This window comes from Nocardioides sp. Kera G14, assembly GCF_020715565.1.
Classification (GTDB): Bacteria; Actinomycetota; Actinomycetes; order Propionibacteriales; family Nocardioidaceae; genus Nocardioides.
Genome location: NZ_CP085839.1, coordinates 677,754 through 793,096, shown reverse-complemented (window position 1 = coordinate 793,096; position 115,343 = coordinate 677,754). Strand labels below are relative to the sequence as shown.

Here is a 115,343-nt window from a genome sequence, read left to right as displayed (position 1 = left end):
TGCTTACCGTGGAGAATCTGGCCATGAGCCCCGGCCCCGATCGCAGGCTGCGCGCCGACCTGCCGCAGCTCGAGCCGGACGCCGTCCTGCTCGAGCAGCTCGTCGACCTCGCGCGGCACAGCACGCCGAGCGCGCGCACACGATCGCGGCGAGGCTGGCGCGCGGCGGTGACCGCCGCGGCCACCACGGCCGTCGTCGGCAGCGCCACCTGGCTCGCCGGCGCAGTGCCCGGTGTCCCCTCCCCGCTGCCGCCGATGCAGCCGCAGCACGGGAGCCCGGCTCCGACACCGCACGGCTCGGGGACCGAGGGATCCCCGAGTGGCACGCCCACCGGAGGCGTGACCCCCACAGGCGTCGCATCCCCCTCCACCGTCGAGCGGCCGGCCGGCATCTCGGGCGCCGGCCGGCCCTCGACGGCTCCGAGCCAGTCGACCGCTCCGAGCCGTGCCGCCCACCCGACCCATCCGGCACACCCGGTCCATCCGACCCATCCCTCGCACCCCGTGTCCCCGACGCGGCCGGCGAAGGCGAAGTCGTCCAAGGCGAAGCCGTCGCGGACGCCGCGCCCGAAGGCGACGACCACCCCGGCCCCGACCCCGCGGGCGCAGGCCACGAAGACGGCCGCGCCTGGCTCGTGACCCGCGACGACCCCGTCGTCACAGCTGCGAAGGCGGGCGACCCAGACGCCTGGCGTGAGCTCTACCGAGCGCATGCCGGGCGTCTGCTGCGCTGGCTGGAGCGCCGCGACGACCATGGCCATGCCGAGGACCTCGCTGCCGAGGCGTGGCTCACCGCGGCGTCGAAGATCGCCGACTTCCGTGGCGACGTCGACCAGTTCGCGGGCTGGCTCTTCGCGATCTCGCGCAATCTCGAGTCGAACGTACGTCGACGGGAGGCGCGCCGCGCGACCTCACCCGCCGACGACCTCGAGGTGCTCGCCTCTCCGATCCTTCCGAGTCACGAGGAGACCGTCGCCATCGACGACTGGGTCCGCGTCACGCTGGCCCAGCTCCCCAGCCGCGAACGGGACGTGCTGACCTGTTCGGAGGTCCTCGGGATGGATGGGCCCCAGACCGCGGCCGCGTTGGGGATCAGCGCCGTCGCCGTACGCGTGGCGAGGCACCGCGGGCTGAAGCGGCTCCGCGCCCTGGGTCAGCCCGCCTGACCCTCGAGGACCTGGCGGAAGGCCGGGTCGGGCCGGGTCGACGCGCCGGTCGCCGGATCCACGAAGACCATCACGAACTGGCCGCGCGAGATCAGCGTGCCGTCGGTGTCGCGGATCTGCGCCTCGAGCACCATGGACCTGTTGCCCAACCGCGCCACCCACGTCCAGGAGTCGTAGGGCTCGGCGCGCAGCACCATCGGACGCTTGTACTCCACGTGCACCGCCGCCACGACGATCCCCGGGAACCGCGGCGGCCCGCCGGCGGCGATCGCCTGCGCGAGCTGACGACCCATCAGCGTGATCCGGGACTCCTGGAAGTACTCGAGGTAGATGACGTTGTTGGCGTGGCCGTAGACGTCGAGGTCGGAGAAGCGGACCTGGACGGGATAGTGGCCCAGCTCGTCGGCCCGCGGCTCGCCGAACGTGACGTCGGGCAGCGGCGTCTCCTCCAGGAAGTGACCGAGCTGCGCGCGCTCCTCCGGGTTGATCCGCCGTGGCCGCTGCTCGGCGAAGGAGAACGGCGTCAGCACCGTGTGGGCCGTGGCGTACGTCGTCCGGGTGCCGTCCGGCGCCTCGCGATGGATCTCATACGCCAGCGTGAACGTGGCGGCCTTGATCTGTGCCACCCAGACGTCGATGAGCACCGGGTGCTCGTCGAAGACCAGCGGGGCGGCGTACTGCAGGTGCTGGGAGACGACGAGGGTGCCCTCGGCGAGCGCATCGGTGGGGGCACCGGCACCGTGGGCGCGGAGAAGGTCGACCCGCGCCTCCTGGAGGTAGTCGGCGAAGACGACGTTGTTGACGTGCCCGAAGGCGTCCATGTCGCCCCAGCGGACGACGCATTCGTAGGTGTGCCGCACACGGCGATCCTGCCAGCAGCAGGCCCTACTCGCCGGTAACTGGAACGTGTTATCGGCTAGGGTGACGCCATGCCTGAAGCCGTCATCGTCTCCGTCGCCCGCTCCCCCATCGGTCGTGCCAACAAGGGCTCCCTCAAGGACTTCCGTCCTGACGACCTCGCCGCCCTGATCGTCAAGGCCGCCCTCGACAAGATCCCCGCCCTGGACCCCCACACCGTCGACGACCTCATGCTCGGCGTCGGCCTCCCCGGCGGCGAGGCGGGCAACAACATGGGCCGCAACGTGCCCGTGCTCCTCGGCTACGACTCGATCCCCGGCACCACGATCACGCGCTACTGCTCCTCCTCGGTGCAGACCTCCCGGATGGCCTTCCACGCGATCAAGGCCGGCGAGGGCGACGCCTACATCTCCGCCGGCGTCGAGACCGTCTCGCGCTTCCAGTTCGGCACCTCGGACCACATCCCCAACACGAAGAACCCGCTCTTCGCCGACTCCAAGGCACTCACCGACGAGTACGCCGCCGGCGGCAAGTTCTGGCACGACCCGCGTGAGGACGGGCTCCTGCCCGACGTCTACATCGCGATGGGCCAGACCGCCGAGAACGTCGCGCAGATCAAGGGCATCACGCGCCAGGAGCAGGACGAATACGCCGTCCGCTCCCAGAACCTCGCCGAGAAGGCGATCGCCGACGGCTTCTGGGCCCGTGAGATCACCCCGGTCACCACGCCCGACGGCACGGTCGTCTCCGCGGACGACGGCCCCCGCGCGGGCGTGACCTATGAGGGCCTGGAGGGCCTCAAGCCGGTCTTCCGGCCCGACGGCACCGTCACCGCGGGCAACTGCTGCCCGCTCAACGACGGCGCCGCCGCGGTCGTCATCATGAGCGACACCAAGGCCGCCGAGCTCGGCCTCACGCCGCTGGCCCGGATCGTCTCCACCGGCGTCTCCGGCCTCTCGCCGGAGATCATGGGCCTCGGCCCCGTCGAGGCCTCGCGCCGTGCGCTCGCGAGCGCGGGCATGACCATCGACGACATCGACCTGGTCGAGATCAACGAGGCCTTCGCCGCCCAGGTGATCCCGTCCGCGCGGGAGCTGGGCATCGACTTCGACAAGCTCAACGTCAACGGCGGCGCGATCGCGGTCGGCCACCCCTTCGGCATGACGGGCGCCCGCCTGCAGAACACGATGCTCAACAGCCTCGAGTGGCACGACAAGTCCACCGGACTGATCACCATGTGCGTCGGGGGCGGCATGGGCATGGCGATGATCGTGGAGCGCGTCTGACGGATGACGATCGAGCGCAGCCCGTTCGGCTCGTGGCCCACGCCGATCACCTCCGAGGTGGTCGTGCGTGGCGCCGCCGTGATCGACGGGCTGGTGCTCGACGGCGACGATGTCTACTGGTCCGAGCGGCGCCCTGAGAACGGCGGCCGCAGCCAGGTCGTGAGGCTCGGTGACGGCGGTGCCGCCGACCTGCTTCCCTCCGACGCCGACGTGCGGACCGCCGTGCACGAGTACGGCGGAGGAGGCTGGTGGGTCGACGGCGGAGCGCTCTGGTGGGTCGAATGGGCGGACCAGCTCCTGCGCCGGACCGACCTCAGCACCGGTGAGACCGTCGTGGTGGTCGAGGGTCCCGCGGTGCCGCGCGCCGTTCGCTGGGCCGATGGTGAGGTGCATCCCTCGGACGGCCGTCTCGCCGTCGTACGGGAGACCCACCCTGACGGCGGCGGCCCCGCAGACGTCATCAACGAGGTCGTGCTGCTCTCGGCCGACGGCTCCGTCGAGGTGGTCGTCAGCGGTCCGGACTTCGTCTCCAACCCGCGTTGGTCGCCTGACGGCGACTCACTGGCCTGGGTCGAGTGGGACCACCCGGACATGCCGTGGGACGCCACCCGGCTCAAGGTCCTCCGTGGAGACGACATCGTGACCGTCGCGGGTGGTCCTGACGAGTCGGTGCTCCAGCCCGAGTGGCATGCCGACGGCTCCCTCTGGTTCCTCTCGGACCGCTCGGGGTGGTGGAACCTCTACCGCTGGGACGGCGCGGTGGTGACTTCCCAGGTCGAGGTCGAGTGCGAGATCGGCGTCCCGCCGTGGGTCTTCGGGCTCTCCCGCTACGGCTTCCTCTCGGACGGTCGCCTGGTCTACGCGGTCTTCTGCGACGGCGCCGACACCGTCGTCGTGCGGGACCGGGACGGCAGCAGCCGTGCCCTCGACGTCGGCGCGCGGATGATCCAGACGCTGCGCGTCTCGGGCGACCGCGTGGTGGTCGTCGGCGGCACCCCCCGGTCCGGTCCCGCCGTGCGCGAGGTGAGGGTGGACGGCGACTCGGTGACTCCGCCGACGATCCTGAGCCCCGTCGTCGACCGCGGCATCGGGCTCGAGTGGTTCTCGGTCCCAGAGCACTTCAGCTTCCCCGGCCATGGCGGCGGGACGAGTCACGCCTACTTCTCTCCGCCCACCAACCCCGATCACGCCGGACCGGAGGGTGAACGTCCGCCGGTGCTCGTCCGGATCCACGGCGGGCCGACGGCCCAGGCCACCCCGGTCCTGGCCATGGGCGAGCAGTACTGGACCTCACGCGGGTTCGCCATCGTCGACGTCGACTACGCCGGCTCGACCGGTTACGGCCGGGCCTACCGCAACCGGCTGCGCGGCACCTGGGGCGTGGCCGATGTCGAGGACTGCATCGCCGTCGTGAAGCACCTCGCTGCCGAAGGCCGGATCGACCCGGCCAAGGCCGTCATCCGCGGCGGCTCGGCCGGCGGCTTCACGACCCTTGCCGCGCTGGCACGTTCCGACGTCTTCGCCGCCGGCGCGAGCCACTACGGGATCGCCGATCTGGAGGCGCTCGCGGCTGAGACCCACAAGTTCGAGAGCCGCTACCTGGACCGGTTGATCGCGCCGTACCCCTCGGGCCGCGACGTCTATGTCGAGCGCTCCCCCTTGACCCACGTCGACGACCTCACGTCGCCGCTCGCCGTCTTCCAGGGCAGCGAGGATGCCGTCGTTCCGCCGAACCAGGCCGAGATGATCGTCGAGGCGCTGCGCACCAAGGGCATCAGGGTGCTCTACCGGCTCTACGAGGGTGAGCAGCACGGATTCCGCGACGCCACGAACATCCGGGACGCCCTTGACTCCGAGCTCACCTTCTACGGAGAGGTGCTGGGGTTCAGCCCTTGCCTCCCGGGGTAGAACGTGGAGGTAGGACCTCACCCATCACTGATCCAACGGAGGACGAGATGACCGAGCAGCCCCTGAGCGACGACGAGATCACCAACACGCCCTCGGCGGACGACCTGCCCGTGATCGGCGGCGACGCCGATGGCACGGACGGCGACGGCACGGACGGCACCGACGGCGACGCCACCGACGGCGACGGAACCGACGGCACGGACGGCGACGGAACCGACGGCACCGACGGTGACGGCACCGACGGGACCGACGGCGCGATCACCGAGACTGCGTGAACGCGCTCGATCTGCTGAGCGGTGACGCCCAGACCTTCCTCGCGAAGGTCTGGGCGTCACGCGTTCACCTTCACCGCACCGACCCCGAGCTCCTCGTCGGCCTGCTGTCGCTCGACGACGCCGACCGACTGCTGACCTCGACCGCGATCAGAACACCTGCCATCCGGGTGGCCAAGGACGGCTCGGTGCTGGGCGACGCCGCCTTCACCCGACAGGGCGCGACGATCGCCGGACGACCCCTGAGCGGCCTCGTCGATCCCCGCAAGGCGCTGGCCCTCTTCGATGAGGGCGCGACGATCGTCTTCCAGGGTCTGCACCGCTATCACCAGCCGTTGGCCGAGCTGGTCGCCGCGCTCGAGCTGGAGTTGGGCCACCCGTGCCAGGCCAACGCCTACCTGACCCCGCCGGGTTCGCAGGGCTTCGCCGTCCACTCCGACAGCCATGACGTCTTCGTCTTCCAGACCGCCGGAACCAAGCAGTGGGAGATCCACGGCGAGGACGGTGCCGAGGAGGTCCTGATGGAGCCGGGCCTCGCGATGTACCTCCCCACGGGCACCCCCCACGCCGCCCGCGCCCAGGAGACCGTCTCGCTCCACGTCACGCTCGGCATCAACCAGCTGACCTGGCGTGGTCTGGTCGAGCGCGCCGTCGCCCCGGCGCTGCGCGGCATCGCCGCGGAGCACCTTCCGGCCGGCTATCTCGACGACCCCGCGTCGCTGCGCGACGGGCTCGCGTCCCGGCTGGAGGAGCTCGCCGAGGAGGTACGTCGACTCGACGCGAGCACGGCCGTCGACTCCGAGATCCGACGCTTCCTCACCTCACGTCCGCCGAGGCTGGCCGGTGGGCTGCACGACGTACTCGGGCGAGAGTCGATCGCCCTCGACACCGCGCTGAGACGGCGGGCCGGGGTGCCGTGTGTCCTGCTCGACAGCGCCGGAGGGGGCGAGCAGATCGAGCTCCTTCTCGGCGATCGCGCCCTGACCCTCCCCGGTCGGATCCGCGCGGCGGTCGAGGAGGTCTGCGCCCGCACGGCGTTCACGCCGGCCGACCTGCCGCTGGACGGGGAGAGCACTCTGGTCCTCTGTCGCCGTCTGGTGCGGGAAGGCCTCCTGGAGATCGCGTGAGTGCTGCCGAAGCGGGATTCCGCTGCGCGGCGGCGAGCCTGGAGCGCGCCGAGTCACTCGCCGGCAGCGCGACGAACGTGCGTATCTGGCTGCTCCTCGAGCACGTCGGGCCGTGGGGCGTGACCGCGCTGCTCGACGCCCGCCTGCCCGAAGGCCTCGGCCCGGCGCTCCGGCAGCGCGCGGGTCAGCTCGGCGCGAAGATCCTGCTGATCCGGCGCTTCCACTCCCGCCCCGACACCGACGAGGGCCTCCGGGTCTTCGCCGCGTACGCCGACGGCACCGCCCCACGCCTGGAGGGCGGTGTCCTCGCGGACCCGCGGGAGGCCCTCGACGTCGACCTCGAGTCCCTCCGACGCGGTGGCAGCAGCGGACTGCCATCTGTCAGGGGGCCCGACCGCGACCTCTTCCTCGTCTGCACCAACGGTCGCCACGACACCTGCTGCGCCGAGCGCGGACGCCCGGTGGCGCGTGCGTTGTCCGAGGCCCATCCCGAGCAGACCTGGGAGGTCTCCCACGTCGGCGGGGACCGCTTCGCGGCCAACATGGTGGTGCTTCCCCATGGCCTCTACTACGGCCGGCTCGAGCCTGACTCGGCAGTCGCCGTCGCCGAGGCGCACCTCCGCGGGGAGCTCGCGCCCGAGCACCTACGAGGTCGGTCGTCCTACGCGATGCCCGTCCAGGCGGCCGAGGCGTTCCTCCGCGCCGAGCTCGGCCTCACCGGGATCGACGCCGTCCGGCTCGAGTCACGCACCGTGGACGGAGACCTGACGACCACGACGATGAGCGCACATGGCGCGACCTACGGCGTGACGGTCCGCACGACGCGATCGGAGTCAGAGCTCGGACGCCTGACGTGCAAGGCCGGACGCCCCGAGCCGGTCACCCGGCACGAGCTGATCGAGATCAGTCGCGCGTGAGCTTGCGGTGGGTCACCCGGTGCGGGCGTGCCGCGTCGGGACCGAGACGTTCGATCTTGTTCTCCTCGTAGGAGGCGAAGTTGCCCTCGAACCAGAACCACTGACCCTCCTCGTCCTCCGTGCCCTCCCAGGCGAGGATGTGGGTGGCGATGCGGTCGAGGAACCAGCGGTCGTGCGAGGTGACCACGGCACAGCCCGGGAAGTCGAGCAGCGCGTCCTCGAGGGAGGAGAGGGTCTCGACGTCGAGGTCGTTGGTCGGCTCGTCGAGGAGCAGCATGTTGCCGCCCTGCTTGAGCGTGAGCGCGAGGTTGAGGCGGTTCCGCTCTCCACCGGAGAGGACGCCGGCGAGCTTCTGCTGGTCCGGGCCCTTGAAGCCGAAGGAGGCGACGTAGGCGCGTGAGTTCATCTCGAAGTTGGCGACCTTGATGAAGTCGAGCCCGTCGGAGACGACCTCCCAGACGTTCTTCTTGGGGTCGATGTTGGCGCGGCTCTGGTCGGCGTACGAGATCTTGACAGTCTGGCCCACGTTGAGCTTGCCGGAGTCAGGCGCCTCGCCACCGGTGATCATCCGGAAGAGCGTGGTCTTGCCGACGCCGTTGGGGCCCACGACGCCGACGATGCCGGCACGCGGGAGGGTGAAGGAGATGTCGTTCCAGAGCAGCTTGTCGCCGAACGACTTCGACAGGTGCTCGGCCTCGAGTACGACGTCACCGAGGCGCGGGCCGGCAGGGATGTTGATCTCGGAGGTGTCGATCTTGCGGGCCTTCTCGGCCTCGGCGGCAAGTTCCTCGTAGCGCGCGAGACGCGACTTGGACTTGGTCTGGCGGCCCTTCGCGTTGGACCGGACCCACTCGAGCTCCTTCTCGAGCATCTTGGCGCGCTTGGCGTCCTTCTGCCCCTCGACCTTGAGACGGTCCTTCTTGGTCTCGAGGTAGGTCGAGTAGTTGCCCTCGTAGCCGTGGATCGAGCCGCGGTCGACCTCGGCGATCCACTCGGCGACGTTGTCGAGGAAGTAACGGTCGTGGGTGACCGCGAGGACAGCACCCTTGTAGCTCTTGAGGTGGCCCTCGAGCCACTGCACCGACTCGGCATCGAGGTGGTTGGTGGGCTCGTCGAGGAGGAGCAGGTCGGGCTCCTGGAGGAGCAGCTTGCAGAGCGCGACGCGGCGGCGCTCGCCACCCGAGAGGTTGTCGACCAGAAGGTCGGGCGGCGGACAGCGCAGTGCGTCCATCGCCTGCTCGAGCTTGGAGTCGATGTCCCAGGCGTTGACGTTGTCGAGGAAGGTCTGCAGCTCGCCCGTCTCCGCCATGAGTGCGTCCATGTCGGCGTCGGGGTCACCCATCTCGGCGTACGCCTCGTCGAGCCGCTTCATCTTGCCCTTGACCTCGGCGACGGCCTCCTCGACGTTCTCGAGGACGGTCTTACCCTCGGTCAGGGGCGGCTCCTGCTGGAGCATGCCGACCGTGGCGTCGGGGTCGCGGACGATGTCGCCGTTGTTGGGCTGGTCGAGGCCAGCCATCAGCTTCAGCAGCGACGACTTGCCCATGCCGTTCGGCCCGACGACGCCGATCTTGGCGCCGTGGAGGAAGGACAGCGTGACGTTGTCGAGGACAACCTTGTCGCCGTGAGCCTTACGGACATTGCGCAGAGAGAGGACGTACTCGGCCATGGGACGAAAGCCTAGTGGCGAGTACGTCCTCTCCCCATTCCGCGGGTCAGACGCTGGTCAGTCGAGGCCGTTGTCCTTGAGCCACTGGGAGGCGACGTCGGCGGCGGTCGGCTTGGAGTCGGCCGCGAAGGCCGTGTTGAGCTTGAGCAGCTCCTCCGTGGTCAGCTTGGCCGAGACCGCGTTGAGCACCTCGGTGACCGTGTCGGAGTCGGCGTCCTTGCGGACCAGCGGGATGACGTTCTGCGCGGCGATGAGGTTCTGCGGGTCCTCGAGGGTGACCAGCTTGTTCTCGGTGATCGACGGCGTCGTGGAGTAGATGTCGGCCACGTCGACCTGCCCCGACGTCAGCGCCTTGAGGGTGGCCGGGCCACCGCCGTCGGAGATCGCGGTGAACGTGATCCCCTTGAGGCCGTAGGTCTTCTCCAGGCCGGGGATGCCGTAGGGCCGGGTCTTGAACTCGGGGTTGGCCGCGAGCTTGAGGCCCGACACCTTGGCGAGGTCGGCGATTGAGGCGACGCCGTTCTTCGAGGCGAAGTCCGCGGTCACGTTGAGCGAGTCCTTGTCCTCACCCGGCGCCGGCTCGAGCACCTCGAGGTCGGAGGGCAGCGCGGACTTGAGCGCGGTCACGACGTCCTCCGAGGACGTCTCGGTGGCGTCGGCCTTGAGGAAGGTCAGCAGGTTGCCGCTGTACTCGGGGAAGACCTGGATCGTGTTGTCCTTGATCGCGCCGATGTAGGCCTCGCGCTGGCCGATGTCGAGCTTGGTGGAGGCGTCGACCCCCTTGGCCTTGAGGGCCCGGGCGTAGATCTCGGCGAGGATCTCACTCTCGCCGAAGGCGGCCGAGCCGACGACGATCGTGCCGCTGCCGGCATCCTTGCTGCCCGAATCGTCGTCAGCCTTCGTCGGGTCCCCACCGCAGGCGGCGAGCGAGAGGCTGAGGGCGGCGACGGCGATGCCGGCAGTGATGCGGTTCAACTTCATTGGTGTCCAACCTTCTATCTGGGTGTGGCTAACTTCTGGGCTCCGGCGAAGACGGCGTCGACGACAAGAGCGGTGACCACGACGACGAGGGAACCCGCAAGCGTCTGCGGATAGTCCCGCACCGCCACGCCGTCGATGAGGAAGCGGCCGAGCCCACCGAGTCCGATGTAGGCCGCAATGGTGGCGGTGGCGATCACCTGCAGCGTCGCCGAACGCAGCCCGGCGACGATGAGCCCCGCGGCCAGCGGGACCTCCACGCGGATGAGGATCTGCCACTCGGTCATGCCGATCGCGCGCGCCGCGTCGACCGTGCGCCGGTCGATCGATTCCAGGCCGGCGTACGCACCGGCGAGGAGGGGCGGGACGGCGAGCACGACGAGGGTGATCAACGGGGCGGTCAGGCCGATCCCGCGCCAGAGCACCACCAGCGTGAGCAGGCCGAGGGTGGGCAGCGCGCGGAGTGCTCCACTGAGGCCCACCGCGAGCCAGCGCAGCCTGCCGGTGTGGCCGATCCAGAGCCCGATCGGAATGGCGATCGCGGCGGCGATGACCACCGTCAGCCCGGTGTAGCCGAGGTGCTGCAGCAGGCGATGCGTGACACCGTCGTCGCCCTGCCAGTGGGCCGAGTCGGTGAGCCAGTCGAAGGCTTCGCTGAAGACGCTCACCCGTGCACGACCCGGGTCCAGGGCATCAGCAGCCGACCGATCAGCACCCACACGACGTCGAGCACGAGCGCGAGCAGGACGACGGCCGCGACGCCGATGAGGATCTCGGTCCGGAAGTTCCGTTGGAAGCCCTCGGTGAAGAGTGACCCCAGATTGCTGACACCGATGATCGCCCCCACGGTGACGAGGCTGACGGTGCCGACGGAGACGACGCGGACGCCGGCGAGGATGACCGGTCCGGCCAACGGCAGCTCGACGGAGATGAAGCGTTGCCATCCGGAGAAGCCCGTCGCGCGGACGGCGTCACGGATCTGCGGACCCACCTGGTCGAAGGCATCGGTGACGATCCGCGCGAAGAGTGCCACGGCGTAGAGCGTGAGTACGACGACGACGTTGATCGGATCGAGGAAGCTCGTGCCCAGCAGGCCGGGCAGGATGATCAGCAGTGGCAGCGACGGCAGCGTGTAGAGCACACCGGCCAGTCCCACGATGAGGGTGCGGAGGCGGCGGGAGCTGAAGGCCCACCATCCCAGGGGGATCGCGAGCAGCAGCCCCAGGACGACCGGGACGATGCTGAGGACGAGATGCTGCCAGGTCAGGTCGAGGATCCTGCCGTGGTTGGCCCAGAGCCAGCTCACGGCCGACTCATGTCAGGAGCCCGGTGACGCGGCCGTCCTCGTCGATGACCGCTTGGCGGCCGTCGATCTGCTCGACCCGCAACCGCCGCTTGGCCTTGTCGAGACCGACGAAGCTGCGGACGAAGTCGTCGGCCGGCTCGGCGAGGATCTCGGCAGGCGTTCCCACCTGGGCGACCTCGCCGCCCGTGCGCAGGATGACGATCTGGTCACCGAGGAAGAGCGCCTCGTCGATGTCGTGGGTGACGAAGACGATGGTCTTGCCGAGCTCGCCCTGCAGGACCCGCAACTGGCGCTGGAGGTCATCACGGACGATCGGGTCGACGGCGCCGAACGGCTCGTCCATGAGCAGGATGTTGGGGTCGGTGACGAGTCCGCGTGCGACACCGACGCGCTGCTGCTGTCCGCCGGAGAGCTGCGCGGGGTACTTCCGGTCGTGCTCGGCCGCGAGCCCAACCCGCTCCAGTGCGGCCCGCGCCCGCTCCCGCGCCTCCGCTCTCGGTACGCCGCCCAGCCGGAGTGGCGTCGCGACGTTGTCGATCACGCGCCGGTGCGGGAGCAGCCCGGCGTGCTGCATCACGTAGCCAATGCTCCTCCGCAGCTCCACGGGCTCCCGGGTCGAGACGTCGACGTCGTCGATGAGGACCTGCCCGGAGGTCGGCTCGACCATCCGGTTGATCATCCGCAGCAGGGTGGTCTTGCCACAGCCCGAGGAGCCGACCAAGACGGTGGTGGTGCGCGAGGGGATCACCAGCGAGAAGTCACCGACGGCACGGGTGCCGTCGGGGTAGGACTTCCCGACGGCCTGGAACTCGATGCCCATGTCAGTTCAGCTCCCGGCGACGATCGACTCGATGGCGGAGGGTCCGGTACAGACTGGCAGGCCGGCGGCCTTCCACGCCACGATTCCGCCGTCGATGTCGGCGGCGTCGAGCCCGAGGTCGAGCAGGGAGCGGGCGGCGAGCGAGGAGGTGTAGCCCTCTGTGCACACGACGATCCACTGCTGGCCGGGCCGGGCCTGCGGCAGGCTGGCGCCGGAGCCGGGATGGAGCCGCCACTCCAGGTGGTTGCGCTCGACGATGAGGGAGCCGGGGATCTCCTCATCGGCCTCCCGCTGCCACGCGGGCCGGATGTCGACGATGAGGGCGCCCGCCGCAACCGCGTCGGCCGCCTGCTGCGGAGAGAGCCGGGTCAGCCCCTGCCGTGCAGTCGCGAGCATCGCATCGACGCTCGCATGGATCACGAGGCGATCCGGTCGGGCCGATCCGGGGACGGTGCCTCGGGGTCCTCGGTCCACTGCGAGGCTCGCTCGACGAGGACTCCGGCGCTGTAGTCGTAGTAATGCATCAGCCTGAGCGGCGGCGAGTAGGCATGGACACTCACGGCCACCGGGATGTCGGTGTTGCGCACGTCATGAACGTAGTGCGTCCCGAAGGTCACCGTCTCTCCCGCGGAGCGGTGCAGGTCGGTCAGCTCTCCGGTCGCCCCGAAACGGCCACGTGCCCACACGGACTCGGTCAGGGTGCCGTCGACCACCGTGAAGGCGCCCGCCGAGCCGCCGTGGTCGTGGAGCTCGGTGCCCTGGTCGGTCGTCCAGCTGATCAGCCACACATCCACCTGGTCGTCGGCGTGGATGCGCACGTGCCAGCGCTCGTCGGCACACTCCTCCACGGCGAACTCCCCCGCTTGGACGCGCTCGGCGAAGGCACGCGTGACACCGGCAAGCTCGGCGAGCGAGAGGGTGGTTGCAGGAGTGGCCATGCGATCACCATAGCCTACTAAGTCACTAGACTATATGGGGACCGCATGGCGACACGCCCCCGCGCCACCTCAGGCGGCGCGCTCCCGCCAGTCACGCACCGGGTCGTCCTCCGTGACGACGTCGAGCTCGACCGTCTGCTCGGCGACCTCGGCTGCCGTGTCCTCGGCGTCGCGCTCGGCCTGCTGGGGCCGTTCGTTGCGGACGAAGATGGTGCTGCCGCGCTTGAGGTCGTGACCGACCGAGTCCGCCTCGACCTCCAGCGTCGTGCGCAGGACACCGTTCTGGTCCGCCCACTCCTTGACGGTGAGGCGGCCACCGACGAAGACCGGGTGACCCTTGCGCAGGGACCTGGCGGCGTTGAGGCCCGTCTGGTGCCACGCGGTGATGGAGTACCACTGCGTCGGGCCGTCGCCCCACTCCCCCGTGGCGCGGTTGTAGATGCGCGGCGTCGAGGCGAGCCTGAAGTTGGCGACGTGGGTGTCACCGACGGCGCGCACGACGACGTCCCCGCCGACGTACCCGCGCACCTGGATGGTGGTGTCGTTCATCGTTCCTCCTGATCGGTGCGAGCCGGGCGGCCCGCTCGACCACGAGCCTGTCCAGCACGACCGACGGGGCAGCTGCATCAGCGCTGGGACTGTGGAGACACCGGCCCCGGGAGACGACCCGGGAGGCCCAGAGGCCTCTGGTGTGACAGGAGTGAGGCGTCAGGAGAGCGCGCGGCTGAGGCCCGCGCGCACCGTCGAGTACGCCGACAGCTCGGCCTCGACCGGCACGACGATCAGCTCGTGCGCCACCGACGAGACGGCCTCCCGAAGACGCTCGTCCGCGCGCGCGGCCCGGCTCCGCGCCGTGCCCGCGACGAGGATCCGGCAGACGAGCGCGAAGACGATGCCGAGCCCGACGCCACCGATCAACAGCACGAGCGGCAGCGCGACACCGGCGACGTGCGGGATCGAGTCGTCGTCGAGTCCCCCGCTGACGAAGGCGGCGACCGTCCACCCCAGCCCACCGAGCGCGGCGAGAATCAGCAGCCACTGCACGACACGGACGAGACCGGCCCAGACGGGCAGCTTGTCGGCACCGAGGTCGACCTTCCCCACAGCGGCATCGAGGCCGTCACCGAGGTCGTCGATGTGGGCGACCGAGGCGCGACGGATGGACTCCTGCCACGGCGCACCGAGGCCTGCGCCGGCATCGTCGGCGAGCGCCCGCACCTCGGTGTCGACACGTGCGCGCTGCACGGCCGTCGGTGCCGGCACGGACGTGCGGGCGTTGCCGGTGAGCTCACGCCCGGCGGAGCCGAGGTCGAGGTGGAGGCGCTTGAGCGGGTCGGGCTTGAGCGCCGAGACCCAGGAGATGAGCGGCCACCCGGTCGCGCGGTTGGCGCGGACCCGGGTCGCACGCTGGACCGCGTCGACGATGGTGGGGACACCGGCCGACTCGGCGAGCGCGTCGTCGAGCGCCTCGATCCGGGCAGGCGAGAGCGAGCGCGGCTTGGCCTCCCCGGAGACCTCCTCGAGCTTCATCGCCGCGCCCCGGAGGTCGGCCTCGAGGCGGGACCGGGTCGTCTTCTTGTCGGCAACCCGGCGCGCGATCTCGGTGCGGAGCTCGTCGACGCCCCAGCCGAACTTCGCCGAGACGCCGTAGACCGGGACATCCGGCAGCCCGTCGGCGTCGAGCAGCCGGCGTACGTCGGCGAGCATCGACTCGCGCCGCTCCTCGGGCACTTCGTCGATGTGGTTGAGCACCACGACCATGATGTCCGAGTGCGACCGGAGCGGTTGCAGGTAGCGGTCGTGGATCGCCGCGTCGGCGTACTTCTGCGGGTCGAGGACCCACACGAGCATGTCGGCGAGGACGACGAGACGGTCGACCTCGAGGTGGTGGGCGACCTCGGTCGAGTCGTGGTCGGGCAGGTCCAGCAGGACGACGCCGTCGAGCTCATTGCTCTCGCGGCGGGTGTCGAGCATCGAGTCGCGGGTGGTCTGGTGACGCTCGGGGATGCCGAGCCACTCGAGAAGCTCGCGTGCGCCCTGGTGTCCCCAGACACAGGCGGTCGCCCACGAGGTCGTCGGCCGGCGTACGCCGACGGCCGAGAGCTCCAAGCCGGTCAGGGCGTTGAAGGTCGAGGACTTGCCGGAGCCTGTGGCACCGGCGATGCCGACGACGGTGTGGTCGGCGGAGAGCTTGAGCCGGCTGCTGGCGCGGTCGACGACCGCCTGGGCCTCATCGGTGACGTCGGCGGGGAGGCGGCCCTCTGCGGCCGAGACCGCCGTCGCCAAGCCGTCGATGCGCTCCCCGATGTCGGTGGTGCCGCCCTTGAAGATCACGTGCGTCAGCCTAACGGTCACGCTGATGGAGAGGGATTCCCAGCGAACCCGCTGAGGTCGTCACGCCTCGTGCTGGGCGGCGAAGCGGGCGTCGTCGACCCGTCGCGCGGCCTGGCGCAGGCGCTCGGGCGCCTCGGCGTCGATCCCGAGCGTGTCCACGAGGTCGGTGTAACGCGCGACCTCGTCGGCGAAGAGCGCGCGGACCGACGTCTCCAGCGAGGCACGCGCACGGTCGGCCAGGCTGCGCACGGCCTGGTCGCCGAAGACGGCCTCGAGGAGCTTCTGGCCGAGCACGGCCGACCCGCCGGCGATGCCGACCTCCGCACCCGTGAGCCCTGCGGTGGAGGCGAAGACCACGACCATCAGGGCTACGGAGAGTCCGTTGACGCCGTACGCGAGGAAACGGGCGGTGGTGCGCTTGTCGGCGCCCTCGTCACGGACCATCTCGATCACGCCGGACTGCCAGTCGCGCACGGCCCGCTCGGCCTTGCGGCGCAGATCGCGCGAGGCGCGCCCCAGGTCGGTCGGTGCGGCCTTGATCAGGCCACGGCCGGCGTCGAGCTGCAACCAGGCCTGCTCGGCGCGCTCGGCGGCGGACTCGGCATGCTCGAGGATGAGCAGCTCCAGCCCGGAGTCGATGGCGGTCGTGACGTGCTCGGCCTGCTGCGGCTTGCCCTTGACCGCGTTGACGAACCGGTCGCGAAGCTTGCCCACGCGGCTCTCGAGGGAACGCAGGAGCTCACCGGTGCCGACGAACTCCTGCCACCGCGCGAGCACCTCGCCCCGGAGCATGGTGCCGTCGGCGGTGGCCTCGAGGATGGCGCGCAATGCCACGTCGTAGGCCTGCACGGCGTCGCGGCGCAGCCCTCCGACGGCCTCGCCCTGCTGCTGAGCGGCGTCGGCGATCGGATGTGACTTGCGGGCGGCGGTGCGCACCGCGCCGTCCAGAGTCTGCTGTACGACGGCGTGCCGCGCACCCGCGTCGGCGGCGAGCATCTCGAGCCAGCCGCGGATCTCGGCGACGAGCGAGGGCTTCAGCAGCCCCTCCTCGGAGACCGTGCTCTCGTTGACGATGAAGAGAGGAGAGTCCTTGAGGCCGCGTGAGGCGAGCATCCGGGCGAGGTGGGTCGCCACGGTCTGGATCGCGTCGGCCGGCGTGCGGTCGAGGACGACCGCCACGGCCGTGGAGCGCTCAGCTGCCGCGCGCAGGAACTCCCACGGCACCTGGTCGGCGTAGCGCGCGGCGGAGGTGACGAAGATCCAGAGGTCGGCGGCGGCGAGGAGCTGCGCCGCGAGGATCCGGTTGGCCTCCTCGACCGAGTCGACGTCAGGGGCGTCGAGGATCGCGAGACCCGCGGGCACGGCGTCGGAGGCCACCAACTGCAGGGCCCCCGGGTCGTTGGTCGAGTGGCTGACGCGCTCCAGGTCGGGCAGGAGGCGGTCCTGGCCGAACCACTGCGCGTCGGCGGGGTTGTGGACCAGGACAGGTGAGCGCGTGGTGGGGCGCAGCAGGCCGGGCGTCGTCACCCGCTGCCCGACGAGGGAGTTGACCAGCGTGGACTTGCCGGCGCCGGTGGAGCCGCCGACGACCGCGAGCAGCGGCGCGTCGATCGTCATCATGCGCGGGATCACGTAGTCCTCGAGCTGGCTGACCAGCTCGTCCTGACTGGCACGCGCCGCCTGCACGCCCGGAAGTTCGAGGGGCAGCACGGCATCGGTGAGCGCCTGGCGCAGTCGCACCAGCGCGGTCACCATGCGGGTGCTGTCCGCACTGGCAGAGCCGGGCATGTTGCCCGCGCTGCCTGCGGCGTCGGAAGCCGTCATCGGCTGGGTACCACCTGTCCGGGAAAAGCGATGATCGGCCTGACCCTACCGATCCTGTCGACATAGACCTGCCCGCGCGCCACGAAATCGGGCGGCGGGGCTCCGCGGAGGACCCGGTGGTGGAGGAAGCCGAGCTCGATCGCCGCCTGCTGGTACTCGCGCATCGCCTGCAGGCCCGCATGGCCGGCGGTCTGGCTCGCGAAGAGCCGCGCCCGGCGCCGCGCCCCCAGGTCGACGATCCACCCGATGTCGCTGGCGGGCAGGTAGCCGCGGTTCGCGCAGTCGGCCAGCGCCCGCTCCAGCAGACGTGCCTCCGAGCCGCGGGCCCAGAGCGCAAGGCCTGCCAGGCCGGCGAAGATCGGCACCATCAGCAGGACATAGACCGAGACGAAGCCGCTCAGGCCATAGACGGTCGACGCATTCCATGCGCTGTGGGCGATCACGGCGACGACGTACCCGCACAAGGGCAGGACCAACCGCGCCAGCGGCCGGCGGGAGGCGACGGCCAGGCCGACCCCCACGCCGGTGAACGCGGTGAAGAGGGGGTGCGCGAAGGGGCTGGCGATGCACCGCACGACGAACGTGCTGGCCAGTGCGGAGGTGCCGCCGGGCCCGACGCCGTCGGTGCCGTTGTAGGCCGCGGCCAGATAGAGGATGTTCTCGGTGAAGGCGAAGCCGATGCCGACCATGCCGGCGTAGACGATCCCGTCGAGCACGCCGTCCAGCTCGTCGCGCCGCCACCACAGCAGGCCGATCAGGAAGGCACCCTTGACCGCCTCCTCCACCACCGGCGTGAGGAACGTGACGCCCGAATCGCTGTCCACGCTGGACAGGACGCCGCCGATGCCCTCCAGCACGACCGCCGCGAAACAGGCGACGAAGGCGCCCCAGGCCAGTCCGAGGGCGAGCAGCCCACGCGGCTCCGGCTCGTAGCGATCGAGCCAGAGGTACGCCGCCACCAACGGCACCACCGGAAGCGCAGCCAGCACCGTGGCGGTCACCATCGTTCTGGGGGCGCCGGAGATCGCGAGCAGCAGCACCATCGGGACCGCCGCGAGCAGGACGACGATCGTGACGATCACGGTGAAGACCCGACCCGTTGTTGCCCGCTGCGCCCCCTGCATGGGGAGAATGCTCCCATGGTGAGCGAGCAGTCCGAGCAGTCCGAGGTCCAGGCGAGCGAGGTCCAGGCGGGCGAGGCGACGGAGTCCCACGACCAGGCGGTGCCGGAGGCCTGGTCGGCGTTCATGCGCGAGGGCTGGGGCGACCGCGAGCTCAACCTGCCCGCGCACCCGATCACGCCCTGGGCCGCGGCACGTCGCGCCCGCCTCGCCGCAGCGTTTCCAGGCGAGCGCCTGGTGATCCCGTCGGGCACCTACAAGCAGCGGGCCAACGACACCGACTACCGCTTCCGCGCCGACACCGCCCACGCCTATTTCACCGGCAACCAGACCTCCGACGCCGCGCTCGTCATCGAGCCCGACGGCGAGGCGGTGCTCTACGCCCGCCCGCGCTCCTCGCGTGAGACCGACGAGTTCTTCCGTGACCGCGTGTACGGGGAGTTGTGGGCGGGCCGCCGCCCGTCCGGGAAGGAACTGTCGGACTCACTCGGCCTCACCGTCCGCCACATCGACGAGCTCGACCTCTCCGGCACGACGAAGACGCGCCGACTCGGCGAGGACGGCGACCTCGACCGGGTCGCCTCCGAGCTGCGCCTGGTCAAGGACGAGTGGGAGGTCGCCGAGCTCGAGGAGGCCTGCCACATCACGGCGCTCGGCTTCGAGGACTGCATCCGGGAGTGGGACAACGTCCGCACCTACGGCGAGCGCTGGATCGAGGGCACCTTCTTCCGCCGCGCGCGCGCCATGGGCAATGACCTGGGTTACGACTCGATCGTCGGCGCCGGCCAGCACGCCACCACGCTGCACTGGATCGACAACACCGGCCCGGTGAAGCCCGACGACATGATCCTGCTCGACATGGGCGTCGAGGGCCGCAACCTCTACACCGCAGACATCACCCGCACGCTGCCCGCGTCGGGCAGCTACTCGGCGCTGCACCGTGACCTCTACTCCCTGGTGCTCCGGGCCCAGGAGGCCGGCATCGCGGCGGTGAGGCCCGGTGCCGCGTTCCGTGCGCCGCACCACGCCGCGATCGAGGTGCTGGCGCACGGCCTGTCGGACATGGGCCTGCTGCCGGTCAGCGTCGACGAGGCGCTGGACGAGAACAGCAAGATCTACAGCCGGTGGACGCTCCACTCGGTCAGCCACATGCTCGGCATGGACGTCCACGACTGCGCGGCCGCCGCCAAGGAGGCCTACGTCGAGGGCATGCTCGAGGAGGGCATGGTCCTCACGGTCGAGCCGGGCCTCTACTTCCAGATCGACGACCTGCTCGTGCCCGGCGAGATGCGCGGCATCGGCATCCGGATCGAGGACGACATCCTCGTCACCGCGGACGGTGCGAGGAACCTCTCGCATGAACTCCCCCGCGAGCCCGACGAGGTCGAGGAGTGGATGGGGCGCCTGCTCCCCTGAGTGGTGCGCGGTCCCGGGACCATTGCCGGAGGCGCTCTCCGCAGGGCACGGTGTGGCCCATGCTGGCCGACCCGCAGCGCTGCCCGGACTGCCGATCACGGATCACGGCAAGTGAGGTGCCGTGCCCGTCGTGCGGGCTGCGCCTGGACGGGCCGGTGGCCGGCGAGCTCTTCGCCACCCTGCAGAGGGCTGACGCACTGATCGCCCAGTTGCGCTCGTTCTCCCCGCCGGCAAAGCGCCCGGGCCCCGACCACGCACCGGTCCGCACCCCTGCCCCGGCTGAGCCGGCTGCGACGCCTCCAGCGCCACGCCTGCCGCTCGACCACCCAAGGGTGCCCGCCTTCACCGTTCCCGGACTGTTGCTTGCGCTGGGCGCCCTGATGCTCGGTGCCGGGGCGATCACCTTCCTGGCCTTCGCCTGGGCGTGGCTGGGCTACTCCGGCCGGACCGTCCTCCTCCTCGTGGCCACGTTCGCCGCAGCCGGCGGCACCTGGCTCACGGCCTCGCGCCGCATCCGGATGGCCGCCGAAGCGCTCACCGCACTCACCGCGATCCTCGCGGCCCTGGTCCCCGTCGGCGGCTCGGCCGCCGGGTGGTTCGACAACGGGCACGACGCCCAGGTCGCCACAGCCAGCGCCGTCGTCATCGGTGCCGCCGCCGTCCTCCTCCGGTACGTCGTCCACCAGCGGTTCGCCCAGTCCCTGGTCCTCGCCGAGATCACCGCGTCCCTCGCGGCGCTCGTTGCGGCGACGGGCATCACCGGCAGTCTCGAGGGCCATCCGGCGACCGGCCTGGCGATCGTCCTCATCCTGTCCTGCCCGGCCGCGTGGCTGACCTGGCGACTCGGCCAACGGCTCGTCGCGACCATGCTGGGGGTCGTCGCCGCGGCCACGTGGTGCCTCCTCACCGGTCTCGGCGTCGTGCGGGTGATCGACCACAACCCCGGCTTCACGTGGGCAGGTACCGCCCCGTTGCTGGTGACGTCCGCCGTCGTCCTGGCGGTCGCCGCTCCCTGGCGCGCCTCGCGTGCACTCCCCGTGGCCGTTCGCGCAGTGGCGGCCGCCACCGCTCTCTGGCTCGCCGCCTTCACCACGGTGGCTCCGTGGGTCAATGCGCCGATGCAGGTCTTCAGTCTCATGACGGCCGGGGTCGTGGTGGCCACGGTCGCCATGGTGGCGGCGGACCTTCCCCCGTCCCGCGTGTCCGGCCTGGGCCTCCGGCTGTGGGAAGCCAGTGTCTCCGCCGTCGTCGCGATCGCCACTGCGGTGTGGTGCTGCATGGTGGTGGCACGGATCATCGACGCCATCGCGGACGCCCGCTTCCACCCACTGACGTCGGTCGGCGTCGAGTGGGACGAGGGCGACCTGGCAGGGAGCGGCTGGCCGCTCCTCCCCCTCCTGATGCTGCTGGTGTCCGCAGCGACCGTCGTCGCCTGGCAGGGGATCGAGGGGGTCACACGCCGACTTCCCCGATCCCTCCGGGTCACAGCGGTGGTCGTCGCCCTCGGCTTCACGGTCCCTCCACTGTTCCCCCGCCTCTGGCTCGTCGCATTCGCCCTGGTCGTGCTCGCCGCCGTGGCCGGATGGGCGTGGCTCGGACTCCGTGGCGCGGCACGGACGGCGGTTGCGCTGTCGCTGCCGTTCATCCTCGGGCTCGCCGCGTGGACGACGCTCACGGTCGTCACGCTCGACCTGCGCCAGGTCACCACCGGCACCCTCGTCGCCGTGCTCGTGGTCGTCGCCCTCCTCGCCGCGATCCGGCCGCCGTCGGGCGAGGCCGACGACCTGGACCGGTGGGCGCTGCGGATCGCGACGCTCGTCACGGCCCTGGCCGCCGTCGCCCTCGGGCAGCCCCCGCAGAGCTGGTTGGCCGCCGACCTGACGATCCTCGCGGCCGGATGTGCCGTGGTGGCGATCCTGGATCGCGACACGTGGATCTCGGGAACCGCCGCGAGCTTCGGGCTGGTCGCACTCTGGCTCCGGCTCGAGGACAGCGACATCGACCTGCCCGAGGCCTACACCCTCCCGGCCGCTGCCGTCGTGCTCGGCTTCGGCGGATGGGCGCTGTGGCGTCGGGCGGGGGCGCGGACGGTCCCGACCCTGGCGCCCGGTCTCCTTGCCGGGATCGTCCCCAGCGCCGTCGTCGCCCTCGAGGAGGGTGCCGGCATCCGTGGGCTGCTCCTGCTCGTCCTCGGGCTCGTGCTGGTCGGCGTGGGTCTCGTCCTGCACTGGCTCGCACCGCTCTCGGTCGGAGCACTCACGACGGCGGGCGCGACGCTGCGGTATCTCCTGCCGCTGCTGGACGACGTACCTCCGACGCTGCTCTTCGTCGCCGGTGGGGCCGCGCTGCTGGTCGGCGGGATCCAGTGGGAGCGACTGGCCCGACAGGGCCGGCAGACCTGGGCGCAGCTGGTCGCCCTGCGCTGATCGCGCCACTAGGGTCGGGCGCCATGGAGGAGTTCATCCGGTGGTGCGCGTTCCTCGGCGCCTGGTTGCTCGTCGCGGGGCCGATCTACCAGGCCATCCAGGAGCTCAAGAGCGAGGACATCGAGCGCGACGTCCTTGTCACCGCCACCGAGGTCGTGGGCCCACCGAAGCACACCTCGCCATGGTGGTGGCTGATCCCGCCGGTCGCGTGGTGGCTGCGCCAGAAGCGCCAGCGTGACTACCAGCTCAAGGTGGCACTCGTGCTCGATGACGAGGAGTACGCCTCCCTTCTCTCCTTCGTCAACAAGGCGTGGGGCTGGCTCGTGGTCGGACTCGGTGCCTTCCTCATCGCGATCAAGGAGACCTGGGAGCTCTTCGAGCACCGGGAGTGGTCGCACGGCGCGTACGTCGCCACCGTGGTCGGCATGCTGGTCCTGTGCTTCTTCCACTCTGCGGCCCGCGAGGCTCACGACGCCCGCGCGCAGCGGATGCGGGCTGCCGGCATCACCGGCTGAAGGCCTGAGAGAAAGCGCCTGACAGAATGGCGCCGTCCAGCCCCCGTGGCGCAACTGGATAGCGCGGCCGGTTTCTACCCGGCGGGTTGCGGGTTCGAGTCCTGCCGGGGGCGCCCCTGTCATCACTCGCTTCGCGACCGGACCTCACACGAAATAGGGCGCATTGATGCCTGAATCACAGCTTTTCGGGTTACCGTGCGCCACATGAGTCTCAGGGGCACCATCCGGACGAGCATCGTCGCCACCGCCGCACTGGCCGTCGTCGCCGCCCCGTTGTCCGCGCGCGCCGAGACGCTCCCTATCCCCCCGACCACGGGCGCCCTCGCCGTCACCTTCTACACGCCGAGTGGCGGTGTGACGCCGACCGGCGCCTCGGTCCATCTCCTCCTCGGTGCCCCTACCGGTGTGGACCACGTCGATGTCTTCTACCGCCCCGACAGCGCAGTCCCCGCCGCCAGCGACTCCACGTGGCAGAAGCTCACGACCAGCCTGAAACGCACCGCCAGGACCGGCCTCTTCGACACCAACGCCACCCTCGCGGGCAACGGCACCTTCGACCTCGAGGCCGTCGCGTACAGCTCGACCAACGCCGTCCTCGGGGAGACGTTCGCGGACAACGCGGTCACGGTCTCCGGCTCCGGAATCCGATTCGACTTCACCCCGACGTACAACAACGTCAACGGGTCCTCGAGGAACAGCGTGACGAACAACCGCGTCGGCATCTACCGGCGCGCCGATGGGCACACCTGGGCGATCCTGGGCGTGAGGACCACCACCGGGACCTCGACCACCCTGACGGATCCGACCTGGCCCGCGACGAAGCCGGCGCTCAGGGCTGCCGCACCCGTCGGTGCTGTGAAGGACGGCGTCACCTACGTCCCCGTCGATCTGGCCCCCACCACGCCGGTGCCCGGCATCGCCGTCGTGCGCGCCGACAGCACCGTCAACGGCGTGGCGGTCTCCGACGCGGAGCCGATCGGCGTCTACGCGCAGCACCCCACGAGCATCCGCGTCCAGGAGTCCACCACGACCGGTAGCTCCCGCAAGTTCATCGCCACCGTCCGCGACGAGTACAACCTGCCGATCGCCGGCGTCTCCGTCCGCCTCGCCGGCCAGGCGACCGGTGCACCCAACCCGCGGATCGTCCAGGCCGGAGTCACCGGCATCGACGGCACGGTCAGCTTCACCGGCCCCGGCTCGGGCACCGGCCCGGTCGCGCCGGCCTCGGCGACCGGGTACGCCGACGGCGGCTACCTCATCTGGGCAGACACCAACCTCAGCAGCAGCCGGACCAGCGGCGAGCCGGCCTACCAGGTGCTGCCGCACGGCCGGTCGGCGTACGTGGCTCCGGGGAAGGCGTTCTACCACTCCGACACCCGCATCAAGGGCGCAGGCGGCACGCTGGGTGACTCACTGCGCGGCACCAAGGCTGCGCGCGCCCACCGCTACACGTGGATCGACAACAACGGCCAGCTCGCCTTCTCCAACAAGTCCGCGCGCCGCGGCGGGGCCGGGAAGGTCCGGGCCGCCTCGCAGGTCACGTGGGTCAACGCCCACGGCGCGCCGTTCAACCCGAGGTGGCTCAAGAACGGCCGCTTCGAGACCCGGGCCTGGACCGGGGTCCGCAAGCACAAGGGGCTCCGCGACGCCCTGACGACGTTCAGGCAGAACGCCGCCTACGGACTCTCGACGGAGTGGGAGGTCAAGAACATCCGCCCGTTCAACGCCCCGGCGGCCCTCAACGCCGCCTTCGCCAACCTCGCGTCGGCAGCCCGGGCGGCGTACGGCGCGTCCTGGCAGCGGCGCGTGCAGGTCAAGATGCTCTCCAACCTCACCGGCGGACAGAACTTCGCACTCAGCGTCCTGAAGGTCGCCCACGCCTACGGCTTCACGACGATCCTGCTGGCCCGTGGGGCCAACACCCGCAGCCAGTTCCCGGTCGCAGCCCACCAGTACGTCGACTACGTGCGCGGCGCCGTGAGCAACATCTACCCGGCCAACGTGAAGTCCCCGACCTCCGTCCTCACGCCCGGGACCGCGCCGGTCTGGACGACGCCGACGACACCCCTGATCTGACCTCCGGGCACGACCGCTGCGGCGATTCCGCGCGGGCGGCGGGCGGGGTTTGGCACTATTCCCCCATGGCCTCCTCCGTGCCCGGCTCCTCCCGTGGTCGCGGGCGCCCGGTCGAGATCGACCGGGAACACCTCGCGAGGATCGCCCTGCAGCTCTTCCAGGAGCGGGGGTACGACGACGTCAGCGCCGCCGAGATCGCGGCGGCCGCCGGGGTGAGCCGGCGCAGCCTCTTCCGCTACTTCCCGACCAAGGCCGACCTCGTCTGGGACCGTTTCGAGGAGTCGCTGGAGAACCTCGAGGACGCCTTGGCGACCGCCGATGGCGAGCCCATCCCGGCCGCGTCCGCCGCCCTGCTCATGACGGCCGAGCAGACGCCCGTGCTGGCGCTCACCCGGGCACGGATGCAGATCATCGCGAACCACGGCGAGCTCTTCTCCTATGGCTCCTCGCGGCTGCAGGAACAGTCATCGATCCTGCGCTCCTACCTGGTCGGTCGCGGCCTGGCCCCGATCGACGCCCGGGTGGTCGGGTCGGCCCTGACACTCGCAGCCTTCCACGGTTACATCGTCTGGGCGACCGGCGACTCCGAGGAACACCCGGCCGTCGTCGTACGACAGGCGCTGGGATCGCTGTCGCTCTTCTGACCTCGTTGATAGGACGCTGCCAGTTTCGGCACGTAGAGTCGCGCGGGTGCTCCACCTGCCTCGCCTGCTCGTCGCTCTTCTCGCCGTCCCCGTGAGCCTCGGTCTCACCGCCCCCGCGTGGGCAGGTCGGCCCGACCCCGTCGCCTCCGCACGTACGGCGCCGGCCCCGGCAGCAGGGCACATCCTCATGCTCGACACCGCGACCACGCCGGCGCTCTCCAAGGTCCAGGCCTGGCAGCGCTCCTCGCCGTACAAGGCGATCGCGGTCTACATCCCCGAGCAGGCCCGGTTCGACGTCCGCTACGACAAGGTGCAGACGGAGCTCGACGCCAGCTGGGTCCACGCCGTGCGCGCCGGCGGGTGGCAGGTCCTCCCGATCTACGTCGGCCTCCAGGCCCCCTGTTCGACCTTCAGCAAGAAGATGTCCCCCGACCCGGGCACAGCCCGGAGCCAAGGCATCCAGATGGCTGCCGACGCCGCGGCCTCCGTCTACCGGTTGGGCCTGCCCGTCGGCGCCCCCATCGCCTTCGACCTCGAGGCCTACCCGACGAGCAACGCCCGCTGCACTGCCGCGGTCCAGGCGATGCTCGGCGGCTGGACCCAGCGCCTCCACCAGCTCGGCCGCAACTCCTCGGTCTACGGCTCGGTGAGCTCGACCATCCGCGACGTCCTGGCCGCCTCGCAGGTGGCGACATACCCCAAGCCGGACTCGATCTGGGTGGCCCGCTGGGACGGTCAGCCCACCACCAACACCACCGAGTTCGCCGGCGGGTGGGCCGGTCGCCGGATGCGGCAGTTCGCCGGCGGCGGCAACGAGACGTACGGCGGCGTCACCCTCAACATCGACGAGAGCGCCGTCCAGCCGGGAGCCTTCCGGCTGCCGCCGCCCGACCGCACCGCGCCGACCCTGGCCGTCGGCGCCGTCCACACGACGCGCGCGAGCCACACCACGCTGAGGTGGAGGATGCACGACTCCTCGGGCATCGCCAGGTACCAGGTCCAGATCCGGACCGGCGGTCGCTGGAGGACACCCAAGGGCTTCAAGAAGACCAAAAGGACGGCGACCCGCGTCGCGATCAGGGCGGGCGGACGCGTCTGCGCCCGGGCGCGCGGCACCGACCGGGCCGGCAACACGTCCGCCTGGCAGACGACCTGCACCTACCGCTGGAACTACGGTGCGAGGTTCCACGGCAAGAAGTGGAAGCGCTCGGGCAACAGCCTCACGATGACCAGGCCGACGGTCGCCACCGGGCCGCGGGTGAGCGGTCGCCGGATCGGGCTGCAGCTCCGCGGCGGCGTACCGGTCGAGGTGCGGGTCGGCGGCCACGTCATCGGCACCGTCCGCGGGAACGGCGTCCACTGGATCACGATGCCGTCCGCGCGCAGCGGCCGACTCCAGGTACGGCCGCTCAAGCGGGGCAGGCTCGTGATCGCGAGCTACATCGCGACCCCGTAGCCCAGTGGTGAGCGCCCGCCCACGCCCTGAGCTGGCGAGGCGCTCACCACCTCAGGAGACCGCGTCGAGCAGCGCCTTCGCCTCGGAGTCGATGTCCGAGCCACCGACGAACTCCGTGCCGTCGAGCAGGATCGTCGGCGTTGACTGGACGCCGGCGTCCTCTGCGGCCTGGGTCGCGGCGTCGGCCCACTTCGGCGCGCTGCTCTCCAGGGCGGCCTTGATGTCGGCCTCGTCGGCACCCGCCGCGACAGCGGTCGCGGTGATGTCGTCGACGCTCGGGAAGCTCGACGCACTCTCAGAAGGCTGATCGGCGTAGAGCGCGTCGTGGAACTTCTTGGCGACCTCGGGCGTGCTGTTGTGGGCGAGCACCTGGAAGACCTCGAGCGTGTGCTGCGAGTAGTCGGTCTGCAACAGGTTGAACGGCCGGTACTCGACCTGGACCTTGCCCTGGTCTGCCAGCGTCGCGAGCTCCTCGTGGGTCTGCTTCTCGAGCTCACCGCAGTAGGGGCAGAGGAAGTCCTCGTAGATCACGACCTTGTGCGGCGCGCTGTCCGAGCCGATGGTCACCGAGCCGACGGAGGCCGCGGCCGCCGAGTCCTTGGGCGTGCTGCTCGTCAGCCGGCTGATCACGAATCCGCCACCGATGATGCCGATCATCACGAGGACGACCGCGGCCACCATGAGGATGTTGCGCCGACGCTCCGCCGCCCGCTGCTTCGCCCGCTCCGCCGCGAGTCGTGCGGCACGCTCCTGGGGGCTTTCCTTGGCCATGAGTCCTAGTCCTCCTCGACTGTGCCGGTCCCACCGGCTGCGGTGGTCCTGAAGATGAGTCGGTCGAGGGACCACCGCGAGTTCCCGACGACGACGAGGAAGAGCGAGCAGAGCAGCAGTGCCGCATCCCGCGCGATCTCCCAGGGGTACTTGTCGGCCGCGTGCGGGTCGAAGCCGCCGCCGCCGAAGCAGCCGCAGTCGATCAGGATGCCCCGCGCCCAGACCGACGCGATGCCGACGATGAAGGCGACGAAGAGCAGCGCGCTGATCGCGGCCACGAACCGCGTGAGTACGCCGACCACCAGCGCCACGCCCACCACGACCTCCAGCGTCGGCAGCACGTGGCCGATGACCTCGGCGACTCCCCCGGGGAGCAGTTGGTAGGCGCGGACGGCCAGCACGGCGGCGTACGGGTGGGAGATCTTCGAACACCCCGCCCAGATCCAGACGGCCCCGGTGACGGCGCGCGCCACCAGACCCAGCCATCCCCACACGCCGACCACCCTAGGGTCCGTCACTGAGGGCACCCTGAGCACGGCCCGACGGTAGGGTTCGGAGGCGTGACCACGAACGAAGTGCCAGCCCGGGCCGAACGCAACGACAGGCTCGTCTGGATCGACTGCGAGATGACCGGCCTCTCCCTCGAGGCCGACGCGCTCGTGGAGATCGCCGCGCTCGTGACCGACTCCGAGCTCAACGTCCTGGGCGAGGGCGTGGACGTGATCATCAAGCCGCCGGCCGAGGCGCTCGCGCAGATGGATCCCTTCGTCGTCGCCATGCACACCAAGTCCGGCCTGATCGACGAGCTCGACTCCGGCGTCACCCTCGAGGAGGCGCAGACGATCGTGCTCGACTACATCCACGCCCACTGCGGAGCAGACAGCCGTCCCCCGCTGGCCGGCAACACGGTCGGCACCGACCGGGGCTTCATCGCCCGTGACCTGCCCGAGCTCGAGGCCTTCCTGCATTACCGGATCATCGACGTCTCCTCGATCAAGGAGCTGTCGCGGCGCTGGTACTCGCGGGCCTACTTCAACGCCCCGGCGAAGAGGGGCAACCACCGCGCGCTCGCCGATATCCAGGAGTCGATCGAGGAGCTGCGGTACTACCGCGAGGCTGTCTTCGTCCCCGCGCCCGGGCCGGACTCCGAGACGGCCAAGGCGATCGCCGCCCGGCATGCGGGGTCGATTACCGGCCTCACGGACTGAGCCCCTATGCTTCCTCGTCGTTGACCTCGGTCAACGCATGGTGGGTGTAGCTCAGTTGGTAGAGCCCCGGCTTGTGGTGCCGGTTGTCGCGGGTTCAAGTCCCGTCATCCACCCCATCAGAAGGCGCAGACCGCACGGTCTGCGCCTTCGCTGTCTCTAGGCTCGCCCCATGTCACCCAGCCGTCCCCGCTATGACATCGCGATCGTGGGCGGGGGCCACAACGGCCTGACCGCTGCGGCCTACCTCGCCCGCGCCGGGCTCTCGGTCGTCGTCCTCGAGCGGCTCGACCACGTCGGCGGTGCGGCGGTCTCCGCCCAGGCCTTCCCCAGCCTGCCGACGCGGTTGTCGCGCTACTCCTACCTCGTCTCGCTGCTGCCCGCCTCGATCATCGAGGACCTCGGCCTCGACATCGAGCTGGCCTCGCGCACCACCTCCTCCTACACACCGTGGTCGCGCGGCGGCGTCGACGGCGGGCTCCTGGTCGAGCGCCCCGAGGGTCCCGCCACCGCCGCCGGCTTCCGCGAGCTCACCGGCAGTGACGAGGAGTACGTCGCCTGGCAGGACTTCTACGCGTCCGTCGGCGAGCTCGCCGAGCTGGTCGCGCCGACGCTCACCTCCCCGCTCCCCCGCGCCTCGGCCCTCCGCGGAGGCGTCGACGCCACGCTCTGGCGCGACCTCGTCGAGGAGCCGATCGGCGCCGCCATCGAGCGCCGCTTCCACGACGACGTCGTCCGCGGTGTCGTGGCGACGGACGCGCTCATCGGCACCTTCGCCTCGCTCAACGACCCGTCGCTCATCCAGAACCGCTGCTTCCTCTACCACCTGGTCGGCAACGGCACCGGCGAGTGGCGAGTCCCCGTCGGCGGCATGGGCGCGGTCACCGACGCCCTCGCCCGTGCGGCCGTCGACGCGGGCGCCGAGCTGGTCACCTCCTGCCCCGTCACGGCCATCTCCTCCTCCGAGGACGGTGCTCTGGTCTCGTACGCCGACGGTGTGGTCGAGGCCCGTCTGACGCTGGCCAACGTGGCGCCGTACACCCTCGCCGGGCTGCTCGGACAGGAGCAGCCGGCCAAGCCGGTCGGCGCCCAGCTGAAGGTCAACGTCCTCCTCGACCGGCTACCGCGACTGCGGTCCGGGGCCGACCCGACCGTGGCCTTCGCCGGCACGCTCCATCTCGGTGAGTCCATGACGGAGCTCGAGACCGCCTGGCGTGAGGCGGCAGCCGGTGGGCTGCCGACCCGTCTGCCGGGCGAGGTCTACTGCCACTCGCTGACCGATCCCTCGATCCTCGGTGACGTCCCCGCCGGGACGCACACGCTGACCTACTTCGGGCTGCACACGCCCTCGACACTCTTCGAGACCTCGCCCGAGGAGACCCGTGCGGAAGCACTGCGCCGCGCCCTCGCCTCGCTCGACGAGCACCTCCTCGATCCCCTCGACACGGTCGTCGCACGGATGCCCGACGGCACGCACTGCATCGAGGCGAAGATCCCGCAGGACATCGAGGCCGATCTCGCCATGCCCGGCGGGCACATCTTCCATGGCGACCTCGCCTGGCCCTGGGCGGAGGACGACGAGGAACTCGACTCACCCGCCGCCCGCTGGGGCGTCCCGCAGGCCGCGGCCTCGGTCTGGGTCTGCGGATCCGGTGCGCGCCGGGGTGGCGCCGTCTCGGGACTCGGGGGCCACAACGCCGCCCACGCCGTCCTCGAAGCGTGGGGCGTCGCCCCGATTTGAGTCCCTGACCGGGGCGGGAGTAATGTTCTCCGAGTCGAAAGACATGCGCCATTAGCTCAATTGGCAGAGCAGCTGACTCTTAATCAGCGGGTTCGCGGTTCGAGTCCGTGATGGCGTACGGAACAGAAGGCCCGGTCGAGAGACCGGGCCTTCTGCGTTGTCGGGGTGCTATGCAGTGGGCAGCACGTAGCCGGCGTACTTCTCCCGCAGGGTCTTCTTGGAGAACTTGCCGACCGAGGTCCTGGGGACCTCGTCGATGAAGACGACGTCGTCAGGCACCTGCCACTTGCCGAGTCGCTCGCCGAGGAAGTCGAGCAACTCCTCCCGCGAGACGGACTGACCGTCGCGGATGACGGCGAAGGCGAGCGGCCGCTCGCCCCACTTGGGGTGCGGGCTCGCGATGACGGCCGCCTCGGCGACCGCGGGGTGGCCCATGATCGCGTTCTCGACCGCGACGGAGCTGATCCACTCGCCGCCCGACTTCACCAGGTCCTTGGTGCGGTCGACGAGCTTGAGGTAGCCGAGCTCGGAGATGGAGGCGACGTCGCCCGTGCGCAGCCAGCCGTCGGGAGAGAAGTCAGCCCCGGGCCCGGTTTCGAGAGGCGTCCTGTAGTACTGGCGCGCGATCCACGGCCCGCGCACCTCCAGCTCACCGGTCGCCTCGCCGTCCCAGGGCTGCTCCTCGCGCGTGGCCGGCTCGACGATCCGCATCTCCACGCCGGGCGCCATGAAGCCGGCGGTGGCCCGGATGTCGATCTGCTCGGCCTCGCTCATCGCCTCGACCTCGGCCCGGGGCTGGCAGATCGAGCCGAGCGGACTCATCTCCGTCATGCCCCAGGCCTGGGTGATCGGGATGCCGATCGCCGATCGCCACGCCTCCGAGAGCGACGGCGGCACGGCCGAACCGCCGCAGATCACCGTGCGCAGATGGCTGAGGTCGTGGTCGGCGAGGAGCGGCGCGACACCCATCCAGATCGTCGGTACGCCGGCGGCGACCGTCACACGCTCGGATTCCATCAACGAGGTGATCCCGGCCGGCGACATGTCGGGCCCGGGCAGGACCAGGCTCGCTCCGCCCATCAGCGGGGAGTGCGCCAAGCCCCAGCCGTTCGCGTGGAAGAACGGCACGACCGGGAGGATCCGGTCGCTGTCCTTCATGCCGAAGCTCGAGGAGGTCAACGACGAGACCGCGTGCAGCCACTGCGAGCGATGGCTGTAGACGACGCCCTTGGGGTGGCCGGTGGTGCCCGAGGTGTAGCAGATGCCGGCGGCCTGGTGCTCATCGGTGACCCGGCCCTCCAGGTCGGCCTCCTCCTCGGTCAGCAGCTCCTCGTAGGCGATGACACGGGGGTCCGGCGGCAACGGGTTCGGGACACCGTCGTCCATCACGACCACGTGTTTCAGCGTCGTGAGCTGGTCGAGGAGCGGGCTGATCAGCGGCAGGAGGGAGCGGTCCACGAAGACCGCCTCGTCCTCGGCGTGGTTGAACGTGTAGATCAGCTGCTCGGGGAAGTAGCGGATGTTGCCGGTGTGCAGCACCCGTCCGGTCCCGGCGACCGAGTAGTAGAGCGCCAGATGGCGGAAGGTGTTCCAAGCGAAGCTGGCCACGCGGGCGTCCGCGGACAGGCCCAACCGGTCCAGGGAAGCGGCCTGTCGGCGTACCTCACGGGCGAGGTCGGCATAGGTCGCCCGCTCGATCCCGGCAGCCGTCTTGGTGACGACCTCGCGGGTCGGGAAGAGTCTTTCCGCCCTCGCCAGGATCGAGGTCACCGTCAGCGGAACGTCCTGCATCAAGCCATCCATACGGGCCATGGTGCCAACTTGTGAGCCGCGTCACAATGGAGTCGCCACCCGCATCTACCTCTTCTTCGCCGTAACTTCTCCACCTCCGGGACGTTTGTCCCGGTGTCCACTGTCACGCCTCGGGGGGTGTGTGGCATCACATCCTCGCTCCAGGGAGTCCCCTTGTCCCACCGTCTGTTCATCCGCACCGGCGCCGTCACGGCGGCCGCCTCGCTCGCACTGCTCGCCGCGGGCCCGGCTCTCGCCGCCGCTCCGGTGGCCCAGGGCACGGCCAATGCCCTCACGGCCAACATCGCCTCGCAGGTGATCAGCACGGGGACGTACGCCGCGCAGAACGACGGCACGACGGAGACCACGAGCGGCTCCAACAGCCCCACGCTGAACGCGCTCTCGAACCAGACGCTGCTGACGGCCGGCACCGCCTCCCAGGATGCGAAGACCTCGATCAGCGGCAGCAACGGTCTCTCCGCGGCCTGCGCCTCAATCGCCGGGTCGGGCAGCAGTCTGGTGTCCACCGGTGTGGGCGCCTCCTGCCTCACGGGCGGCAGCGCCCTCAGCCTGGACGCCGGAAACATCGACCTGTCGAATGTCACCCTGACCCAGGGTCAGCTCCTCAGCAACGTGAGCGCCGGCGCCAACGGGTCCACGCTCCTCTCCACACTTATCCCGCAAGCCGCGACACTCCAGGATCTCCTCAACCAGATCGGCACCGCCCTCGACCCGGCCACGGCCACGGTCGACGAGTTGCTTCAGGCGGTCCTCGGCCCGGTCTCCACCCAGGTGCTCGCGCCGCTGCTCACCGCCACCGGCATCTCCGTCGGCCTCGACCTCGGCGCGGTCTACTCGAGCTGCCAGGCCACGCCGACGACCGCGACCGGCGCCGGCACCGTTGCCAGCCTGGGTCTCACCGTCGGCCTGCCCTCCGCGCTGGGCGGTCCGTTGACGATCCCGGTCCAGCTGGGCACCGGCGAGAACGTCAAGGTCCTGACCAACCTCGACCAGGTTGTGACCGCCGTCGAGGAGGCCCTGACCGGTGCCCTCACCGGCGCCGTCACCGGCAACACGATCACCAGCCAGCTAGACCCGGTGATCAGCCAGGTGAACGGTGGGATCACCACTCTCGTCGACGCCCTCAACGACAACCTGATCTCCGTGATCGAGCCGCAGCTGGCACCGCTCGAGGAGAACGTCCTCGACGGCACGCTCAACAAGGTGGAGCGCCGCGACAGCGGCCGCACGATCGACGTCACCGCCCTCGACCTCCAGGTCCTGCCGGCGGCGTCGGCCTTCACGCCGGACAACAGCTCGCTGGTCGGATTGACCGCCGCGCACGTCATCTGCGGCCCGAACACCCGCGTCGGGACGACGACCACCGCCGTGGACACCGACGACAGCACCACCACCACGTCCACCTCCAGCTCGGACACGCCGACCACCGTTGAGTCCGGTATCGGTTCGCTCGAGGACGGTCCGTCCGCTCTGGCCCTCGCCGCGCTTGCCGGGCTGGCAGTCGTCGGTACGGGCGCCGGTGTCGTGGGCTTCCGCCGCGCCCTGCGTCACCACTGATCCGTATCGTTCGAGCCGTGAAGCGGACGAAGCTCACCCGCTACCTGATCGCCTCGATCACGGGCCTCCAGCTCCTCGTAGGAGTGCTGGCTGGAGGTTCCGTGATCGGGGCGTTCCTCGTTCCGAGCGGGCCGTCCGCGGCTGCGGTCGACCACGGCGTGCGTTCCTACACCGAGGCCGAGCTCAGTGCCGGTGCGCCGATGAAGCTTTTGATGCCCGCGCTCAAGATCGACGCTCCCGTCGTCCCGATCGCGATGGTCAACAAGTCCCTCGACCCGCCTCGCGACTACCTCGAGGTCGGTTGGTGGAACGCAAGCGCCAAGCCCGGTGCCGCCCAGGGGCAGACGGTCATCACCGGGCACACGCTCCACACCGGCGGTGCCAGCATGAACAACCTCGGCGAGCTCCAGCGCGGCAACAAGGTCGACGTGGTCACCAAGCGCGGCACGATCCGGTACGCGGTCACCAGCAAGGTCGTGTACTCCAAGAAGGAGCTCTCCCAGCACTCCAAGGAGCTCTTCGCCCAGGACCGTGGCGACGGCCGCCTGGTGCTGATCACGTGCAGTGACTGGAACGGCTCGTACTACGAGACCAACACGGTCGTCTTCGCCAAGCTGAAGGCCTGATCCTCAGATCCCGAGGTCCTTGCGCAGTTTGGCGACGTGGCCCGTGGCCTTGACGTTGTAGGCGGCGTACTCGATCTTGCCGTCGCCATCGACGACGAAGGTGGAGCGGATCACGCCCTCGACGACCTTGCCGTAGAGCTTCTTCTCGCCGAACGCTCCCCACGCCATCAGCGTCTCCTTCGACGGGTCGGAGAGCAGCGTGATGGTCAGGCCATCCCGCTCACGGAACTTCGCCAGCTTCTCCGGCTTGTCCGGCGAAATGCCCACGACGGCGTAGCCCTGCGCCGTGAGCGCATCGAGGGAGTCGGTGAAGTCGCACGCCTGCTTGGTGCAGCCCGGGGTCATCGCGGCGGGGTAGAAGTAGACGATCACCTTGCCGCCCCTGCTCGAGGCGACGAGCTCGTCCAGCGACACCTCCTCACCGGCGTCGGAGGTCAACGTGAAGGCGGGCGCGGCGTCCCCGATCTCAAGGCGCGATGTCATGGCTCCAACCTAGTGGGCGGGACTTCCCGGCATTGATAGGTTGACGCCCATGACCAAGGACAGCGCCAATCACCTCGAGACCGAGATGGACGAGATCCGCGAGCGCCTCGCGGGAACGATCGACGAGCTGCTCTACCGGTCGAGCCCGAAGACGATCGCCTCGCGCCAGATCGCAGCGGTCAAGGCGGCGTACGTCGACCCCACCACCGGTCAGCCCAAGGTCGACAACATCCTGAAGACGGTCGGCATCATCGGCGGCGTCGTCGGCACGATCCTCGTGTTGCGCCGCTTCGCCCACCGCTGAGGGCCCTCCCTAGACTGAGCGCCACGCGCTCGTAGCCCAACGGCAGAGGCACCGCGTTTAGGTCGCGGCCAGTGTGAGTTCGAATCTCACCGAGCGCACATGACGACGCTCGTCCTGGCCTCGCAGTCCCCCGCGCGCCTCAGCACCCTGCGGAACGCAGGGATCGAGCCGGTGGTGATCGTCAGCGGGGTGGACGAGGACCAACTCAGGGGACAGGAGCCCGAGCAGCTCGCGCTCAACCTGTCGACGCTCAAGGCGCACGCCGTGGCCGAGCGCGACGACGTGCCTGAGGGTGCCCTCGTCCTGGGCTGCGACTCGGTCCTGAAGTTCAAGGGTGAGGCGCTGGGTAAGCCGCACTCCCCCGAGGTCGCCACCCAGCGCTGGAGGGCGATGCGCGGAAGGTCGGGCCGCCTCATCACCGGCCACACCCTCATCGACACCGCCTCTCGGAAGATGACCCGCGAGACCTGCGAGACCGTCGTCCACTTCGCCGAGGTCAGCGACGCCGAGATCGAGGCGTACGTCGCCACCGGCGAACCCCTCGAGGTCGCGGGTGCCTTCACCGTCGACGGGATCGGCGGTGCCTTCATCTGGAAGATCGAGGGCGACTTCCACAACGTCGTCGGCCTGAGCCTCCCCGCGCTGCGCCGCATGGTGATCAAGCTCGGACACCGGTGGAACGACCTTTGGAACGTTCAGCCAGACTGAACCCGCCCAGTGTGACGCCGGCCACACACATGAGGTACCCGGGACCCCCTAGTCTTGGCGGGTTCGGATTAACGAAGGAGTTACGTTGAGCAAGCCCCTGCAGAAGGTCCTGATCGCGAACCGCGGCGAGATCGCCGTCCGCGTCATCCGCGCCGCGAAGGACGCCGGGATCGGGTCGGTCGCCGTCTACGCAGAGCCGGATGCCAACGCTCTCTTCGTACGTCTCGCCGACGAGGCCTACTCGCTGGGCGGCGCCACGCCCGCCGACAGCTACCTGAGCATCGAGAAGATCATCGACGCCGCCAAGAAGTCCGGCGCCGACTCCGTCCACCCCGGCTACGGCTTCCTCGCCGAGAACGCCGACTTCGCGCAGGCGGTCATCGACGCCGGCCTGATCTGGATCGGTCCGCCGCCCGCAGCCATCGAGGCCCTCGGCGACAAGGCGAAGGCCAAGCACATCGCCGAGCGCGCCAACGCCCCGCTGGCCCCGGGCACCAAGGACCCGGTCAAGGACGCCGACGAGGTCGTCGAATTCGCCAAGGCGAGCGGCCTCCCCGTCGCCATCAAGGCGGTCTTCGGCGGTGGCGGTCGCGGCCTCAAGGTCGCCCGCACCCTCGAGGAGATCCCCGACGCCTACGAGTCCGCCGTCCGCGAGGCCGTCACCGCCTTCGGCCGTGGTGAGTGCCTCGTCGAGAAGTTCCTCGACAAGCCGCGCCACGTCGAGACCCAGTGCCTCGCCGACCAGCACGGCAACGTCGTCGTCGTCTCCACCCGCGACTGCTCGCTGCAGCGTCGCAACCAGAAGCTCGTCGAGGAGGCGCCAGCGCCCTTCCTGACCGACGCGCAGGTCACCGAGCTCTACGAGTCCTCCAAGCGCATCCTCAAGGAGGCCGGGTACTACGGCGCCGGCACGTGTGAGTTCCTCGTCGCCCAGGACGGCTCGATCTCGTTCCTCGAGGTCAACACCCGCCTCCAGGTCGAGCACTGCGTCTCCGAGGAGGTCAGCGGCATCGACCTCGTCCGCGAGATGTTCCGCGTCGCCGCCGGTGAGGAGCTCGGCTACGGCGACCCTGAGATCATCGGCCACTCGATCGAGTACCGCATCAACGCCGAGGACGGCGGCCGCAACTTCATGCCGGCCCCCGGCACGCTCACCGCCTGGAACCCGCCGCAGGGTCCCGGCGTCCGCGTCGACGGCGGTTACGAGAACGGCGAGACCATCCCGGGCTCGTTCGACTCCCTCATCGCGAAGCTGATCGTCACCGGTCGTGACCGCACCCAGGCGCTCGAGCGCTCCCGCCGCGCCCTCGACGAGTTCATCGTCGACGGCATGCCCACGGTCATCCCGTTCCACAAGGCCGTCGTGAAGGAGCCCGCGTACGTCGGCCCCTCCAACCCGTCCGGCGAGGGCTCGTTCGACGTCTACACGCAGTGGATCGAGACCGACTTCGACAACCAGATCCAGCCGTACGCCGGCGACGCCGGTGAGGCTGACGAGGCGAGCGAGAAGCAGACCGTCGTCGTCGAGGTCGGCGGCAAGCGGCTCGAGGTCGTCATCCCGGCCGGCCTCGGCGGGCTCTCCGCCGGTCCCGCCGCCGGTGCGGCGAAGAAGCCGAAGCGCGGCGCTGCCAAGAAGCACGGCGCCGCCGTGTCCGGTGACGCCGTGACCGCCCCGATGCAGGGCACCGTCGTGAAGATCGCCGTCGAGGAGGGCCAGGAGATCGCCGAGGGCGATGTCGTGGTCGTCGTCGAGGCGATGAAGATGGAGCAGCCGCTCAAGGCGCACAAGGCGGGGGTCGTCAACGGCCTCACCGCCGAGGTCGGCGCCACCGTCTCCAACGGTCAGGTCATCTGCGAGATCAAGTGAGCCGCACGACGAAGGGGCCGAGGCGAACGCCTCGGCCCCTTCGTCGTCTCAGCTGACGGCGACGTCGAAGTAGGTCGACTTCAGACCGAGCGCGCTGCGCAGGCTGTCCCCGCTGACCTTCACCTGACCCTTGGTGCCGGTGAGCTGCACCTTGGTCACCCGGCCGCCCCAGTCGCCGTGGCCGTCACGGGCCAGGACCTGCAGGCTCGTCAAGGTGCCGAGGGCCGGCCAGGCTGCGGCGACCTTCTTCGGGTCGATCTTGACCGTCCACGTGTGCTGGCTGTTGCCGGCCCACGCGTCGTACGGGTCGGCCTGCGCCTTCTGGTAGGCGACCGAGCCGGCCACCGTCCAGCCGCCGCTGGAGGAGCTGAACTGCGTGAAGGCCGGCTGGCCGGCGTACGCCAACATCTGTCCGGCGGTCGCGGCGATGGCCGCATTGGTCGCCTTGGTCTCCCCCGCGACACCCTTGTAGACCTGGCACGCGGTGGAGTCGCAGATCTGGTACTGGCGGCTCTTCGCGGCATGCGCACGGCTGTAGGCGGCGTATGTGCGGGCGGCGATCGCCTGGGACTGCAGCGCTGCGGGCTTCCAGCTCGACGGCATCTCACTGGCCACGACACCCTTGAGATAGTCCTCGAGGCCGACGACATTGACCGTGTCATGGTCCCTGCCGTTGAACGGGGCGTTGCGGAGCGCTCCGCGGTAGGCGGTTGCGCTCGCCGGCAGGACGAGGGTGATCGGTGAGCCACCGGCCCAGAACTCCAGCGTCGACGTCGAGGTGCCGAGTCGCTTCCACCGCGCCGAGCCGATGCGATAGCCGATGGCCGTCTTCGTCGCGCTCAGCGGGTTGAGCCGCCACTGCGTCGCGGTCGGCCGCGCGGCGGCCAGGTTCCAGGTCTTCGCGCCGTTCGAGGTGCGGACGACAAGACCGGACCGTGCCTTGACGACGGTGTCGGGCGTGGTGTCCGGGCCGATGAGCACCGTGAGGCTGCCACCGACCTTCGACATCGCCGTGCCCGGGTAGTAGAAGCTCAGGATCTGCGCCGCCGTCCGGCCCTGCCGAGCGGCTCCCTCGGCGCCGTACTGCGACAGCCCCCGGCCGTGGCCGTAGCCGTGACCCGTGAGGGCCAGCTTGGCGCCCTTGGGAACCGCCAGCTTCACGCCGATCGTCTTCGTGGTGGCGTCGGCAGGACCGAGCGCGAGCACCGCCGCTGTCACCAGCAACAGCCCGGCTACAGCGTGACTGAAGGGCGTGGCGCGAGACAGGCGAGGCATGTGTGACTCCTGAGGAAGTTGAAAACTCCTGGGAGTCTACGGAGTGTCGCGGGTCCTTTGGCAAGGTCCCGAGGTATAAGCCGTCGAACTACAACGGTGTGGTTCAGCCGACCTGATGCAGACGGCGCGCCGCCTCGGCGATGGAGCCGCTCAGGGACGGGTAGACCGTGAAGGTGTTCGCGACCTGGTCGACGGTGAGGTTGGCGGCGACGGCGAGCGAGATCGGGTGGATCAGCTCGCTTGCGCGCGGCCCCACGACCACTCCCCCGATCACGACGCCAGAACCGGGGCGGGCGATCAGCTTCACGAAGCCGTCCTTGATCCCCTGCATCTTCGCGCGCGGGTTGCCCTGGAGGTCGAGCTTCACGACCTCGGCCTGCACCTCGCCATTGTCGACCGCAGCCTGCGACCAGCCGACGGTGGCGATCTCGGGACTCGTGAAGACGTTGGAGGCGATCTGCTTGAGGTCCATCGGCTGCACGCCGTCACCGAGGAAGTGGCGCATGGCGATCCGGCCGGCCATGGCGGCCGTCGAGGCGAGCATGAAGCCGCCGACACAGTCGCCGGCGGCATAGACACCGGGAGCCGTCGTACGGCTGACCTTGTCGATCAGAATGAAGCCGCCGTCGTCGAGCTTGACGCCGGCCTCCTCAAGGCCGAGGCCCTCGGTGTTCGGGACGGAGCCGAGCGCGAGGATGCAGTGCGAGCCGGTGACCGTGCGGCCGTCCGAGAGCGTCACCGTGACCGTGTCGCCGTCGCGCGTGACGCCCTGCATGCGGGACTGGCTGAGGATGTTCATGCCGCGCCGCTCGAGCACGTCCTGCAGTACGCCGGCCGCATCCGCGTCCTCGCCGGGGAGGACTCGATCGCGGGAGCTCACGAGGGTGACCTCGATGCCGAGGGCGAGGTAAGCGCTGGCGAACTCCGCGCCCGTGACACCCGAGCCGACGACGATCATGTGCGTCGGCGTCTCGGTGAGGCCGTAGACCTGCTCCCACGTCAGGATCCGCTCGCCGTCGGGCTGCGCCGTCGCCAGCACGCGCGGGTGCGCACCGGTCGCGATGAGTACCGCGTCGGCGTGCACCGTTTCCTCGGCACCGCTGGCCAGTGTCGCGATGACGTCGCCACCGCCCCTGCCCGCACCGGAGCCGAGCCGGCCGGTTCCCTTGATGATCCGGATGCCGCGCCGGGTCAGGCGGCCCTCGATGTCGGCACTCTGCGCGGCGGCGAGGAGCTTGACGCGCGCGTTCACCTGAGCGAGGTCGGCCACGACGTTGGTCGCCGTGTCGCCCTCGGAGTCACGGAAGTGGATGCCCAGCTCCGGCGCCGCTGCCATGTCGGTCATGACCTCCGCCGTCGCAATGAGCGTCTTGCTCGGCACACAGTCGGTCAGCACAGCGCTGCCGCCGAGCCCGTCCCGGTCGATCACCGTGACCTGGGCGCCCAGCTGATTCGCGACCAGCGCCGCCTCGTATCCGCCAGGGCCGCCACCGATGATCACCACAGAGGTCATGGCGCCATTCTCGCAGGGCCGCTGCCGCAGCCGGAATCGCCTCAGTGGCAGGCGGAGTAGGAACGCTTCACTGCGACGGTGGCTCCCGACTTGAGCTTGAGCTTGGTCCTGATCGTGATCGCGCCCGTGGCGGGGAGGGCGACGCCGTACGACTTCGCCCGGACCTTCGCGATCCGCTTCTTGACCTTGCCGTTGACGGTGATGGTCGCCGAGGCGGCCTTCTTCTTCGCATACTTCGTCAGCGCGACCTGGGCCTTCCCAGCGCGGCTCGTGCTGCCGGAGCAGGCGACCGTCGTGGGCAGCACGACCGCGGTCTTCGCCTTCGCCGCACCCGCCTCGCCGCTCGCTGCAGCACCGGCCAGGCCGACCGTCGCACGGATCGAGACGGAGGCGACGTCCTTCGCGCTCGACGCGGTGCCCATGAGCGCGATGCTTCCTGTCGCCTCAGCCCGAACCTCGACGAGGCTTCCGGCCGGAATGTAGGCCCTGACATGCTCCGTCCCGGAGAGGTCGCCGTACGGCCGCGGGTAGAAGGAGCTCTCGTCGGGTCGGACCACGTCCACCGTGAAGCTCGCCCAGTCACCCGAGTGCTTGGTCGCCGTCACATCGAGCCAGCCGGCCTTGTTCACCTTGTAGGAGCCGTCGGCGAGCGAACTCGCCCAGGACAGGGCAGTCGCGCCGTTGTCACCACACGTCCCGGCAGCGAGGCGTGTGGCCGTCGAGCTCCCGACCGCGTCGATCGCCAGCGAGCGAAGGCCTGTCGCTCCGACCGAGGCCGTCACCTTGCCTGAGGAGCTCGAGTCGATCCGCGCGAGCCTCGTGCCGCTGCTCGCCTGGGCATAGTCGGTCTTCTGATTCGCGAACGACTTCGTCCCCGAGCCCGACGCCATCCGTGTGTCGTAGTCGGAAGCAGATCCGAACGCAACACACGGATGCGCAGTGCTCGACGCCGACCAGGGCCCGAACGCCTGCGCGAAGACGGTCACCGGCGACGGGATCACCGCGTGCGCCGGGACGTCGGCCGTCAACCCGACCACCGATCCTGCCGCCATCAGGACTGCCAGCGAGGCACCCAACGTGGTCCTCATCGTTCGTGTGGACATGTCATTTCCTTCCGAGAGACAGCTCGACGCTCCAACGAGGGGAAGTATGCCGAGCTACGACGCCCGCTCCCGCCAGAGTTGAGCCTCGTACCACTGCAGCGGTGAGCCCCCACGGCTCGACCACCAGCGTGCACTCTCCAGATGCGCGAACCACGGTCCCGACGACGAATCCGCTGACTGTCGCGATCATGGGGAGTGGACCGTGGTGCCGCACGAGCGCGACGAGCTGGATCAGCCTGACGAAGCCGGTGGGTCGGCCCTCACGCATCACATCGAGCTTCCGCCCGGCCGGCCATTCCGTCCGCCACAGCTGATCCGGGGCCAGTCGGAGCTGCAGCAGACCGATCGTCGTCACGTTCCGAAGAAGGCCATCGTCCGGAATCCGCCTACGCCCCACCTCGTCGACCCGCTCCATCTCGTACGGCGTTCCGCCGGCGATGCCGGTGCGTAACAGCCGTCGCGCAGGCGTCCGGGTCAGCCCTGCCAGCACTCCGAGACGCTTTGCGGCCTCCCGCTCCGAGATCATCATGGCCGGGACCGTAGGCGGCCCCGCCGACCTTTTACGCCAACCCGACGCCTGGCTGTGGACCGACGTCCGGCCACCGCGCCAAGAATCCGCGGATTACGCCTGTTGGACCACCGTGTTGGACCACGCAATTGGGCCACCTGTGACGTGGCGCCAGCCCAGGGGTGCGCGGGTCGTCCGCGCAGATGGAGCCGGTCCAACAGGGTGGTCCAACAGGGTGGTCCAACGGGCGTAGTCCACGCGAGGGGTGCCCGGCCTGCGAGGATCCTGGGTATGGACGTGCACCTGATCGGCGGTGGCTGGGCTGAGGACGAGCCGGACCGGCTCCCGGGTCCGCGCGGGCGAGGTCCCCACCTTCCGCTGCGTAGGGAAAGCGCTGCGGGCCACGTCGCAGCGCGGAGGCGTACACCTCACGCGCCACGCCCGTGGCCCGCTCCAGCTCTGAGCGAGAAGCCGATCAGAGGTTGATCATGTGACCGACGATGCCCTCGACGGCCTCCTTGAGCGCCTCACCGAGAGTCGGGTGGGCGAAGACGTTGCGGGACACCTCGTCGGCGGTGAGATCCCACTTCTGGGCCAGCGTCAGCACCGGGAGGAGCTCGGTGACGTCGGGGCCGATCATGGCGGCGCCGATAATCTCGTTGTACTTCGCGTCCGCGATGACCTTCACGAAGCCCACGCCCTCGCCGAGGCCCATGGCCTTGCCGTTGGCGGAGAAGGGGAACGTCGCCGTCTTCACGTCGTAGCCCTTGTCGCGCGCCTGCTGCTCGCTGTAGCCGAAGGAGCCGATCTGCGGCTGGCAGTAAGTGGCGCGCGGGATGAAGTCGATCTCGACCGGCATGGTCTCCTCGCCGGCGATGACCTCGGCGACGACGACGCCCTGGGCCTCGGCGACGTGAGCGAGCATCATCTTGCCGGTGACGTCACCGATGGCATAGACGTTCGGCACGTTGGTGCGACCGAACTCGTCGGTCTTGATCGCACCGCGCTCGGTCGTCTCGACGCCGGTCGCCTCGAGGCCGTAGCCCTCCAGGCGCGGCGCGAAGCCGAACGCGGCGAGGAACTTGTCGGCGGTGAGGGTCTGCTCCTCGCCACCGGCGGCCGGAGCGACCGTGACCGTGACGGAGGAGCCGTTGTCGACGACCGACTTCACGCCGGTGGAGAGCAGGACGTTGACGCCCAGCTTCTTGTAGTGCTTGAGGAGCTCCTTGGAGACGTCCGCGTCCTCGGTCGGGACCATCCGGTCGGCGTACTCCACGATGGTGACGTCGACGCCGAAGTTCTTGAGGACGTAGGCGAACTCCACGCCGATCGCGCCCGAGCCGCCGATGATGATCGACTTGGGGAGCTGGTCGGTGAGGATCTGCTCCTCGTACGTCACGACGTTGGACGAGAGCGTCACCCCGGGGACCAGGCGCACGGTGGCGCCGGTCGCGAGGATGAGGTTGTCGAACGTGTACGACGTGGTGGTGCCGTCGTGACCCTTGACGTCGATCCCGGTCGGACCGGTCAACGTGCCCCAGCCGTCGATCTCGGTGATCTTGTTCTTCTTCATCAGGTAGTGGACGCCCTTGACGATGCCGGCGCTGACCTGGCGCGAGCGCGCGTGGGTCGGGCCGAACGACATGGTCGCGTCACCCTCGATGCCGTACTTGGCCTTCTCGTGGGTCAGCGTGTGCGCGAGCTCGGCGTTCTTGAGCAGCGCCTTGGAGGGGATGCAGCCGACGTTGAGGCAGACACCGCCCCAGTACTTGTCTTCCACGACAGCGACGGACTTGCCGAGCTGGCTGGCACGGATGGCGGCGACGTAGCCACCAGGGCCGGCACCGAGGACGAGGACATCGAAGTGGGTCACGCCTCCAGCCTAGTCGCGCGGCCGCGGCGACCGACGACCGGCCGACCCTCAGCGTTCGGGGTTTCCGAACCGCAGAATCTCGCTCACCGGGCGACGTGCCGAACGCGCCACGCGGTGCTCCGGATCCGGGTGGCCGACGGCGATCAGCATGACGATGTTCTCGTGGTCCGGGATGTCCCCACGGTTGCGCAGGTAGCCGCTGCGACGGTTGCGGCTGGCCCAGTTGAGCGGGACCGCCCCGAGGCCCAGGCCGTGGAGCGCGAGCAGCAGCGTCATGGAGAAGAGGCCGCCGTCGATCCAGCCCTGGTTGCGCTCGAGCATGTCCTCGAACGCACGGATGTCGAAGGTCACCACGAAAAGGCCGGGGATGCGGTCGGAGAACCCGCGCGAACCGCTGTGCAGCTTGAGGATGTGCTCGATCCGTTCGGGGTCGTCGTACCAGTGGGCACGCCAGCCCTGGCGGTTGCAGACCGAGGGCGCATAGCCGGCGAGGCGCACGGCCTCGGTGACCAGCTCGCGCGAGACGGGTCGGTCCTCGAAGTGGCGGATGCTGTGGCGCGAGGTGATGAACTGCGCGAGCGTCTCGGGGTCGAGCGGGTTCTGCGGCAGTGAGTCGCCGCGCGGTGCGACGTCGTCGACGCGGACCTGCCCGTCGTTCCACTGCTCCAGTGCCGTCAGGACGGCCCGCGCCTCCTGGGCGTAGAGGGCGTCGTGGTCGGTCTTCGGGTTCTCGAGGACGAGGTTGAGTGCGGGGATCGCCTTGTTACCGAAGGGGTGCTTGGTCGCGCGCAGCGAGAAACCCTTCTCGATGCGGTGGTACTGACGCGTCGCGGAGGCGTCGAGCTGGCGCCCCTCGAGCTCGGAGTAGCGCTCGTTGCCGCCCGGGCGGATCGCGTGCTCGAAGTACCGCTTCGCGTCGAGGGTCATCTCCTCGAGGAGGTCCTCCCAGGGGTCCAGGGCGCCCGCCTCATCGGATGGTCGACGCTTCCAGAACCGCACCGGGCGAGGGTATCCGAAATTCCGTAGTCTTCCGCTGTGACGCTCTATGCCGCCTACGGGGCCAACCTCGACCCGGCGCTCATGGGCGTGCGCTGTCCGCACTCTCCCCTGCAGACGACGGGCTGGCTCGTCGGGTGGCGGCTGACCTTCGGTGGTGAGGAGCACGGCTGGGACGGCGCGCTGCCGACCATCGTCGAGGACCCTGACGCGCAGGTCTTCGTCGCGTTGTACGACGTCACCCCGGCCGACCAGCGCGTGCTGGACGAGTGGGAGGCGCTGGACACCGGCCTCTACCGCCGCACCAAGATCCGCGTCTCGACGCTGACCGGCGACGAACTGGCCTGGACGTATGTGCTCGACGCCTGGGAGGGCGGCCTGCCCTCAGCCCACCTGCTCAGCGTCCTCGCGGATGCGGCCGAGGCGGCGGCTGCGCCGGCCGACTACGTGACGGAGCTGCGTCACCGACCCTGTCGCTCGACCGGCCTCTGAAATCGGCGCGCGAACGCGATAGCGTTCCGCGCGTGAGCGACCCGTACTCCTCTGCCTCCGACGCCGCCGCGAAGCTCGCCGAGATCACCGGCGTCCAGTCCCACGACACCGCCCTCGTGCTGGGCTCCGGCTGGCTTCCCGCCGCCGACCGCCTCGCAGAGGCGGGTTCGGTCAACGCCGAGTTCGAGCGCGCGGAGCTGCCCGGCTTCTCCGACGCGGCGGTCGCGGGGCACTCGGGCAAGATCCGCTCGATCCGCATCCCCGGCCCCTCCGGGGATCTGAACGTGCTCGCGTTCCTCGCCCGCACGCACTACTACGAGGGCAAGGGCGTCGAGGCCGTCGTCCACCCGATCCGCACCGCGGCCCAGGCAGGCGTGAGGAAGATCGTCATCACCAACGGCTGTGGCGGCCTCAACCCCGCCTGGTCCCCCGGCACCCCCGTGCTGATCAGCGACCACATCAACCTGACCGGCGCCTCGCCCCTGGTCGGTGCCAACTTCGTCGACCTCACCGACCTCTACTCCTCACGCCTTCGCTCGATCGCGCGTGACTTGGACCCGTCGTTGGACGAGGGCGTCTACGTCCAGTTCCCCGGCCCGCACTACGAGACCCCTGCCGAGGTGCGGATGGCCGGGATCATCGGCGGCGACCTCGTCGGCATGTCCACTGCGCTCGAGGCGATCGCCGCACGCGAGGCGGGCATGGAGATCCTCGGCATCTCGCTCGTCACCAACCTGGCCGCCGGCATCAGCGACCAGCCGCTCTCGCACCAGGAGGTCATCGACGCCGGCCGTGCCGCGGCGACGCGGATGGGCGACCTGCTGGCGAAGATCGTGCCGCAGCTCTGATGCCCCGCCCCCTGCTGCTGGTCCCCTACGTCGCGCTGACGGTCGCGCACTGCCTGCTCCAGCTAGCCGACGCCGACACGGCGGTGCGGGTCACGCAGGCAGTGCTGATGCCGCTGCTGGCGCTCTGGTTCGTCGCGGCCACGCCGGCGGGACGGATGCGGACACTGGTCCTCGCGGCCCTCGGCTTCTCCTGGCTCGGCGACACGTTGCCGGCCTTCTTCCCGGACGACGACAGTGCGCTGCCGGTCCTGATCGGCTGCTTCCTGCTGGCCCAGGCCTGCTACATCGCTGCCTTCCTCCCGTTGCGGGCTCGTGCCGCGCGGCGTTGGCTGCCGGCGTACGTCGTCGCCTGGATCGCACTGGAGGCGGTGCTTGTGCCGCAGGCCGGTGGCCTCTTCCCGGCGGTGCTCATCTACGGCGCGATGCTGATCGGGATGGCCTACCTGACGACCGGCGTCGCGCGGGTGAGCGCGGTCGGCGGTCTGGTCTTCATGGTGAGCGACTCCATGATCGCGCTGGACGCGTTCGACGTCTGGACCCAACCGGGGCACGACTTCTGGGTCATGGCGACCTACTGCGTCGCGCAGCTCCTCATCACCCTCGGCGTGGTCCGAGTGCTGCGGATAGGTTCTGTCCATGACGACTTCCCCGCTGCTGGAGAACGCGCGAGCCTGGCTGGCTGAGGACCCCGACCCGGCCACCCGCGCCGAGCTCTCCGCCCTGCTGGAGTCGGCCGAGGCGGGCGACGCCGAGGCGGTCGCCGACCTGGAGGACCGCTTCTCCGGCACCCTCGAGTTCGGAACCGCCGGCCTCCGAGGCGCGCTCGGAGCCGGGCCGAACCGGATGAACCGCGTCGTCGTCCTCCGGGCCGCCGCCGGCCTCGCCGCCTATCTGCGCGAGCAGGGCGCGACCGGTCCCGTCGTCATCGGCTACGACGCCCGCCACAACTCCGACGTCTTCGCGCGGGACACCGCCGAGGTCATGACCGGCGCCGGCATCCCTGCGCTGACACTGCCCCGCGCGATGCCGACCCCCGTCCTGGCCAGCGCGATCCTCAAGCTCGGCGCTTCGGCCGGTGTGATGGTCACCGCCAGCCACAACCCGCCGCAGGACAACGGCTACAAGGTCTATCTCGGCGACGGCTGCCAGATCGTCCCGCCGGCCGATGGGGAGATTGCGGCCCACATCACGGCAGTCGGTGCGCTTGCCGACGTCCCGCGTGGCGACAGAGGTGAGCTGATCGACCCGCAGGTCTGGCTGGACTACATCGCTCAGACAGGCCAGGTCCCCCCGGAGGGCGGCCCGCGCTCCCTCGACATCGTCTACACCCCGATGCACGGCGTCGGGCTGGAGACGATGCGGGCGGTCTTCGTGCGCGCGGGCTTCCTCTCGGTCGATGTGGTGCCGGAGCAGGCCGAGCCCGACCCGGATTTCCCGACCGTCGCCTTCCCGAACCCCGAGGAGCCGGGCGCGATGGACCTCGCCTTCGCGCTGGCTCGCGAGAAGGGCGCCGATGTCGTGATCGCCAACGATCCCGATGCGGACCGGTGTGCCGTCGGCGTACCGGATGCGGAGGGGTGGCGGATGCTGCGTGGCGACGAGGTCGGTGCGCTGCTCGGTCACGACCTGCTCTCCCGCGGCGTCAGCGGCACCTACGCCAACTCGATCGTCTCCTCGTCCCTGTTGGGCACGATGGCCCGCGAGGCGGGGCAGCCGTTCGTGGAGACGCTGACGGGGTTCAAGTGGATCGGACGCCTGCCGGGGCTGGCCTTCGGCTACGAGGAGGCACTGGGCTACTGCGTCGACCCGGTGCACGTGAAGGACAAGGACGGCATCAGCGCGGCGGTGCTGATCGCCGACCTCGCCGCGCGGCTCAAGGCACTCGGCTCCTCTCTGTCCGAGCAGCTCGACGAGATCGCGCGCGACTACGGACTGCACGCGACCGACCAGTTGTCGGTCCGGGTCTCGGACCTCTCGTTGATCTCCGACGCCATGTCACGGCTGCGGGCCACTCCCCCGACGACGCTTGCCGGGCGGGCCGTGACCACCGCGACGGACCTCGCCGTCGGCACGGATGAGCTGCCCGCGACGGACGGCCTGCGCTATGACCTCGACGCGGCGCGTGTGATCGTGCGCCCGAGCGGCACGGAGCCGAAGCTCAAGTGCTACCTCGAGGTGAAGGTCCCCGTCACCGGCTCGATCGCCGAGGCGCGAGCGTCGGCGGCCCAGCAGCTCGCCGAGCTCAAGGCCGACATGGAGGCGGCCCTCGGGCTCTGACTCAGAGCAGCGCGAGCACGACGGTCACGACGACCAGCACGCCGAGCGCCACCAGCTCCGGAACGGCCCAGAGCCGGCGTACGGCGTCACCGTCACCGCCCCACCGCTTGGCATCGTCCTGGTGCGAGCGGAGCAGCTCGAGGATGTGGTCGGTGTACTGGTCCGGCCGCGGCGCCTCGCCGCGCTTGGTGCGCAGGTCGCGCATCGGCCGGCCCAGCGACGCGTTGACGTAGCGCTTCTCTCCCACCCACGCCACGAAGACCTGCCGGACCGCAAGGCCGGTGACGCGCGAGAGCGGCACCTCGACCGTCGAGACGATGCCGCGCAGCAGCAGCGTGCGGCCGCGCAGGCCGACGCGCGGGCGCAGCAGGATCAGCCAGACGGCGAGTGCGATGAGCAGGCCCGCGGCGACCCAGGCCAGCGACCCGCTCCCCACCGCGACGACGGCCACGACCACGCCGGTTCCGAGACCCAGCCAGCCGCTGAAGCGTCCGCTGGTCGGGGAGAACCACTGCGTCTCGTCGCCTTCGCCTGCCACGAGTCGAGAGAATAGGCTGTCGTGGTGCCTCTCTCCGCATCCGACGTCGCTCGCTACATCGACCACACGCTGCTCAAGCCGGAGGCCACCCGCGCCGATGTGGAGGCGCTGATCGCCGAGGCCGCCGAGCTCGGCACCTACAGCGTCTGCATCTCCCCCAACATGCTGCCGGTCTCGGTCCCCGAAGGCCTCAAGGTCGCCGTCGTGTGCGGCTTCCCGAGCGGCAAGCACGCCTCCTTCGTCAAGGCCGCCGAGGCTGCGCTCGCCGCCGAGCAGGGCGCCGACGAGATCGACATGGTGATCGACATCGGCGCCGCCAAGGAGAAGCGGTACGACGACGTCCAGGCCGACATCGCCGCCGTCCGCACCGCCGCGCCGGTGCCGGTCGTCCTCAAGGTGATCATCGAGTCCGCCGCGCTCGAGGACGACGAGATCGTCGGTGTCTGCAGGGCCGCGGAGGCTGCGGGCGCGGACTTCGTGAAGACCTCGACCGGTTTCCACCCCACCGGTGGCGCGACCGTGCACGCGGTGACGCTGATGCACGAGACCGTGCCCGGCCTGCAGGTGAAGGCGTCGGGCGGGATCCGCACGATGGCGGACGCCCTCGCGATGATCGAGGCGGGCGCAACGCGGCTGGGCGTCTCAAGCTCGCGCGCGATCCTCGCCGGCGACGCGGCCACGGGCAGCTACTGATCGCTGATGGCGAAGGTCATCGTGCTCGCCGGGCCGTCCGGCGCCGGCAAGTCCCGTCTGGCTGAGCGGCTCGGACTGCCGATCCTGCGGCTGGACGACTTCTACAAGGACGGCGACGACCCCACGCTTCCGCGCATCGCACACGGCCCGAACCAGGGCCTCATCGACTGGGATCACCCCGACTCGTGGCTGCCCTCGGACGCGTTCCGGACGATCGTCGAACTGTGTGAGGTCGGGACTGCCGACGTACCGGTCTACTCGATCCCCGACAACGGCCGGGTCGGCCACCGCCTGCTCGACCTCGTGGGCTCACCGCTCTTCGTCGCCGAGGGGATCTTCGCGCAGGACATCGTCGCCGACTGCCGCGCGGCCGGGATCCTCGGCGGCGCCTACTGCGTGACGCAGCAGCCGATCGTGACCTTCTGGCGCCGGCTGGTGCGCGATCTGCGCGAGCACCGCAAGCCGCCGCTCGTGCTGCTCCGTCGTGGATGGGCCCTCATGCGCGAGCAGGGCGTGGTCGTCACTGACGCCGTCGCCAAGGGCTGCACGGTGGTCTCGCCGCCGGAGGGCTATGTCCTGATCACCAGGATGCTGCCGGCCGCGACCGGCCATGACGGGAGTCGTTGAGCTCCGATGCCCACGATCCACGTCTCCACGCACTGCGATGCGCCCGTCGAGCAGGTCTTCGAGTACGCCGCTGACCACACCAGGGTGCCGGAGTGGTTCTACGGCCTCACCTCGTGGAAGCCGCTCACCGAGCAGACCCGCGGCATCGGTGCGCGGTTCGAGGGCACGGTCCACCTCGGTGCCACCCTCAGGTCGACCGTCGAGGCCGTCGACTTCGTCGAGAACGAGCTGATCGCGATCACGTCGGTCAAGGGTTTTCCCAACGCCTCACGCTGGCAGTTCACGCCGTCGGAGGGCGGGACGCGGGTCGACTGCGAGCTGACCTACGACTTCCCCGGCGGCCTGGCCGGCAAGGCGTTGGCCAAGGTGGTCGAGCCGTTCGTGAAGATCGCCGTCGCGCACGCGACGAAGGAATTCACCGAGCGCGCCGCGGCCCCTCGCTGAGCCCGCCGTCAGGCGCGCAGCGCGTCGTAGCCCGGCAGGATGACGTCCTGGATCAGGCCCATCCGGTCGGGCAGCGGGAGGAAGGCGGCGTGCAGGGCATTGAGGGTGAAGAGCTCGAGGTCGTCGAGGTCGTAGCCGAACGCCTGCACCAGCTTCCACGTCTCCTCGCTCACCGAGGTGTGGGACATCAGCCGGTTGTCCGTGTTGATGGTGACGTTGAAGCCGAGGTCGGCGAGCAGCCCGAACGGGTGCGTCTCGATGGAGGTCGCCCCGGCCGCCCCGGTCTGAAGGTTCGACGTCGGCGCGACCTCGAGGGCGATACCCCGGTCACGCACGTACGACGCCAAGGGGCCGAGCACCCAGCCCGAGCCGTCGACGCCGTCCTCATCGCGCGTGATGTCATCGACGATCCGCACCCCGTGGCCCAGCCGCTCGGCGCCCTGGTAGAGCGCGCCCGCGATCGAGTCGAGGCCGTCGGCCTCACCGGCGTGGATGGTGATGTGGCACAGCTCGTGGCGCAGCATCTCGAACGCCGAGGCCTGCAGGGCCGGCGGGAAGCCGAGCTCCGGCCCGGCGATGTCGAATCCGACGACGCCGTACCCCTTGAAGTCGACGACCGCCCGGGCAGTCTCCTCCCACCGGTCGGCCTGCCGCATGCCGCAGAGCAGCTGGCGGGCAACGATGCCGTACTTGGCGGACGCCTCGTCGTAGCCGGACTGGATCGCCGCGACGACCTGGTCGATGGAGAGGCCGCCGGCGGTGTTGAGCTCCGGCGCTTGGCGGATCTCGGCGTAGACCACGCCATCGCGTGCCAGATCCTCCGCGGCCTCGAAGGCGACGCGGGCCAGCGCGTCCTGGGTCTGCATGACGGCGATGGTGTGCTCGAAGGTCTCGAGGTAGGAGACGAGTGACCCGCTGTCGGCCGAGTCGCGGAACCACGTCTGCAGGCCCTCCAGGTCGTCGGCGGGCAGCTCGTGGCCGATCTCATGGGCGAGCTCCAGGACGGTCGAGGGCCGCAGGCCGCCGTCGAGGTGGTCGTGCAGGACGACCTTGGGGAGCTCGCGGATGGATTCCAGCGCGAGGTCGGGCGTCGTCATGGCTAGGCAATCCTGTCGATCAGCAGCGGTGAAGGGGAGAACGCCGTACCCGAAGAGGCGATGTCGTAACCGCCCTCGAGTGACTCGAGCGCACGGGGCAGCCGGTCGGCGTCGTCGAAGTGCAGGGTGAAGAGCGGTGCGCCGGCGGTGACGGTGTCACCGGGGCGGGCGTGCCACTCGATGCCGGCGCCGAGCGCCAGGGTCTCGCCCTGGCGGGTCCGGCCGGCGCCGAGCCGCCACGCGGCCAGGCCGACGTCCATCGCGTCGAGTCGGGTCAGCACCCCGTCGGCCGGAGCGGCGACGACGTGGGTCTCGGCGGCGACCGGCAGCGGAGCGCCGGGGTCGCCGTCCTGGGCGCGGATCATCGCGTTCCACACGTCCATCGCCCGCCCGTCGGCCAGCACGTCGGCAGGGTCGACGTCGTCGACGCCCGCTCCGAGCAGCATCTCGCGGGCGAGGGCGAGGGTCAGCTCGACCACGTCGGGGGGTCCGCCACCGGCCAGCACCTCGACGGACTCGCGCACCTCGAGGGCGTTGCCCGCAGTGAGGCCGAGCGGCGTGGACATGTCGGTCAGCAGCGCGACCGTGTGCACGCCGGCGTCGGTGCCGAGGTCGACCATCGTCCGGGCGAGCTCTCGCGCATCATCCAGGGACTTCATGAACGCGCCGGTCCCGACCTTCACGTCGAGCACGAGCGAGCCGGTCCCCTCCGCGATCTTCTTGCTCATGATCGAGGAGGCGATCAGCGGGATCGCCTCGACGGTGCCGGTGACGTCACGCAGGGCGTAGAGCTTCTTGTCCGCAGGTGCCAGGCCGGCTCCGGCCGCGCAGATCACGGCGCCGACCGACTCGAGCTGGCGCATCATCTCGTCGTTGGAGAGCGCGGCGCGCCAGCCGGGGATGGACTCCAGCTTGTCGAGCGTGCCCCCGGTGTGGCCCAGACCGCGGCCCGACAACTGCGGCACCGCGACACCGCACGCTGCCACGAGAGGCGCCAGCGGGAGCGTGATCTTGTCGCCGACTCCCCCGGTCGAGTGCTTGTCCGCCGTACGCCGGCTCAGGGACTCGAAGGACATCCGCTCGCCGGTCTCGATCATCGCCTTGGTCCAGCGCGCGATCTCGCGACGGTTCATGCCGTTGAGCAGGATCGCCATGGCGAGGGCCGACATCTGTTCGTCGGCGACGACGCCCTCGGTGTAGTTGCGGATCACCCAGTCGATCTGGCTGTCGGAGAGCTCGCCCTTGTCACGCTTGGCGAGGATGACCTCGATCGCGTCATGCGCGGGAATGGTTGATGTCACGTGACACCGTCACTTTCGAGTAGCCCTTGAGAACGAACGTGCCTCGCGACTCCGCGTCGATGAGATGCAGAGCCGGGAAGCGGCGGATGAGCGCACCCACGGACTCGGTCAGCTCCATGCGTGCCAGCGGCGCGCCCAGGCAGAAGTGGATACCCGCACTGAACGCGAGATGCGGGTTGGGGTCCCGGCCGTGGTCGAACTCGTCGACCGTCGGACCGAACACCGCCGGGTCGCGGTTGGCCGCACCGAGCAGCGCTGCGACCTTCTGGCCCTTGCGCACCTCGACCCCCGCGACGGTGAGGTCCTCGGCTGCCGTGCGCTCGAAGAGCTGGAGTGCGCTGTCGAAGCGGAGCATCTCCTCCACGGTGACGCCGACGTCCTGCACCGGCAGTGTGCTCGGCTTGTTCATGTGCCGGCGCCCGTGCCGCAGCATCGAGACGAGCCCGTTGCCGAAGACGTTGACGCTGGCTTCGTGGCCGGCGTTGAGCAGCAGCACGACGGACGCGACCACCTCGTCCTCGCTCAGGTCGGTGGCGACCAGGTCGCTGATCAGGTCGTCGGCCGGCGTCCGGCGTCGTACGGCGACGAGGTCGCGCACCAGGGCGGCGAAGTCCTCCGCGGCGCGGACGGCGGACGCCACCGTCGCCTCCGACGGCGCAGGCTCGTACATCTTCACGATCGCTTGGGACCAGTCGCGCAGGTCGTCGGCGTGCGAGGCGGGCACGCCGAGGAGCTCCGCGATCACGAGGACCGGCAAGGGCTCGGCGTACGCGGCGATGACGTCGAATCCGGACGGGTCGACCTCGTCGAGCAGCGACGTGGCCAGCGACACCACGCGGGGACGGAGGCGGTCGATGTGGCCGCGGTTGAAGGCGGCTGCGACCGGACGGCGCAGCCGGGTGTGGACCGGTGGCTCGTTCTCCATCATCTGGTTGCGGTGGAGCAGGTTGAACGGCTCCATCACCTCCGCCGGCTGCTTGTCCTTCCAGAGCCGCTGCAGGCGGCGGTCCCGCAGCACCTCGGACGCCGCGGCGTGGGTGAAGGTCAACAAGGTGCCTGCGCCGGCGTCGGTCTCCAGCCACGCCACGGCGTGGCGGGACCGCTCGTCGGCGAAGAGCGGGTACGGGTCGGCGACGAGCGAGGGAGAGCTCAGGTCAAGCGAGGTTGTCGGGGCCGAAGGCATCCGGCAGCACCTCACTCATGGGCTTCACGCCCGACACGGTCCACAGCTCCATCGTGGCACCGCCGTTCTCGAACAAGAGCTGCCGGCAGCGCCCGCACGGCATGATCACGTCGCCGTCACCGTTGACACACACGAAGTGGGTCAACCGCCCGCCACCGGTGAGGTGGAGCTGGGAGACCAGGCCGCACTCGGCGCACAGGCCTACGCCGTACGACGCATTCTCGACGTTGCAGCCCGTGAGGAACCGGCCGTCGTCGGCGATCGCGGCGACGCCGACGCGGTAGCCGGAGTAGGGCGCGTAGGCATGCGCCGCCGCCTCGACGGCCTTGAGCCGCAGCGACTCCCATTCCTGCTCGGTCAACGTGCCCATCAGCCCGCCGATCCCTTGCGGTAGACCTGCCCGTCGGCCGCGGGTGGACGGAGCCGCCCACCGGCGAAGGAGAGCACGATGAGCGTGGCCAGGTACGGCGTCATGCCGGTGAAGTCATCGGGGACCTCGTCGATCAGGAGGTAGATCGCGAGCATCACCAGCGCGAAGACGACCGTGCCGATGGCCTGACCGCGCGAGCGACGCAGGCGGTAGAAGAGGACGGCCGCGATGATCAGCACGATGGCGACGAGGAGCAGCAGGGCGTGGACCGACGCCCCACCCGAGCGCAGCCGGAGCGCGTCGGTGTAACCGAAGAGGCCGGCACCGGTGGCGAGACCGCCGGGGCGCCAGTTGCCGAAGATCATGGCGGCGAGACCGATGTAGCCACGGCCACCGGTCTGACCCTCGCGGTAGACGGTCGCGTCGTTGACCAGGAACGCCCCGGCGAGACCGGCGAGCGCACCGGAGATGATCACGGCGGCGTACTTGTAGAGGTAGACGTCGACACCCAGCGACTCGGCCGCGGCAGGCGCCTCGCCCACCGAGCGGATCCGCAGCCCGAACGTCGTGCGCCACAAGACCCACCACGTCAGGACGAAGAGGAGGGCGGCGATGACGGTGAGGATCGAGAGCTGGCTGACGAAGCCGTCGAGCAGCGCGGCCAGGTCGGAGACGAAGAACCAGTGGTGCGCGGCGAGCTTCCCCAGCCCGTCTGACACGCCCGGGATCGTGATGGACGGCAGCGTGTCGACCGGCGGTGACTGCGTCGGGCCACCCCCCTGCTTTCCGGTGAACCACTGGGCGGCGAGGTACTGGGCCGCGCCGGTGGCGATGATGTTGATCGCGACACCGGAGACGATGTGGTCCACGCCGAAGCTCACGGTCGCGACGGCGTGGAGCAGACCGGCGATCGCGCCGAAGGCGAGGGCGGCGACGACGCCGGCCCACATCCCCCACTGGTAGCCGGCCCACCCGGCTCCGATGGTGCCCATGATCATCATGCCCTCGAGGCCGATGTTGACCACGCCGGCCCGCTCGGCCCACAGGCCACCGAGGCCGGCCAGGCCGATCGGGACGGCCGCACGCAGGGCGGCACGGACGGTGCCGGCCGAGGCCATGTCGTCCGCGTCGCTGACCGTGCGGACGATCGCGATCAGCAGGATCGCGGCCGCGATGAGAAGGAGGATGACGGGCCAGCTCAGCTTCGGACGCTTGATCGTGAGGCTCATGCCGCCACCTCCTGGACCTCGAGCTTGCGCGCGACGGCGCGCTGCTCCGCGGCGTTGTTGACCCGGCGTACGACCTCGTAGGCGACGACGACGGAGAGCACGATGACTCCCTGGATGATGTTGACGATGTCGTTGGAGACGCCGGCCATCAGCTGCAGCTTGTTGGACTGCTCGTTGAGGAAGGCGAAGAGGAACGCCGCGAAGGCGACACCCACCGGGTTGTTCCGTCCCAGCAGGGCCACCGCGATGCCGGCGAAGCCCAGACCGGTCTGGAACGTCAGGCCGTAGTTGTGCTGGTCACCGAAGAGCAGCGGCAGGCCGATCAGGCCCGCGACCGCACCGCTGAGCAGCATCGAGATGACGATCATCCGCTTCACGTTGACGCCGCTGGCGACCGCCGCGGTCTCGGACTGGCCGGTCGCACGGAGGTTGAAGCCGAAGACGGTACGCGAGAGCAGGATCCAGTAGACGACCCCGGCGAGGATCGCCAGGAAGACCAGCGTGTAGATCGTGTTGGGCGCACCCGAGATCCACGACAGCCCCTTGAGCTGGCTGTCGACCGGGATGGTCTTGGTGTGGATGTTGTTGCCGTCGACGACGGCGACCTTGCGCAGCATGTAGGCGACCAGCGCGGAGGCGATCGAGTTGAGCATGATCGTGGTGATCACCTCGCTCACACCGCGAGTGACGCGCAGCAGGCCGGCGATGCCCGCCCAGGCGGCGCCGACCGCCATCGCCACCACGACGGTGAGGACGACGTTCGCCTTGCCCGGAAGCCAGGCCTCCCCCGCGACCCAGGCCGCCACGAACGCGGCGACGCGGTACTGGCCGTCGACGCCGATGTTGAAGAGGTTCATCCGGAAGCCGATCGCGGCCGCGAGGCCCGAGAGGTAGAGCATCGACGCGGAGTTGATCATGTTGACGACGTTGCGTGCCCTCGGCTCGCTGAAGATCGTCGACCACACCTTGCCCACCGGATCGCCGGCGGCGATCAGGACGAGGCTGGTCACGATCATCGCGAAGACGATGGCGAGCACCGGCGCCGCCAGGGTCAGTCCGACCCTGCGGGGATCGAGTTTCATGCGTCTGCTCCGCTGGTGGTTGCGCCGGCGCCGGTCATGGCCGAGCCGAGCTCCTGGGGGGTCACGTTCTGCGGGTCGACGGTCCCGACCAGCCGGCCGCGCAGCATCACGTGGATGGTGTCGGAGAGACCGATCAGCTCGTCGAGGTCGGCGGAGATGAGCAGCACGGCGAGGCCATTGCGCCGTGCGGTCTTGATCGCGTCCCAGATCTGCGCCTGGGCTCCGACGTCGACACCACGGGTCGGGTGCGAGGCGATCAGGAGCGTGGGCTCGCCCGACATCTCACGACCGACGATCAGCTTCTGCTGGTTGCCGCCGGACAGCGCGCGGGCAGTCGTGTCGATGCCGGGCGTGCGGACGTCGTACGCCTCGACGATGCGCTGGGTGTCCTTGCGGGCACCGCGGCGGTCGACGAACGGTCCCGTGCGGTTGGGGCGGCGCGTCTGGTGCCCGAGCATGCGGTTCTCCCAGAGCGGCGCGTCGAGCAGCAGGCCGTGACGGTGTCGGTCCTCCGGGATGTAGCCGATACCGGTCTCGCGTCGTTTCGCCGTGCTCCAGTGCGTGATGTCCTCACCGGCGAGGCTGACGACACCGGTGGTCTTCCGCATGCCCATGATCGCCTCGACGAGCTCGGCCTGGCCGTTGCCCTCGACGCCGGCGATACCGACGATCTCGCCACGGCGGATGACGAAGTCGATGTCGGTGAGCAGGTCGCGGCCGCCGTGCGGGTCGGGCAGGGCGAGGTCACGCACCTCGAGCTCGACCACGTCGGTGACCGTGGAGGACTCGGTGCTCGGGGACGGCAGCTCGGAGCCGACCATGAGCTCGGCCAGCTGGCGCGCGGTCGTCCCCTTCGGATCCGCGGTCGCGACGGTGGTGCCGCGACGCATCACGGTGACGTCGTCGGCGACGGCGAGGACCTCGTCGAGCTTGTGCGAGATGAAGAGGACCGTGAGCCCCTCGGACTTGAGGTCGCGCAGGTTGCCGAAGAGCTCGTCGACCTCCTGCGGGACGAGCACGGCGGTCGGCTCGTCGAGGATGATCGTGCGGGCGCCGCGATAGAGGACCTTGAGGATCTCCACGCGCTGTCGGTCACCGACGCCGAGGTCCTCCACCAGCCGATCGGGGTTGAGGTCGAAGCCGTACGTCGACGCCAGCTCACGGATCCGACCGCGGGCCTTCTCCCCCGAGCCGTAGAGCTTCTCGGCACCGAGGACCACGTTCTCCAGGACGGTCAGGTTGTCGGCCAGCATGAAGTGCTGGAAGACCATGCCGATCCCGGCGGCGATGGCGTCCGCGGGCGAGGAGAACGTCACCGGCCGCCCGTCGATCTCGATCGTGCCGGAGTCGGGCTTCTGGACGCCGTACAGGATCTTCATGAGCGTCGACTTGCCTGCGCCGTTCTCGCCCACCAGGGCGTGGACGGTGCCGCGTCGCACGGTCACGTTGACGTCGTCGTTGGCGATGACGCCGGGGAATCGCTTCCCGATGCCTGTCAGCTTGACCGCAAGGTCAGACACAGTCGACCCCTCCTCCACCTACATACATGCAAGACACGTCGGGCCCGGGGGCAACGCTAGCGCTACCCCCGGGCCCGTCGGGAATGAACTACTTGGTGACCTCGGTGGGAACCGTGATCTCGCCGGAGATGATCTTCGCGGCGTAGTCGTCGAGCTTCGACTTGATGTCGTCGACCTGGCCACCGGAGGTGGAGTAGGCGACACCACCGGACTTGAGGTCGAAGGTCTGCGTGCCGGACAGCGGCTTGCCGTCGACGAACGCCTTGATGAAGTCGTAGACCGCGACGTCGACGTGCTTCTGCATCGACGTGAGGATGAACGGCTTCAGGTCGTCCGAGGCGGTGAGGTACTGGTCGGAGTCGACACCGATGGCCAGGCCACCGGCGGCCTTGGCGGCCTCGAAGACACCCTGACCGGAACCGCCGGCAGCGTGGTAGACGACGTCGGCGCCTTGGTCGAACTGACCGGCCGCGGCCGTCTTGCCCTTGGCCGGGTCACCGAAGCCGGAGAAGTCCGGCGGCTGCGAGAGGTAGGTCGAGAGGACCTTGATGCTCGGGTTGACGGCCTTGGCACCGGCGTCGTAACCGGCCTCGAACTTCTTGATCAGCGGCTCCTCGACGCCACCGACGAAGCCGATGGTGCCGCTCTTGGACTTGAGCGCCGCGGCGGCACCGACCAGGAACGAGCCCTGCTCCTCGGTGAAGAGCAGCGGGACGACGTTGTCGAACGGCTTGCCGTCGGCGTCGACCGGAGCGTCGTCGACGATCGCGAAGCTGGTGTCGGGGTACTGCGGGGCGACCTTGGCGACCGCGGCGTCGTAGGCGAAGCCGACGGCGACGATGGGGTTGTAGCCCGCCTCGGCGAGCTGGACGAGACGGTCCTCCTTGGCCGAGTCGGCCTCGTCGGGCGCAGCCTCGGACTCGGAGGTCTCGATGCCGAACTCGCTCTTGGCCTTGTCGAGGCCGGCGGCGGCCATGTCGTTGAACGACTGGTCGCCACGACCGCCGATGTCATAGGCCATACCGACCTTGATGTCGGACTTGGCGGATGTCGACGACGAGCTGTCGTCGGACGCGGTGTCATCGCTGCTGCCACAGGCCGTGATGGCGAGGGACAGCACGCCGGCCGTGAGGGCGGCAGCGAACTTGGTAGTGCGGCGCAAGACGCCTCCTCGTGCTCTACAGCCCCTCCTACGCGGGGGCTCATCGGGGAACCTTAGAAGCAACTGAGCGTCGGGCGGTGCCTTCTGACCGTGACGACACCAACTTGTTACGAATCCTGCGCCAAATGCAGTCCGCTGAAACAGGCGTTTCCTAATCCGCGGTGTCAAAGGCCTCGAGCAGGCGGTCGGCGGCGACCGTCGCGGGCATCTCACCGGCGAGAACCTCGGCACTGAGGGTCTCCCGGATCGCCCGCACGGCCGGCGAGTGCCGCAACCGCTGTTCCAGCTCGTCACGCACCAGTGCCCAGGTGAAGTCGAGCTGCTGCCGCGCCCGCTTCTCCGCCAGCCCGGCCTCGCCGAGGTGGTCGCGGTGCGCGACGACCTGCTCCCACACCCCGTCGACGCCGTCGTCGTTGAGGCCGCTCGCCGTGACGACGGGCGGCGTCCACGACTCCATGCCGCGGACCAGCCGCAGCGCGCCGGACAGCTCGCGGGCGGCGCCCCGGGCCTCCCGCTGGCGGTCGCTGTCGCCGGGGTCGGCCTTGTTGACCGCGATCACGTCGGAGATCTCGAGGATTCCCTTCTTGATCCCCTGCAACTGGTCGCCGGTGCGGGCGATCGTGAGGAAGAGGAAGGTGTCGACCATCCCCGCGACCGTCACCTCGGACTGACCGACGCCGACCGTCTCGACCAGGATGACGTCGTACCCGGCGGCCTCGAGGACAGCCATCGCCTGCACGGTCGCCCGCGCCACTCCCCCGAGCGTGCCCGCGGAGGGTGAGGGGCGGATGAAGGCGTTCGGGTCGACGGCGAGCCGCGACATGCGGGTCTTGTCGCCGAGGACGGAGCCCCCGGTGCGGACGCTGGAGGGATCCACCGCCAGTACGCCGACCTTGTGGCCCTGACTCGTCAGGCGGGTGCCCAGCGCCTCGATGAACGTGGACTTCCCGACCCCCGGCACGCCGGAGATCCCGACGCGAACCGCGTCACCCGCCGGCAGGTGCGTGAGCAGCTCCCGCGCCTGCGCACGGTGCTTCGGCGCCGTGGACTCGACCAGCGTGATCGCTCGCGAGACCGCCGCCCGCCGGCCTGCGGCGACGCCCTCGACAAGCTCCTGGACGGGTGCGCTCGGCGGCTTCTCGGAGGTCGGCACGGGGGCCAGTCTGACATGCCGCGGTCGGGGTACCCGGTTGCCATGACGACCCACCAGAGCTCGCCGGCGGTGCCGATGCTGAGCACCCGGCGTGCCGTCCTCAACACCCTGCGGGGGTCACTGGGGAACCTCGTCGAGTGGTACGACGTCTACGTCTACACCGTCTTCGCCAGCTACTTCGAGGACCGCTTCTTCGGTGGCGATGAGCCGAATGCCGGGATCTACACGATGGCGATCTTCGCCGTGACGTTCGTGATGCGCCCCGTCGGCTCGTGGTTCTTCGGTCGGTACGCCGACCGCCACGGCCGGCGCCCCGCGCTGGTCTTCAGCGTCTCGCTCATGGCGCTCGCCTCGCTCGTGATCGCCGTGACACCGGGTCGCTCCACGATCGGCGCCGCGTCGGTCGTGATCCTGGTGCTCTGCCGGCTGCTGCAGGGCTTCGCCACCGGCGGCGAGTACGGCACCTCGGCGACGTACATGTCGGAGGCGGCGACGCCGACCCGGCGCGGCTTCTTCTCCTCCTTCCAGTACGTGACGCTCGTCGGCGGTCAGGTGCTCGCACAGCTGGTGCTGCTCGTCCTACAGTCGGTGCTCACCGACGACCAGCTGGAGAGCTACGGCTGGCGGATCGCCTTCGGGATCGGCGCCCTCGCCGCGGTCGTCGTGCTGTGGCTTCGCCGCTCGATGGACGAGTCGCTGCCCGAGTCGGCGACGGAGGGCGAGGCAGCGACCCGTCGCGGCTCGTTGCGCGAGCTCCTCGTCACCTATCCCAAGCCGCTGTTGATCTGCTTCCTGATCACGATGGGCGGCACGATCGCCTTCTACACCTACAGCGTCAACGGCCCCTCGGCGGTGAAGGCCAGCTTCGCCGAGGACGGCCGGACCGGCACCTGGATCAACCTGATCGCCCTGATCGTGCTGATGCTGCTCCAGCCGCTCGGTGGCCTGATCAGTGACCACGTCGGCCGCAAGCCGCTGCTGGTCTTCTTCGGCATCGGCGGCGTGCTGTGGACCTACTACCTCGTCACCCACCTCGCCTCGGTGCACTCGATCCCCGGCGCCTTCGCGATACTGATCGTCAGCTACGTGATCCTCACCGGCTATACCTCGATCAACGCCGTGGTGAAGGCGGAGCTCTTCCCTGCGCACATCCGCGCGCTCGGCGTCGGCGTCGGCTACGCGCTCGGCAACTCGGTCTTCGGCGGAACGGCTCCGGTCATCTACGAGGCCGCCAAGAAGGCCGGTCACGTCCCGGAGTTCGCGTGGTACGTCGTGGGCTGCATCGCCGTCTCGCTGGTGGTCTACGCCTTCGTCCTCCGGAACCGCGCCGAGACGCACCTGGACCGGGACGCCCACCGGACACAGCTCACACGAGCTGCTGCGACTCCTCGTCAGTGAGCAGCCGCGAGCGGATCAGGAACCGGATGCCCATCGGCGCCTCGAGTGAGAAGCCCGCGCCACGACCGGGCACGACGTCGATCGTGAGGTGGGTGTGGGACCAGTAGGCGAACTGCTCCCGCGACATCCACACCTCCACCGGCTCGACGTTCTCCCCGCCACCCACGTCGAGGGTGCCGAGGAGCACGTCGGAGTCGCCGGTGAGGAACTCGCCGTGCGGGAAGCACATCGGCGCCGAGCCGTCACAGCAGCCGCCTGACTGGTGGAACATCACGCGGCCGTGATCGGCCTGCAGCCGACGTACGACGTCGACGGCTGCAGGCGTGATCGCGACCCGCTCAGGCATCAGAAGAAGCCCTGCGCGCTGGTGGAGTAGGAGACGAGGAGGTTCTTCGTCTGCTGGTAGTGGTCGAGCATCATGGCGTGGTTCTCGCGGCCGATGCCGGAGGACTTGTAGCCGCCGAAGGCCGCGTGCGCCGGATAGGCGTGGTAGTTGTTCGTCCACACCCGACCGGCCTGGATCTCGCGACCGGCGCGGTAGGCCGTGTTCATGTCGCGCGACCAGACACCGGCACCGAGGCCGTAGAGGGTGTCGTTGGCGATGCTCATCGCGTCGTCGAAGTCGTTGAAGCTCGTGACGGAGACGACCGGGCCGAAGATCTCCTCCTGGAAGATCCGCATCGAGTTCTTGCCCTCGAAGATCGTCGGCGCGACGTAGAAGCCGTCCGTCAGGTCGCCGCCGAGATCGACGCGTTCGCCGCCGGTGATGATCCGGGCGCCCTCGTCCTGTCCGATCTGGATGTAGGACAGGATCTTCTCGAGCTGGTCGTTGCTGGCCTGCGCGCCGATCATCGTGGCGTCGTCGAGCGGGTTGCCCTGGACGATCCTCTTCGTGCGGTCGGTGGCCGCCGAGAGGAAGAGGTCGTAGATCGAGCTCTGGATCAGGCCGCGGCTCGGGCAGGTGCAGACCTCGCCCTGGTTGAGCGCGAACATCGCGAAGCCCTCGAGCGCCTTGTCCTGGAAGGCGTCGTCGACGGCCATCACGTCCTCGAAGAAGATGTTGGGGCTCTTGCCACCGAGCTCGAGCGTGACGGGGATGAGGTTCTGGCTGGCGTACTGCATGATCAGCCGGCCCGTCGTGGTCTCACCGGTGAAGGCGATCTTGCGGATCCGGTTGGACGAGGCCAGCGGCTTGCCGGCCTCGACGCCGAAGCCGTTGACGACGTTGAGGACACCGGCCGGGAGGAGGTCGGCGATCAGCTCGACGAGGACGAGGATGGAAGCCGGGGTCTGCTCCGCAGGCTTGAGTACGACGGCGTTGCCGGCCGCCAGCGCGGGCGCGAGCTTCCATGTCGCCATCAGGATCGGGAAGTTCCACGGGATGATCTGGCCGACCACACCGAGGGGCTCCTGGAAGTGGTAGGCGACGGTGTCGTCGTCGATCTGGGAGAGGTGGCCCTCCTGGGCGCGGATCGCGCCGGCGAAGTAGCGGAAGTGGTCGACGGCGAGCGGCAGGTCGGCGGCCTTCGTCTCGCGGACCGGCTTGCCGTTGTCCCACGTCTCGGCGACGGCCAGCATCTCGAGGTTCTCCCCGATCCGGTCGGCGATCTTGTTGAGGATGTTGGCCCGCTCGGCGACCGAGGTCTTCCCCCAGGCGGGCGCGGCCCTGTGGGCTGCGTCGAGGGCGAGCTCGATGTCCTCCGCGGTCCCGCGGGCGACCTCACAGAAGGTCTTGCCGTTGACCGGCGACGGGTTCTCGAAGTACTGACCCTTGACCGGGGCGACCCACTCGCCGCCGATCCAGTTCTCGTAGCGGGGCTTGAAGGAGACGACGCTCCCATCGGTCCCGGGCTGTGCGTAGACGCTCATCTGGCACTCCATCGTGCAACGTGGCTCGGGCACCGTGCCCGGCCCCGCTGACGCTAGGCACGCGAGGGTTGCAGCAACGTTGCAACCCTCGGAGCCTCAGCGCAGGTCCCGTTCCAGGCCTGCGAGGTGACTGCGCACCCGGTCGAGCCGCGGGGAGGCGGGGCTGAGGACGTCGTACGCCGCCCGCCAGATCTCCCAGTCGTGGCGGCCGTGCTCGGTGTCGGCGAAGCGGAGCAGCGCATCGGGATCGCGGGCACGCAGCAGCTGCGTGCGCAGCTCATCGCGCAGCCTGGCCCGCAGCCGGCGGATGCCGGGTGCGTCGGACGTGGGAAGCAGGTCGCCGCGGTAGAGGTCGACCGCTCCCCCGACGTCGGCCACCGCCAGCCGGGCGCGGACGGCATCGACCTCGGTGCGGACCCGCGGGTCGATCCGGTAGGGGCGGGCGTCGAGGGACAACCCCATCGCGCCCAGAGCGCCGCGGAGCCGGGAGAGCTCGGCGCGCAGGGTGACCGGGGCGAGGTCGTCGTCCGAGAGCGCGATGGCGAGCTCGTCACCGGTGATGCCCTCACGGTGGGTCGTGAGCAGGAGGAGGAGCTCGGTGTGGCGCAGGCTCAGCCGGGAGAGGCCGTGCTCGCCTGCCAGCGCGCCCGCCGGCAGGCCGAGGGCACGCAGCAGCACCGGCTGGGCGGCGTGCGGGCGCAGGTCGGAGGTGTGCTGCAGGCGGTGCAGCTGCAGCTCCCGCTCGACCGCCGCGACCGTCGCACGCACGACCGAGAGCGCATGCGGGCCGGCGACGTCGTCACCGCCGGTGAGGTCGAGGGCGCCGAGGACCGCTCCGGTGTCGGGGTCGTGGATGGGGGCGGCGGCACAGCTCCACGGCGTCACGGGCCGGAGCAGGTGCTCGGCCGCATGGATCTGCACCGGGCGGTCGAGCGCGAGGGCGGTCCCGGGGGCGTTGGTGCCGGCACGGGTCTCGCTCCAGGTCGCCCCCTCGGCGAAGTGGATGCCCTCCATCCGCCTTCGGAGGGGAGCCGGTCCCTCGACCCAGAGGAGGCGGCCCGCCGCGTCCGAGACGGCGACGAGCAGCCCGGAGTCGACGGCCTCCTCAACCAGCAGGCGTCGGATCACGGGCATCGCGACGGCGAGCGGATGCTGGGCACGCCACGACTCGAGGACGTCCCGGTCGAGGTCCAGCGGCGCGAGGCCGTGCTCCGGATCGAGCCCGTCGCTCATGCTCCGCCGCCAGGACTCCGCGACGAGCGGGCGCACCCGTCGGTCGGCCTCACCGGTGCTCAGGAAGGCGTCGTGTGCCTCCTCGAGCTCGGCTCGGGGCGCTGGAATGACCATCCGGCCTCCTGTGACGTGCGTCTCATCGAGGATCGTACGCCGGCGCGGCGCCGGCGAGCAGTGCTTGGTGGCGACACTTCTGGCCGTCGAGATCGACATGACCGGCCCCTCACCCATCGAGCGCCGCGGCGAAGGCAGGCTCGGCTAGCGTCCCCTCATGCGGTCCTGGCGCAGATCCGACGCCGATGTGAACGGCGTGACGATCTCCTACCTCCGGACCGGTGGGGTCATGCCGCCCGCCATGCTGCTCCACGGCCTGATGGGCAGCGGAGCGGGTTGGACACCCGTGGCTCGCCTGCTCGATGCGGAACTGGACGTGGTGATGCCCGACGCCCGCGGACACGGCCGCTCGAATGCTCCGGCGTCCGGCTACCGCTACCTGGACCTTGCCGCCGACGTGGCCGCGTTGGTCCAGGAGCTGGGCCTCTCTCACCTGGTGCTGATCGGTCACTCGATGGGCGCCATGACGGCAGCACTGACCGCGACCCAGATCGGTCGCCTCCTGCGCGGACTCGTCCTCATCGATCCGACGTTCCTGAGCAGCGAACGCCAGCTGGAGGTGTACGAGAGCGACGTCGCCGAGCAGCACAGCCACGCACTGAACCTAGGGAAGTCGGCACTTCTCGAGGACGCGCTCACCCGGCACACGCATCGCTCAAGGGAAGTCGTGGAACTGCAGGTGGAGGCGCGACTGAACACCAGCCCGGCCGCGCTCGACATCCTGAGGCCGCCCAACCCGCCGTATCGCGAACTGGTCAGCGCGCTCGAGGTGCCCACGCTCCTCGTCATCGGCGACAAGCCCGTCGTCACCCCCGACATGGCTACCGAACTGTGCAAGCTCAACCCGCGCCTGCGCGTCGACCAGATCGACGACGCGGGGCACGGTCTGCCATTCGATCAGCCGGAACGGCTCGCGCAGACCATCCTGACCCTTCGTGCGGGACCTGCCCACCGACGCCTGAGGACTCGACACCCCCGGTCGGGTCGGTCACCGGTGTACTGAGGCATCACATTGCTGCCGAAAACCCTTGCGTTCGATTGCTCGAACAGATAGGATCGGCGTATGTCGCAAGCTGTAGACGCCGGATCCACCGAGAACATCCTCGGCCCCAGCAGCGGCATGCCCATCGACAACCCCCTCGCCATGATCGCCCTCACCAAACACACCGCGAACATGGCCGAAATCGCCTCGCTGTTGCACACCCTCGACTGGACCCAGCAGCACCAGACCAACGACCCCGCGCACGCAGCCTCCGGTGACCGTGTCCACGACATCCCCCTGGCCGGCGACGGCACACCCTGGATCGACGAATCCGCCCTCATGGACCTCGCCGCCGAGACCGGCATGAACGACCACCAGGCACGCTCCTGGGTCGGTGATGCGCTGGAGCTCCACCACCGGTTGCCGAAACTCTTCTTCCGCCTCTACGACGAACAACTCCCCGTCTGGAAAGCACGCCTCGTCGCGCAGGCCTCCCGCGTCCTCACGGTTGAGGGTGCCGCGTGGCTCGACAAAGAACTGCACATGCGGTTCGAGAAGATCGGCCCCACCGCGTTGAAGCGGTTCGTCGCCCACGCCCTCGACCGCTTCGACCCCGACGAAGCAGCACGCCGAGCCGAAGCAGCAGCCGACGCACGCAGGGTCGACCTCTGCCCCCAGGACGACGGCACCGACGACCTCTACGGCAAGACCGACCACGCCGACGGCCTCGACCTCGAAGCAGCAATCCAGAAGGCCGCCGCGGAACTGAAGGCGCAGGGCTCAGAAGAGTCCCTCGACGTCCGGCGATCGAAGGCACTCGGTGTGATCGCCCGCCACTACCTCGCCGGTACGTCGGCCGGTGCCGTCACGCGCGTGGTGAACCTCTACGTCCACGCCGACAGCGAGGGGCAGTTCACCACCGAAGGCGGCACCGGCCTCACCACCCTCACCCAGCTCCGCGAGTGGTGCCAGACCTCGAACACCAAGATCGTGGCCCGTCCCGTGATCGACCTCAAGCGGAACGGCTACGTGCCCAGCGAGACCATGCGGGAACAGGCGATCCTGACCGACAAGACCTGCGTAGCCCCCAACTGCGAACGCAACGCCCGAACCGCCGACCTCGACCACATCGAGCCCTACGACAAAGACCATCCCGACCGCGGCGGACCCACCAGTAGTGAGAACCTCGCCTGCCTGTGCCGGTATCACCACCGGATGAAGACCTTCACCCACTGGACCTACACCAAACTCGAACCCGGCTACTACCTCTGGCGAAGCCCAGCCGGCAAGCACCACGTCCGCACGCCCAGCGGCACCATCAAGCTCCAGTAGCCGCTGCTACGCGCCCCGTCACGCGTCGAGCTGTTCCCGGAGCCGCTTCAGCAGGTCGAGCGCTGACTCGGCGATGACCGTGCCGGGGAGGAAGACCTCGGCGGCACCCATCTCCTTGAGCGTCGGTACGTCGTCAGGCGGGATGACACCGCCGATGACGATCATGATGTCCGGCCGGCCCTGCTCCTCGAGCGCCGCCTTGAGGGCGGGCAGGAGGGTCAGGTGTCCGGCCGCGAGGGAGGAGACACCCACGATGTGGACGTCGGCGTCGACGGCCTGCTGAGCGACCTCCTCCGGCGTGCTGAAGAGCGGGCCGACGTCGACGTCGAAGCCGAGGTCGGCGAAGGCGGAGACGACGACCTTCTGGCCGCGGTCGTGGCCGTCCTGGCCCATCTTCGCCACGAGGATGCGGGGGCGACGGCCCTCGGCCTCCTCGAAGTCCTCGGTGGCCTTGAGCACCTCGGCGACCTTGGAGTCGCCGGCGCCCTCGTTGGATGCGTTGGCCTCGTCGCGGTACACGCCGGAGATCGTACGGATCACGGCCTGATGACGGCCGTAGGCCTTCTCGACCGCGTCCGAGATCTCGCCGACGGTCGCCTTGGCCCGCGCGGCGTTGACCGAGAGCTCGAGCAGGTTGCCCTCGCCGCTGGAGGCCGCGTTCGTCAGGGCCTCGAGGGCACGACGTACGTCGTCGGCGTTGCGCTCCGCGCGCAGTCGCTCGAGCTTGGCGATCTGCTGGCGGTAGACCTCGTGGTTGTCGACCTTGAGGACGTCGAGCTTGTCCTCGGCGGCGAGACGGTAGGTGTTGACGCCGATGACGTTCTGGGCGCCGGAGTCGATCCTGGCCTGGGTGCGGGCGGCCGCCTCCTCGATGCGCATCTTCGGGATGCCCTGCTCGATGGCCTTCGCCATGCCGCCGGCGGCCTCGGCCTCCTGGATGTGCTCCCAGGCCTTGGCCGCGAGGTCGTGCGTCAGCTTCTCGACGTAGTAGGAGCCGGCCCACGGGTCGATGATCTCGGTCGTGCGCGACTCCTGCTGCAGCAGCAGCTGGGTGTTGCGGGCGATGCGCGCACTGAAATCGGTCGGCAGCGCGATCGCCTCGTCGAGCGCGTTGGTGTGCAGCGACTGGGTGTGGCCCTGCGTCGCCGCCATCGCCTCGATCGCCGTGCGACCGACGTTGTTGAAGACGTCCTGCGCCGTCAGCGACCAGCCGGAGGTCTGGGAGTGCGTGCGCAGGGACAGCGACTTGGCGGACTTCGGGTTGAAGTCGGCGACGAGTCGCGACCACAGCATGCGGGCGGCGCGCATCTTGGCGATCTCCATGAAGAAGTTCATGCCGATCGCCCAGAAGAACGACAGTCGCGGCGCGAAGGCGTCGACGTCGAGGCCGGCGTTGAGACCGGTCCGGATGTACTCGACACCGTCGGCCAGCGTGTAGGCGAGCTCGAGGTCGGCCGTCGCTCCGGCCTCCTGCATGTGATAGCCGGAGATGGAGATCGAGTTGAACCGCGGCATGTTCTGCGCGGTATAGCTGAAGATGTCGCCGATGATCCGCATCGACCCGGCCGGCGGGTAGATGTAGGTGTTGCGGACCATGAACTCCTTGAGGATGTCGTTCTGGATCGTGCCCGCGAGCTGCTGCGGCGTCACGCCCTGCTCCTCGGCCGCGACGATGTAGAGCGCGAGCACCGGGAGCACGGCGCCGTTCATCGTCATCGACACCGACATCTGGTCGAGCGGGATGCCGTCGAAGAGGGTGCGCGTGTCGTAGATGGAGTCGATCGCGACACCCGCCATGCCGACGTCGCCGCGCACACGCGGGTGGTCGGAGTCGTAGCCGCGGTGCGTCGCCAGGTCGAACGCGACCGAGAGCCCCTTCTGGCCGGCGGCAAGGTTGCGGCGGTAGAAGGCGTTGGACTCCTCGGCGGTCGAGAAGCCGGCGTACTGCCGGATCGTCCACGGCTGCGTCGTGTACATCGTCGGGTAGGGCCCACGCAGGAACGGCGTGAGGCCCGGGTACGTGCCGAGGTCGTGCACGCCGAGCAGGTCGCTCTCGGTGTACGACGTCGCGATCTCGATCCCCTCGGGGCTGAGCCACGGGGCGCCCACCGGCAGCGGCGGCTCGACGAGCTCGTCGAGGCTGAGCGGGATCTGGCTGAAGTTGGCGGGGATGCTCATGCTCCGAGCTCCTTCCGGACGTTGGTGAGGAAGGCCAAGGCGTCAACACCCATCGCCGCGCTCGAGTCGGCGTAGTCGGTGGGCTTTCCGGCGATGATCACGTGCTTCGCGCCGGCGTCGCGGAGCGCCGTCGCAGCATCCGCGCCCCACTCGGCGTAGGCGTCGTCGGAGCCGGCGAGCATGACGACCGGCTGGCCGGCGTACGCCTTCGTCAGATCCTCGACGGACGCGGTCCTCCCGGCGACGTCGACGGCGATGCCGCCGGCGGCGAGCAGGTTGGAGGCGAACGTCGCGCGGGCCGTGTGCTGTGCGACCGTGCCCATCGTGGCCAGGAAGACGTGCGCCTGAGCCGGGGCGTCACGCAGTGCCTCGAAGCTGGCGCCGTACCGCGTGACTCGGTCGTTGAGCGGGTCCGCGTCACGTTCGGGCAGGGTCTCGGCGAGGTTGGGAAATTCGGTGAGACCGGTCAGCGGGCGCTTCCGCTTGGCGATGTCGGTCTCACGCCGCGCCTTCACGTCCTCGATCCGGCCGAGGAAAGCCGTGAAGTCGTGACCGCCCTGCCACTCGGCCTCGAGCGCCTGGAACTCCGCCCAACCCTTGACGGCGAGGTCGTTGGTCAGCTGCTCGACCGCGAACGCACCACCGGCCGGGTCGGCGACGGCGGCGACGTGCGACTCGTCGATGAGGAGGTGGTTGACGTTGCGCGCGATCCGTCGGCCGAACGCCTCGGGGCGACCGTTGGCGGAGTCGAACGGCAGCACCGTGACGGCGTCCGCTCCGCCGACACCGGCGGCGAACGCGGCGACGGTGCCGCGCAGCATGTTCACGTAGGGGTCGTACTTGCTCAGCATCGGCCGCGACGTCGTGCCGTGCACGCGGGTCTCGACGACCGTCGCGCCGGAGTGCGTGAGCACCGACGCCCACAGCGTGCGGAGCGCGCGGAACTTCGCGATCGTCGGGAACTGCTCGTCGGTCGCGGCCAGGCGGAAGTCGATCAGCGCCGCGGCCTCGTCGACCGAGAAGTTGCCGCCGTCCGCAGCCGTCAGCCAGCGCAGGTACGCCGTCCCCACGGCGATCGCCCAGCCGAGCTCCTGCGCGTCGGAGGCGCCGAGGTCATGCGTGGCGGTCGCGTCGACGACGATCGCGCGGACGTCGGCCTGCCAGGCCTTGCGCGCATAGCTCGTGAGCTCCTCGACCGCCTCGTCGACCGCGAGCGGCAGGTCGCGGAGCATCGCGCCGAGCGGGTCGATGCCGAGGTTGGAGTCGGCGTGCTTGTTGCCCGGAAGGGCCAGAAAGGCGTCGGCGACCGCGCCGGTCGCGGTCGGGGCGTCCAGCACGACGGGCGCGAGGTCGAGCAGAACGCCGGCCAGCGTCGCGGCGACGTCGGTGCTCTCGTCCGCGGCGAGCCAGAGCGACGTCACACCGCCGTCGAGGTCGACGAGCGCCTCCTCGTTGGCCAGCTTGGCGTTCGGGTGGGCGATCAGGCTCCGGATGTCCCAGGGCCCCTCGCGGGTCGGGCGTACGGCCGCGACCTCGCCCCCGGGCAGGCCGAGAGGCGTCACGGAGATCCCGTCCAGGGTCGTGCGGCCGAGCTTCTGCCAGACCGCAGAGTCCGGATCCTCATCGCTCAGGCGACGCGCCTTCCGAAGCACGGCGGCCGCAGCCGCCTCCCATTCCGCCTGGCTGTGGTCGGTCATGGGACCGGACCTTACTACTGGCCAGAATCCTGCGACGACCATCTCTGTAAGCGGCCGAGACCGGTGGTTCGAACTGCCGCGACGGGGCTGCGCGTACCTCGGATTTATGGCAATTCGGACGGCTCAGCCGACCCCAAGCTCTTCTCTTGAGCCTTGGTGATGGCAGTGAGGCGATCCGTTGGAGGAAGTCCCATGAACGGCTTGGCCACGTCCGGGAGAGGCGTATTTACCATCAGATCAACTGCGGCCGAAACCGGCTTGCCGAGCAAAGAGGACTCCACTTCCGAAGGCTCGCCAAAAATCGTGTCCCCCTTACCGATCTCACCGTCATCGGCGGGGACGACGCTCAGCGTCATCCAGCCGGGCGTGTCCACGAGTCGACCTACGCGTAGGTAGGTGACCGGCATGACGTACGTATGTCCGGTGACTATCTCGGGCTCGCCCGAGAACCGGAATGGGGTCTCTTTCCCGTCGTGGACGGTCCAGCCATCAATGCTGGTCGTCAGCTCAGTGGGCGCGGCTTCGGCACCCTCGTTCGACCAGAGGACCTTGTCAATACGAAATGTCAGAAGGCGGTCAGCGAATCCTTCACCGGACCCATTCTCCTCCTCGCTCATCGGCAGCTTCTTCTCGGAAACTACCTCGGCAACCACGAGGTGATCGGCATAGGTCCGCCAGTCAGCGGCAGTCGCGTCGGGGAGGAGTTTGTCCGCCTCGCCAACCTGGACTGACTGACCCGACCCACACGCAGTCAAGAGGAAAGCCGTCAGCACGGACAGCGGAAAAATTACCTTGATCATGCCGCGCCCTAGTAGTTGTCGTTGACATTGTCGGCGTTATTTGCCCCGGGGTGGGGCCGAGTCCCTGTATCGGGTGTGCGGCCCCCCGTAGATCGGTCCAGTTCTTGTGAGGCTTGCTCTACAAGTGAGAGGACCGGTGTCAGTACTCGATGGCTGCAGCGAAGAGGTTGAGTCCGGAGCAGATCGTCGCGCGGTTGCGTGATGCGGAGAAGCTCCAGGCCCAGGGCGCGACGATCCCGCAGGTGTGCAAGAAGCTCGGGGTCAGCGAGCAGACGTTCTACCGGTGGCGTCAGAAGTACGGCGCGATGAAGGAGGACGAGGCGATCCGGCTGAAGACGCTGGAGCAGGAGAATGCCCGTCTGAAGCGGATCGTGGCCGAGCAGGCGTTGGACATCTCGATGTTGAAGGATCTGTCGAAGGGAAACTTCTGAGCCCGGCCCGGCGGCGGGACGCGGTGGCGATGCTGATCAAGAAGTACAAGGTCAGCGAGCGCCGTGCCTGCCGGCTGGTCGGGCAGCACAGGTCGAGCAATCGCTACGAGCCGAGGCCCACCGATCTGGAGGCCAAGCTGGTGGAGCGGATGCACGCGTTGAGCCTGGAGCATCCGAAGTGGGGCTATCGGATGATCCACGGGCTGCTGGTCGCTGAGGGCTGGCCGGTGAACAAGAAGCGCATCGAGCGGTTGTGGCGCCGCGAGGGGCTGCAAGTGCCCCCGCGCAAGGTGAAAGCCTCAGGTCAGAAGGCGGTGGGTGAGGACGCGAACTCCACGCGTCGGCTGCCGGCGCGATACCGCAATCACGTCTGGTCCTATGACTTCATCAAGCGCAGGACCAGTGACGGGCGCCCGTTGCGGGTGCTCAACGTCATCGACGAGTTCACGCGGGTCGGGCTCGGGTCCCACGTCGCCCGAGGTATCGGCGCCAAGGGCGTGCGCGAGCATCTGGAGAAGCTGTTCGAGATTCACGGGAAGCCGACTCTGATCCGCGCCGACAACGGGCGGGAGTTCATCGCCGACAGCCTGCTGGACTGGCTCGGGGAGCAGCAGGTCCGCGGGGTGTTCATCGCCAAGGCCAGCCCGTGGCAGAACGGCATCAACGAGCGGTTCAACGGCACGATGGAGCGCGAACTCTTCGGCCACGAGGTCTACCACTCGATCCTCGAGGTCCAGTTCGTCGTCGACGCCTGGACCGAGAAGTACAACACGATGCGAGTTCATCGGAGTTTGAAGGGACAGACCCCGGCGGCGTACGCCAAGATGCTCCAAGAAGCGACTCCGTACAACCTAGGTGGTGGTAGCCGATGAGAGGCCCTACCGCCACTGCGCGTGGACCAGTCGCAACAACCCGACCCCGGTGTCCCAACCGGGTCGGACCAACCAGCAGCTCACACGGATGCTGGACCAGATCTTCGGGGCCGGACACGGGCGTTTCCATGCACCTCATGTTGGCACCGTCATTGTCTGCCACCTGTACATACGCATCGCTTCCGTGCACGAGGCCAACAGCGTGCCCGGACTCGTGGCAGGCGAGTTCTTGGTCGAGGGTGGAAGCAGACGCCGACCTGAACCGGACGTACTGCTGATCGCACCTAAGGCTGTTGACCGCGTCATCGCACCACGTCCACCCGATGATTCCACTCGGCATCCCGGATGCACTGACTTGATAGATGATGTCGGTTTCCGCGGTGCCCGAGTATGTGGCCGATGCCGGATAGGTGATCGAAAGGTCGGAGTTGTTGTAGTCACCTAGCGCCGTCTTGATGGTCGCGATCGCGGATGCCGGCACCGTGGACTGGAAGAACGCCGAAGTCCCGGCGTTGTCTGTCATACATACCGGCCCGTTGCCACTTGCCACATCGTCGATGCAGTCGGGGCTGTAAGTGAGCGTCGGCACCATTGTGTCCCGATCGAGCGCGGTGGAAGGTCCAACGATGGCCAGCGCGAGCAGAAGGCCAGCGCCGATCGCGATTGCAGAGGGCTTGAGCCTGCGCCGCTCCTCAACATGCCAAGACCGTACGCCCGAACCTTTCGATCTCCTACGAATGGCGTCCAGAGCCAAATCCGGTCTAGACGGCCGCCCTAGAGGAAAGGCCTCGGTAAAGGCAGCCCCACAAGAGGTGTAGGTCTAAGACCGGACCGGTCTCCAATTCTCAGTTTTTCGTGACAGAACGAGAATTGGCATGACGAGCCAAGCGCAAGCTCGCGGTGCTCAGGAGGTCACCGGCAGCGCATCATCCACCTTCTCTATTACGACATCATCCGAAACTGCTACAACGCGTGGCTCAAGCGGTATGAGGACGAGCGACTTGACGCTCCTGAGTGAACGTTCCGGCCCGCCGCGCTCCCACTCGCGACACAGCGGCGAGAGAAGATTTCGTGGCCGCGCCAGCGCTACCTGCTCGGCGACCACACGAGTCGCGATCGACCTCGAGCGCTCCACCGAATCCCGTCAGCCTTCCAAAATCCGGCGGAATTCGCAGCTGAGGTCGAAGCGGGGCTCCGGGAACTGCGCGGACAGAAGGGGCCGCAAGGAGGCGGTGCGTGGGAGCGAGATCACTGGCTGCACGCCGCTCCACGTCCTGCGTTCCGATGCATAACGATTAGAGACGCGACCGCTTCATTGAGCGTTTCCAGGCGCCGTTCGCCGTCGAGCAAGTGCGGCACGGTGGAGAGATGCACCGCATCGACTGAGAGTAGTTCTGCGGCTCCTCGGGGTGAAGCCATCGACGACGTGCAGCTGTTCGACCGCGACTCAGGAGCGCGTGAATTGCTACAACGACGTCGTCCCCCGGAGCTCTCGGCGACTAGGCACTGCGAGCGCCCACGCCAGAAAGAACGACCCGCATTCCTCGGCTCCGGTCCGTACGCAATAGGCACTCCGCGCTCACATCTCGTCGAGTGCCTGCCCGGACTCGGGCAGCACCTGCCCACCGTCGACCACGAGGCTCTGACCGGTGATGTAGCCGGCCTCGTCGCTGGCGAAGAAGAGTGCCGCATGGCCGATGTCGGCCGGGCTGCCGAGCCTGCGCATCGGGATGGCGGCGGTCATGCCCGCGATGTACTCCTCACCGTTCTCCGCGAGCCCCTCCGTCGCGATGTTGCCCGGCAGCACCGCATTGATGGTGATGCCCTTCGGGGCGAGCTCCATCGCCGCCGTACGCACGAAGCCGAGCTGGGCCGCCTTCGAGGCGCCGTAGTGGGACCAGCCGGGATATCCGGTGATCGGGCCGGTGATCGAGGAGGTGACCACCACCCGACCGCGGCCGCTCGCGGTCAGCGCCGGCAGGCAGGCCTGGACCATCCAGACGGTGCCGTCGACGTTGGTGCCCATCACGGAGCCGAGGTCATCGGGCGTCATGTCGGCGAGGCGGGCGCTCGGGAAGATGCCGGCGTTGGCACAGAGCACGTCGATCCCGCCGAAGAGCTCGACGGCCCGGGCCGCGATCACGAGGCAGTCCTCGCGCGACGCGACGTCGCCCACGGCGTACTCGCAGCCGAGCTCGGCGGCCGCCTCCGCGAGTGCTGCCTCGCTGCGGCCGGTGATCAGCACCCTCGCGCCGGCGTCCGTGAAGACCCGGGCGATGCCCTTGCCGATGCCCTTGCTGGCGCCGGTGACGACGACGCTCCTGCCGTTGATCGAGGTGAACATGCGTGCAGCGTGACGTGCCTGATCGATTGGATCGATCACACTATGTGACCGGCGGGTAACAGGGCCTATGTCACACCGTCCCCGATGACGTGAAGCAGATCACGGCGAGTAACGTGCCCTCCCGTGGCAACCACCGAACTCGTCAAGGGAGTGCGCGCGACGCACTCGACGATCGCGCTGAAGCTGGCCATGGCCATCAGCGGCATCGTCTTCATCCTGTTCGTCCTGGCTCATATGTACGGCAACCTCAAGGCCTTCGCCGGCCACGATGCCTACAACGAGTACGCCGAGCACCTGCGCACGCTCGGGACCCCGATGCTCCCGTACGCCGGGTTCCTCTGGATCCTGCGCGTCGGCCTCCTCGTGGCGCTCATCGTGCACGTGGTCAGCGCCGTCGTGCTCTGGAAGCGCGCGGCGGCGGCCCGTCCGGTGAAGTACGCCGTCAAGAAGAACGTGGCCTCGTCGATCTCCTCGCGCACGATGCGCTGGGGCGGTCTCACGATCCTGCTCTTCCTGATCTGGCACCTGCTCCAGTTCACGATCGTCAAGATCGACATCACGGATGGCTCGACCGGCAACCAGGACCCGTACAACCTGCTCGTCGGCGCCTTCGCCGACCAGAGCTGGTGGATGACCGTGATCTACCTCCTCGCCATGGTGGCGCTGGGCCTGCACCTGCACCACGGCACATTCAGCTCGCTCCAGACCCTCGGCTACACCAACACCGCCACGTCGCGTGCCCGTGCCCGCATCGCTGGCTGGATCGTCGCGATCGTCATCGCAGGCGGTTTCTCGTTGGTGCCCCTCTTCGCGCTCTTCGGCGTGATCTCGAAGTAAGGCGACGTCACTGATGGCTTCTCTCGATCTGCTCAACCCTGTCCCGACCAACGAGGCTCCGAACCAGCTCTCCGACGACGCCGCCGGCTACTACGAGCTCGGTGACAAGCTCGTCGACGCGAAGGCTCCGACCGGCCCGATCGCGTCGCGCTGGACGAACCGCAAGTTCGACAACCGCCTGGTCAACCCGGCGAACCGCCGCAAGCTGAACATCATCATCGTGGGCACCGGCCTGGCCGGTGGCGCTGCGGCGGCGACGCTCGGCGAGGCCGGCTACAACGTGAAGTCCTTCTTCTACCAGGACTCCCCGCGTCGCGCGCACTCGATCGCTGCCCAAGGCGGTATCAATGCGGCGAAGAACTACAAGGAGGACGGCGACTCGGTCTACCGCCTCTTCTACGACACGGTGAAGGGCGGCGACTACCGCGCCCGCGAGTCGAACGTCTACCGCCTGGCCGAGGTCAGCGCGAACATCATCGACCAGTGCGTCGCGCAGGGTGTCCCCTTCGCCCGCGAGTACGGCGGCCTGCTGGACAACCGCTCCTTCGGTGGTGTCCAGGTCTCCCGTACGTTCTACGCGCGTGGCCAGACCGGCCAGCAGCTGCTCCTCGGCGCCTACCAGGCGCTCGAGCGGCAGGTGGCTGCCGGCACCGTGACGCCGTACAGCCGCCACGAGATGCTCGACGTGATCATCGTCGACGGCCGTGCCCGCGGCATCGTCACGCGTGACATGGTCTCCGGCGCCATCGAGACCCACCTCGCCGACGTGGTCGTGCTCGCCTCCGGTGGCTACGGCAACGTCTTCTACCTCTCGACCAACGCGATGGGCTCCAACGTCACCGCCGCGTGGCGTGCGCACCGCAAGGGCGCCTACATGGCCAACCCCTGCTACACGCAGATCCACCCGACCTGCATCCCGGTGACCGGCGCGCACCAGTCGAAGCTGACCCTCATGTCGGAGTCACTCCGCAACGACGGTCGGATGTGGGTCCCGAAGAACGCCGCCGACTGCGACAAGGACCCGCGCCAGATCCCCGAGGAGGACCGCGACTACTTCCTGGAGCGGATCTACCCCTCCTTCGGAAACCTGGTCCCCCGCGACATCGCCTCCCGTGCCGCGAAGTACATGTGCGACGAGGGTCGCGGTGTGGGTCCGGAGGTCGACGAGATGGACGCGGACGGCAACTCGGTCAAGCGTCGTCGTGGTGTCTACCTCGACCTGACCGCCGCCATCGCTCGCCTGGGCAAGGCCGCCATCGAGGAGAAGTACGACAACCTCCTCGACATGTACGAGCGCATCACCGGTGAGGACCCGTACCAGCTGCCGATGCGCATCTACCCGGCCGTCCACTACGTGATGGGTGGCCTCTGGGTCGACTACGAGCTGTCCACCAACATCCCGGGCCTCTACTGCACGGGTGAGGCGAACTTCTCCGACCACGGCGCCAACCGCCTCGGTGCCTCGGCGCTGATGCAGGGCCTCTCCGACGGTTACTTCGTGCTGCCGAACACGATCCGCGACTACCTCGCGGACGGCCCCTTCCAGCCCGTCGCGGAGGACCACCCTGCCGTGCAGGAGGCGCTGGCCGGCGTACGCGCGCAGGTCGAGAAGTTCCTGTCGATCAACGGCGAGCGCTCGGTGGAGTCCTTCCACAAGGAGCTCGGCACGATCATGTGGGAGTACTGCGGCATGGAGCGGACCGCGGAGGGCCTCAAGGAGGCCATCGCGAAGATCCGCGCCCTGAAGCAGGAGTTCTGGACCAACGTGAAGGTGCTCGGCTCGGGCGAGACGCTCAACCAGGACCTCGAGAAGGCCGGCCGCGTCGCCGACTTCATCGAGCTCGGTGAGCTGATGTGCATCGACGCGCTCAACCGCCGCGAGTCGTGCGGTGGCCACTTCCGGGCCGAGTCCCAGACCGAGGACGGCGAGGCGCTGCGTCACGACGACGAGTTCGCCTACGTCGCCGCGTGGGAGTGGGGCGGTGACTCGCTCGAGGGCGGGAAGCCCGTGCTCCACAAGGAAGACCTGATCTACACCGCCATCGAGATGAAGCAGAGGTCCTACAAGTGAAGCTCACGCTCAAGATCTGGCGCCAGGCCGGCCCTGAAGCCAAGGGTGCGCTGCACAACTACTCGCTCGACGGCGTCTCGTCGGACATGTCCTTCCTCGAGATGCTCGACCTGCTCAACGAGCAGCTCCTGCACGCGGGCGAGGAGCCGATCGCGTTCGACAGCGACTGCCGCGAGGGCATCTGCGGCATGTGCTCGCTGATGATCAACGGTCAGGCGCACGGCCCGGAGGTCACCACGACCTGCCAGCTGCACATGCGCTCCTTCAAGGACGGCGACACGATCACCATCGAGCCGTGGCGCGCAGGCTCCTTCCCGATCATCAAGGACCTGATCGTCGACCGCGGTGCGTTCGACCGGATCATCTCCAACGGTGGCTACATCTCCGCCAACACGGGTTCGGCCCCCGAGGCCAACTCGGTGCCGGCCCCACGTGACAAGGCCCTGCGTGCCTTCAACGTGGCGACCTGCATCGGCTGTGGCGCCTGTGTCGCAGCGTGCCCCAACGGCTCGGCGTCGCTCTTCCTCGGTGCGAAGATCACCCACCTCGGTGAGCTCCCCCAGGGCCAGCCGGAGCGCTACTCCCGCGTCGCCACCATGGTCGCCCAGCACGACCACGAGGGCTTCGGTGGCTGCACGAACATCGGTGAGTGCGCCGCCGCCTGCCCCAAGGAGATCCCGCTCGACGTGATCTCGCAGCTCAACAAGGACCTGCGCGAGGCGATCAAGCAGGGCTACTGAGCCCGGCGGGCCCACTCCTCCGCGATGAGCTCGTAGGAGCGGACGCGGTCGGCGTGACCGTGGGTGATCGTGGTCAGCGCGAGCTCGTCGGCACCGGTCGCCTCCTGCAGCTGCTCGAGGCGGTCGGCCACCTGGGCCGGCGTACCGACGAACTGGGTGTCGAGCCGGTCCTGCACCAGGGCGCGGTCCTCCTCGCTCCAGGTCCAGCGACGGGACTCGTCGGGCGTGGGAAACTCGATCGCGCCCTCGGCCGTGCGGATGCTGCGGACCCACAGCGCATAGCCGGTGGCGAGCTCCCGGGCCGTCGCCTCGTCGGGGGCGACGACCACGTCGGCGCTGACCGTCACATAGGGCTCGGCGAGGTCGGAGGAGGCCCGGAAGGCAGCGCGGTAGGCGTCGACGGCGTCGATCACGCCCGCGGGTGCGACGTGGTAGTTGGCGGCGAACCGCAGCCCGCGGGCACCGGCGATCTCGGCGGACTCGCCTCCGCTGCTGCCGAAGATCCATGGCGTGACGTCGGCGCCCTCCCCCGGGACGGCGTGGACCTCGACGCCGTCGTCGGACTTCCACGTGCCCGCCAGCAGGTTGAGTACGTCGTCGACGAGTGCTGCATAGTCCTGCGGCTGTGCCTCGGGCTGGGCGAGGAGCTGTCGCTGGAGGGCGATCCGCGGCGAGCCCAGCAGGTTCGCGTAGGAGAACTGCGGCGGGACGAGCAGGCCGTTCTCGGTGCGACCCTCCACGACGCGCGACGAGACCCGCTGTTCACCCGAGCCCGGCGGCTTGCCGCCCGAGCGCCCGAGACCGAGGTCGAAACGGCCGGGGTACAGCGCGTCGAGCAGGCCGAACTCCTCGACGGCCGACAGCGGAGTGCGGTGCCCCATCTGGAGCGCGCCGGAGCCGAGGCGGATCATCGACGTCTGCGCCGCGGTGGCCGCCAGCGCGACGACGGGCGAGGTGCCGGCCACGCCCGGGTTCAGGTGATGCTCGGCGAACCAGTAGCGCCGGTAGCCCGCGGCCTCGGCGCGCTGGGCCAGGTCGATGGAGTTGCGCAGCGCCTGTGCTGCGGTGGAGCCGGAGGAGATCGGGATCAGGTCGAGGACGGAGAGTGCGGTGGTCATCGTCAGGCCGTCGCCTTCGAGTCGGCCGGGGTGTCGGGATGGGCGAGACCGAGGTTGTCGCGCAGTGTCGTGCCGACGTACTCGGTGCGGTGCACGCCCCACTCCTGCAGGATCGGTACGACCGTGTCGACGAAGGCATCGAGGCCGCCCGGCGTCACGTGCGGCACGAGGATGAAGCCGTCGGCGACGTCGTCCTGGACGAAGGTGTTCAGGAGATGGGCGATGGTCGACGCCGAGCCGATGAACGACTGGCGCCCGGTGACCTCGATGATCAGCTCGCGGGTGGTGAGCCCCTCGGCCTCCGCGCGCGCACGCCAGTCGCGCGCCGTCTCGACCCGCTGCTGGTGCATCCGCACGCTGGCGCGGCCCTTGGAGTGGAGGCTGTCGACGTCGGTCTCGACCGGGTCGAAGCTCGGCAGCGGTCCATCGGGGTCGTGCGAGGAGAGGTCGGTGTTCCAGAGCTGCTCGAGGAACTTGATCGCGGTCGCCGGCGAGACCTGCGCGAGTCGCACCTCGTGGGCGATCTCGGCCGCCTCGGCATCGGTGTCGCCGAGCACGAAGGTGGCGGCGGGCAGGATCAGCAGCTCGTCGCGACGCCGGCCGAAGCGGGCGAGCCGGCCCTTCACGTCCTCGTAGAAGAGGCGGCCGTCGTCGTACTGCGCATGACGGCTGAAGATCGCGTCGGCCTCCGCCGCGGCGAAGTCGCGCCCCTCCTCGGAGTCACCGGCCTGGAAGATGACCGGGCGGCCCTGGGGCGAGCGCGGCACGTTGAACCGGCCGCTGATGTCGAACTGGTTGTCCTTGATCGTGAACGAGCCGGCGTCGGGCCGGGCCAGGAAGCGGCCCGAGGCCGGATCCGCCACGAGGTCCGTGGGTGCCCAGGAGTCCCAGAGCGTCGTGGCCGCCTCGAGGAAGGTCTTCGCCCGCTCGTACCGCTCGTCCTGGGGCAGGTAGCCGCCGCGCCGGAAGTTCTCGCCGGTGAAGGCGTCCCAGCTGGTGACGACGTTCCATGCAGCCCGTCCACCGGACAGGTGGTCGAGCGAGGCGAACTGCCGCGCGACCTCGTAGGGCTCGTTGAAGGTCGAGCTGATCGTGCCGGTGAGGCCGAGGTGGGCGGTGACGGCCGCGAGTGCGGCGAGGACGGTGTGGGTGTCGGGCCGCCCGACGACGTCGAGGTCGTAGATCCGGCCACCCTGCTCGCGCAGCCGGAGGCCCTCGGCCAGGAAGAAGAAGTCGAACTTCCCCCGCTCGGCCGTCTGGGCGAGGTGCTTGAAGGACGAGAACTCGATGTGGCTCCCGGCAGCCGGGTCGCTCCACACCGTCGTGTTGTTGACGCCGGGGAAGTGGGCGGCGAGGTGGACCTGCTTGAGCGGCCGGCCGGACGCGGCGGATGGTGTCGACATGGGTGGCTCCTCAGACGGTGGCGTAGCGGTTGGCGGGACGGTCCAGGCCGAGCAGTCCGCGCAGGGTGCTGGCGTCGTACGACGTCCGGAAGGCGCCACGACGCTGCAGCTCGGGCACGAGCCGGTCGACGATCTGGTCGAGGTCGTGGGCGATCACGGCCGGGCGCAGCCGGAAGCCCGTGAGCCCGGCCGCCTGCCACCCGAGCAGGAGGTCGGCGAGTTCGGTGGCGGTGCCGGCGAAGATGTGGGCGTCGGAGGTGTACGTCGCCCCGGCGACCTCATCGAGGCGACGCAGCCGCGCCTCGGCCGCGGAGGTGTCGTCGTCGAGCACGACGACGAGGTCACCCCAGACATGCAGCGCCTCGAGGCGTGCGACCAGCGCGGCGGCGTCGGTCTCGTCCCGGGGTGTCACGAACCCGAGATCGGCTGCGCGTGCGACGAGCTGGAAGGGGACCTCCTGGTGGGCGAGGGCGGCGACGAGCGGCTGGCCCTGCGGCGGCCGCGGCGTGATGGAGGGGCCCTTCACCGAGAACCAGCGGCCCTCGAAGTCGATGTAGTGCAGCTTCTCCCGGTCGATGAAGCGACCGGTCGCCACGTCGCGGATCTCGGCGTCGTCCTCCCACGAGTCCCAGAGCCGGCGCAGCACCTGGACGTAGTCGGCGGCCTCGTCGAAGAGCTCGACGAGCGCCTGTTGGGCGGCCGGGTCGCCGCTCCGGACACCCTCGAGGGTCAGCTGGGGGAGCTCGCGGCGGCCGACGTGGCCGGTCGACTCGGCGCTCGCGTCCACCTGCACCCGGACACCGGCGCGCCCGGTGCTCACATAGTCGAGCGTGGCGATCGCCTTGGAGAGGTGAAACGGCTCGGTGTGCGTGACCACGGCCGTCGGGACCAGGCCGATGTGAGAGGTGAGCGGAGCGACCCGGGCGGCGATCTGGACGGCATCGAGGCGGCCGCGGACGCGGTCGGTGCGGTCGTCGGCGACGAACGGGTCGTCGGACTGGAGTCGCAGGCCGTCCTCGATCGTCACGAGGTCGAGCAGGCCGGACTCGGCCCGGGCGACGACGTCCGCCCAGTAGCGCGGGGTGAAGAGCTCCTCAGGGCGGGCGCTCTCCTCACGCCAGGCGGCCGGGTGCCAACCGGCACCGTCGAGCGCGACGCCGAGGTGCAGTGGCGCGCTCATCGGTGACCACCCCGCTCGACGGGCAGCTTCTCGCCGGCCTCGACCGCGAAGGAGAGGCGGTTCTCCTCCGGGGGCAGCGGGCAGGTGGCGTGATCGGTGTAGGCGCACGGCAGGTTGACCGCGTGGTTGAAGTCGAGGATCACCCGTCCCTCGTCGTCCGGCGGGGCGACCGCGAGGCTGCGGTTGGCCGGGTAGGTCGTCACGCCCGAGGTGGCGTCGGTGAAGAGCACGAGCAGGGCGCCCTCCGCCCCGCCCGGGAAGGCGGTGAGCGCCTGCGGCGTGCCGTTGATCTCGAACGTCACCTGGCCCGGGGCGTCGTAGACATGCTCCAGCCCGTCGGCGACCGAGCCGACCGTCGTGGGTCGCGGTGCGTCGAAGGCGACGTACCGGCCCTCGAGCACCCACTCCGGCGCCGGGAAGTACGTCGGCGTGCCGGCGTACTGCACGCGCAGCGGGTTCTGGGGGTCACGCGGGCGGACGATGTCGTGCCCGCCTCGGCGGGCGACCTCGATCGCGACGTCGCCCCGGAGCAGGGTGACACCACCGCGCTCCGGGATCGGGCCGAAGTCATGGGTTCCCTCGAGCGTGACGCCGTCGAGCGTCACACCCTCCGCGGCGTCCAGGGTGACATGCACCCCGTCCGCGTCGCTCCACCACTCCCCGGGCGCGTCGTCCAAGGACTGCGGTCGTTCGGTGAGCCAGTGCAGGCCGGTCACGGCGAGAAAGCCGTGGCCGTCGGCGCGGGCGGCCTCGTGTGCCTGATGCCAGGCCTGCCACTCGGAGGTGTAGGTGTCGGGGTCGCGGGTGAGCGTCATGCGTCGTTCCGATCTGTGAGGGGCGTGCGAAGCAGCACGAAGGTCGTGCGGATGCGGGTCTTGAAGCCGACTGCCTCGTAGAGGCGGATGGCGTTGGTGTTGGTCTCGGCGGCGTGGAGGAGTGGATGGTCTCCGCGTTGGCGGATCCGGTGGGTGACATCCAGGACGAGCCGCGTCGCGAGGCCCTGCCCACGGAACCGCTCGTCGGTGCAGACGGCACTGATCTCGGTCCAGCCGAGCGGGTGCATCCGCTCTCCTGCCAGGGCGACCAGTGCGCCGTCGCGGCGGAGGCCGACGTACGTGCCGAGTTCGATGGTCCGTGGCAGGAACGGCCCCGGCTTCGTCCGGGCGACGAGGTCGAGGATCTCCGGGACGTCGGCCGGGCCGAGCCGGACGGCCTCGTCGTCACGCCGGGCGTCGACAGCGATGTCGACCAACTGGACGCCGAAGCCGCCCTCGATCCGCTCCCACCCCTCGGGCGGCCTGACGGCCGCTCCGGTCATCGTGACGAGCTCGCCCGCACCGGCCAGCGCCGCGAGATCCGCCCAGCCGGGGTCCTGCGGATCCCAGGGCCGCTCCACCGCCGAGGCGAAGGAGGCGTCAGGGGCATAGCGGCGGGCGGCGCCCCGCACCTCGGCGAGGTGCTGGTGTGGGCCGGTGAGCGAATGCCACGCGGGGTTGTCGAGAAGGGACTCATCAGGCACCTCTCCACTCTCTCGCCTCCGGCCGACGGAATGAGACCCCTGCTCAGTATTCGGACAAACCTAATAAAACTAATTGACTTTGATGATGATGGGCGCGTGACCGCCACTCCAGACGCCGTGCCCTACGCCGCTGCCACGCACACCACCGCCACAGCGCCCACGATCTCCGCCGAGCGACGCGTGGTGCCGCGCAGGCACTGGGTCCGTTGGATCCTCAGCAGCGTCGTCATCCTGCTCGCGATCTCGCTGGCCCTGAACATCGCCCAGAACGAGACCTACCAGTGGAGCGTCTTCCCGCACTACTTCGTGCGGCCGCTCATCCTCAAGGGTGTCGTCCTCACCCTGCAGGTGAGCCTGTACGCCGGCCTCGTCGGTCTTGTCCTCGGCACGGCGCTCGCCCTCGCGCGACTCTCCGGCAGCGCCGTCCTGAGCGGGGCCGCCTGGCTGTACATCTGGTTCTTCCGGTCACTGCCGGTACCGGTGCTGTTGCTGATCATCTACAACGTCTCGCACTTCTTCCCCACCTTGGCGCTCAAGCTGCCGCTGCTGCCCGCACTCGTCAGCCATGACACGCCACTGCTGCTGCCGGGGCTGGTGGCCGCCGTGGTGGGGCTCGCGCTCAACGAGGCCGCCTATGCCGCAGAACTGATCCGTGGAGGCATCCTTGCGGTCGACCACGGACAGATCGAGGCTGCCAACGCCCTCGGCCTCTCCCCGGCCCGCCGGCTCACCCGGGTCGTCCTCCCCCAGGCCCTCCGTTCGATCGTGCCCGGCTACGTCAACCAGCTCGTCGGCCTGGTGAAGATGAGCTCCCTCGTGTACTTCGTCGGCCTGGCCGACGTCTTCGGCGCCGTCTACATCCTCGAGAGCCGCATCCCCAACGACATCGTGCCGCTGCTCCTCGTGGGCTCCGCCTGGTACCTCGTCATCACCACGGTGCTCTCGATCCTCCAGTTCTACGTGGAGCGGCACTACGCCCGCGGCGCCGTCCGCACGCTGCCTCCCACTCCGTTCCAGAGGCTGCGCAGCCGGACCGCCGTCCTCGCCCTTCGCCTCAAGGAGGCTCGCGCATGAGCGCCGCCCTCACGCCCGTCCCGTCGATTCCCGCGGTGGAGATCCGCAACGCCCACAAGGCCTTCGCCGGGACCGAGGTGATCCGAGGCATCGACCTCTCCCTCCCCGCGGGCGGTGTGACCGTCATCCTCGGGCCCTCCGGCTCAGGCAAGTCGACCCTGCTGCGGGCGATCAATCACCTCGAGCCGCTCGACCACGGCTACATCGCCGTCCACGGCGAGCTGATCGGCGTCGAGGAGCGACGCGGTCGCCTGCACGAATTGACGGGCAAGGCGATCCGGCGGCAGCGCACCCGGATCGGGTTCGTCGCCCAGAGCTTCAACCTCTTCCCCCACCTGACCGTCGCCGAGAACGTGGCCGAGCCGTTGCTCGCCCACAAGCGGGCGACGAAGGGCGAGGCCCGGATCCGGGCCCAGGAACTGCTGTCGCGGGTAGGCCTCGGCACTCGGGGCGATGCCTACCCGCGACAGCTCTCCGGGGGACAGCAGCAGCGCGTCGCCATCGCCCGTGCGCTGGCACTCAAGCCCGACGTACTCCTCTTCGATGAGCCCACGTCGGCACTCGACCCGGAGCTCGTCGGCGAGGTACTGGCCGTCATCAGGGAGCTCGCCCGAGACGGCACGACCCTGGTCATCGTCTCCCACGAGATCGGCTTCGCCCGTGAGGTCGCCGACCACGTCGTCTTCATCGACGGCGGCGTCGTGGTCGAGCAGGGCGCACCGGCCCAGGTGATCGACCACCCGACCCACGCGCGCACCCGCGAATTCCTCGGCAAGGTCCTCTGACCGTGCTCCACCCGCATCACCCCCTCCGTCCGGCAACGAGGCCGGCGGCCAACCCAAGGAGAAACATGTCCCTCGTCCGACCGCTCACCCGGCCGTTCGTCCGCAACATCTCGGTCGCGGCCACGGCCGCCACCCTCGCCCTCAGTCTCGCCGCCTGCGGGAGCACCAAGGGGGAAGCGGCCGCGGCGGCCGACACCGACGGCACCACCCACGTGAAGATCGCCGTCGCCGCGGGCGACAGCTACCCGACGGCGACGATCGACGTGGCCACCCAGGAGAAGATCCGCGACGAGCTCCCGAAGGACCTGGTCAAGAGCGGCAAGCTCGTGATCGGCGAGGGCGCCCTTCCGACCGGCTTCCCGCCCCTCGCCTTCGTCGGCGACGACGACACCACGATCACCGGCGCCGAGCCCGACCTCGGTCGTCTGGTCGCCGCCGTCTTCGGACTCGAGCCCGAGATCACCAACGCCACGTGGGACAACCTCTTCGTCGGCATCGACTCCGGCAAGACCGACGTCGGCTTCTCCAACATCACCGACACCGAGAAGCGCAAGGAGAAGTACGACTTCGCCTCCTACCGCCAGGACAACCTCGGCCTCGCGGTCAAGGGCGACAACCAGCTCGACTTCACCGGTGACCCCGCCGTCCTCGACGGCCTCACGGTCGCCGTCGGCGCCGGCACGAACCAGGAGAAGATCCTCGTCGAGTTCAACGACAAGCTGAAGGCGGCCGGGAAGGAGGGCATCGACATCAAGTACTACAGCGACAACACCGCCATCTGGACGGCGCTCGAGTCGGGCCAGATCGACGCCTACTTCGGCCCCAACCCCGGCATCGCCTACGAGGAGGCCCAGACCGGCGACAAGTTCCGTACGGCGGGCACCTACTCCGGTGCCGGCGCGAGCCTCCAGGGCCTCATCGCCGCCACGGTGAAGAAGGACAGCGGTCTTGCCCAGCCGGTGGCCGACGCGATCAACTTCCTGATCGAGAACGGCCAGTACGCCGAGTGGCTCAAGACCTACAACCTCACCAATGAGGCGGTCGCGAAGTCCGAGGTCAACCCCGCCGGCCTCCCGCTCGACAACTCCTGACGCGCGTCAGCCGACCTTCCTGCTCGCCCGAAGCGCCTTGACGCCGAGGGCGAGCAGGACCGCGCCGATGACCAGGTCGACGACGATCAGGATCGAATGCGCGATCCAGTAGCCGTCAGGGTGCTCCTCGCCGCGGGAGTGGGCGGCGGAGAGGTTCTTGATGAAGGTGCCCCAGACCCAGAAGTTCCAGATGCCGACGCCGATCAGCAGCCAGGCGTGCTTCTTCTCGAACTTCACTGCGGTCTCCTCACCTCACCGGCGTACGTCGCCGCGTAGAAGACTACGCGCGTGAAGTAGTTGATCCACACGAGCAGCACGAGGGCGACGCCGAAGGCCTGGAAGGCCGGAGAGCCCTTGGCCGAGCCGAGCAGGGCGAAGGAGACCATCTTCATCAGCTCGAAGCCGAAGGCCCCGATCGCGGCGGCCTCGACGAGCGAGCGACGTGGGATGTGGGGCTTGGCGACGAGCGCGAAGAGGACGACGAAGAGCAGCACGCTGACGGCCCACGACAGCACATGGGTGAGCAGCCAGAGCAGCCACGGCCAGCCGAAGCCCAGCCAGTCGACGACATCGGTGGAGAAGGAGGTCAGCGTCTGCGCACCGACGACGCTAACGAAGAGCGCGAGGCCGATGCCGACCAGCGCGACCAGGTCGTCGCGCTTGGCGACCAGGAAGCTGGGCTGCTCCTCGCGCGGGACCTCGAAGACCGCGAGGAGGCCCGTCCGCAGGGCGTCGATCCAGCCGAGGCCGGCGTACAGCACGCCGAGGAGGCCGACGATGCCGGCCCAACCGCTGAAGCGCTGGACGTCGTCGAGTGAGACCTGCCCCTCGCCGGAGCCGACCAGCCCCGGCATGATCTGGTCGATCGCGCGGGTGAGGCCGTCCGAGGCGTCGGGCCAGACGTTGTCGACGACGCCGACGGCGAAGGCCGCCAGTGCCAGCACGGGAAAGAAGGACAGGAACGCGAAGTACGTGACCGCGCCGGCCTGCTGTGAGGCTCCGACGCGGCCGTAGTGGGACTGGATCCGGACCAGCAGGTCGAGGACCGACGACCGCGAGCGGGCCTGCTCGAAGGCCTTCTGGGCCCGCACCACGATCGCCGGGGGCACTGGCTAGTCCTCGCCGCGGTCGGTCTGGCTCCCCAGCGGGAACGTGTGCGTCGGGTGCCAGCGGCCGTCGGGGTCGAGGATGTAGAGGGTGAACTCGTCGACGACGAAGCTCGCCTCCAGGCCGGCCAACTCGGTGCAGGCGAGGTCGAGGACCTGGTCGGGGAGCTCGTGGGCGACGGTGACGTGGGGGTGGTAGGGCCACGAGGAGTCGATCCCCAGCGGCCCGTTGCGGACGAGCCCTTCGAGGGTCGCGCAGTCGTCGGCGCCCTCCTCCAGCGCGACGAAGACCACCGGCGAGACCGGGCGGAAGGAGTCGGTGCCCTTGAGTGCGACCTCGAAGGGCGCCACCATGCCGGCGGCTGTGGCGAGGTGGTCGACCACGCCGCTGATCAGCTGCGTGGAGATGCCGACCGGCGGGAGCAGTGTGATGTGGGGCGGAATGAGGTCGGCCATCGGGTCGCCGATCCGCTCCCGGAAGGCCTGGAGGTCACTCCCCCATGGCTCCGGGACCACGATGACGACGCCGATGGTCTGCATCCGGGCGCCCGTCGGTCAGGCGGCCGGGAACGGCGGCACGAAGCCGACCCGGTCATAGACGTCGGCGATCGTCCGCGACGCCACCGCACGCGCCTTCTCGGCACCACGCGCAAGCACCGAGGTGAGCTCGGTCTGGTCCTCGAGCAGCTCGAACGTCCGCGTCCGGAAGGGCGTCACGAAGTCGACGACCACCTCGGCGAGATCCGACTTGAAGTCGCCGTACCCCTTGCCGACGTAGTCGGCCTCGAGCTTCTCGATCGTGACCCCGGACAGGGCGGAGAAGATCCGGAGCAGGTTGGAGACACCGGGCTTCTCGGCCTCGTCGAAGCGCACCTCGGCCTCGGAGTCCGTGACCGCCGAGCGGATCTTCTTGGCCGAGACCTTGGGGTCGTCGAGCATGTCGATCAGGCCGTTCGGCGAGGACGCCGACTTGGACATCTTCGACGTCGGGTCCTGCAGGTCGTAGATCTTCGCCGTCTCCTTGAGGATGTACGGCTCCGGGATCCGGAACGTCTTCTTGTACCGCGAGTTGAAGCGCTGGGCGAGGTCGCGGGTCAGCTCGAGGTGCTGGCGCTGGTCCTCGCCGACCGGGACGTACGCCGGGCGGTAGAGCAGGATGTCGGCAGCCATCAGCACGGGGTAGGTGAAGAGGCCGACGGAGGCGGACCCCTCGCCCTGCTTCGCCGACTTGTCCTTGAACTGCGTCATGCGGCGCGCCTCGCCGAAGCCGGTGAGGCACTCCAGCACCCAGCTCAGCTGCACGTGCTCGGGCACATGGGACTGGATGAAGATCGATGACCGCTCGGGGTCGACGCCCGCGGCGATCAGCTGCGCGGCCGCGACGAGGGTACGTCGACGCAGCACCTTCGGATCCTGCTCGACCGTGATCGCGTGCTGGTCGGCGATGAAGAAGAACGGCTCGTAGTCGGCCGGGTCGGACTGCAGGTCGGCCCAGTTGCGCACCGCACCGAGATAGTTACCGAGGTGGTAGCTGTCGGCGGTCGGCTGGATCCCGGACAGGACCCGGGGCCGAGCGGCCGGTGTGGAGGCAGACTCTGGCATGCCCCCAGTGTTCCATCACACGCGCTCGCCGAGAAAAGTGGGTTTCAGGGCGGTTCGCCGGTGCAGCAGTCCGCTCCACAGCAGGATCGCGATGCCGAAGACCGACAGGATCGCGCCGACGAGGGCCGTGGACCGGTAGCCGTGTCCGGCGTCGATCACGACGCCACCCAGGTAGGCGCCGAGCGCGTTGGCGATGTTGAGTGCGGAGTGGTTCATCGCCGCGCCCAGCGTGACCGCGTTGCCTGCGACGTCCATCAGCCGCAGCTGCAGGTTGACCACGAGGACCGAGCCCAGCGCGGTGACGAGCATGGTGCACGGCCACAGCCACCAGCCGTGCGGCGCAGCGAGCCAGAAGGCGACCAGCGCGAGGCCGGCGCCGACGCCACCGAGGATGAGCGACTTGAAGACCGACCAGTGCGAGAGCTCGCCGGCGACCCAGGTGCCGACCACCATGCCGAGACCGAAGGCCAGCGTGAAGAACGGCACGGCGCCCTTCTCCAGCCCGCCGACGTTCGTGACGATCTTGGCGATGTAGGAGTAGACGCAGAAGAGGCCGCCGAAGCCGACCGCACCGGCCGCCATCGTGAGCCACACCTGCGCGGAGCTGAAGAAGCTGCGGGCCTCGTTGCGGCCCGTGGCCGACTGGTCTGCCGGCTGGTGCGGCACGACCACGGCGATCAGCGCGACCGTCGCCAGCGCGAGCACGCCACAGGCGAGGTAGGCCGCGCGCCAGCCGGCGTTCTGGCCGAACCAGGTCGCCGCGGGGACGCCGATGACGTTGGCGATCGAGAGGCCCATCATCACGCCGGCGACGGCGCGCCCGCGACTGCTCTCGCTGACGAGCTGCGACGCCACCAGCGAGGCGACACCGAAGTAGGCGCCGTGCGGGAGGCCGTCCAGGAAGCGGGCCAGCATGAGCAGGCCGTAGGACGAGACCGCGGCGCTCATCACGTTGAAGACGGCGTACACGCCCATGAAGGCGAGCAGCAGCGCCTTGCGCGGCAGGCCGGCCGCGAAGAAGGAGAGGATCGGCACGCCCACCACGACACCGAGGGCGTACGCCGAGATGAAGTGCCCTGCGGTCGGGACCGAGACGTCGACACCGTCGGCGACCTCGGGGAGGACGCCCATCGTGGTGAACTCCGTGGTCCCGATGGCGAAACCGCCTACCGCCAACGCAACGATCGCCCAGACGGGATTCAGTGTCCTCACCACGGACCAACCCTGTCGCACGACGGCGCTATTCCCGAAACCCTTGCGACACACGGCCTCGCTAGCGTCCCCGCCATGCGTCTGGGTGTCTTCGAAGTGGCCGGTGCTCAGGTCGGCGGGACGCTGAGCTGGCCACATCCGCGGGCGACGTCGGTCCGCTATCACGAGCTCGACTACTGGATCGAGTACGCCCAGCTGCTCGACCGGGCAGGCTTCGACTTCCTCTTCTTCGCCGACGGCTACGGCTATCCGACGCTCGGGGGTGACCTCGCGCCCGCGGCGTGGCGCGACGGGATCAACTTCTCCGGCCTCGAGCCGATGCTGCTCATCCCGACGCTGGCCCGCGAGACCGAGCGGCTCGGATTCGTGGTGACGGCGTCGACGGGCCTGGACCACCCAGTGCAGACGGCCCGGCGCTTCGGGAGCCTCGATCACCTCACCGACGGCCGGATCGGGTGGAACGTGGTCACCGGCGCGTCGCAGAACGTCGTCGCCGAGCTCTTCGGTCACGACACCATGGCTCGCCATGACGATCGGTACGCCGCCGCCTCGGAGTACGTCGACCTCACCACGCAGCTGATGGAGACGGTGTGGGACGACGACGCGCTCCTGATGGACCGCGAGACCGGCGTGTTCGCCCGGCGGGAAGGCCTGCACCGCCTGGAGTTCGAGGGCGAGCACTTCCGCTCGTCGGGCTACTTCACCGTCGACCCCTCACCCCAGCGCTCCCCCGTGCTCTTCCAGGCCGGCACGTCACCGGCCGGGCGCGAGCTCGCGGCACAGTGGGCCGAGGCGGTCTTCGTGCAGGGCACCACGCCGGCGCACACGGCGGGCAACGTCGCCGACATCCGGGACCGCGCGGCCGCCCACGGTCGACCCGCCCCGATCACCATGTGCGGAGTGACCATCACCGTCGCGGAGACGACGGAGGAGGCCAAGGCCCGCCGTGCGGAGTTCGACGCGATGCAGAACGACGACGTCGTGAACGCGCTCTACGCAGGAAACACCGGCATCGACCTGCTCGCACTGGACCCGGACGGCACCTTGGAGCAGGTCGTCGGCACGGGCGTCGTCGGGCAGATGGGCACCTCCAACATCGAGCGCTTCCTCGGACCCGACGCGCCGACGGTGCGCCAGATCATCGAGGACCTCCGGGGGAAGGGCACGCGCGGCTTCCAGGTCACCGGATCGCCGTCGTCGGTGGTCGACCAGCTCGAGGAGCTGATGGAGGCCACAGGACTCGACGGCTTCCTGCTCGAGCCTGTCTTCGCCCTGACCGACGTGGTCGACTTCGCCGAGATGGTCGTGCCGGAGCTCCGGGCTCGTGGACACCTGCCGGGAACGCCTCGGAGTGGCACGCTCCGGGGCCAGCTCGGCGTCGGCTCCCCGGCGAACGGCGATCACCGTCGGCGTACGGCGGGCTAGGGAGCGCCGGGCGCTATCCCCACCAGAAGGACGCGGCCACGACGATGTAGACGCCGATCAGCGCGGCTCCCTCCATCCAGTTGGACTCGCCGTCGACGGTGATCACGACGGCGATGAGGACGGCGAGGAAGACGGCCAGCACGAGCATCGGTGAGAAGACCAGCGTCAGGGCGGTGAAGCCGAGGATGTTGGAGAGGATCACCAGCACCGGCGCCAGCACGAGCGCGATCTGCAGCGGCGAGTTGATGATGAGCTGGAAGGCGTAGTCGGACTGGTTCTTGAGCGCCAGCTGGACGCCGACGACGTTCTCGATCGCGTTGCCCGCGATCGCCACGATCACGAGACCGGCGAAGGCGTCGGAGATGCCCCACGAGTCCATCGCGGGCTGGAGCGCGTCGACGAACCAGTCCGAGACGAAGGCCGAGAGCAGACCGGCGAGGGCGAGCATCCCGACGGCGACGGAGACCGGCCAGCGCGGCGCCTCGGCCTCGTGTGCGGGCTTCTCCTGGGCCTCGCCCTGACGCTTGAGGGAGGCGGGCAGGGTGAGGATGAAGAGCACGATCAGCACGGCCGAGGCGATCGTCGACAGTGCCGTCTCATGGCCGGCCGCCGGCGTGTGCACGAGCTTGGTGATGCTCGGGAAGACCATCGCGACCACGCTGACCAGCAGCATCACGGAGATCGACCGGGCGCGAGCGGAGTCGATCACCTGACTGCCGTGCCGCACGCCTCCGGCAACGAACGCGATGCCCATCACGAGGAGCAGGTTGGCGAGGATCGAGCCGATCAACGCGGCTTGGACGACGTCGACGAGTCCGGCCTTGAGGGCGAAGAGGCTGATGAAGAGCTCGGGCAGGTTGCCCAGGGCGCTCTGCAGCACGCCCGTGGCGCCGGGACCGAACCGGTCACCGAGCTGGTCGACGCTGCGGCCCACGAGCGAGGCGAGCACCGTCACGGCGACCGCCGAGAGGAGGAAGGACACCGCGTCGCCCCAGTCGAGGTAGTGCGACAGGCCGGCGAGCAGCACGGCCAGCCCTCCCACGCCGAGGAGGATCAGGTCAGAGCGGATGAACGTCGGGCCGGAGTGCTGCTCAGGTGCGGCGGTCGTCATGCTCCGACCCTAGCGGCGCCAACCCGGAGGTCGGCGGGCCGGAACCCGGAGGTCGGCGGGGTCAGCCGGCGAGGTGTCCCCAGCTGTCGGAGAGGTCCGCCCACGGGCCGGTGGCGGCGACCTCCCCGTCCACGAGTACGACGACCCGGTCCGCCTTGGCCAGCGCGGCACGCTTCGACGTCGCGCCGATCACCGTGGCCCCGCGCGAGCGCAGCGCGTCCCAGAGCTCGAGCTCGGTGCGGGCGTCGAGGGCGGAGGAGACGTCATCGGCCAGCAGCAGTTCGGCGTCCGTGGCCAGCGCGCGGGCGAGCGCGAGGCGCTGGACCTGGCCACCGCTGAGCCGCACCCCGCGATGTCCCACGAGTGCCTCCATGCCGCCGGCGTCCGCGACGTCCTGGTCCAGGCGGGAGACCTCGACCGGGTCGGTCACGTCGCGGTCGTGCCCGACGGTGACGTTGTCGTGGAAGGTGCCCGACAGCACCCGCGGCACCTGGGCGACGTGGGCGACCTGTCCCGGGCGCAGGAACACCTCCGGGTCCTCGACCTCCGCCCCGTTCCACCGGATGGAGCCGGTGTGGTCGAGGAGCCCGGCCAGCGCGCCGAGGAGCGACGACTTGCCGGAGCCGACCTGGCCGAGCAGGAGCACGAGCTCTCCGGCGTCGACCGACAGGTCCACGCCGGAGATGCCGACGGTGCCGTCGTCATGGACGGCGTCGAGGCCGGCGACGGTGAGCCGTTGCAGCGGGACACCCTCGACCTTCTCGGGTCCGGGCGCCTCGCCGTGGAGGAGGTCGATGCCGGGCGGGAGAGTCATGATGTCGACGCCGCCGGAGTAGCCCTCCACGACCGTGAGCCAGGACCGGGTCCCCGGCGCCTCGGTGACGACCGCGCCCGCGACCCGGCCGAACCAGTCGAAGCCGTTGACGGCGTTGGCGACCAGCAGCGCGGTGGCGAGCGGCCACCAGCCGGCGTTCCACGCGGTCCACGCCATCACGACGCCGACCTGGACCATGATCATCGGCACGCCGTCGAGCAGCGACGAGATCCGGTGCTCGAAGATCGCCGCCTCGACCCGGCCACCGTCGACGCGGCGCAGGTGCTCGCGGATCTGCGGGGTGCGGGCCGACAGCTTGATCGTGCGGACCGCCTCGAGCGAGGAGACCAGCACCCGGCCGAAGCGGGCGCGGGCCGCGGACGACCTGGTCGCCGAACGGCCGGCGATCGGACGACCGATGGAGCTCGCCAGCGCCGCGGCAGCCATCACCGCGAGCAGCACCAGCCCGGCGAAGGGCGTGCCGCCGGCGATCATGGTGATGCCGACGATGAGCCAGGCGTTGATGAAGTCGACCCAGCGGTCGGCGTACCGGACGAAGCGGTCGCCGTCCATGGTGCGGGCGACGACCTCGCCGGGCGGCGTCCGCTCGAGACGGCGCATCCGGGTCTGGCCGAGGAGCACCGACATCCGTATCCGCAGCAGCACCTCGACCCACCAGCGCGGGAAGAGCTCGATCGCATGTGCGAAGACGAGCGGCGTGACGAAGAAGAGCACGGTGAGGACCGCGACCCACGCGGTCGGGTTGCCGCCCTCCTTGAGCAGCTCCACGACGCGGCCCCAGAGCCAGCCGGAGAGGGCACCCTGGGCGGCACAGAGCGAGCCGACGAGGAACAACAGCACCGAGAAGGCACCCCACCGCGGTCGGACGGCGATGGCGTGCGCGATGCTCCGCCCGAGTCCCGGCCCGGGACCGACGGCAGGTCGGGCAGGTGGGGACGTCGTACGCCGACGGCCACCCACCGGCGTCGCCTCGACCTCGTCGTCGGCGGCGACCGGATCGAGGCTGTGGGAGCTGGCGGTGAGCAGGTCACGGAACGGACCGGCGGCCGCGGCGAGCTCGGAGCGCTTGCCCGACTGCAGGACGCGGCCGTGGTCGAGCACGGCCACGAGATCCGCGCGCTCGACGGTGCTGAGCCGGTGGGCGACGAGGACACCGGTACGTCGGGCGAGCAGCCGCTCGGCGGCGGCGACGACCCGCGCCTCGGTCACGGGGTCCATCCGTGCGGTGGCCTCGTCGAGTACGACGACCTGCACGTCCCGGACGAGCAGGCGCGCGAAGGCCACGAGCTGCTCCTCCCCGGCCGAGAGCTTGGTGCCACCGGGCCCGAGGACGGTCTCGAGTCCGTCGGGCAGCCCGGCGACCCAGAGGCCGAGGCCGAGCTCGTCGACGGCACGCTCGATCTCGACGCGCGGCAGGTCGGCGAAGAGTGCGATGTTCTCCGCCAGCGTGCCGGCGAGGATCTCGGTGCGCTGGGTGACGGTGCCGACCGCGGAGCGCAACTGGTGGAGGTCGAGCGTGGTGACGTCGACGCCGCCGAGCAGCACCGAGCCGGCGGGCGGCTCGATCGCGCGGGCGATCATCGAGGCGAGGGTCGACTTGCCCGAGCCGGTGCGGCCGACGAGCGCGATCGTCTGTCCGGCCGGCACTGACAGCGACACGTCGTGCAGGCCGAAGGTGCCCTCGGGATAGCGGAACTCCAGCCCGCGGAACTCCAGCGAGAGTGGGCCGTCCGGCACGGGCTCTCCCCCGGCCTGCTCAGGCTCGACGCTGAGCATCTGGCGGATCCGGACGATCGCGCCGATACCCGCCTGGATGTCGGGCAGGCGGTGGGAGACCTCGTTGATCTGGCCGACGAAGGTGGCCGTCACGAGGAAGAGCGTCACGAGCCGATCGACGCCCATGTGCCCGTTGCTCGTGAGCCATGCGCCGGCGACGACGATGGCGGAGAGGGCGCCGTAGAGGATCAGGCCGGCGGTGCGCGCCAGCGCACCCTCCTGCACGACGACCTTGCGGAACGCCTCGTGCGTGATCGCCGAGAGCTGCGCGACGCGCCGGACGACGAAGCCGGCACCGGCGGAGGTGCGCAGGTCGTCGCGACCGGCGATGCCCTCCTCCATCGCGGCGGCGTGGTCGGTCCACGTCATCTCCTCCAGCACCTTGAGCCGCGAGATGCGGCCGAGATAGGGCCGGATCGCCCACCACACGAGGGCGAAGAGCGCCGGGAAGATGAGGGCCGCCGGCCACCACGTGACGCCGGCGACGATCCACATCGGGACGAGGCCGAAGGTCGTCCGGAAGACGAACCACATCTGCAGTCGCAGCAGGCTGCCGATCTCGTGGGTGTCGTCGTCGACCCGGTCGAGGATCTCGCCGACGGCCTGCTCGTTGAGCGCGTCGAGCGGCTGCGACAGCGCGGCGGAGATCAGGTCCTGGCGGAGCGTTCCCTCGGCGCGGTCGATCACGCCGGCCCAGATGACCCGGCCGAGGGTGTCGACCAGCGCCGCACCGATCACGCAGAGGACGAGGAGCCAGACCAGCGCGTCCCGGGGGTGGTCGGCGATGCGGCCGACGACGACGGAGCCGAGCGCTGCGCCGACCGAGGCGATCATCGCGGCGGCCAGGGCCACCGCGGCAGCTGGGCGCTTGAGGCGGTGCCACGTCAGCTGACGGAACGAATCAGCGGAGGCTCCCATCACGGTTTCACGTTAGGGGGCCTCCGCTGATCGGGGCGAATCCTTTTGGAGCAGGGCTCAGAAGGAGGCGAGGGCCTCGTTCAGCGTGGTGCTCGGGCGCATGACGGCCGACGTCTTCTCGGCGTCCGGGTAGTAGTAGCCACCGATGTCGGCAGGCTTGCCCTGGACCGCGTTGAGCTCCTCGACGATCGTCTGCTCCTTCTCCCGGAGGGTCTTCGCCAACGGGCCGAAGGCCTCGGCGAGCGCCGCGTCCTCCGTCTGAGCAGCGAGCTCCTCGGCCCAGTAGAGGGCGAGGTAGAAGTGCGAGCCACGGTTGTCGATGGTGCCGAGCTTGCGGCCGGGGCTGCGGTCCTCGTCGAGGAACGTGCCGGTCGCCTTGTCGAGCGCGTCGGCGAGCACCTTCGCGGCCGGAGCACCGGCCTGGTCGGCGTACTGCTCGAAGGAGGGGACGAGGGCGAAGAACTCACCGAGGCTGTCCCAGCGGAGGTAGTTCTCCTCGACCAGCTGCTGGACGTGCTTCGGTGCCGAGCCGCCGGCACCGGTCTCGAAGAGGCCACCGCCCGCGATCAGCGGGACGATCGAGAGCATCTTGGCCGACGTGCCCACCTCGAGGATCGGGAAGAGGTCGGTGTTGTAGTCACGCAGCACGTTTCCGGTGACGGAGATCGTGTCCAGGCCCTTGCGCATCCGCTCGAGGCTGTACGCCGTCGCCAGCTCGGGCGTGAGGATCTTGATCTCGAGACCCTCGGTGTCGTGCTCGGTCAGATAGGTGGTGACCTTCTTGATCAGCTCGGCGTCGTGGGCGCGGGACTCGTCGAGCCAGAAGATGGCCGGCGTCTCGGAGGCGCGGGCGCGGGTGACGGCGAGCTTCACCCAGTCGCGGATCGGGATGTCCTTGGTCTGGCAGGCACGCCAGATGTCACCGGCCTCGACGTCGTGCTCGAGGACCGTCTCGCCGGCGGCGTTGAGGATCCGGACGGTGCCGTCGGCGGGGATCTCGAAGGTCTTGTTGTGCGAGCCGTACTCCTCGGCCGCCTGCGCCATCAGGCCGACGTTGGGGACGGTGCCGATGGTGGCCGGGTCGAGCGGGCCGTGCTCCTTCACATCCTCGATGACGGTCTGATAGACGCCGGCGTAGCTCGAGTCCGGGATGACCGCGAGGGTGTCGGCCTCGCCGCCGTCGGCGCCCCAGAGCTTGCCGCCGTTGCGGATCAGGGCCGGCATCGAGGCGTCGACGATGACGTCGGACGGCACGTGCAGGTTGGTGATGCCCTTATCGGAGTTGACGTAGGACAGTCGCGGGCCGTCGGCCAGCGCCTGGTCGAAGGCCGCCCTGATCTCGTCGCCGTTCGGGAGTGCGGAGAGGCCGGCGAGGATCGCCCCGAGGCCGTCATTGGCCGAGAGGCCCGCCGTGGCCAGGTCGTCACCGTACTGGGCGAAGACGTCCTTGAAGTAGGCCTTCACGACGTGGCCGAAGATGATCGGGTCCGAGACCTTCATCATGGTGGCCTTGAGGTGGACGGAGAAGAGCACGTCCTCGGCCTTCGCCTTGGCCAGCGCGTCGGCCAGGAAGGCGTCGAGGTTGGCGGCGCTCATCTTCGTGGAGTCGATGACCTCGCCGGCAAGGACCTTGAGGCCGTCGAGCAGCGTCTTGGTGTCACCGTTGCTGGTCTCGAGGACGATGGAGAGCGTGTCGTCGGCGGCGACCGTCGTGGACTTCTCGTTGGACTTGAAGTCGTGAGCGCCCATGGTGGCGACGTTGGTCTTCGAGCCGTCGGCGAACGGCTTGTTCCGGTGCGGGTGCTTCTTGGCGTAGGCCTTCACCGACAGAGGCGCGCGGCGGTCGGAGTTGCCCTCACGCAGGACCGGGTTGACCGCGGAGCCCTTGACCTTGTCGAACTTGGCGCGGATCTCCTCCTCCTCGGGGGTGGAGGGCGCGTCGGGGTAGTCGGGGACGTCGAAGCCCTGGGTCTGCAGCTCCTTGATCGCGGCCTTGAGCTGCGGGATGGAGGCGGAGATGTTGGGGAGCTTGACGATGTTGGCCTCGGGCGTCTTCGCCAGCTCGCCGAGCTCGGTCAGCGCGTCGTCCGCGAGGCCGAACTGGGCGAGGATACGGGCGGCGACGGAGATGTCGCGGGTCTCGATCTGGACCCCCGCCTTGGCGGCGTACGCCTCGACGATCGGCAGGAAGGAGTACGTCGCCAGCAGCGGCGCCTCGTCGGTGTGGGTGTAGATGATCCGGGGAGTGCCACTCATGCCCGCGAGATTACCGGTTCCAGCATTCTTTCAGTCGACGGGGCTAGGCTCCGAGCCATGAGCGAGTTTGACGCGACTATCGGGGCCGTCGACCTTGAGCCGGAGGCTCCGCCGACGCAGGTCGACCACGAGTTCTGGCGGATCTACGCGGCCGAGGCACTCGGCACCTTCTTCCTCGTCCTGCTCGGCTGCGGTGCGGCCGTCGCGACGAACGCCGATGTGGTGGCCACCGGCCTCACCTTCGGTATTGCCGTCCTGATCAGCGCCACGGCCTTCGCGCGAATCTCCGGCGGCCACTTCAACCCGGCCGTCACGGTCGGCGCCGCGACGTCAGGCCGGCTGTCCTGGCGGGAGACACCGGTCTACTTCGGCGCGCAGCTCAGTGGCGCGATCGTGGCCGCGCTCGTGCTCTTCGTGATCCTGCATGCGGTGCCCGGCTTCGACGCCACCGGCCACATGGGGCAGAACGGCTTCGGTGACCACTCGGGCGTGCACCTCGCCTGGTGGGGCGCCTTCCTGATCGAGCTCATCCTCACCGCGCTCTTCCTCTGGATCATCCTCGGCGTGACCGACGAGCGCACGGGTGTGCCGACCCTGGCGCCGGTCGCCATCGGTCTCACCCTCGCCGCGATCCACTTCGTCGCGATCCCGCTCACCGGCACCTCGGTCAACCCGGCGCGGTCGATCGGCCCGGCGCTCTTCGCGGGTGTGGACGCGATCGCGCAGCTCTGGCTCTTCATCCTGGCGCCGCTGCTCGGCGCCGTGCTCGCCGGCGTGACCTATCCCCTGCTCTTCGGTCGCGACTCCGAGGCCGTCCCCGGCTCCGGGATCGGGGCGCTCAGGTCCCTCGCCGCCCGTCGGCCCGCTCGGCCGGCAGGTTCGGCCGCTGCGTCCGGCGCGGCTCCGACCGGATGGAGCCAGGAGCGCGAGTCGACCAGCGAGACGACGTACAACGCAGGAGCGCAGTGGCCGCAGCGGATCGTCCAGGACGGCTGGGAGTGGGACTACGCCGCCCAGCAGTGGAAGCCCGTCCAGGAGGAGCCCCCGACCCAGTCCTGAACCAGTCCTGAATCAGTCCACGGAGGGGATGCTGCGGACCAGGAGCCACAGCGCCACTCCCACGGCAGCGAGCAGTCCGGCATCGACGAATCGGTGCCGGACTGCGAGCATTCCGGCGTCCCTCGAGGGCAGGACGAGGCGCAGCACGGCGGCTGCGACGAGACCGGCGGCGAGCATCTGCACGCCCATCTCCCAGTGCCCGAAGGCGGCGACCACGATGCCGGCGATCGCAAGCCCGAGGATGGCGAGGTAGAACGCACCACCGATCGTCGAGGGGTAGCGGCGCTCCTCCTCGACGGGCACCTCTGTCTGAGGTGCCTGGGGCTCGGCACCGCGCTCGTCCTCGAGCATCACGACCGCGACTTCTCCGCCGCCAGCACGACGTTCTGCAGCAGCATGGCGCGGGTCATCGGGCCGACACCGCCCGGGTTCGGCGAGACCCAGCCGGCGACGTCCCAGACGGACGGGTCCAGATCGCCGGTGACCTTGCCGTCGACGCGGCTGACACCGACGTCGAGCAGCGCGGCGCCCGGCTTGATCATGTCGGCCGTGATCATGTGCGGCACGCCGGCCGCGGCTACGATGATGTCGGCCTGCTTCGTGTGTGCGGCCAGGTCACGGGTGCCGGTGTGGCAGAGCGTGACGGTGGCGTTCTCACTGCGGCGCGTGAGGAGGAGGCCGAGCGGGCGTCCCACGGTGACACCGCGGCCGACCACGACGACCTCGGCGCCGTTGATCTCCACGCCGTGGCGGCGCAGCAATTCGACGATGCCGTACGGCGTGCACGGCAGTGGCGCCTCCTCGCCGAGCACCAGCCAGCCGAGGTTGGTCGGGTGCAGGCCGTCAGCATCCTTGAGGGGATCGATCAGGCCGAGCACGCGGTTCTCGTCGATGCCCTTGGGCAGCGGTAGCTGCACGATGTAGCCGGTGCAGGCCGGGTCCTCGTTGAGCTGGCGGACGGCGGCCTCGATCTCGTCCTGCGTCGCCGTGGCGGGCAGGTCGATCCGGATGGACTCGATGCCGACCTCGGCGCAGTCCCTGTGCTTGCCGTTGACGTACCACTGTGAGCCCGGGTCGTCGCCGACGAGGATCGTGCCGAGGCCCGGGGTGATGCCCTGTGCCTTGAGGGCGACCACGCGCTCGGTCAGCTCGGCCTTGATCGCCTTCGCAGTGGCGGTGCCATCGAGTTTCTGTGCAGTCATCGCGGATGCGTCCTCAGTGGATCAGTGGAAGAAGTGCCGGGTGCCGGTGAAGTACATCGTCACGCCGGCAGCCTTGCACGCCTCGATCGTGAGCTCGTCGCGGACGGAGCCGCCCGGCTGGACGATCGCCTTCACGCCGGCGTCGATCAGGATCTGCGGGCCGTCCTCGAACGGGAAGAAGGCGTCGGAGGCGGCGACCGCGCCACGAGCTCGTTCCTCCCCCTCGACCAGCGTGTTCGCGCGCTCGACGGCAAGTCTGCAGGAGTCGACGCGGTTGACCTGGCCCATGCCGATGCCGACCGCTCCCCCGTCGCGGGCCAGCAGGATCGCGTTGGACTTGGCCGAGCGGCACGCCTTCCAGGCGAAGGCGAGCTCGGCGAGCGTCTTCTCGTCGGCCGCGTCGCCCGTCGCGAGTGTCCAGCTCGCCGGGGCGTCACCCGGTGCGTCGACGTGGTCGACGGTCTGCATCAGGAGGCCGCCGGAGATCGGCCGAGTCTCGACCGGGCTCCCGCCGTCGGTGGGGGCGACGAGGATCCGGATGTTCTTCTTCGCCTGGAGGATCTCGACGGCACCGTCCTCGTACGCCGGCGCGACGATGACCTCGGTGAAGACGTCGGCGACCTGCTCGGCCATCTCGACCGACACCGGGCGATTGGCGGCGATCACGCCACCGAACGCGCTGACCGGGTCGCACGCGTGGGCCTTGGCATGGGCCTCGGCGATGTCGGCCCCGACGGCGATGCCGCAGGGGTTGGCGTGCTTGATGATCGCGACGGCCGGCTCCGCGAAGTCGTTGGCGGCGCGGCGGGCGGCGTCGGTGTCGACGTAGTTGTTGTACGACATCTCCTTGCCGTGCAGCTGCTCAGCCTGCGCGAGGCCCTGGGGTCCGAACCCGTTGAGGTAGAGCGCCGCCTTCTGGTGCGGGTTCTCGCCGTAGCGCAGCACCGCGGCCTTGTCGTAGGTGCCGCCGATCCAGGCAGGGAAGCCGGTGCCCTCGCTGGAGTCGGTGAGGACCGAGCTGCACCAGGAGGCCACCCCGACGTCGTACGTCGCCGTGTGGACGAACGCCTTGGCGGCGAGCGCCTTGCGCTCCTCGTAGGTGAAGCCCTCGCCCTGGGCGGCCTCGAGGGCGCGGGCGTAGTCGGCGCCGTCGGTGATGATCGCGACGGACGGGTGGTTCTTCGCGGCGGCGCGGACCATGGAGGGGCCGCCGATGTCGATCTTCTCGATGATCTCCTCGACCGTGCCCCCGGCGGCGACGGTCGCGGCGAACGGGTAGAGGTTGACGACGACGAGGTCGAAGGGCTCGACCTCGAGCTCGGCCAGCTGGGCCTCGTGCGCGGGCAGGCGGCGGTCAGCGAGGATGCCGGCGTGGACGCGCGGGTGCAGCGTCTTCACGCGGCCGTCGAGGCACTCCGGGAAGCCGGTGAGGTCCTCCACCTTGGTGACCGGGAGGCCGAGGGACTCGATCAGCGCGGCGGAGCCGCCGGTGGAGACGAGCTCGACACCGGCCTCGACCAGGCCGCGGACCAGGTCGTCGAGACCGGTCTTGTCGAAGACGGACACGAGCGCCCGCTTGATCCTGATCGTGTCCTGCTGCCCAGCCATCCGTGCGTCTCCTCCGTCGTTGCGTCGACGAGGGGCACCCAGGCGGACGATGCCTTCTCACGTCACTCCCCGGTGGTCACCCACCCGCGCCAGTCGTGTGCCCCGATCCTAACGTGAGGGAGCCTCAGCGGCCGAAGGCCGCGCGTCGCCCGCTCACGACGAGGCCCTCGCGGGCGATCCGCCCGACCGAATCGACGAGCATCTGCCGCTCGACGACCTTGATCCGCTCGTGCAGCGACTCGACGTCGTCGTCGTCCTGCACCGGCACGGCGACCTGACTGATGATCACGCCGGTGTCGACGCCGGCATCGACGACGAAGAGCGTCGCGCCGGTGATCTTCACTCCGTAGGCCAGGGCATCGGCAGCCCCGTGGGCGCCGGGGAAGCTCGGCGAGAGGGCCGGGTGCGTGTTCACCGTCCGGCCGCCGTACGCCGACAGGAACCGCTCCCCCACCAGCTTCATGAACCCGGCGAGGACCACCAGCTCCGGCTCGTACTCGGCCACGGCGGCGGTGAGCGCCGCGTCCCACTCCTCACGGCTCTCGAACTCCTTGAGCCCGACCACGAAGGTCGGGATGCCTGCGGTCTCGGCGCGCTCGAGCCCAAGCACACCGGGACGGTCGGAGCCGACCGCGACGATCTCGACGCCATAATCGGGCGACGCAGCAGCATCCAGGAGGGCCTGCAGGTTGGAGCCGGTGCCGGAGACGAGGACCACGACGCGCACGCGGCGACCCTATGTGATCAGGCGGCCCCGCCCGCAGTCACCTTCAGTCAGCTCGGAGTGAACGTCGCTGGCACCACGTCACCCCGGCACCGGCGACGACGCCGCCGACACCCATCGCGGTGACCGCGCGGACGGTGGCGTCGAGGACATGGGGGCCGACGTCGGTCATCCGGCCCGGTCCGATCGCGCCACCGGACCAGTGTGCGATCAGGCCGAAGAGGAGGCCGGCACCGACACCGCCCGCGAGACCGCGGACCAGGCCCTCGTCCCAGCGGGTGGTGGGGTGGCGCCGCTGAACCTGGATGACGGCCACGACGGCGACGAGCCCGGCGAGCAGGATCAGCCAACCGGTCCAGCCGGGCTGAGGGCCGGCGTCGGGAAGTGCGGCGAAGAGCGGGAACATCGGCAGCGGGCCGAGCACGACTCCGGCCGGCGCGACGAGGGTGCCGGCACCGACGGTGAAACCGGGGCCGAGCAGGAAGGCACCGCTGAACGCGACGGCATTCGGCGCGACCACGAGCGTGACCAGCGTGTAGAGGATGCTCTCGGTGCCGTTCGTGCCGAGCTGCGACATCACGTTGGCGGCCGTCGAGAAGTCGAGGACCAGCGCGCCGAGCAGCATCAGGGTCGAGACCAGCAGCCATCCGGCGAGGATCCGCCACACGGTCAGGGCGGCGGCGCGGATCGCGGGCGGGACGACGACCAGCCAGATCGAGGCGCGACCCGAACCGACCGCGATGCCCGCCCCGCCGACGACAGCGGAGAGGAGCAGGCCCCACACCGTCGCACGTGTCATGTCCAGACCCATCTCCGGCGTGGCGGTCACGGCACCGATGACGGCCACCGCGACGGCGTACGTCAGGGAGAAGAGGCCGATCGCGGTGGGGACGGTCCAGTCCCGCTCACCGTCGGCGATCCGGTCGGCGTCGGGGCCGTGGCCGGAGATGGAGTCGCCGACACGGTGGCCGGCGCGCCACAGCGCCCACGCGATGAGGACCATGAGGCCCAGCGGCACCATCGTGACGAGGCTGCCCGAGACGCGGAGACCCGAGCCGTGGCCGACAAGCCACGCCGTCGCCCCGGTGCGTACGGCGTCGCCGGGCTGCCCGAAGGACCCGGAGTCGGTGAGGAACCAACCGACGATCGCCAGCGCGCAGAGCACCACCAGCACGCCTGCGGCGGCGCCCATCCCTCCAAGGGTCGCCACGAGGACGAGCGGTCGGCGGTGCCGCAGGTCTGCGGTCACCTCGGCCGACGTGCGCGCACGGGTCCGGGACTCGGGGAGCAGGGAGGTCATCGCGTCCATCATCACCTCGCGAGCGGCGCCAGAGCCGGACGGCACGCCGGGTAACGTGTCCTTGCCCATGAAGACCTCCACCTCGCGCCGGCCCGACCCTGACACCTTCGAGACGTTCTACAAGGACGTCCGCGGCCGTCTCCTGCTGCAGACCTGGGCCCTCACAGGCGACCTGCCGGCCGCACAGAAGGCGGTCCGCGACGCGCTCGTCGTCGGCTGGCACCACTGGCGCAAGGTCAGCCTGCTCGACGATCCCGAGTCGTATGTCCGTCCGGTCGCCTGGAGCCGCGCACAGCGGCGCGCGACCGCCCGGCCGTTCCACCGCGAGCGGGGCTTCGACGAGGGCATCCGTGCCACGCTCAGCGCCCTGCACAAGCTGCCGCTGCTGCAGCGCCGGGTCCTGCTGCTCGCCCACCTGACCACGCTGCCGCTCGACCAGTTGGCCCGCGAGGTGGGTGTCCCGCAGGTGAAGGCCGAGGCCGAGCTCCAGCGCGCCACCGCCGCCTTCGCCCTCGAGCGCGGCGTCGCGGCGACCGCGATCCTGCGGCTCTTCGAGCCGATGGCGGCGGAGCTGCGTGAGATCCGCTGGCCGCGCACCACGATCCTCACCCGTGCCGGCAACGGCCGCCGCCGACTGCACACCGGCATCGGGGTCGCCGTGGCCATCGGTGCCTTCCTCGGCTCGGGCATGGTCGCCACGGACGCCGAGGGCTCCCGGCCCGCCCTGGACAACCTCGCGCTGCACACGCGCACCCAGATCACGCACCGGACGACGTACCCGCTGCGGACCGACGACCTGCTCAGTGAGGGCATCGTCAGCAACGAGCTCTCGGGCCAGTGGAGCACCGAGCTCACGTCGGACAACACCCCCGGCAACGGCCTGGTCCTGCCCTGCCAGCGGCAGCGGTTCGCCGACCGCAATGCGCGCGCGGCGCTGATGCGCACGCTGACCTCCGGCGACGACCGCTCCGTCGGCCAGGCCACCGAGGTCTCCACCACCCCACAGGCCGCCCACGCCGCCTGGCAGGCCTCCCTGACGTGGTACGCCGGCTGCTCAGAGCCCCGCGTCCAGTTGATGAGCACGCGCTCGGTCACCGGCGTCGGCGACGAGGCCACCCTCGTGGTGCTCCGTGACTGGAGTGACCCGCAGCGCTCGATCGTCGCCGGCGTGGCCCGTACCGGCATCATCACGACGACCGTCGTCACCGCCGCCCCCGCCAGCGCCCCCCGGGCCGTCACCGACAACACCGACCTGCTCGGCCTCGCGGTCACGAAGCTCTGCGCCCTGCCCCAGGCCGGCACGTGCGCGAGCGAGGCCACCAACACGGCGATCGCACCGCTGCCGATCGGCAAGACACCGGCGATGCTCAACACCGTCGACCTCCCTCCGGTCGCCGGCGTCACGCAGACCTGGGACGCCACAGACGCGGTCGCAGCCACGACGAACACCGCAGCGACCCGCTGCGACAACGCGAGCTTCCACGGCGGTGGCGTCAAGGGCGGACTGACCCGCTCCTTCGTCGTCCCCGACGCCACGAACCTGCCCCCGCAGTTCGGACTCACCGAGACGATCGGGACGCTGCCGACCGCCAAGGCGGCGGCTGCCTTCGTCGCCGGCGTACGGACGAAGATCAGCGGCTGCCCGAAGAAGGACCTCGGCACCACGATCGACCCACTGGACTCGGTCGCGACGAAGACCGGTGAGATCACCGCCTGGCGCGTCCACGTCGACATCTCCGACAAGAGCTCGGTGATCTTCCTGATGGCGATCATCCGCACCGGAGCGCACGTCGCGCAGATCGGCTTCGTCCCCGACGGCGCCCACACCATCGCCGACGGTGACTTCGTCGAGCTGGCCCACCGCGCCGCCGACCGCCTCGCCGTCCTCGGCTGACCCGCCGACATCCGGGTTCCGGCCCCGCGAGATCCGGATCCTCGCCCCGCCGTCAGCAGAGCCCCACATCAACAGTGCGGTGGATCCGGGTCACCAGGTGACTCGGATCCACCGCACTGTCGCGGTGAGTCAGGAACTCAGAGCGTCTGGAGGATCTCCCGAGCCAGAGCAGCGGTCTCGGACGGCGTCTTGCCGACCTTGACGCCGACGGCCTCGAGGGCCTCCTTCTTGCCCTGGGCGGTGCCGGCGCCGGCCGACACGATCGCACCGGCGTGACCCATGGTCTTGCCCTCAGGAGCGGTGAAGCCCGCCACGTAGCCGACGACCGGCTTCGTGATGTTCTCCTTGATGTACGCCGCCGCACGCTCCTCGGCGTCGCCGCCGATCTCGCCGATCATGACGATGACCTTGGTCTCCGGGTCGTCCTCGAAGGCCTGGAGGGCGTCGATGTGCGTGGTGCCGATGATCGGGTCACCACCGATGCCGATGGCCGTCGAGAAGCCGAAGTCCTTCAGCTCGTACATCATCTGGTAGGTCAGCGTGCCCGACTTCGAGACGAGACCGACCGGGCCCTTGCCCGTGATGGTGTGCGGGGTGATGCCGGCGAGCGACTCGCCCGGCGTGATGATGCCGGGGCAGTTCGGGCCGATCATGCGGGTCTTCTTGCCCTGCAGGTAGGAGAACACCTCGGCGGTGTCCTGCACCGGGACGCCCTCGGTGATCACGACGAGGAGCGGGATCTCGGCGTCGATCGCCTCGATGCACGCGTCCTTCGTGAACGCCGGCGGGACGAACGCGACGGAGACGTCGGCACCCGTCTTCTCGATCGCCTCGGCGACTGAGCCGAAGACGGGGAGCTCGACGTCGTTGCCGTCGTGGTCCTTGTGGGTGACGGTCGTGCCGGCCTTGCGGGCGTTGACGCCACCGACGATCTGCGCGCCGGAGTCGACCATCAGGGCGGTGTGCTTGGCACCCATGCCGCCGGTGATGCCCTGGACGATGACCTTGCTGTCCTTGTTGAGGTAGATGCTCATTGTTCTTTCTCTCCCTCGTCAGGCGTTGGCCAGCTCGGCAGCCTTGTCGGCGCCGCCGTCCATGGTGTCGACCTGGGTGACCAGGGGGTGGTTGAGGTCGGTGAGGATCTGGCGGCCGAGCTCGACGTTGTTGCCGTCGAGGCGGACCACCAGCGGCTTGGTCGCCTTGTCGCCGAGGATCTCGAGGGCACCCTTGATGCCGTTCGCGACCTCGTCACAGGCGGTGATGCCACCGAAGACGTTGACGAAGACGCTCGTGACCTGCTCGTCGTTGAGGATGACGTCGAGGCCGTTGGCCATGACCTGCGCGTTCGCGCCACCACCGATGTCGAGGAAGTTGGCCGGCTTGACGCCGCCGTGCTTCTCGCCGGCGTACGCGACGACGTCGAGGGTGCTCATGACGAGGCCCGCGCCGTTGCCGATGATGCCGACCTGGCCGTCGAGCTTCACGTAGTTGAGACCGAGGTCCTTGGCCTTCGCCTCGAGCGGGTCGGCCTCCTCGCGGATCTCGAACTCCTCGTGCTCGGGATGACGCACCTCCGACGCATTGTCGTCGAGCGACACCTTGCCGTCGAGGGCCTCGAGCTTGTCGCCGGCCAGACGGGCCAGCGGGTTGACCTCGACGAGGGTGGCGTCCTCCTCGACGAACGTCCTGTAGAGCGCCTGGATCATCTCCACGGCCTGCTCGAAGACGGGCTCGGGGAAGGCGGCCGCGGTCGCGATCTCGCGGGCCTTGGCCTCGTCGACGCCCGTGCCGGGGTCGATGCCGATCTTCTGGATGGCGTCGGGGTTGGTCTCGGCGACCTCCTCGATCTCGACACCACCCTCGACCGACGCGATGCAGAGGTACTGGCGGTTGGAGCGGTCCAGCAGGAAGGAGAAGTAGTACTCCTCCTCCGGCGGGGTGGCCGGCGTCACGAGGACACGGTTGACCGTGAGCCCCTTGATCTCCATCCCGAGGATGTTGGACGCGTACTCGAACGCCTCGTCCGGGGTCTTGGCCAGCTTGACGCCGCCGGCCTTGCCGCGGCCGCCTGCCTTGACCTGGGCCTTGATGACGGTCACGCCGCCGATTGCCTCAGCCGCGGCCTTCGCATCCTCAGCCGTCTCGACGACGGTCCCGAGGGTGGTAGCCACACCATGCTTGGCGAAGAGCTCCTTCGCCTGGTACTCCATCAGATCCACGGATCCACCACTTCTGTTGTGTATGACGGGGGCCCAACCGAACCTGATTCGGCCCTCCGCGACTCTAGACCCGTGTTCCGCGCAAGTAACCACACGGGTCCAGAACGTGACGCACGCCACTTGGGACCCCTGCGACGGGATCCGTAGGTATATCGGGTCATATGACTCGGGATCGATGACCCGACCGCCGGAGTTCATCCACAATCGAAGCCACGCCCCGATTTACAGGCCCCCCAGCGCGTCCGTTATGGTCAGGGCTCGCCGTCTGAACCCCGAGCAGCGGAGAAGTGAACTGTGGGATCCCACCGAGCTGAAGTCGTCGCGTCCGAGCGACCCGAGAAGGAGCCGGTGACCCCGTACACCGGCAAGCGTGCCCGGCGCGATGTCCTCGCTCAGGCAGCCACCTCCGTGGTCGAGCAGCCGTCGGCGTACGTCGGCAGGCGCGCGCTCCGCGTCGAGGTCCCTGAGACGCCCGCCGAGTCGCTGATCATCCCCGCACCGACCCCCGAGCTCGTCCCCGCCGCCCCGGCCGCGACCGCCTTCCAGATGCCGACTCCGCGCACCTCGGTCGAGTGGGAGCTCTTCGCCGCTGAGTCGCCTGAGGACACCGGCGCCCTCCCCTACGCGCTGACCGAGGACTTCACCGGCTCGCTGCCGAAGATCACCGACGAGATGTTCTACGGCGTCCCCGGCACCGATCTCTCGCAGGACACCACGACCTCGATGCCGGCGATCCGCGTCGGCAAGCGCCGGGCCGCGACCCGGACCCGCACGCCCCTGCTGCGCGGCCTCTCCTCACTGCCGTCGCTGGTCGGCGTGGCGGTCCTCGCCGTCGCCGGCATCGGTGCGGTGACCTCCGGCCACTCCGACCTGATCAAGGTCGACGCCGGTCCCCTGCGTGCTGCCAGCGCCCTGTCCGGCACCTCCGGCGTCGCCGTGGTCGGCAGCGCCCGTGAGGCCGTCCTCTCGCGGAGCACCAACCGCGACGCCAACGCGACCGCGCAGAAGCGTGCGGCGGCCCTCGCCGACCTCGCCAAGAAGGCGCAGTCGAAGTCCGACCAGCTCAAGGCCAACCAGTGGGTCACGCCGATCGCGCCCGGCGTCTACCACCTCACCGCCCGCTTCGGTGACTGCGGCCTCTGGGCCGCCTGCCACACCGGCCTGGACTTCGCCGCCCCGACCGGCACGCCGATCCGCGCTGTCGCCAACGGCACCATCACCTCGACGCAGTGGGACGGCGCCTACGGCAACAAGACCGTCGAGACGCTCGATGACGGCACCGAGCTCTGGTACGCCCACCAGGTCCGCTTCGGCAGCACGCCCGGCCAGGTGGTCCACGCCGGCGAGATCATCGGCTACGTCGGCGCCACCGGTCACGTCACCGGCCCGCACGTGCACCTCGAGGTCCGCCCCGGTGGCGGCGACCCGGTCGACCCGTTCACTGCGCTGGTGGCGCAGGGAGTGCAGCCGTAAGTTCCAGAACTGTCGGCACTCCCGTCTAGGGTTTTGCCCAGTCATGTCGATCATTCCCGGGCTTGAGGCCTTCGCTGCTCCCACCCCTTCCGCGCCTCGACGAGGACCCTCGCCCGAGGAGCTTCTCGACGGGCTCAACGAGCCCCAGCGGGCTGCCGTCGTCCACGAGGGCGCTCCGCTGCTCGTCGTGGCAGGTGCGGGGTCGGGCAAGACCCGCGTCCTGACCCGACGGATCGCCTGGCTGATCAGCCAGCGCGGCGCCCACCCCGGCTCGATCCTCGCCATCACCTTCACCAACAAGGCGGCCGCCGAGATGAAGGAGCGCGTGGCCGAGCTCGTCGGCGGTCGCGCGAAGATCATGTGGGTCTCGACCTTCCACTCCGCCTGCGTGCGGATCCTGCGCAAGGAGGTCGACAAGCTCGGTTACAAGTCGAACTTCACGATCTACGACGCGCAGGATCAGAAGCGCCTGATGACGCTGGTCTGCCACGACCTCGACCTGGATCCCAAGCGCTACCAGCCGCAGCAGGTCCTGAACTGGGTGAGCGACCAGAAGAACGAGCTGCGCGATCCGGACGACGCAGCCAAGGACGCGAAGAACGGGGTCGAGGAGACCTACGCCAAGGCCTATTCGCTCTACCAGCGTCGGCTCGCCCAAGCCAACGCCTTCGACTTCGACGACCTGATCATGGTCACCGTCCACCTGCTGCGGGAGTTCCCGGAGGTGCGCGAGACCTGGCGCCGGCGCTTCCGCCACGTGCTGGTCGACGAGTACCAGGACACCAACCACGCGCAGTATGCGCTGGTCGCGGAGCTCTGTGCCGACAACCCCGAGAACCTAGACGGCGAAAGGGTTCCCGGCGCCGAGCTCATGGTCGTCGGTGACGCCGACCAGTCGATCTACGCCTTCCGCGGCGCCAACATCCGCAACATCCTCGACTTCGAGCAGGACTTCCCCAACGCCGGCTCGATCCTGCTCGAGCAGAACTACCGCTCCACGCAGACCATCCTGTCGGCGGCCAACACCGTCATCGACAACAACAAGGGTCGCAAGCCCAAGCGGCTGTGGAGCGACGCCGGGGACGGCGAGAAGATCGTCGGGTACGTCGCCGACGACGAGCACGACGAGGCGCGGTTCGTCAGCGACGAGATCGACCGGCTCGTCGACGGCGGCGGCCTGGCGAGCGAGGTCGCGGTCTTCTACCGCACCAACGCGCAGAGCCGCGTGTTCGAGGAGATCTTCATCCGCACCGGCCAGCCCTACAAGGTCGTCGGTGGCGTGCGGTTCTACGAGCGCCGCGAGGTCCGCGACGCGCTCGCCTACCTGCGCGCGCTCGCGAATCCCGACGACCAGGTGTCACTGCGACGCATCATCAACACCCCGAAGCGTGGCATCGGCGACCGCGCGATCGCGGCGATCAACCTGCTCGCCGAGCGGGAGTCGATCACCTTCTGGACGGCGCTGACGCGAGCGTCGGAGGCGCCCGGCCTCGCGACCCGCTCCTTCACGCAGATCAAGGCCTTCGTCGACATGATGGAGGAGCTCCAGTCGATGGTCGCGGGCGGCGAGCGCGCCGACGTGATCCTCGAGTCCGTGCTCGACCGCTCCGGCTACCTCGCCGAGCTCGAGTCGTCCGAGGACCCGCAGGACGCGTCCCGCGTCGACAACCTGGCCGAGCTCGTCGCTGTGGCGCGCGAGTTCGCGGACAACCCGTTGGCCGCGCCGTCAGCCGATCCCCTCGACGAGGAGGATGGCGACACCGAGCCGCCCGCCGGCACGCTCGACGACTTCCTCGAGCGGGTGGCTCTCGTCGCCGACTCCGACCAGATCCCCGAGGACGGTGACGGCGTCGTCACACTGATGACCCTCCACACCGCCAAGGGCCTGGAGTTCCCGGTCGTCTTCCTCACCGGCCTCGAGGACGGCGTCTTTCCCCACTCCCGCACCCTCGGGGACACCCAGGAGCTCGAGGAGGAGCGTCGCCTGGCGTACGTCGGCATCACCCGCGCCCGTGAGCGGCTCTACATCTCCCGGGCCGTCGTCCGGTCGGCGTGGGGTGCCCCGATGCACAACCCGGCCTCGCGGTTCATCGACGAGCTGCCGGTCGACCTGATCGACTGGAAGCGGACGGCGCCCGAGCAGACCTCGTGGAACCGCCAGTCCCAGTGGGGCGATCGCGCTGAGCGCGGCGGAGCCTTCGCCGGCTTCAACGCCCCGACGGCGGCCGGACGTCGTGCTTTCTCCTCCGCCGCCCTCAAGGCGGACACGGCGAAGCGTGCCAAGACCTCAGGTGAGATCCCCTCGCTCGAGCCGGGCGATCGGGTCACGCACCAGATCTTCGGCCTCGGCACCGTGGTGACCGTCGAGGGCGTGGCCGAGAAGTCGGTGGCCAGCATCGACTTCGGCTCCGAAGGCGTGAAGCGACTCCTGCTGCGGTACGCGCCGGTGGAGAAGCTCTGACCGGAATGGAAGAGGCCAGTTGACGGTTCAAGTGAGTATGACGCGCAAGAGCATCGGATTCCTGAGCTTCGGACACTGGACGCCGTCCCCGCAGTCGGCGACACGGTCGGCGGCCGACGTACTGCTGCAGTCGATCGACCTGGCCCAGGCGGCCGAGGGCGTGGGCGCTGACGGCGCCTACTTCCGGGTGCACCACTACGCCCGGCAGCTCTCCTCGCCGTTCCCTCTGCTCGCCGCGATCGGTGCGAAGACGTCGACCATCGAGATCGGGACCGGCGTGATCGACATGCGCTACGAGAACCCGCTCTACATGGCCGAGGACGCCGGCTCCGCGGACCTCATCGCCGGCCACCGGCTGCAGCTCGGCATCTCGCGTGGGTCACCCGAGCAGGTCATCGACGGCTTCCGGTACTTCGGCTACGAGCCGGCCGAGTCTGATCCCTCCGGTGCCGAGATGGGGCGCCGTCACGCCGAGGTGCTGCTCGAGATCCTCAAGGGCGAGGGCTTCGCCCAGCCCAGCCCGCGCCCGATGTTCGCGAACCCGCCGGGACTCCTGCGCCTCGAGCCGTTCAGCGAGGGGCTGCGCGACCGGATCTGGTGGGGTTCGGGCAACGACTCCACCGCCCGCTGGGCCGCCGGGCTCGGGATGAACCTGCAGTCCTCCACCCTCAAGGAGGACG

103 protein-coding genes, 4 tRNA genes and 1 riboswitch (1 of these 108 only partly in view) are annotated in these 115,343 nt (G+C 69.6%); of the genes, 48 read left to right on the top strand and 59 right to left on the bottom strand.

Features of this window, described 5'->3' with window-relative positions:
• Positions 1–23: 23 nt before the first annotated feature.
• Together LH076_RS03955 and LH076_RS03950 are read left to right on the top strand one after the other, a co-directional pair.
• Complete coding sequence (locus tag LH076_RS03955; protein ID WP_227782700.1) at positions 24–638, top strand: hypothetical protein; 615 nt, start codon at positions 24–26, stop codon at positions 636–638.
• Complete coding sequence (locus LH076_RS03950) at positions 635–1,165, top strand: RNA polymerase sigma factor (protein WP_227782699.1); 531 nt, start codon at positions 635–637, stop codon at positions 1,163–1,165. Before LH076_RS03955 ends, LH076_RS03950 begins: the two co-directional genes overlap by 4 nt.
• Here the strand turns inward: LH076_RS03950 and LH076_RS03945 are convergent.
• Positions 1,153–2,025 (bottom strand): acyl-CoA thioesterase, encoded by an 873-nt coding sequence (locus LH076_RS03945; RefSeq protein ID WP_227782698.1) that lies wholly within the window; start codon positions 2,023–2,025, stop codon positions 1,153–1,155. The two genes, LH076_RS03950 and LH076_RS03945, sit on opposite strands and share 13 nt — an antisense overlap.
• 69 nt (positions 2,026–2,094) lie before the next feature.
• Here LH076_RS03945 and LH076_RS03940 point away from each other — a divergent pair, with 69 nt between their 5' ends.
• Genes LH076_RS03940 through LH076_RS03920 form a run of 5 tightly spaced genes read left to right on the top strand, consistent with a single transcriptional unit; the run spans position 2,095 to position 7,533 of the window.
• Positions 2,095–3,309 carry an acetyl-CoA C-acetyltransferase gene (locus LH076_RS03940; RefSeq protein ID WP_227782697.1) on the top strand — a complete coding sequence of 405 codons (1,215 nt, stop codon included), beginning with the start codon at positions 2,095–2,097 and terminating at the stop codon, positions 3,307–3,309.
• Positions 3,310–3,312: 3 nt separating this feature from the next.
• On the top strand, positions 3,313–5,217 hold the full coding sequence (locus LH076_RS03935; RefSeq protein WP_227782696.1) for an alpha/beta hydrolase family protein: 1,905 nt from the start codon (positions 3,313–3,315) through the stop codon (positions 5,215–5,217).
• Positions 5,218–5,264: 47 nt separating this feature from the next.
• Complete coding sequence (locus LH076_RS03930) at positions 5,265–5,492, top strand: hypothetical protein (RefSeq protein ID WP_227782695.1); 228 nt, start codon at positions 5,265–5,267, stop codon at positions 5,490–5,492.
• On the top strand, positions 5,489–6,616 hold the full coding sequence (locus tag LH076_RS03925) for a cupin domain-containing protein (protein WP_227782694.1): 1,128 nt from the start codon (positions 5,489–5,491) through the stop codon (positions 6,614–6,616). The genes LH076_RS03930 and LH076_RS03925 overlap by 4 nt, the downstream gene beginning before the upstream one ends.
• Entirely contained in the window at positions 6,613–7,533 is a 921-nt protein-coding gene (locus LH076_RS03920) for a sucrase ferredoxin (protein WP_227782693.1), read from the top strand. The genes LH076_RS03925 and LH076_RS03920 overlap by 4 nt, the downstream gene beginning before the upstream one ends.
• On the opposite strand, the gene ettA is transcribed toward LH076_RS03920, so the two are convergent.
• From ettA to LH076_RS03865, 11 genes are all read right to left on the bottom strand, one after another.
• Positions 7,520–9,202, bottom strand: coding sequence for an energy-dependent translational throttle protein EttA (gene ettA, locus LH076_RS03915; RefSeq protein ID WP_227782692.1), 1,683 nt, complete (start codon positions 9,200–9,202; stop codon positions 7,520–7,522). The genes LH076_RS03920 and ettA overlap by 14 nt on opposite strands.
• A gap of 57 nt (positions 9,203–9,259) precedes the next feature.
• A complete protein-coding gene (locus tag LH076_RS03910; RefSeq protein ID WP_227782691.1) occupies positions 9,260–10,183 on the bottom strand; it encodes an ABC transporter substrate-binding protein in 924 nt (307 codons plus the stop codon).
• 14 nt (positions 10,184–10,197) lie between these two features.
• On the bottom strand, positions 10,198–10,848 hold the full coding sequence (locus LH076_RS03905) for an ABC transporter permease (protein ID WP_227782690.1): 651 nt from the start codon (positions 10,846–10,848) through the stop codon (positions 10,198–10,200).
• Complete coding sequence (locus LH076_RS03900) at positions 10,845–11,486, bottom strand: ABC transporter permease (protein WP_227782689.1); 642 nt, start codon at positions 11,484–11,486, stop codon at positions 10,845–10,847. The genes LH076_RS03905 and LH076_RS03900 overlap by 4 nt, the downstream gene beginning before the upstream one ends.
• 7 nt (positions 11,487–11,493) lie before the next feature.
• The gene (locus LH076_RS03895) at positions 11,494–12,306 is read right to left on the bottom strand and encodes an ABC transporter ATP-binding protein (RefSeq protein WP_227782688.1); all 813 of its coding nucleotides are present in this window, start codon (positions 12,304–12,306) and stop codon (positions 11,494–11,496) included.
• Positions 12,307–12,312: 6 nt separating this feature from the next.
• Positions 12,313–12,726, bottom strand: a complete 414-nt coding sequence (locus LH076_RS03890; protein WP_227782687.1) for a rhodanese-like domain-containing protein — start codon at positions 12,724–12,726, stop codon at positions 12,313–12,315.
• Positions 12,723–13,244, bottom strand: coding sequence for a cysteine dioxygenase (locus LH076_RS03885; RefSeq protein ID WP_227782686.1), 522 nt, complete (start codon positions 13,242–13,244; stop codon positions 12,723–12,725). The genes LH076_RS03890 and LH076_RS03885 overlap by 4 nt, the downstream gene beginning before the upstream one ends.
• 69 nt (positions 13,245–13,313) lie before the next feature.
• Positions 13,314–13,793: a single-stranded DNA-binding protein gene (locus tag LH076_RS03880; protein WP_227782685.1), complete on the bottom strand. Its 480-nt coding sequence runs from the start codon at positions 13,791–13,793 to the stop codon at positions 13,314–13,316.
• 159 nt (positions 13,794–13,952) lie between these two features.
• Positions 13,953–15,578: a GTPase family protein gene (locus LH076_RS03875; protein WP_227782684.1), complete on the bottom strand. Its 1,626-nt coding sequence runs from the start codon at positions 15,576–15,578 to the stop codon at positions 13,953–13,955.
• A 60-nt stretch (positions 15,579–15,638) separates the two neighbouring features.
• Positions 15,639–17,402: a dynamin family protein gene (locus LH076_RS03870; protein ID WP_227782683.1), complete on the bottom strand. Its 1,764-nt coding sequence runs from the start codon at positions 17,400–17,402 to the stop codon at positions 15,639–15,641.
• The gene (locus LH076_RS03865; protein WP_227782682.1) at positions 17,399–18,526 is read right to left on the bottom strand and encodes a PrsW family intramembrane metalloprotease; all 1,128 of its coding nucleotides are present in this window, start codon (positions 18,524–18,526) and stop codon (positions 17,399–17,401) included. Before LH076_RS03865 ends, LH076_RS03870 begins: the two co-directional genes overlap by 4 nt.
• 15 nt (positions 18,527–18,541) lie before the next feature.
• On the opposite strand from LH076_RS03865, the gene LH076_RS03860 reads away from it, so the two are divergent.
• The 7 genes from LH076_RS03860 to LH076_RS03830 all read left to right on the top strand — a co-directional run bounded on the left by LH076_RS03860 (position 18,542) and on the right by LH076_RS03830 (position 27,056).
• Positions 18,542–19,939, top strand: coding sequence for an aminopeptidase P family protein (locus tag LH076_RS03860; protein WP_227782681.1), 1,398 nt, complete (start codon positions 18,542–18,544; stop codon positions 19,937–19,939).
• Positions 19,940–19,998: 59 nt separating this feature from the next.
• The gene (locus LH076_RS03855) at positions 19,999–22,365 is read left to right on the top strand and encodes an SCO7613 C-terminal domain-containing membrane protein (RefSeq protein WP_227782680.1); all 2,367 of its coding nucleotides are present in this window, start codon (positions 19,999–20,001) and stop codon (positions 22,363–22,365) included.
• A 23-nt stretch (positions 22,366–22,388) separates the two neighbouring features.
• A complete protein-coding gene (locus tag LH076_RS03850) occupies positions 22,389–22,880 on the top strand; it encodes a hypothetical protein (protein ID WP_227782679.1) in 492 nt (163 codons plus the stop codon).
• A gap of 39 nt (positions 22,881–22,919) precedes the next feature.
• Positions 22,920–22,993: transfer RNA gene (locus LH076_RS03845), tRNA-Arg, on the top strand.
• Positions 22,994–23,084: 91 nt separating this feature from the next.
• Complete coding sequence (locus LH076_RS03840; RefSeq protein ID WP_227782678.1) at positions 23,085–24,956, top strand: hypothetical protein; 1,872 nt, start codon at positions 23,085–23,087, stop codon at positions 24,954–24,956.
• 65 nt (positions 24,957–25,021) lie between these two features.
• The gene (locus LH076_RS03835; protein WP_227782677.1) at positions 25,022–25,600 is read left to right on the top strand and encodes a TetR/AcrR family transcriptional regulator; all 579 of its coding nucleotides are present in this window, start codon (positions 25,022–25,024) and stop codon (positions 25,598–25,600) included.
• Between the two features lie 46 nt (positions 25,601–25,646).
• Positions 25,647–27,056 (top strand): DUF1906 domain-containing protein, encoded by a 1,410-nt coding sequence (locus LH076_RS03830; protein ID WP_227782676.1) that lies wholly within the window; start codon positions 25,647–25,649, stop codon positions 27,054–27,056.
• 51 nt (positions 27,057–27,107) lie between these two features.
• On the opposite strand, the gene LH076_RS03825 is transcribed toward LH076_RS03830, so the two are convergent.
• Together LH076_RS03825 and LH076_RS03820 are read right to left on the bottom strand one after the other, a co-directional pair.
• On the bottom strand, positions 27,108–27,827 hold the full coding sequence (locus LH076_RS03825; protein WP_227782675.1) for a DsbA family protein: 720 nt from the start codon (positions 27,825–27,827) through the stop codon (positions 27,108–27,110).
• 5 nt (positions 27,828–27,832) lie between these two features.
• Positions 27,833–28,321, bottom strand: a complete 489-nt coding sequence (locus LH076_RS03820) for a MauE/DoxX family redox-associated membrane protein (RefSeq protein WP_227782674.1) — start codon at positions 28,319–28,321, stop codon at positions 27,833–27,835.
• A 66-nt stretch (positions 28,322–28,387) separates the two neighbouring features.
• On the opposite strand from LH076_RS03820, the gene orn reads away from it, so the two are divergent.
• From orn to LH076_RS03800, 4 genes are all read left to right on the top strand, one after another.
• A complete protein-coding gene (orn, locus tag LH076_RS03815) occupies positions 28,388–29,035 on the top strand; it encodes an oligoribonuclease (RefSeq protein WP_227782673.1) in 648 nt (215 codons plus the stop codon).
• Between the two features lie 40 nt (positions 29,036–29,075).
• Positions 29,076–29,151, top strand: a tRNA-His gene (locus LH076_RS03810).
• Positions 29,152–29,204: 53 nt separating this feature from the next.
• Positions 29,205–30,773: a phytoene desaturase family protein gene (locus LH076_RS03805; RefSeq protein WP_227782672.1), complete on the top strand. Its 1,569-nt coding sequence runs from the start codon at positions 29,205–29,207 to the stop codon at positions 30,771–30,773.
• Between the two features lie 45 nt (positions 30,774–30,818).
• A tRNA-Lys gene (locus LH076_RS03800) sits at positions 30,819–30,891 on the top strand.
• A 50-nt stretch (positions 30,892–30,941) separates the two neighbouring features.
• Here the strand turns inward: LH076_RS03800 and LH076_RS03795 are convergent.
• A complete protein-coding gene (locus LH076_RS03795) occupies positions 30,942–32,585 on the bottom strand; it encodes a long-chain fatty acid--CoA ligase (protein WP_227782671.1) in 1,644 nt (547 codons plus the stop codon).
• Between the two features lie 153 nt (positions 32,586–32,738).
• Between LH076_RS03795 and LH076_RS03790 the strand changes: the two genes are divergently transcribed.
• Both LH076_RS03790 and LH076_RS03785 read left to right on the top strand, forming a co-directional pair.
• The gene (locus tag LH076_RS03790) at positions 32,739–34,142 is read left to right on the top strand and encodes a hypothetical protein (RefSeq protein ID WP_227782670.1); all 1,404 of its coding nucleotides are present in this window, start codon (positions 32,739–32,741) and stop codon (positions 34,140–34,142) included.
• Positions 34,143–34,159: 17 nt separating this feature from the next.
• Positions 34,160–34,768 carry a class F sortase gene (locus LH076_RS03785; protein ID WP_227782669.1) on the top strand — a complete coding sequence of 203 codons (609 nt, stop codon included), beginning with the start codon at positions 34,160–34,162 and terminating at the stop codon, positions 34,766–34,768.
• Positions 34,769–34,771: 3 nt separating this feature from the next.
• Here LH076_RS03785 and bcp read toward each other — a convergent pair whose 3' ends face one another.
• Positions 34,772–35,251, bottom strand: coding sequence for a thioredoxin-dependent thiol peroxidase (bcp, locus tag LH076_RS03780; protein ID WP_227782668.1), 480 nt, complete (start codon positions 35,249–35,251; stop codon positions 34,772–34,774).
• Between the two features lie 49 nt (positions 35,252–35,300).
• Between bcp and LH076_RS03775 the strand changes: the two genes are divergently transcribed.
• From LH076_RS03775 to LH076_RS03760, 4 genes are all read left to right on the top strand, one after another.
• Positions 35,301–35,555 carry a DUF3618 domain-containing protein gene (locus LH076_RS03775; protein ID WP_227782667.1) on the top strand — a complete coding sequence of 85 codons (255 nt, stop codon included), beginning with the start codon at positions 35,301–35,303 and terminating at the stop codon, positions 35,553–35,555.
• Between the two features lie 25 nt (positions 35,556–35,580).
• Positions 35,581–35,653: transfer RNA gene (locus tag LH076_RS03770), tRNA-Leu, on the top strand.
• Position 35,654: 1 nt separating this feature from the next.
• Entirely contained in the window at positions 35,655–36,263 is a 609-nt protein-coding gene (locus LH076_RS03765) for a Maf family protein (protein ID WP_227782666.1), read from the top strand.
• Between the two features lie 97 nt (positions 36,264–36,360).
• Entirely contained in the window at positions 36,361–38,130 is a 1,770-nt protein-coding gene (locus tag LH076_RS03760) for an acetyl/propionyl/methylcrotonyl-CoA carboxylase subunit alpha (protein ID WP_415753313.1), read from the top strand.
• A 48-nt stretch (positions 38,131–38,178) separates the two neighbouring features.
• On the opposite strand, the gene LH076_RS03755 is transcribed toward LH076_RS03760, so the two are convergent.
• The 6 genes from LH076_RS03755 to LH076_RS03730 all read right to left on the bottom strand — a co-directional run bounded on the left by LH076_RS03755 (position 38,179) and on the right by LH076_RS03730 (position 45,401).
• Positions 38,179–39,405, bottom strand: a complete 1,227-nt coding sequence (locus LH076_RS03755) for a SpoIID/LytB domain-containing protein (protein ID WP_227782664.1) — start codon at positions 39,403–39,405, stop codon at positions 38,179–38,181.
• A gap of 103 nt (positions 39,406–39,508) precedes the next feature.
• Complete coding sequence (locus LH076_RS03750; RefSeq protein ID WP_227782663.1) at positions 39,509–40,918, bottom strand: NAD(P)H-quinone dehydrogenase; 1,410 nt, start codon at positions 40,916–40,918, stop codon at positions 39,509–39,511.
• Positions 40,919–40,959: 41 nt separating this feature from the next.
• A complete protein-coding gene (locus LH076_RS03745; protein WP_227782662.1) occupies positions 40,960–42,021 on the bottom strand; it encodes a hypothetical protein in 1,062 nt (353 codons plus the stop codon).
• A gap of 1 nt (position 42,022) precedes the next feature.
• Positions 42,023–42,550: a hypothetical protein gene (locus tag LH076_RS03740; protein ID WP_227782661.1), complete on the bottom strand. Its 528-nt coding sequence runs from the start codon at positions 42,548–42,550 to the stop codon at positions 42,023–42,025.
• A 454-nt stretch (positions 42,551–43,004) separates the two neighbouring features.
• Positions 43,005–44,402, bottom strand: a complete 1,398-nt coding sequence (gene lpdA / locus LH076_RS03735) for a dihydrolipoyl dehydrogenase (protein WP_227782660.1) — start codon at positions 44,400–44,402, stop codon at positions 43,005–43,007.
• Positions 44,403–44,450: 48 nt separating this feature from the next.
• Positions 44,451–45,401, bottom strand: a complete 951-nt coding sequence (locus LH076_RS03730; RefSeq protein ID WP_227782659.1) for a nitroreductase family protein — start codon at positions 45,399–45,401, stop codon at positions 44,451–44,453.
• 36 nt (positions 45,402–45,437) lie between these two features.
• On the opposite strand from LH076_RS03730, the gene LH076_RS03725 reads away from it, so the two are divergent.
• From LH076_RS03725 to LH076_RS03710, 4 genes are read left to right on the top strand one after another with little or no spacing between them, the layout of a single operon-like run.
• Positions 45,438–45,890 carry a gamma-glutamylcyclotransferase family protein gene (locus LH076_RS03725; protein ID WP_227782658.1) on the top strand — a complete coding sequence of 151 codons (453 nt, stop codon included), beginning with the start codon at positions 45,438–45,440 and terminating at the stop codon, positions 45,888–45,890.
• A gap of 32 nt (positions 45,891–45,922) precedes the next feature.
• The gene (locus tag LH076_RS03720; protein WP_227782657.1) at positions 45,923–46,738 is read left to right on the top strand and encodes a purine-nucleoside phosphorylase; all 816 of its coding nucleotides are present in this window, start codon (positions 45,923–45,925) and stop codon (positions 46,736–46,738) included.
• Positions 46,738–47,421 carry a lysoplasmalogenase gene (locus LH076_RS03715; RefSeq protein ID WP_227782656.1) on the top strand — a complete coding sequence of 228 codons (684 nt, stop codon included), beginning with the start codon at positions 46,738–46,740 and terminating at the stop codon, positions 47,419–47,421. Before LH076_RS03720 ends, LH076_RS03715 begins: the two co-directional genes overlap by 1 nt.
• On the top strand, positions 47,375–49,015 hold the full coding sequence (locus LH076_RS03710; RefSeq protein ID WP_227782655.1) for a phospho-sugar mutase: 1,641 nt from the start codon (positions 47,375–47,377) through the stop codon (positions 49,013–49,015). The genes LH076_RS03715 and LH076_RS03710 overlap by 47 nt, the downstream gene beginning before the upstream one ends.
• 1 nt (position 49,016) lies before the next feature.
• Here the strand turns inward: LH076_RS03710 and LH076_RS03705 are convergent, their stop codons facing one another.
• The gene (locus tag LH076_RS03705; RefSeq protein WP_227782654.1) at positions 49,017–49,553 is read right to left on the bottom strand and encodes a hypothetical protein; all 537 of its coding nucleotides are present in this window, start codon (positions 49,551–49,553) and stop codon (positions 49,017–49,019) included.
• 24 nt (positions 49,554–49,577) lie between these two features.
• Between LH076_RS03705 and deoC the strand changes: the two genes are divergently transcribed.
• The 3 genes from deoC to LH076_RS03690 are packed head-to-tail and all read left to right on the top strand — an operon-like array spanning position 49,578 to position 51,317.
• A complete protein-coding gene (gene deoC / locus LH076_RS03700) occupies positions 49,578–50,246 on the top strand; it encodes a deoxyribose-phosphate aldolase (RefSeq protein WP_227782653.1) in 669 nt (222 codons plus the stop codon).
• 6 nt (positions 50,247–50,252) lie between these two features.
• Entirely contained in the window at positions 50,253–50,873 is a 621-nt protein-coding gene (locus tag LH076_RS03695; protein ID WP_227782652.1) for an ATP-binding protein, read from the top strand.
• Between the two features lie 6 nt (positions 50,874–50,879).
• Positions 50,880–51,317: an SRPBCC family protein gene (locus LH076_RS03690; protein WP_227782651.1), complete on the top strand. Its 438-nt coding sequence runs from the start codon at positions 50,880–50,882 to the stop codon at positions 51,315–51,317.
• A gap of 8 nt (positions 51,318–51,325) precedes the next feature.
• On the opposite strand, the gene LH076_RS03685 is transcribed toward LH076_RS03690, so the two are convergent.
• From LH076_RS03685 to meaB, 9 genes are all read right to left on the bottom strand, one after another.
• The gene (locus LH076_RS03685; protein ID WP_227782650.1) at positions 51,326–52,414 is read right to left on the bottom strand and encodes an adenosine deaminase; all 1,089 of its coding nucleotides are present in this window, start codon (positions 52,412–52,414) and stop codon (positions 51,326–51,328) included.
• A 2-nt stretch (positions 52,415–52,416) separates the two neighbouring features.
• Complete coding sequence (locus tag LH076_RS03680) at positions 52,417–53,715, bottom strand: thymidine phosphorylase (protein ID WP_227782649.1); 1,299 nt, start codon at positions 53,713–53,715, stop codon at positions 52,417–52,419.
• Positions 53,690–54,898, bottom strand: a complete 1,209-nt coding sequence (locus LH076_RS03675) for a cytochrome P450 (protein ID WP_227782648.1) — start codon at positions 54,896–54,898, stop codon at positions 53,690–53,692. Before LH076_RS03675 ends, LH076_RS03680 begins: the two co-directional genes overlap by 26 nt.
• A complete protein-coding gene (locus tag LH076_RS03670) occupies positions 54,870–55,268 on the bottom strand; it encodes a cytidine deaminase (RefSeq protein WP_227782647.1) in 399 nt (132 codons plus the stop codon). Before LH076_RS03670 ends, LH076_RS03675 begins: the two co-directional genes overlap by 29 nt.
• Positions 55,268–56,497 carry an ABC transporter permease gene (locus LH076_RS03665; protein WP_227782646.1) on the bottom strand — a complete coding sequence of 410 codons (1,230 nt, stop codon included), beginning with the start codon at positions 56,495–56,497 and terminating at the stop codon, positions 55,268–55,270. Before LH076_RS03665 ends, LH076_RS03670 begins: the two co-directional genes overlap by 1 nt.
• Entirely contained in the window at positions 56,494–57,579 is a 1,086-nt protein-coding gene (locus tag LH076_RS03660) for an ABC transporter permease (protein WP_227782645.1), read from the bottom strand. Before LH076_RS03660 ends, LH076_RS03665 begins: the two co-directional genes overlap by 4 nt.
• The gene (locus tag LH076_RS03655) at positions 57,576–59,099 is read right to left on the bottom strand and encodes an ABC transporter ATP-binding protein (RefSeq protein WP_227782644.1); all 1,524 of its coding nucleotides are present in this window, start codon (positions 59,097–59,099) and stop codon (positions 57,576–57,578) included. The genes LH076_RS03660 and LH076_RS03655 overlap by 4 nt, the downstream gene beginning before the upstream one ends.
• Positions 59,100–59,187: 88 nt before the next feature.
• The gene (locus LH076_RS03650; protein ID WP_227782643.1) at positions 59,188–60,261 is read right to left on the bottom strand and encodes a BMP family lipoprotein; all 1,074 of its coding nucleotides are present in this window, start codon (positions 60,259–60,261) and stop codon (positions 59,188–59,190) included.
• A 151-nt stretch (positions 60,262–60,412) separates the two neighbouring features.
• Entirely contained in the window at positions 60,413–61,414 is a 1,002-nt protein-coding gene (gene meaB, locus LH076_RS03645; RefSeq protein ID WP_227782642.1) for a methylmalonyl Co-A mutase-associated GTPase MeaB, read from the bottom strand.
• A 42-nt stretch (positions 61,415–61,456) separates the two neighbouring features.
• Between meaB and LH076_RS03640 the strand changes: the two genes are divergently transcribed.
• A complete protein-coding gene (locus LH076_RS03640; RefSeq protein ID WP_227782641.1) occupies positions 61,457–62,812 on the top strand; it encodes an MFS transporter in 1,356 nt (451 codons plus the stop codon).
• On the opposite strand, the gene LH076_RS03635 is transcribed toward LH076_RS03640, so the two are convergent.
• The 3 genes from LH076_RS03635 to LH076_RS03625 form a co-directional block, all read right to left on the bottom strand.
• Positions 62,781–63,158: a DUF779 domain-containing protein gene (locus LH076_RS03635; protein ID WP_227782640.1), complete on the bottom strand. Its 378-nt coding sequence runs from the start codon at positions 63,156–63,158 to the stop codon at positions 62,781–62,783. The two genes, LH076_RS03640 and LH076_RS03635, sit on opposite strands and share 32 nt — an antisense overlap.
• Entirely contained in the window at positions 63,158–64,681 is a 1,524-nt protein-coding gene (locus LH076_RS03630; RefSeq protein ID WP_227782639.1) for an aldehyde dehydrogenase family protein, read from the bottom strand. The genes LH076_RS03635 and LH076_RS03630 overlap by 1 nt, the downstream gene beginning before the upstream one ends.
• A gap of 96 nt (positions 64,682–64,777) precedes the next feature.
• Positions 64,778–66,127 carry a GAF domain-containing protein gene (locus tag LH076_RS03625; RefSeq protein ID WP_227782638.1) on the bottom strand — a complete coding sequence of 450 codons (1,350 nt, stop codon included), beginning with the start codon at positions 66,125–66,127 and terminating at the stop codon, positions 64,778–64,780.
• Positions 66,128–66,224: 97 nt separating this feature from the next.
• On the opposite strand from LH076_RS03625, the gene LH076_RS03620 reads away from it, so the two are divergent.
• Positions 66,225–67,031, top strand: coding sequence for an alpha/beta fold hydrolase (locus tag LH076_RS03620; RefSeq protein ID WP_227782637.1), 807 nt, complete (start codon positions 66,225–66,227; stop codon positions 67,029–67,031).
• Between the two features lie 60 nt (positions 67,032–67,091).
• On the top strand, positions 67,092–68,342 hold the full coding sequence (locus LH076_RS03615; RefSeq protein ID WP_227782636.1) for an HNH endonuclease signature motif containing protein: 1,251 nt from the start codon (positions 67,092–67,094) through the stop codon (positions 68,340–68,342).
• A gap of 18 nt (positions 68,343–68,360) precedes the next feature.
• Here the strand turns inward: LH076_RS03615 and scpA are convergent, their stop codons facing one another.
• From scpA to LH076_RS03600, 3 genes are all read right to left on the bottom strand, one after another.
• A complete protein-coding gene (gene scpA / locus LH076_RS03610; RefSeq protein ID WP_227782635.1) occupies positions 68,361–70,520 on the bottom strand; it encodes a methylmalonyl-CoA mutase in 2,160 nt (719 codons plus the stop codon).
• Positions 70,517–72,217, bottom strand: a complete 1,701-nt coding sequence (locus LH076_RS03605) for a methylmalonyl-CoA mutase family protein (protein ID WP_227782634.1) — start codon at positions 72,215–72,217, stop codon at positions 70,517–70,519. The genes scpA and LH076_RS03605 overlap by 4 nt, the downstream gene beginning before the upstream one ends.
• A 104-nt stretch (positions 72,218–72,321) precedes the next feature.
• The gene (locus tag LH076_RS03600; RefSeq protein WP_227782633.1) at positions 72,322–73,017 is read right to left on the bottom strand and encodes a hypothetical protein; all 696 of its coding nucleotides are present in this window, start codon (positions 73,015–73,017) and stop codon (positions 72,322–72,324) included.
• A 149-nt stretch (positions 73,018–73,166) separates the two neighbouring features.
• On the opposite strand from LH076_RS03600, the gene LH076_RS03595 reads away from it, so the two are divergent.
• Together LH076_RS03595 and LH076_RS03590 are read left to right on the top strand one after the other, a co-directional pair.
• Complete coding sequence (locus LH076_RS03595) at positions 73,167–73,448, top strand: transposase (RefSeq protein WP_227781116.1); 282 nt, start codon at positions 73,167–73,169, stop codon at positions 73,446–73,448.
• Positions 73,449–73,477: 29 nt separating this feature from the next.
• The gene (locus tag LH076_RS03590; RefSeq protein ID WP_265333819.1) at positions 73,478–74,320 is read left to right on the top strand and encodes an IS3 family transposase; all 843 of its coding nucleotides are present in this window, start codon (positions 73,478–73,480) and stop codon (positions 74,318–74,320) included.
• Between the two features lie 1,579 nt (positions 74,321–75,899).
• Here LH076_RS03590 and fabG read toward each other — a convergent pair.
• Positions 75,900–76,664: a 3-oxoacyl-ACP reductase FabG gene (gene fabG / locus LH076_RS03585; protein WP_227782632.1), complete on the bottom strand. Its 765-nt coding sequence runs from the start codon at positions 76,662–76,664 to the stop codon at positions 75,900–75,902.
• Positions 76,665–76,787: 123 nt separating this feature from the next.
• Between fabG and LH076_RS03580 the strand changes: the two genes are divergently transcribed.
• Genes LH076_RS03580 through LH076_RS03570 form a run of 3 tightly spaced genes read left to right on the top strand, consistent with a single transcriptional unit; the run spans position 76,788 to position 80,312 of the window.
• Positions 76,788–77,501, top strand: coding sequence for a succinate dehydrogenase cytochrome b subunit (locus LH076_RS03580; RefSeq protein ID WP_227782631.1), 714 nt, complete (start codon positions 76,788–76,790; stop codon positions 77,499–77,501).
• A gap of 13 nt (positions 77,502–77,514) precedes the next feature.
• Complete coding sequence (locus LH076_RS03575; RefSeq protein ID WP_227782630.1) at positions 77,515–79,572, top strand: fumarate reductase/succinate dehydrogenase flavoprotein subunit; 2,058 nt, start codon at positions 77,515–77,517, stop codon at positions 79,570–79,572.
• Positions 79,569–80,312 carry a succinate dehydrogenase/fumarate reductase iron-sulfur subunit gene (locus tag LH076_RS03570; protein ID WP_227782629.1) on the top strand — a complete coding sequence of 248 codons (744 nt, stop codon included), beginning with the start codon at positions 79,569–79,571 and terminating at the stop codon, positions 80,310–80,312. The genes LH076_RS03575 and LH076_RS03570 overlap by 4 nt, the downstream gene beginning before the upstream one ends.
• Here LH076_RS03570 and LH076_RS03565 read toward each other — a convergent pair.
• Genes LH076_RS03565 through LH076_RS03545 form a run of 5 tightly spaced genes read right to left on the bottom strand, consistent with a single transcriptional unit; the run spans position 80,306 to position 85,532 of the window.
• On the bottom strand, positions 80,306–81,430 hold the full coding sequence (locus LH076_RS03565; protein WP_227782628.1) for an LLM class flavin-dependent oxidoreductase: 1,125 nt from the start codon (positions 81,428–81,430) through the stop codon (positions 80,306–80,308). The two genes, LH076_RS03570 and LH076_RS03565, sit on opposite strands and share 7 nt — an antisense overlap.
• A gap of 2 nt (positions 81,431–81,432) precedes the next feature.
• Entirely contained in the window at positions 81,433–82,833 is a 1,401-nt protein-coding gene (locus LH076_RS03560; protein ID WP_227782627.1) for an NtaA/DmoA family FMN-dependent monooxygenase, read from the bottom strand.
• A 10-nt stretch (positions 82,834–82,843) separates the two neighbouring features.
• Entirely contained in the window at positions 82,844–84,013 is a 1,170-nt protein-coding gene (locus LH076_RS03555) for an LLM class flavin-dependent oxidoreductase (protein ID WP_227782626.1), read from the bottom strand.
• Positions 84,010–84,828, bottom strand: a complete 819-nt coding sequence (locus tag LH076_RS03550) for a DUF1684 domain-containing protein (RefSeq protein ID WP_227782625.1) — start codon at positions 84,826–84,828, stop codon at positions 84,010–84,012. Before LH076_RS03550 ends, LH076_RS03555 begins: the two co-directional genes overlap by 4 nt.
• A complete protein-coding gene (locus LH076_RS03545; RefSeq protein ID WP_227782624.1) occupies positions 84,825–85,532 on the bottom strand; it encodes a GNAT family N-acetyltransferase in 708 nt (235 codons plus the stop codon). The genes LH076_RS03550 and LH076_RS03545 overlap by 4 nt, the downstream gene beginning before the upstream one ends.
• A 96-nt stretch (positions 85,533–85,628) precedes the next feature.
• On the opposite strand from LH076_RS03545, the gene LH076_RS03540 reads away from it, so the two are divergent.
• From LH076_RS03540 to LH076_RS03530, 3 genes are all read left to right on the top strand, one after another.
• The gene (locus LH076_RS03540; protein ID WP_227782623.1) at positions 85,629–86,606 is read left to right on the top strand and encodes an amino acid ABC transporter permease; all 978 of its coding nucleotides are present in this window, start codon (positions 85,629–85,631) and stop codon (positions 86,604–86,606) included.
• Positions 86,603–87,391: an amino acid ABC transporter ATP-binding protein gene (locus LH076_RS03535; RefSeq protein ID WP_227782622.1), complete on the top strand. Its 789-nt coding sequence runs from the start codon at positions 86,603–86,605 to the stop codon at positions 87,389–87,391. The genes LH076_RS03540 and LH076_RS03535 overlap by 4 nt, the downstream gene beginning before the upstream one ends.
• A gap of 65 nt (positions 87,392–87,456) precedes the next feature.
• Positions 87,457–88,482: an ABC transporter substrate-binding protein gene (locus tag LH076_RS03530; RefSeq protein WP_227782621.1), complete on the top strand. Its 1,026-nt coding sequence runs from the start codon at positions 87,457–87,459 to the stop codon at positions 88,480–88,482.
• A gap of 6 nt (positions 88,483–88,488) precedes the next feature.
• Here the strand turns inward: LH076_RS03530 and LH076_RS03525 are convergent, their stop codons facing one another.
• The 5 genes from LH076_RS03525 to LH076_RS03505 are packed head-to-tail and all read right to left on the bottom strand — an operon-like array spanning position 88,489 to position 92,405.
• Positions 88,489–88,719 (bottom strand): SCO4848 family membrane protein, encoded by a 231-nt coding sequence (locus LH076_RS03525; protein ID WP_227782620.1) that lies wholly within the window; start codon positions 88,717–88,719, stop codon positions 88,489–88,491.
• Positions 88,716–89,591 carry a YihY/virulence factor BrkB family protein gene (locus LH076_RS03520; protein WP_227782619.1) on the bottom strand — a complete coding sequence of 292 codons (876 nt, stop codon included), beginning with the start codon at positions 89,589–89,591 and terminating at the stop codon, positions 88,716–88,718. Before LH076_RS03520 ends, LH076_RS03525 begins: the two co-directional genes overlap by 4 nt.
• Before the next feature lie 3 nt (positions 89,592–89,594).
• Entirely contained in the window at positions 89,595–90,128 is a 534-nt protein-coding gene (locus LH076_RS03515; protein ID WP_227782618.1) for a 2'-5' RNA ligase family protein, read from the bottom strand.
• A 15-nt stretch (positions 90,129–90,143) separates the two neighbouring features.
• On the bottom strand, positions 90,144–91,190 hold the full coding sequence (trpS, locus tag LH076_RS03510) for a tryptophan--tRNA ligase (RefSeq protein ID WP_227782617.1): 1,047 nt from the start codon (positions 91,188–91,190) through the stop codon (positions 90,144–90,146).
• Positions 91,191–91,205: 15 nt separating this feature from the next.
• A complete protein-coding gene (locus tag LH076_RS03505) occupies positions 91,206–92,405 on the bottom strand; it encodes an MFS transporter (RefSeq protein WP_227782616.1) in 1,200 nt (399 codons plus the stop codon).
• 72 nt (positions 92,406–92,477) lie between these two features.
• Between LH076_RS03505 and LH076_RS03500 the strand changes: the two genes are divergently transcribed.
• The gene (locus LH076_RS03500) at positions 92,478–93,827 is read left to right on the top strand and encodes an NtaA/DmoA family FMN-dependent monooxygenase (protein WP_227782615.1); all 1,350 of its coding nucleotides are present in this window, start codon (positions 92,478–92,480) and stop codon (positions 93,825–93,827) included.
• A gap of 13 nt (positions 93,828–93,840) precedes the next feature.
• On the opposite strand, the gene cax is transcribed toward LH076_RS03500, so the two are convergent.
• The 3 genes from cax to LH076_RS03485 form a co-directional block, all read right to left on the bottom strand.
• Positions 93,841–94,938 carry a calcium/proton exchanger gene (gene cax, locus LH076_RS03495; protein WP_227782614.1) on the bottom strand — a complete coding sequence of 366 codons (1,098 nt, stop codon included), beginning with the start codon at positions 94,936–94,938 and terminating at the stop codon, positions 93,841–93,843.
• Positions 94,939–94,999: 61 nt separating this feature from the next.
• Positions 95,000–98,467 carry an ATP-binding cassette domain-containing protein gene (locus LH076_RS03490; RefSeq protein ID WP_227783568.1) on the bottom strand — a complete coding sequence of 1,156 codons (3,468 nt, stop codon included), beginning with the start codon at positions 98,465–98,467 and terminating at the stop codon, positions 95,000–95,002.
• Positions 98,468–98,524: 57 nt separating this feature from the next.
• Positions 98,525–100,723, bottom strand: coding sequence for an NADP-dependent isocitrate dehydrogenase (locus LH076_RS03485; protein WP_227782613.1), 2,199 nt, complete (start codon positions 100,721–100,723; stop codon positions 98,525–98,527).
• Positions 100,724–100,780: 57 nt separating this feature from the next.
• On the opposite strand from LH076_RS03485, the gene LH076_RS03480 reads away from it, so the two are divergent.
• Positions 100,781–101,782, top strand: a complete 1,002-nt coding sequence (locus LH076_RS03480; RefSeq protein ID WP_227782612.1) for an aquaporin — start codon at positions 100,781–100,783, stop codon at positions 101,780–101,782.
• A gap of 12 nt (positions 101,783–101,794) precedes the next feature.
• Here LH076_RS03480 and LH076_RS03475 read toward each other — a convergent pair whose 3' ends face one another.
• The 5 genes from LH076_RS03475 to LH076_RS03455 form a co-directional block, all read right to left on the bottom strand.
• Positions 101,795–102,133 carry a DUF3017 domain-containing protein gene (locus tag LH076_RS03475; RefSeq protein WP_227783567.1) on the bottom strand — a complete coding sequence of 113 codons (339 nt, stop codon included), beginning with the start codon at positions 102,131–102,133 and terminating at the stop codon, positions 101,795–101,797.
• Positions 102,133–102,984 carry a bifunctional methylenetetrahydrofolate dehydrogenase/methenyltetrahydrofolate cyclohydrolase gene (locus LH076_RS03470; protein ID WP_227782611.1) on the bottom strand — a complete coding sequence of 284 codons (852 nt, stop codon included), beginning with the start codon at positions 102,982–102,984 and terminating at the stop codon, positions 102,133–102,135. The genes LH076_RS03475 and LH076_RS03470 overlap by 1 nt, the downstream gene beginning before the upstream one ends.
• A gap of 21 nt (positions 102,985–103,005) precedes the next feature.
• Entirely contained in the window at positions 103,006–104,592 is a 1,587-nt protein-coding gene (gene purH / locus LH076_RS03465; RefSeq protein ID WP_227782610.1) for a bifunctional phosphoribosylaminoimidazolecarboxamide formyltransferase/IMP cyclohydrolase, read from the bottom strand.
• Positions 104,593–104,621: 29 nt separating this feature from the next.
• Positions 104,622–104,699: riboswitch (ZMP/ZTP riboswitch) on the bottom strand.
• A gap of 17 nt (positions 104,700–104,716) precedes the next feature.
• Complete coding sequence (gene purN / locus LH076_RS03460; RefSeq protein ID WP_227782609.1) at positions 104,717–105,319, bottom strand: phosphoribosylglycinamide formyltransferase; 603 nt, start codon at positions 105,317–105,319, stop codon at positions 104,717–104,719.
• A 43-nt stretch (positions 105,320–105,362) separates the two neighbouring features.
• Positions 105,363–106,685, bottom strand: a complete 1,323-nt coding sequence (locus tag LH076_RS03455; protein ID WP_227782608.1) for a DUF6350 family protein — start codon at positions 106,683–106,685, stop codon at positions 105,363–105,365.
• On the opposite strand from LH076_RS03455, the gene LH076_RS03450 reads away from it, so the two are divergent.
• Entirely contained in the window at positions 106,684–108,510 is a 1,827-nt protein-coding gene (locus LH076_RS03450) for a hypothetical protein (protein WP_227782607.1), read from the top strand. The two genes, LH076_RS03455 and LH076_RS03450, sit on opposite strands and share 2 nt — an antisense overlap.
• Before the next feature lie 137 nt (positions 108,511–108,647).
• Here LH076_RS03450 and sucD read toward each other — a convergent pair whose 3' ends face one another.
• Together sucD and sucC are read right to left on the bottom strand one after the other, a co-directional pair.
• Positions 108,648–109,544, bottom strand: a complete 897-nt coding sequence (gene sucD / locus LH076_RS03445; RefSeq protein WP_227782606.1) for a succinate--CoA ligase subunit alpha — start codon at positions 109,542–109,544, stop codon at positions 108,648–108,650.
• Positions 109,545–109,562: 18 nt separating this feature from the next.
• Positions 109,563–110,729: an ADP-forming succinate--CoA ligase subunit beta gene (sucC, locus tag LH076_RS03440; RefSeq protein ID WP_227782605.1), complete on the bottom strand. Its 1,167-nt coding sequence runs from the start codon at positions 110,727–110,729 to the stop codon at positions 109,563–109,565.
• 348 nt (positions 110,730–111,077) lie between these two features.
• Here sucC and LH076_RS03435 point away from each other — a divergent pair, with 348 nt between their 5' ends.
• The 3 genes in view from LH076_RS03435 to LH076_RS03425 are tightly spaced (at most 43 nt apart) and all read left to right on the top strand, a layout consistent with a single transcriptional unit that may run on beyond the window.
• Positions 111,078–112,202, top strand: coding sequence for a M23 family metallopeptidase (locus LH076_RS03435; RefSeq protein ID WP_227782604.1), 1,125 nt, complete (start codon positions 111,078–111,080; stop codon positions 112,200–112,202).
• A gap of 43 nt (positions 112,203–112,245) precedes the next feature.
• Entirely contained in the window at positions 112,246–114,663 is a 2,418-nt protein-coding gene (pcrA, locus tag LH076_RS03430; RefSeq protein ID WP_227782603.1) for a DNA helicase PcrA, read from the top strand.
• 37 nt (positions 114,664–114,700) lie between these two features.
• Positions 114,701–115,343: the 5' portion of an LLM class flavin-dependent oxidoreductase gene (locus LH076_RS03425; RefSeq protein WP_227782602.1), read on the top strand. 386 nt of this gene lie beyond the right edge of the window; only the first 643 of its 1,029 coding nucleotides appear in the window; it begins with the start codon at positions 114,701–114,703; the stop codon falls past the right edge of the window.

Coding starts and splice junctions, on each gene's coding strand:
- LH076_RS03955 (WP_227782700.1), top strand. CDS start 24: ATGAGCCCCGGCCCCGATCGCAGGCTGCGCGCCGACCTGCCGCAGCTC.
- LH076_RS03940 (WP_227782697.1), top strand. CDS start 2,095: ATGCCTGAAGCCGTCATCGTCTCCGTCGCCCGCTCCCCCATCGGTCGT.
- LH076_RS03935 (WP_227782696.1), top strand. CDS start 3,313: ATGACGATCGAGCGCAGCCCGTTCGGCTCGTGGCCCACGCCGATCACC.
- LH076_RS03930 (WP_227782695.1), top strand. CDS start 5,265: ATGACCGAGCAGCCCCTGAGCGACGACGAGATCACCAACACGCCCTCG.
- ettA (WP_227782692.1), bottom strand. CDS start 9,202: ATGGCCGAGTACGTCCTCTCTCTGCGCAATGTCCGTAAGGCTCACGGC.
- LH076_RS03910 (WP_227782691.1), bottom strand. CDS start 10,183: ATGAAGTTGAACCGCATCACTGCCGGCATCGCCGTCGCCGCCCTCAGC.
- LH076_RS03895 (WP_227782688.1), bottom strand. CDS start 12,306: ATGGGCATCGAGTTCCAGGCCGTCGGGAAGTCCTACCCCGACGGCACC.
- LH076_RS03885 (WP_227782686.1), bottom strand. CDS start 13,244: ATGGCCACTCCTGCAACCACCCTCTCGCTCGCCGAGCTTGCCGGTGTC.
- LH076_RS03880 (WP_227782685.1), bottom strand. CDS start 13,793: ATGAACGACACCACCATCCAGGTGCGCGGGTACGTCGGCGGGGACGTC.
- LH076_RS03870 (WP_227782683.1), bottom strand. CDS start 17,402: ATGACGGCTTCCGACGCCGCAGGCAGCGCGGGCAACATGCCCGGCTCT.
- LH076_RS03865 (WP_227782682.1), bottom strand. CDS start 18,526: ATGCAGGGGGCGCAGCGGGCAACAACGGGTCGGGTCTTCACCGTGATC.
- LH076_RS03860 (WP_227782681.1), top strand. CDS start 18,542: ATGGTGAGCGAGCAGTCCGAGCAGTCCGAGGTCCAGGCGAGCGAGGTC.
- LH076_RS03855 (WP_227782680.1), top strand. CDS start 19,999: ATGCTGGCCGACCCGCAGCGCTGCCCGGACTGCCGATCACGGATCACG.
- LH076_RS03850 (WP_227782679.1), top strand. CDS start 22,389: ATGGAGGAGTTCATCCGGTGGTGCGCGTTCCTCGGCGCCTGGTTGCTC.
- LH076_RS03840 (WP_227782678.1), top strand. CDS start 23,085: ATGAGTCTCAGGGGCACCATCCGGACGAGCATCGTCGCCACCGCCGCA.
- LH076_RS03835 (WP_227782677.1), top strand. CDS start 25,022: ATGGCCTCCTCCGTGCCCGGCTCCTCCCGTGGTCGCGGGCGCCCGGTC.
- LH076_RS03825 (WP_227782675.1), bottom strand. CDS start 27,827: ATGGCCAAGGAAAGCCCCCAGGAGCGTGCCGCACGACTCGCGGCGGAG.
- LH076_RS03805 (WP_227782672.1), top strand. CDS start 29,205: ATGTCACCCAGCCGTCCCCGCTATGACATCGCGATCGTGGGCGGGGGC.
- LH076_RS03795 (WP_227782671.1), bottom strand. CDS start 32,585: ATGGCCCGTATGGATGGCTTGATGCAGGACGTTCCGCTGACGGTGACC.
- bcp (WP_227782668.1), bottom strand. CDS start 35,251: ATGACATCGCGCCTTGAGATCGGGGACGCCGCGCCCGCCTTCACGTTG.
- LH076_RS03775 (WP_227782667.1), top strand. CDS start 35,301: ATGACCAAGGACAGCGCCAATCACCTCGAGACCGAGATGGACGAGATC.
- LH076_RS03765 (WP_227782666.1), top strand. CDS start 35,655: ATGACGACGCTCGTCCTGGCCTCGCAGTCCCCCGCGCGCCTCAGCACC.
- LH076_RS03755 (WP_227782664.1), bottom strand. CDS start 39,405: ATGCCTCGCCTGTCTCGCGCCACGCCCTTCAGTCACGCTGTAGCCGGG.
- LH076_RS03750 (WP_227782663.1), bottom strand. CDS start 40,918: ATGACCTCTGTGGTGATCATCGGTGGCGGCCCTGGCGGATACGAGGCG.
- LH076_RS03745 (WP_227782662.1), bottom strand. CDS start 42,021: ATGTCCACACGAACGATGAGGACCACGTTGGGTGCCTCGCTGGCAGTC.
- LH076_RS03740 (WP_227782661.1), bottom strand. CDS start 42,550: ATGATGATCTCGGAGCGGGAGGCCGCAAAGCGTCTCGGAGTGCTGGCA.
- LH076_RS03715 (WP_227782656.1), top strand. CDS start 46,738: ATGCCCCGCCCCCTGCTGCTGGTCCCCTACGTCGCGCTGACGGTCGCG.
- LH076_RS03710 (WP_227782655.1), top strand. CDS start 47,375: ATGACGACTTCCCCGCTGCTGGAGAACGCGCGAGCCTGGCTGGCTGAG.
- LH076_RS03695 (WP_227782652.1), top strand. CDS start 50,253: ATGGCGAAGGTCATCGTGCTCGCCGGGCCGTCCGGCGCCGGCAAGTCC.
- LH076_RS03690 (WP_227782651.1), top strand. CDS start 50,880: ATGCCCACGATCCACGTCTCCACGCACTGCGATGCGCCCGTCGAGCAG.
- LH076_RS03685 (WP_227782650.1), bottom strand. CDS start 52,414: ATGACGACGCCCGACCTCGCGCTGGAATCCATCCGCGAGCTCCCCAAG.
- LH076_RS03675 (WP_227782648.1), bottom strand. CDS start 54,898: ATGCCTTCGGCCCCGACAACCTCGCTTGACCTGAGCTCTCCCTCGCTC.
- LH076_RS03670 (WP_227782647.1), bottom strand. CDS start 55,268: ATGGGCACGTTGACCGAGCAGGAATGGGAGTCGCTGCGGCTCAAGGCC.
- LH076_RS03665 (WP_227782646.1), bottom strand. CDS start 56,497: ATGAGCCTCACGATCAAGCGTCCGAAGCTGAGCTGGCCCGTCATCCTC.
- LH076_RS03660 (WP_227782645.1), bottom strand. CDS start 57,579: ATGAAACTCGATCCCCGCAGGGTCGGACTGACCCTGGCGGCGCCGGTG.
- LH076_RS03640 (WP_227782641.1), top strand. CDS start 61,457: ATGACGACCCACCAGAGCTCGCCGGCGGTGCCGATGCTGAGCACCCGG.
- LH076_RS03635 (WP_227782640.1), bottom strand. CDS start 63,158: ATGCCTGAGCGGGTCGCGATCACGCCTGCAGCCGTCGACGTCGTACGT.
- LH076_RS03630 (WP_227782639.1), bottom strand. CDS start 64,681: ATGAGCGTCTACGCACAGCCCGGGACCGATGGGAGCGTCGTCTCCTTC.
- LH076_RS03625 (WP_227782638.1), bottom strand. CDS start 66,127: ATGTCGATCTCGACGGCCAGAAGTGTCGCCACCAAGCACTGCTCGCCG.
- LH076_RS03615 (WP_227782636.1), top strand. CDS start 67,092: ATGTCGCAAGCTGTAGACGCCGGATCCACCGAGAACATCCTCGGCCCC.
- scpA (WP_227782635.1), bottom strand. CDS start 70,520: ATGAGCATCCCCGCCAACTTCAGCCAGATCCCGCTCAGCCTCGACGAG.
- LH076_RS03605 (WP_227782634.1), bottom strand. CDS start 72,217: ATGACCGACCACAGCCAGGCGGAATGGGAGGCGGCTGCGGCCGCCGTG.
- LH076_RS03600 (WP_227782633.1), bottom strand. CDS start 73,017: ATGATCAAGGTAATTTTTCCGCTGTCCGTGCTGACGGCTTTCCTCTTG.
- LH076_RS03595 (WP_227781116.1), top strand. CDS start 73,167: ATGGCTGCAGCGAAGAGGTTGAGTCCGGAGCAGATCGTCGCGCGGTTG.
- LH076_RS03590 (WP_265333819.1), top strand. CDS start 73,478: ATGCTGATCAAGAAGTACAAGGTCAGCGAGCGCCGTGCCTGCCGGCTG.
- fabG (WP_227782632.1), bottom strand. CDS start 76,664: ATGTTCACCTCGATCAACGGCAGGAGCGTCGTCGTCACCGGCGCCAGC.
- LH076_RS03575 (WP_227782630.1), top strand. CDS start 77,515: ATGGCTTCTCTCGATCTGCTCAACCCTGTCCCGACCAACGAGGCTCCG.
- LH076_RS03565 (WP_227782628.1), bottom strand. CDS start 81,430: ATGACCACCGCACTCTCCGTCCTCGACCTGATCCCGATCTCCTCCGGC.
- LH076_RS03560 (WP_227782627.1), bottom strand. CDS start 82,833: ATGTCGACACCATCCGCCGCGTCCGGCCGGCCGCTCAAGCAGGTCCAC.
- LH076_RS03555 (WP_227782626.1), bottom strand. CDS start 84,013: ATGAGCGCGCCACTGCACCTCGGCGTCGCGCTCGACGGTGCCGGTTGG.
- LH076_RS03550 (WP_227782625.1), bottom strand. CDS start 84,828: ATGACGCTCACCCGCGACCCCGACACCTACACCTCCGAGTGGCAGGCC.
- LH076_RS03535 (WP_227782622.1), top strand. CDS start 86,603: ATGAGCGCCGCCCTCACGCCCGTCCCGTCGATTCCCGCGGTGGAGATC.
- LH076_RS03530 (WP_227782621.1), top strand. CDS start 87,457: ATGTCCCTCGTCCGACCGCTCACCCGGCCGTTCGTCCGCAACATCTCG.
- LH076_RS03515 (WP_227782618.1), bottom strand. CDS start 90,128: ATGCAGACCATCGGCGTCGTCATCGTGGTCCCGGAGCCATGGGGGAGT.
- trpS (WP_227782617.1), bottom strand. CDS start 91,190: ATGCCAGAGTCTGCCTCCACACCGGCCGCTCGGCCCCGGGTCCTGTCC.
- LH076_RS03500 (WP_227782615.1), top strand. CDS start 92,478: ATGCGTCTGGGTGTCTTCGAAGTGGCCGGTGCTCAGGTCGGCGGGACG.
- cax (WP_227782614.1), bottom strand. CDS start 94,938: ATGACGACCGCCGCACCTGAGCAGCACTCCGGCCCGACGTTCATCCGC.
- LH076_RS03490 (WP_227783568.1), bottom strand. CDS start 98,467: ATGGGAGCCTCCGCTGATTCGTTCCGTCAGCTGACGTGGCACCGCCTC.
- LH076_RS03485 (WP_227782613.1), bottom strand. CDS start 100,723: ATGAGTGGCACTCCCCGGATCATCTACACCCACACCGACGAGGCGCCG.
- LH076_RS03480 (WP_227782612.1), top strand. CDS start 100,781: ATGAGCGAGTTTGACGCGACTATCGGGGCCGTCGACCTTGAGCCGGAG.
- LH076_RS03475 (WP_227783567.1), bottom strand. CDS start 102,133: ATGCTCGAGGACGAGCGCGGTGCCGAGCCCCAGGCACCTCAGACAGAG.
- LH076_RS03470 (WP_227782611.1), bottom strand. CDS start 102,984: ATGACTGCACAGAAACTCGATGGCACCGCCACTGCGAAGGCGATCAAG.
- purH (WP_227782610.1), bottom strand. CDS start 104,592: ATGGCTGGGCAGCAGGACACGATCAGGATCAAGCGGGCGCTCGTGTCC.
- LH076_RS03450 (WP_227782607.1), top strand. CDS start 106,684: ATGAAGACCTCCACCTCGCGCCGGCCCGACCCTGACACCTTCGAGACG.
- LH076_RS03455 (WP_227782608.1), bottom strand. CDS start 106,685: ATGGGCAAGGACACGTTACCCGGCGTGCCGTCCGGCTCTGGCGCCGCT.
- sucD (WP_227782606.1), bottom strand. CDS start 109,544: ATGAGCATCTACCTCAACAAGGACAGCAAGGTCATCGTCCAGGGCATC.
- pcrA (WP_227782603.1), top strand. CDS start 112,246: ATGTCGATCATTCCCGGGCTTGAGGCCTTCGCTGCTCCCACCCCTTCC.